The 110,528-nt window shown below is 72.6% G+C and carries 116 protein-coding genes, 2 tRNA genes and 1 pseudogene (1 of these 119 cut by a window edge); 53 read left to right on the top strand and 66 right to left on the bottom strand.

Going from position 1 to position 110,528, the window contains the following annotated elements:
• Positions 1-72: the final stretch of an HNH endonuclease family protein gene (locus tag IEX42_RS12520; protein ID WP_229660830.1), read on the top strand. It extends 972 nt beyond the left edge of the window; the window shows 72 of its 1,044 coding nt (coding positions 973-1,044); its start codon lies off the left edge, out of view; it ends in the stop codon at positions 70-72.
• On the opposite strand, the gene IEX42_RS12515 is transcribed toward IEX42_RS12520, so the two are convergent.
• Together IEX42_RS12515 and IEX42_RS12510 are read right to left on the bottom strand one after the other, a co-directional pair.
• Positions 69-449, bottom strand: coding sequence for a DMT family transporter (locus IEX42_RS12515; protein WP_188780065.1), 381 nt, complete (start codon positions 447-449; stop codon positions 69-71). The genes IEX42_RS12520 and IEX42_RS12515 overlap by 4 nt on opposite strands.
• Positions 446-760 (bottom strand): DMT family transporter, encoded by a 315-nt coding sequence (locus IEX42_RS12510; protein WP_188780064.1) that lies wholly within the window; start codon positions 758-760, stop codon positions 446-448. The genes IEX42_RS12515 and IEX42_RS12510 overlap by 4 nt, the downstream gene beginning before the upstream one ends.
• Positions 761-907: 147 nt before the next feature.
• Here IEX42_RS12510 and IEX42_RS12505 point away from each other — a divergent pair, with 147 nt between their 5' ends.
• From IEX42_RS12505 to IEX42_RS12490, 4 genes are all read left to right on the top strand, one after another.
• On the top strand, positions 908-1,705 hold the full coding sequence (locus tag IEX42_RS12505) for a DUF1295 domain-containing protein (RefSeq protein WP_188780063.1): 798 nt from the start codon (positions 908-910) through the stop codon (positions 1,703-1,705).
• 91 nt (positions 1,706-1,796) lie between these two features.
• Positions 1,797-2,921, top strand: a complete 1,125-nt coding sequence (locus tag IEX42_RS12500) for an NDMA-dependent alcohol dehydrogenase (protein ID WP_188780062.1) — start codon at positions 1,797-1,799, stop codon at positions 2,919-2,921.
• Between the two features lie 2 nt (positions 2,922-2,923).
• Positions 2,924-3,859, top strand: coding sequence for an AAA family ATPase (locus IEX42_RS12495; RefSeq protein WP_188780061.1), 936 nt, complete (start codon positions 2,924-2,926; stop codon positions 3,857-3,859).
• Entirely contained in the window at positions 3,787-4,800 is a 1,014-nt protein-coding gene (locus IEX42_RS12490) for a vWA domain-containing protein (protein WP_188780060.1), read from the top strand. Before IEX42_RS12495 ends, IEX42_RS12490 begins: the two co-directional genes overlap by 73 nt.
• Positions 4,801-4,839: 39 nt before the next feature.
• Here the strand turns inward: IEX42_RS12490 and IEX42_RS12485 are convergent, their stop codons facing one another.
• A complete protein-coding gene (locus IEX42_RS12485) occupies positions 4,840-5,709 on the bottom strand; it encodes a LysR family transcriptional regulator (RefSeq protein WP_188780059.1) in 870 nt (289 codons plus the stop codon).
• Positions 5,710-5,836: 127 nt separating this feature from the next.
• Here IEX42_RS12485 and IEX42_RS12480 point away from each other — a divergent pair, with 127 nt between their 5' ends.
• Positions 5,837-6,844, top strand: coding sequence for an ABC transporter substrate-binding protein (locus tag IEX42_RS12480; RefSeq protein WP_188780058.1), 1,008 nt, complete (start codon positions 5,837-5,839; stop codon positions 6,842-6,844).
• Between the two features lie 91 nt (positions 6,845-6,935).
• On the opposite strand, the gene IEX42_RS12475 is transcribed toward IEX42_RS12480, so the two are convergent.
• The 4 genes from IEX42_RS12475 to IEX42_RS12460 form a co-directional block, all read right to left on the bottom strand.
• Positions 6,936-7,652 (bottom strand): alpha/beta fold hydrolase, encoded by a 717-nt coding sequence (locus IEX42_RS12475; protein WP_188780057.1) that lies wholly within the window; start codon positions 7,650-7,652, stop codon positions 6,936-6,938.
• Positions 7,653-7,654: 2 nt separating this feature from the next.
• On the bottom strand, positions 7,655-7,930 hold the full coding sequence (locus tag IEX42_RS12470) for a GlsB/YeaQ/YmgE family stress response membrane protein (RefSeq protein ID WP_188780056.1): 276 nt from the start codon (positions 7,928-7,930) through the stop codon (positions 7,655-7,657).
• Between the two features lie 118 nt (positions 7,931-8,048).
• Positions 8,049-9,146, bottom strand: coding sequence for an SDR family oxidoreductase (locus IEX42_RS12465; protein ID WP_188780055.1), 1,098 nt, complete (start codon positions 9,144-9,146; stop codon positions 8,049-8,051).
• Between the two features lie 75 nt (positions 9,147-9,221).
• Positions 9,222-11,378 carry an outer membrane protein assembly factor BamB family protein gene (locus IEX42_RS12460; protein ID WP_188780054.1) on the bottom strand — a complete coding sequence of 719 codons (2,157 nt, stop codon included), beginning with the start codon at positions 11,376-11,378 and terminating at the stop codon, positions 9,222-9,224.
• Positions 11,379-11,578: 200 nt separating this feature from the next.
• Between IEX42_RS12460 and IEX42_RS12455 the strand changes: the two genes are divergently transcribed.
• Positions 11,579-12,538, top strand: coding sequence for a ThuA domain-containing protein (locus IEX42_RS12455; protein ID WP_188780053.1), 960 nt, complete (start codon positions 11,579-11,581; stop codon positions 12,536-12,538).
• Between the two features lie 37 nt (positions 12,539-12,575).
• Here the strand turns inward: IEX42_RS12455 and IEX42_RS12450 are convergent, their stop codons facing one another.
• Positions 12,576-13,223, bottom strand: a complete 648-nt coding sequence (locus IEX42_RS12450; RefSeq protein ID WP_188780052.1) for a GntR family transcriptional regulator — start codon at positions 13,221-13,223, stop codon at positions 12,576-12,578.
• 96 nt (positions 13,224-13,319) lie between these two features.
• Between IEX42_RS12450 and IEX42_RS12445 the strand changes: the two genes are divergently transcribed.
• The gene (locus IEX42_RS12445) at positions 13,320-13,757 is read left to right on the top strand and encodes a type II 3-dehydroquinate dehydratase (protein WP_188780051.1); all 438 of its coding nucleotides are present in this window, start codon (positions 13,320-13,322) and stop codon (positions 13,755-13,757) included.
• 51 nt (positions 13,758-13,808) lie between these two features.
• The gene (locus IEX42_RS12440) at positions 13,809-15,155 is read left to right on the top strand and encodes an MFS transporter (protein WP_188780050.1); all 1,347 of its coding nucleotides are present in this window, start codon (positions 13,809-13,811) and stop codon (positions 15,153-15,155) included.
• Between the two features lie 177 nt (positions 15,156-15,332).
• Here IEX42_RS12440 and IEX42_RS12435 read toward each other — a convergent pair whose 3' ends face one another.
• Together IEX42_RS12435 and IEX42_RS12430 are read right to left on the bottom strand one after the other, a co-directional pair.
• On the bottom strand, positions 15,333-16,256 hold the full coding sequence (locus IEX42_RS12435; protein ID WP_229660829.1) for an alpha/beta hydrolase family protein: 924 nt from the start codon (positions 16,254-16,256) through the stop codon (positions 15,333-15,335).
• Entirely contained in the window at positions 16,253-17,320 is a 1,068-nt protein-coding gene (locus tag IEX42_RS12430) for an amidohydrolase family protein (protein ID WP_229660828.1), read from the bottom strand. Before IEX42_RS12430 ends, IEX42_RS12435 begins: the two co-directional genes overlap by 4 nt.
• A 62-nt stretch (positions 17,321-17,382) precedes the next feature.
• Here IEX42_RS12430 and IEX42_RS12425 point away from each other — a divergent pair, with 62 nt between their 5' ends.
• The 9 genes from IEX42_RS12425 (at position 17,383) to IEX42_RS12385 (ending at position 24,669) form a co-directional block, all read left to right on the top strand.
• Positions 17,383-17,838 (top strand): MarR family winged helix-turn-helix transcriptional regulator, encoded by a 456-nt coding sequence (locus tag IEX42_RS12425; RefSeq protein WP_188780049.1) that lies wholly within the window; start codon positions 17,383-17,385, stop codon positions 17,836-17,838.
• Positions 17,839-18,408: 570 nt separating this feature from the next.
• Entirely contained in the window at positions 18,409-19,593 is a 1,185-nt protein-coding gene (locus tag IEX42_RS12420; RefSeq protein WP_188780048.1) for an alcohol dehydrogenase catalytic domain-containing protein, read from the top strand.
• Positions 19,594-20,598, top strand: coding sequence for an iron-containing redox enzyme family protein (locus IEX42_RS12415; protein ID WP_188780047.1), 1,005 nt, complete (start codon positions 19,594-19,596; stop codon positions 20,596-20,598). It begins immediately after the preceding gene.
• On the top strand, positions 20,598-20,816 hold the full coding sequence (locus IEX42_RS12410; protein ID WP_188780046.1) for a CDGSH iron-sulfur domain-containing protein: 219 nt from the start codon (positions 20,598-20,600) through the stop codon (positions 20,814-20,816). The genes IEX42_RS12415 and IEX42_RS12410 overlap by 1 nt, the downstream gene beginning before the upstream one ends.
• A complete protein-coding gene (locus IEX42_RS12405; protein ID WP_229660827.1) occupies positions 20,813-21,439 on the top strand; it encodes an RsmD family RNA methyltransferase in 627 nt (208 codons plus the stop codon). The genes IEX42_RS12410 and IEX42_RS12405 overlap by 4 nt, the downstream gene beginning before the upstream one ends.
• Positions 21,440-21,547: 108 nt before the next feature.
• The gene (locus IEX42_RS12400; RefSeq protein WP_188780045.1) at positions 21,548-22,267 is read left to right on the top strand and encodes a response regulator transcription factor; all 720 of its coding nucleotides are present in this window, start codon (positions 21,548-21,550) and stop codon (positions 22,265-22,267) included.
• A gap of 103 nt (positions 22,268-22,370) precedes the next feature.
• Positions 22,371-22,619, top strand: a complete 249-nt coding sequence (locus tag IEX42_RS12395; RefSeq protein ID WP_188780044.1) for a hypothetical protein — start codon at positions 22,371-22,373, stop codon at positions 22,617-22,619.
• Positions 22,616-23,074, top strand: coding sequence for an SRPBCC family protein (locus IEX42_RS12390; RefSeq protein ID WP_188780043.1), 459 nt, complete (start codon positions 22,616-22,618; stop codon positions 23,072-23,074). Before IEX42_RS12395 ends, IEX42_RS12390 begins: the two co-directional genes overlap by 4 nt.
• Positions 23,071-24,669, top strand: coding sequence for a phytoene desaturase family protein (locus IEX42_RS12385; RefSeq protein ID WP_188780042.1), 1,599 nt, complete (start codon positions 23,071-23,073; stop codon positions 24,667-24,669). The genes IEX42_RS12390 and IEX42_RS12385 overlap by 4 nt, the downstream gene beginning before the upstream one ends.
• 28 nt (positions 24,670-24,697) lie before the next feature.
• Here the strand turns inward: IEX42_RS12385 and IEX42_RS12380 are convergent, their stop codons facing one another.
• Positions 24,698-25,135 carry a hypothetical protein gene (locus IEX42_RS12380; protein ID WP_188780041.1) on the bottom strand — a complete coding sequence of 146 codons (438 nt, stop codon included), beginning with the start codon at positions 25,133-25,135 and terminating at the stop codon, positions 24,698-24,700.
• An 86-nt stretch (positions 25,136-25,221) separates the two neighbouring features.
• Here IEX42_RS12380 and IEX42_RS12375 point away from each other — a divergent pair, with 86 nt between their 5' ends.
• From IEX42_RS12375 to IEX42_RS12360, 4 genes are all read left to right on the top strand, one after another.
• Positions 25,222-25,896, top strand: coding sequence for an HAD family hydrolase (locus IEX42_RS12375; protein WP_188780040.1), 675 nt, complete (start codon positions 25,222-25,224; stop codon positions 25,894-25,896).
• Positions 25,893-26,972, top strand: a complete 1,080-nt coding sequence (locus IEX42_RS12370; RefSeq protein ID WP_188780039.1) for an FUSC family protein — start codon at positions 25,893-25,895, stop codon at positions 26,970-26,972. The genes IEX42_RS12375 and IEX42_RS12370 overlap by 4 nt, the downstream gene beginning before the upstream one ends.
• Before the next feature lie 133 nt (positions 26,973-27,105).
• Positions 27,106-28,155 carry a catalase family protein gene (locus IEX42_RS12365; protein WP_188780038.1) on the top strand — a complete coding sequence of 350 codons (1,050 nt, stop codon included), beginning with the start codon at positions 27,106-27,108 and terminating at the stop codon, positions 28,153-28,155.
• A 68-nt stretch (positions 28,156-28,223) separates the two neighbouring features.
• On the top strand, positions 28,224-28,631 hold the full coding sequence (locus IEX42_RS12360) for a DoxX family protein (RefSeq protein ID WP_188780037.1): 408 nt from the start codon (positions 28,224-28,226) through the stop codon (positions 28,629-28,631).
• A gap of 107 nt (positions 28,632-28,738) precedes the next feature.
• Here IEX42_RS12360 and IEX42_RS12355 read toward each other — a convergent pair whose 3' ends face one another.
• The 17 genes from IEX42_RS12355 to topA all read right to left on the bottom strand — a co-directional run bounded on the left by IEX42_RS12355 (position 28,739) and on the right by topA (position 45,970).
• Positions 28,739-29,035 (bottom strand): DUF4235 domain-containing protein, encoded by a 297-nt coding sequence (locus IEX42_RS12355; protein ID WP_188780036.1) that lies wholly within the window; start codon positions 29,033-29,035, stop codon positions 28,739-28,741.
• A 51-nt stretch (positions 29,036-29,086) separates the two neighbouring features.
• On the bottom strand, positions 29,087-29,365 hold the full coding sequence (locus tag IEX42_RS12350) for a DUF3618 domain-containing protein (protein WP_188780035.1): 279 nt from the start codon (positions 29,363-29,365) through the stop codon (positions 29,087-29,089).
• Entirely contained in the window at positions 29,362-29,802 is a 441-nt protein-coding gene (locus tag IEX42_RS12345) for a phage holin family protein (protein WP_188780034.1), read from the bottom strand. Before IEX42_RS12345 ends, IEX42_RS12350 begins: the two co-directional genes overlap by 4 nt.
• Complete coding sequence (locus tag IEX42_RS12340; protein ID WP_188780033.1) at positions 29,795-30,178, bottom strand: YtxH domain-containing protein; 384 nt, start codon at positions 30,176-30,178, stop codon at positions 29,795-29,797. The genes IEX42_RS12345 and IEX42_RS12340 overlap by 8 nt, the downstream gene beginning before the upstream one ends.
• Positions 30,179-30,838: 660 nt before the next feature.
• Complete coding sequence (locus IEX42_RS12335; protein ID WP_188780032.1) at positions 30,839-31,693, bottom strand: ABC transporter permease; 855 nt, start codon at positions 31,691-31,693, stop codon at positions 30,839-30,841.
• Position 31,694: 1 nt separating this feature from the next.
• Entirely contained in the window at positions 31,695-32,504 is an 810-nt protein-coding gene (locus tag IEX42_RS12330) for an ABC transporter ATP-binding protein (RefSeq protein ID WP_229660826.1), read from the bottom strand.
• Complete coding sequence (locus IEX42_RS12325; RefSeq protein ID WP_188780031.1) at positions 32,501-33,526, bottom strand: ABC transporter substrate-binding protein; 1,026 nt, start codon at positions 33,524-33,526, stop codon at positions 32,501-32,503. The genes IEX42_RS12330 and IEX42_RS12325 overlap by 4 nt, the downstream gene beginning before the upstream one ends.
• A 424-nt stretch (positions 33,527-33,950) precedes the next feature.
• A tRNA-Thr gene (locus tag IEX42_RS12320) sits at positions 33,951-34,026 on the bottom strand.
• Between the two features lie 108 nt (positions 34,027-34,134).
• Positions 34,135-35,850: a galactose oxidase early set domain-containing protein gene (locus IEX42_RS12315; protein ID WP_188780030.1), complete on the bottom strand. Its 1,716-nt coding sequence runs from the start codon at positions 35,848-35,850 to the stop codon at positions 34,135-34,137.
• Positions 35,851-35,976: 126 nt separating this feature from the next.
• Complete coding sequence (locus IEX42_RS12310) at positions 35,977-36,585, bottom strand: YitT family protein (RefSeq protein WP_188780029.1); 609 nt, start codon at positions 36,583-36,585, stop codon at positions 35,977-35,979.
• 38 nt (positions 36,586-36,623) lie between these two features.
• Positions 36,624-37,601 (bottom strand): ribose-phosphate diphosphokinase, encoded by a 978-nt coding sequence (locus IEX42_RS12305; protein ID WP_188780028.1) that lies wholly within the window; start codon positions 37,599-37,601, stop codon positions 36,624-36,626.
• Positions 37,602-37,666: 65 nt separating this feature from the next.
• Entirely contained in the window at positions 37,667-38,791 is a 1,125-nt protein-coding gene (rlmC, locus tag IEX42_RS12300; RefSeq protein ID WP_188780027.1) for a 23S rRNA (uracil(747)-C(5))-methyltransferase RlmC, read from the bottom strand.
• A gap of 195 nt (positions 38,792-38,986) precedes the next feature.
• Positions 38,987-40,597 carry an alpha/beta hydrolase gene (locus tag IEX42_RS12295; RefSeq protein ID WP_188780026.1) on the bottom strand — a complete coding sequence of 537 codons (1,611 nt, stop codon included), beginning with the start codon at positions 40,595-40,597 and terminating at the stop codon, positions 38,987-38,989.
• A 39-nt stretch (positions 40,598-40,636) separates the two neighbouring features.
• Positions 40,637-41,761: a DNA polymerase III subunit delta' gene (locus tag IEX42_RS12290; RefSeq protein WP_188780025.1), complete on the bottom strand. Its 1,125-nt coding sequence runs from the start codon at positions 41,759-41,761 to the stop codon at positions 40,637-40,639.
• On the bottom strand, positions 41,758-42,369 hold the full coding sequence (gene tmk, locus IEX42_RS12285; RefSeq protein WP_188780024.1) for a dTMP kinase: 612 nt from the start codon (positions 42,367-42,369) through the stop codon (positions 41,758-41,760). Before tmk ends, IEX42_RS12290 begins: the two co-directional genes overlap by 4 nt.
• A gap of 143 nt (positions 42,370-42,512) precedes the next feature.
• Complete coding sequence (locus tag IEX42_RS12280) at positions 42,513-43,235, bottom strand: cutinase family protein (RefSeq protein ID WP_188780023.1); 723 nt, start codon at positions 43,233-43,235, stop codon at positions 42,513-42,515.
• Complete coding sequence (topA, locus tag IEX42_RS12275) at positions 43,232-45,970, bottom strand: type I DNA topoisomerase (RefSeq protein ID WP_188780022.1); 2,739 nt, start codon at positions 45,968-45,970, stop codon at positions 43,232-43,234. The genes IEX42_RS12280 and topA overlap by 4 nt, the downstream gene beginning before the upstream one ends.
• A gap of 260 nt (positions 45,971-46,230) precedes the next feature.
• Here topA and IEX42_RS12270 point away from each other — a divergent pair, with 260 nt between their 5' ends.
• Complete coding sequence (locus tag IEX42_RS12270) at positions 46,231-46,788, top strand: NADPH-dependent FMN reductase (protein ID WP_188780021.1); 558 nt, start codon at positions 46,231-46,233, stop codon at positions 46,786-46,788.
• A gap of 7 nt (positions 46,789-46,795) precedes the next feature.
• Here IEX42_RS12270 and IEX42_RS12265 read toward each other — a convergent pair whose 3' ends face one another.
• Complete coding sequence (locus IEX42_RS12265; protein WP_188780020.1) at positions 46,796-47,353, bottom strand: TetR/AcrR family transcriptional regulator; 558 nt, start codon at positions 47,351-47,353, stop codon at positions 46,796-46,798.
• Positions 47,354-47,420: 67 nt separating this feature from the next.
• Here IEX42_RS12265 and IEX42_RS12260 point away from each other — a divergent pair, with 67 nt between their 5' ends.
• Positions 47,421-47,888, top strand: coding sequence for a YqeB family protein (locus IEX42_RS12260; protein ID WP_188780019.1), 468 nt, complete (start codon positions 47,421-47,423; stop codon positions 47,886-47,888).
• A gap of 34 nt (positions 47,889-47,922) precedes the next feature.
• Here IEX42_RS12260 and IEX42_RS12255 read toward each other — a convergent pair whose 3' ends face one another.
• Positions 47,923-49,377: a DUF7059 domain-containing protein gene (locus tag IEX42_RS12255; RefSeq protein ID WP_188780018.1), complete on the bottom strand. Its 1,455-nt coding sequence runs from the start codon at positions 49,375-49,377 to the stop codon at positions 47,923-47,925.
• 36 nt (positions 49,378-49,413) lie between these two features.
• On the opposite strand from IEX42_RS12255, the gene IEX42_RS12250 reads away from it, so the two are divergent.
• Positions 49,414-50,511 (top strand): epoxide hydrolase family protein, encoded by a 1,098-nt coding sequence (locus IEX42_RS12250; protein ID WP_188780017.1) that lies wholly within the window; start codon positions 49,414-49,416, stop codon positions 50,509-50,511.
• Positions 50,512-50,562: 51 nt separating this feature from the next.
• Here the strand turns inward: IEX42_RS12250 and IEX42_RS12245 are convergent, their stop codons facing one another.
• Both IEX42_RS12245 and IEX42_RS12240 read right to left on the bottom strand, forming a co-directional pair.
• Positions 50,563-52,929 (bottom strand): sodium-translocating pyrophosphatase, encoded by a 2,367-nt coding sequence (locus tag IEX42_RS12245; protein ID WP_188780016.1) that lies wholly within the window; start codon positions 52,927-52,929, stop codon positions 50,563-50,565.
• A 153-nt stretch (positions 52,930-53,082) separates the two neighbouring features.
• On the bottom strand, positions 53,083-53,421 hold the full coding sequence (locus IEX42_RS12240) for an STAS domain-containing protein (protein ID WP_188780015.1): 339 nt from the start codon (positions 53,419-53,421) through the stop codon (positions 53,083-53,085).
• Positions 53,422-53,549: 128 nt separating this feature from the next.
• On the opposite strand from IEX42_RS12240, the gene sftH reads away from it, so the two are divergent.
• Positions 53,550-55,910: a DEAD/DEAH box helicase gene (gene sftH / locus IEX42_RS12235; RefSeq protein ID WP_188780014.1), complete on the top strand. Its 2,361-nt coding sequence runs from the start codon at positions 53,550-53,552 to the stop codon at positions 55,908-55,910.
• On the opposite strand, the gene IEX42_RS12230 is transcribed toward sftH, so the two are convergent.
• The 7 genes from IEX42_RS12230 to ssd form a co-directional block, all read right to left on the bottom strand.
• Entirely contained in the window at positions 55,871-56,239 is a 369-nt protein-coding gene (locus tag IEX42_RS12230) for an Rv3654c family TadE-like protein (RefSeq protein WP_188780013.1), read from the bottom strand. The two genes, sftH and IEX42_RS12230, sit on opposite strands and share 40 nt — an antisense overlap.
• Positions 56,236-56,595, bottom strand: coding sequence for a TadE family type IV pilus minor pilin (locus IEX42_RS12225; RefSeq protein ID WP_229660825.1), 360 nt, complete (start codon positions 56,593-56,595; stop codon positions 56,236-56,238). Before IEX42_RS12225 ends, IEX42_RS12230 begins: the two co-directional genes overlap by 4 nt.
• 10 nt (positions 56,596-56,605) lie before the next feature.
• A complete protein-coding gene (locus tag IEX42_RS18170; RefSeq protein WP_229660824.1) occupies positions 56,606-56,917 on the bottom strand; it encodes a DUF4244 domain-containing protein in 312 nt (103 codons plus the stop codon).
• A gap of 331 nt (positions 56,918-57,248) precedes the next feature.
• Positions 57,249-57,983, bottom strand: a complete 735-nt coding sequence (locus IEX42_RS12215; RefSeq protein WP_188780011.1) for a type II secretion system F family protein — start codon at positions 57,981-57,983, stop codon at positions 57,249-57,251.
• Positions 57,980-58,762, bottom strand: a complete 783-nt coding sequence (locus IEX42_RS12210; protein WP_188780010.1) for a type II secretion system F family protein — start codon at positions 58,760-58,762, stop codon at positions 57,980-57,982. Before IEX42_RS12210 ends, IEX42_RS12215 begins: the two co-directional genes overlap by 4 nt.
• Positions 58,759-59,934, bottom strand: coding sequence for a TadA family conjugal transfer-associated ATPase (locus IEX42_RS12205; protein WP_188780009.1), 1,176 nt, complete (start codon positions 59,932-59,934; stop codon positions 58,759-58,761). The genes IEX42_RS12210 and IEX42_RS12205 overlap by 4 nt, the downstream gene beginning before the upstream one ends.
• Entirely contained in the window at positions 59,931-61,025 is a 1,095-nt protein-coding gene (gene ssd / locus IEX42_RS12200; protein WP_188780008.1) for a septum site-determining protein Ssd, read from the bottom strand. The genes IEX42_RS12205 and ssd overlap by 4 nt, the downstream gene beginning before the upstream one ends.
• A gap of 126 nt (positions 61,026-61,151) precedes the next feature.
• On the opposite strand from ssd, the gene IEX42_RS12195 reads away from it, so the two are divergent.
• Entirely contained in the window at positions 61,152-61,964 is an 813-nt protein-coding gene (locus tag IEX42_RS12195) for an HAD family hydrolase (RefSeq protein ID WP_188780007.1), read from the top strand.
• Here IEX42_RS12195 and eutC read toward each other — a convergent pair.
• The 4 genes from eutC to IEX42_RS12175 all read right to left on the bottom strand — a co-directional run bounded on the left by eutC (position 61,961) and on the right by IEX42_RS12175 (position 66,698).
• A complete protein-coding gene (gene eutC, locus IEX42_RS12190) occupies positions 61,961-62,719 on the bottom strand; it encodes an ethanolamine ammonia-lyase subunit EutC (RefSeq protein ID WP_229660823.1) in 759 nt (252 codons plus the stop codon). The two genes, IEX42_RS12195 and eutC, sit on opposite strands and share 4 nt — an antisense overlap.
• 5 nt (positions 62,720-62,724) lie before the next feature.
• Positions 62,725-64,131, bottom strand: a complete 1,407-nt coding sequence (locus IEX42_RS12185) for an ethanolamine ammonia-lyase subunit EutB (protein WP_188780005.1) — start codon at positions 64,129-64,131, stop codon at positions 62,725-62,727.
• Positions 64,128-65,567 carry an ethanolamine permease gene (gene eat, locus IEX42_RS12180; protein ID WP_188780004.1) on the bottom strand — a complete coding sequence of 480 codons (1,440 nt, stop codon included), beginning with the start codon at positions 65,565-65,567 and terminating at the stop codon, positions 64,128-64,130. The genes IEX42_RS12185 and eat overlap by 4 nt, the downstream gene beginning before the upstream one ends.
• 408 nt (positions 65,568-65,975) lie before the next feature.
• Positions 65,976-66,698 (bottom strand): oxidoreductase, encoded by a 723-nt coding sequence (locus tag IEX42_RS12175; RefSeq protein ID WP_188780003.1) that lies wholly within the window; start codon positions 66,696-66,698, stop codon positions 65,976-65,978.
• 65 nt (positions 66,699-66,763) lie between these two features.
• Between IEX42_RS12175 and IEX42_RS12170 the strand changes: the two genes are divergently transcribed.
• A complete protein-coding gene (locus IEX42_RS12170) occupies positions 66,764-67,789 on the top strand; it encodes a class I SAM-dependent methyltransferase (RefSeq protein ID WP_188780002.1) in 1,026 nt (341 codons plus the stop codon).
• Positions 67,790-67,799: 10 nt separating this feature from the next.
• Here the strand turns inward: IEX42_RS12170 and IEX42_RS12165 are convergent, their stop codons facing one another.
• Positions 67,800-69,140 (bottom strand): ferredoxin reductase family protein, encoded by a 1,341-nt coding sequence (locus IEX42_RS12165; protein WP_188780001.1) that lies wholly within the window; start codon positions 69,138-69,140, stop codon positions 67,800-67,802.
• A gap of 80 nt (positions 69,141-69,220) precedes the next feature.
• On the opposite strand from IEX42_RS12165, the gene IEX42_RS12160 reads away from it, so the two are divergent.
• The 4 genes from IEX42_RS12160 to IEX42_RS12145 all read left to right on the top strand — a co-directional run bounded on the left by IEX42_RS12160 (position 69,221) and on the right by IEX42_RS12145 (position 73,433).
• Entirely contained in the window at positions 69,221-69,868 is a 648-nt protein-coding gene (locus IEX42_RS12160) for an acetate uptake transporter (RefSeq protein WP_229660822.1), read from the top strand.
• Positions 69,869-69,986: 118 nt separating this feature from the next.
• On the top strand, positions 69,987-71,984 hold the full coding sequence (gene acs / locus IEX42_RS12155) for an acetate--CoA ligase (RefSeq protein ID WP_188780000.1): 1,998 nt from the start codon (positions 69,987-69,989) through the stop codon (positions 71,982-71,984).
• A gap of 106 nt (positions 71,985-72,090) precedes the next feature.
• Positions 72,091-72,522, top strand: a complete 432-nt coding sequence (locus IEX42_RS12150) for a phage holin family protein (protein WP_188779999.1) — start codon at positions 72,091-72,093, stop codon at positions 72,520-72,522.
• A gap of 179 nt (positions 72,523-72,701) precedes the next feature.
• Complete coding sequence (locus tag IEX42_RS12145) at positions 72,702-73,433, top strand: type IV toxin-antitoxin system AbiEi family antitoxin (RefSeq protein ID WP_188779998.1); 732 nt, start codon at positions 72,702-72,704, stop codon at positions 73,431-73,433.
• A 256-nt stretch (positions 73,434-73,689) separates the two neighbouring features.
• Here the strand turns inward: IEX42_RS12145 and IEX42_RS12140 are convergent, their stop codons facing one another.
• A complete protein-coding gene (locus IEX42_RS12140) occupies positions 73,690-74,367 on the bottom strand; it encodes a Crp/Fnr family transcriptional regulator (RefSeq protein ID WP_188779997.1) in 678 nt (225 codons plus the stop codon).
• 92 nt (positions 74,368-74,459) lie between these two features.
• Between IEX42_RS12140 and nth the strand changes: the two genes are divergently transcribed.
• The 4 genes from nth to IEX42_RS12120 are packed head-to-tail and all read left to right on the top strand — an operon-like array spanning position 74,460 to position 77,546.
• Positions 74,460-75,176, top strand: coding sequence for an endonuclease III (gene nth, locus IEX42_RS12135; protein ID WP_229660821.1), 717 nt, complete (start codon positions 74,460-74,462; stop codon positions 75,174-75,176).
• On the top strand, positions 75,173-75,673 hold the full coding sequence (locus tag IEX42_RS12130) for a TlpA family protein disulfide reductase (RefSeq protein ID WP_188779996.1): 501 nt from the start codon (positions 75,173-75,175) through the stop codon (positions 75,671-75,673). Before nth ends, IEX42_RS12130 begins: the two co-directional genes overlap by 4 nt.
• Positions 75,670-76,377 carry an NUDIX hydrolase gene (locus IEX42_RS12125; protein ID WP_188779995.1) on the top strand — a complete coding sequence of 236 codons (708 nt, stop codon included), beginning with the start codon at positions 75,670-75,672 and terminating at the stop codon, positions 76,375-76,377. Before IEX42_RS12130 ends, IEX42_RS12125 begins: the two co-directional genes overlap by 4 nt.
• Entirely contained in the window at positions 76,374-77,546 is a 1,173-nt protein-coding gene (locus tag IEX42_RS12120; protein ID WP_188779994.1) for a MarP family serine protease, read from the top strand. The genes IEX42_RS12125 and IEX42_RS12120 overlap by 4 nt, the downstream gene beginning before the upstream one ends.
• 119 nt (positions 77,547-77,665) lie before the next feature.
• Here the strand turns inward: IEX42_RS12120 and IEX42_RS12115 are convergent, their stop codons facing one another.
• The 4 genes from IEX42_RS12115 to IEX42_RS12100 are packed head-to-tail and all read right to left on the bottom strand — an operon-like array spanning position 77,666 to position 79,935.
• The gene (locus tag IEX42_RS12115) at positions 77,666-78,478 is read right to left on the bottom strand and encodes an MBL fold metallo-hydrolase (RefSeq protein WP_188779993.1); all 813 of its coding nucleotides are present in this window, start codon (positions 78,476-78,478) and stop codon (positions 77,666-77,668) included.
• The gene (locus IEX42_RS12110) at positions 78,471-79,325 is read right to left on the bottom strand and encodes an NUDIX hydrolase (RefSeq protein ID WP_188779992.1); all 855 of its coding nucleotides are present in this window, start codon (positions 79,323-79,325) and stop codon (positions 78,471-78,473) included. The genes IEX42_RS12115 and IEX42_RS12110 overlap by 8 nt, the downstream gene beginning before the upstream one ends.
• Positions 79,322-79,786, bottom strand: coding sequence for a RidA family protein (locus IEX42_RS12105; RefSeq protein ID WP_188781103.1), 465 nt, complete (start codon positions 79,784-79,786; stop codon positions 79,322-79,324). The genes IEX42_RS12110 and IEX42_RS12105 overlap by 4 nt, the downstream gene beginning before the upstream one ends.
• Positions 79,783-79,935 carry a hypothetical protein gene (locus IEX42_RS12100; RefSeq protein WP_188779991.1) on the bottom strand — a complete coding sequence of 51 codons (153 nt, stop codon included), beginning with the start codon at positions 79,933-79,935 and terminating at the stop codon, positions 79,783-79,785. The genes IEX42_RS12105 and IEX42_RS12100 overlap by 4 nt, the downstream gene beginning before the upstream one ends.
• Before the next feature lie 57 nt (positions 79,936-79,992).
• On the opposite strand from IEX42_RS12100, the gene IEX42_RS12095 reads away from it, so the two are divergent.
• From IEX42_RS12095 to IEX42_RS12070, 6 genes are all read left to right on the top strand, one after another.
• Complete coding sequence (locus IEX42_RS12095) at positions 79,993-80,742, top strand: alpha/beta hydrolase (RefSeq protein ID WP_188779990.1); 750 nt, start codon at positions 79,993-79,995, stop codon at positions 80,740-80,742.
• Between the two features lie 36 nt (positions 80,743-80,778).
• Positions 80,779-81,966 carry a sensor histidine kinase gene (locus tag IEX42_RS12090; protein ID WP_188779989.1) on the top strand — a complete coding sequence of 396 codons (1,188 nt, stop codon included), beginning with the start codon at positions 80,779-80,781 and terminating at the stop codon, positions 81,964-81,966.
• Complete coding sequence (locus IEX42_RS12085) at positions 81,963-82,619, top strand: response regulator (protein WP_188779988.1); 657 nt, start codon at positions 81,963-81,965, stop codon at positions 82,617-82,619. Before IEX42_RS12090 ends, IEX42_RS12085 begins: the two co-directional genes overlap by 4 nt.
• An 89-nt stretch (positions 82,620-82,708) precedes the next feature.
• Complete coding sequence (locus IEX42_RS12080) at positions 82,709-83,443, top strand: ABC transporter ATP-binding protein (protein WP_188779987.1); 735 nt, start codon at positions 82,709-82,711, stop codon at positions 83,441-83,443.
• Entirely contained in the window at positions 83,443-83,787 is a 345-nt protein-coding gene (locus tag IEX42_RS12075) for a hypothetical protein (RefSeq protein ID WP_188779986.1), read from the top strand. The genes IEX42_RS12080 and IEX42_RS12075 overlap by 1 nt, the downstream gene beginning before the upstream one ends.
• Positions 83,703-85,841 carry an FtsX-like permease family protein gene (locus tag IEX42_RS12070; RefSeq protein WP_188779985.1) on the top strand — a complete coding sequence of 713 codons (2,139 nt, stop codon included), beginning with the start codon at positions 83,703-83,705 and terminating at the stop codon, positions 85,839-85,841. Before IEX42_RS12075 ends, IEX42_RS12070 begins: the two co-directional genes overlap by 85 nt.
• Positions 85,842-85,929: 88 nt before the next feature.
• Here IEX42_RS12070 and IEX42_RS12065 read toward each other — a convergent pair whose 3' ends face one another.
• The 3 genes from IEX42_RS12065 to IEX42_RS12055 all read right to left on the bottom strand — a co-directional run bounded on the left by IEX42_RS12065 (position 85,930) and on the right by IEX42_RS12055 (position 88,725).
• Positions 85,930-86,583 carry a CoA transferase subunit B gene (locus tag IEX42_RS12065; RefSeq protein ID WP_188779984.1) on the bottom strand — a complete coding sequence of 218 codons (654 nt, stop codon included), beginning with the start codon at positions 86,581-86,583 and terminating at the stop codon, positions 85,930-85,932.
• 1 nt (position 86,584) lies between these two features.
• Positions 86,585-87,412: a CoA transferase subunit A gene (locus tag IEX42_RS12060; RefSeq protein ID WP_188779983.1), complete on the bottom strand. Its 828-nt coding sequence runs from the start codon at positions 87,410-87,412 to the stop codon at positions 86,585-86,587.
• Positions 87,413-87,534: 122 nt separating this feature from the next.
• Complete coding sequence (locus IEX42_RS12055) at positions 87,535-88,725, bottom strand: homogentisate 1,2-dioxygenase (RefSeq protein WP_188779982.1); 1,191 nt, start codon at positions 88,723-88,725, stop codon at positions 87,535-87,537.
• Positions 88,726-88,793: 68 nt separating this feature from the next.
• Here IEX42_RS12055 and IEX42_RS12050 point away from each other — a divergent pair, with 68 nt between their 5' ends.
• From IEX42_RS12050 to IEX42_RS12040, 3 genes are read left to right on the top strand one after another with little or no spacing between them, the layout of a single operon-like run.
• On the top strand, positions 88,794-89,648 hold the full coding sequence (locus tag IEX42_RS12050) for a hypothetical protein (protein WP_229660820.1): 855 nt from the start codon (positions 88,794-88,796) through the stop codon (positions 89,646-89,648).
• Positions 89,645-90,850 (top strand): fumarylacetoacetase, encoded by a 1,206-nt coding sequence (gene fahA, locus IEX42_RS12045; protein ID WP_188779981.1) that lies wholly within the window; start codon positions 89,645-89,647, stop codon positions 90,848-90,850. The genes IEX42_RS12050 and fahA overlap by 4 nt, the downstream gene beginning before the upstream one ends.
• Positions 90,851-90,859: 9 nt before the next feature.
• A complete protein-coding gene (locus tag IEX42_RS12040; RefSeq protein ID WP_188779980.1) occupies positions 90,860-91,516 on the top strand; it encodes an IclR family transcriptional regulator in 657 nt (218 codons plus the stop codon).
• 111 nt (positions 91,517-91,627) lie between these two features.
• Here IEX42_RS12040 and IEX42_RS12035 read toward each other — a convergent pair whose 3' ends face one another.
• Genes IEX42_RS12035 through IEX42_RS12015 form a run of 5 tightly spaced genes read right to left on the bottom strand, consistent with a single transcriptional unit; the run spans position 91,628 to position 96,452 of the window.
• Entirely contained in the window at positions 91,628-92,950 is a 1,323-nt protein-coding gene (locus tag IEX42_RS12035; RefSeq protein WP_188779979.1) for an MFS transporter, read from the bottom strand.
• A 53-nt stretch (positions 92,951-93,003) separates the two neighbouring features.
• Complete coding sequence (locus IEX42_RS12030; RefSeq protein WP_188779978.1) at positions 93,004-94,431, bottom strand: FAD-dependent oxidoreductase; 1,428 nt, start codon at positions 94,429-94,431, stop codon at positions 93,004-93,006.
• A complete protein-coding gene (locus tag IEX42_RS12025; RefSeq protein ID WP_188779977.1) occupies positions 94,428-95,201 on the bottom strand; it encodes an SDR family NAD(P)-dependent oxidoreductase in 774 nt (257 codons plus the stop codon). Before IEX42_RS12025 ends, IEX42_RS12030 begins: the two co-directional genes overlap by 4 nt.
• Positions 95,194-96,021: an SDR family NAD(P)-dependent oxidoreductase gene (locus IEX42_RS12020; RefSeq protein WP_229660819.1), complete on the bottom strand. Its 828-nt coding sequence runs from the start codon at positions 96,019-96,021 to the stop codon at positions 95,194-95,196. Before IEX42_RS12020 ends, IEX42_RS12025 begins: the two co-directional genes overlap by 8 nt.
• A 26-nt stretch (positions 96,022-96,047) precedes the next feature.
• The gene (locus IEX42_RS12015) at positions 96,048-96,452 is read right to left on the bottom strand and encodes a nuclear transport factor 2 family protein (protein WP_188779976.1); all 405 of its coding nucleotides are present in this window, start codon (positions 96,450-96,452) and stop codon (positions 96,048-96,050) included.
• 172 nt (positions 96,453-96,624) lie between these two features.
• On the opposite strand from IEX42_RS12015, the gene IEX42_RS12010 reads away from it, so the two are divergent.
• Genes IEX42_RS12010 through bagB form a run of 3 tightly spaced genes read left to right on the top strand, consistent with a single transcriptional unit; the run spans position 96,625 to position 99,510 of the window.
• Complete coding sequence (locus tag IEX42_RS12010; RefSeq protein ID WP_229660818.1) at positions 96,625-97,287, top strand: IclR family transcriptional regulator; 663 nt, start codon at positions 96,625-96,627, stop codon at positions 97,285-97,287.
• A gap of 31 nt (positions 97,288-97,318) precedes the next feature.
• On the top strand, positions 97,319-98,317 hold the full coding sequence (gene bagA / locus IEX42_RS12005; protein WP_188779974.1) for an ATPase BagA: 999 nt from the start codon (positions 97,319-97,321) through the stop codon (positions 98,315-98,317).
• Positions 98,317-99,510: an ArsA family ATPase gene (bagB, locus tag IEX42_RS12000; protein ID WP_188779973.1), complete on the top strand. Its 1,194-nt coding sequence runs from the start codon at positions 98,317-98,319 to the stop codon at positions 99,508-99,510. The genes bagA and bagB overlap by 1 nt, the downstream gene beginning before the upstream one ends.
• 216 nt (positions 99,511-99,726) lie before the next feature.
• Here bagB and IEX42_RS11995 read toward each other — a convergent pair whose 3' ends face one another.
• Entirely contained in the window at positions 99,727-100,020 is a 294-nt protein-coding gene (locus IEX42_RS11995) for a WhiB family transcriptional regulator (protein WP_188779972.1), read from the bottom strand.
• Between the two features lie 201 nt (positions 100,021-100,221).
• Here IEX42_RS11995 and IEX42_RS11990 point away from each other — a divergent pair, with 201 nt between their 5' ends.
• Positions 100,222-102,369, top strand: a complete 2,148-nt coding sequence (locus tag IEX42_RS11990; RefSeq protein WP_188779971.1) for a transglycosylase domain-containing protein — start codon at positions 100,222-100,224, stop codon at positions 102,367-102,369.
• 204 nt (positions 102,370-102,573) lie between these two features.
• On the opposite strand, the gene IEX42_RS11985 is transcribed toward IEX42_RS11990, so the two are convergent.
• Positions 102,574-103,035: a GatB/YqeY domain-containing protein gene (locus IEX42_RS11985; RefSeq protein WP_188779970.1), complete on the bottom strand. Its 462-nt coding sequence runs from the start codon at positions 103,033-103,035 to the stop codon at positions 102,574-102,576.
• A 38-nt stretch (positions 103,036-103,073) separates the two neighbouring features.
• On the opposite strand from IEX42_RS11985, the gene IEX42_RS11980 reads away from it, so the two are divergent.
• Both IEX42_RS11980 and IEX42_RS11975 read left to right on the top strand, forming a co-directional pair.
• Positions 103,074-103,991, top strand: a complete 918-nt coding sequence (locus IEX42_RS11980; protein ID WP_188779969.1) for a metallophosphoesterase — start codon at positions 103,074-103,076, stop codon at positions 103,989-103,991.
• A gap of 44 nt (positions 103,992-104,035) precedes the next feature.
• Positions 104,036-104,109 (top strand) — tRNA-Pro (locus IEX42_RS11975).
• Between the two features lie 129 nt (positions 104,110-104,238).
• Here IEX42_RS11975 and IEX42_RS11970 read toward each other — a convergent pair.
• Positions 104,239-104,979, bottom strand: a complete 741-nt coding sequence (locus IEX42_RS11970) for an enoyl-CoA hydratase (protein ID WP_229660817.1) — start codon at positions 104,977-104,979, stop codon at positions 104,239-104,241.
• Positions 104,980-105,071: 92 nt separating this feature from the next.
• Here IEX42_RS11970 and IEX42_RS11965 point away from each other — a divergent pair, with 92 nt between their 5' ends.
• Positions 105,072-105,671: a TetR/AcrR family transcriptional regulator gene (locus tag IEX42_RS11965; RefSeq protein ID WP_188779968.1), complete on the top strand. Its 600-nt coding sequence runs from the start codon at positions 105,072-105,074 to the stop codon at positions 105,669-105,671.
• A 101-nt stretch (positions 105,672-105,772) separates the two neighbouring features.
• On the opposite strand, the gene paaI is transcribed toward IEX42_RS11965, so the two are convergent.
• The 6 genes from paaI to paaA are packed head-to-tail and all read right to left on the bottom strand — an operon-like array spanning position 105,773 to position 110,011.
• Positions 105,773-106,210 carry a hydroxyphenylacetyl-CoA thioesterase PaaI gene (gene paaI / locus IEX42_RS11960; RefSeq protein WP_188779967.1) on the bottom strand — a complete coding sequence of 146 codons (438 nt, stop codon included), beginning with the start codon at positions 106,208-106,210 and terminating at the stop codon, positions 105,773-105,775.
• Positions 106,203-107,258: a 1,2-phenylacetyl-CoA epoxidase subunit PaaE gene (gene paaE, locus IEX42_RS11955; protein WP_188779966.1), complete on the bottom strand. Its 1,056-nt coding sequence runs from the start codon at positions 107,256-107,258 to the stop codon at positions 106,203-106,205. Before paaE ends, paaI begins: the two co-directional genes overlap by 8 nt.
• Positions 107,259-107,261: 3 nt before the next feature.
• Positions 107,262-107,756, bottom strand: a complete 495-nt coding sequence (gene paaD / locus IEX42_RS11950) for a 1,2-phenylacetyl-CoA epoxidase subunit PaaD (RefSeq protein WP_229660816.1) — start codon at positions 107,754-107,756, stop codon at positions 107,262-107,264.
• On the bottom strand, positions 107,753-108,697 hold the full coding sequence (gene paaC / locus IEX42_RS11945; protein WP_188779965.1) for a 1,2-phenylacetyl-CoA epoxidase subunit PaaC: 945 nt from the start codon (positions 108,695-108,697) through the stop codon (positions 107,753-107,755). The genes paaD and paaC overlap by 4 nt, the downstream gene beginning before the upstream one ends.
• Before the next feature lie 10 nt (positions 108,698-108,707).
• Complete coding sequence (gene paaB / locus IEX42_RS11940; RefSeq protein ID WP_444543239.1) at positions 108,708-109,073, bottom strand: 1,2-phenylacetyl-CoA epoxidase subunit PaaB; 366 nt, start codon at positions 109,071-109,073, stop codon at positions 108,708-108,710.
• Positions 109,070-110,011 carry a 1,2-phenylacetyl-CoA epoxidase subunit PaaA gene (gene paaA, locus IEX42_RS11935; RefSeq protein WP_188779964.1) on the bottom strand — a complete coding sequence of 314 codons (942 nt, stop codon included), beginning with the start codon at positions 110,009-110,011 and terminating at the stop codon, positions 109,070-109,072. Before paaA ends, paaB begins: the two co-directional genes overlap by 4 nt.
• A 108-nt stretch (positions 110,012-110,119) precedes the next feature.
• Between paaA and IEX42_RS11930 the strand changes: the two are divergent.
• Positions 110,120-110,528, top strand: a pseudogene (locus tag IEX42_RS11930) (hypothetical protein); the annotation flags it as partial.

Below are 110,528 nucleotides of genomic sequence, written 5' to 3'. Positions count from 1 at the left end.
ACGACCGCGGGCACCCCGATGGGCTGCTCCACCAAGCCCGGCGACGACCGGGCGCGCTGGCGCTCTCGTTAGCGATCGGCCCGGGCGTCGGCACGGTTGAGCACGACCGTGCCCGCGACGACCAGGCCGATCCCCGCCCAGGTCCCGGCGCCGAGCTCGTCGCCGAGCAGCAGCCGTCCGCCGAGGGCGACGACGACGGCACCCGCTCCCGTCGCCACGGCGTACGCGATCGAGGTCGGCACCACCTGGACCACCTTGGCCAGCAGCACGTTGGCCAGGGCGAAGCCGAGCAGCGCGAGCCCCGCGGGAACCACCCGGGTCAGGCCGTGGGACCCGGCGACCGCCAGCGAGGCACCGGTGTCGCACGCGACCGCGGCCAGCAGCACGGTCCACGCCTGGGCACGGGTCAGCACCAGCCGGTGGTACGCCGCCACGATCGGCGCCGTCACTGCTGCAGGTCGATCACGACGACGCCGGCGAGCACGACCAGCACGCCCGCCACGTGCACGGCCCGCAGCTGCTCGCGGAACACCAGCCGGTCGACCACCAGCAGCGTGACGGCGGCCAGCCCCGCCCAGACCGCGTAGACCGCACCCACGGGCGAGGTGAGCGTGAGCCGCCCCAGACCGACGGTGGCACCGACGAACAGGACGGCGGCGAGAAGCGTCGGCCGCCCGCGCCGCAGACCGTCCGAGGCTCGCAGGGCGAGCGTGCCGAGCACGCCGCAGGCCACGGTCGGCAGGAGAAGGGCGAGGTCCACGAGGCCATCGTGCCGACCGCCGTCACGCGGGGGCCCGGTCGGGTCCACCGGGCGCCGACCGCGACCGGGGAGCGGCTCGGCCCTTCGGGTGTGACGCGACGACCGGCCGGCGCACGAGGCTGGTCGCCGACGAGAGGGAGGGCTCGGATGGCACTCGACGCGAGGGGCTTCGCGCGCACGACCCTCACCTCGGCCGGCATCGCGGTCGCGACCCAGGCGGCGGCGTACGTCGCCTCGCGCCGGGACGGCCGGCTGATGGTGGTCGACGTCGCCTGGGGCCCGGGGCTCGCCGCCGTGGCGGCCGGCAGTGCGCTGGCCGGGACCGGTGACCGGGCCCGGCGCGGGATCCTCGCCGCCGGCCTGGGCGCCTGGGGCCTGCGACTCGGCTCCCACCTGCTCTCCCGGGTGCGGAGCACCGACGAGGAGGACGAGCGGTACGCCGAGCTGACCGAGGGTGACTCCGAGGCGGTGAAGGTGCTCAAGATCTTCGTCGGCCAGGGTGTCGCCCAGTGGGCGATCGGGCTGCCGGTGCAGGTCGCCGCGGCCAGCGGCCCGGTCGGACCGGCAGGCCGGGTCCTCGTCGCGCTCGGTACGTCGGGCATCCTCGGCGGGCTGACGCTGGAGGCGGTCGCGGACCGGCAGAAGAGCGCGTTCTACGAGCGCGACGCCGACGAGCGACCCGCGATCTGCCGCGACGGGGTGTGGAACTGGTCTCGGCACCCGAACTACTTCGGCGACTCGTGCGTGTGGAACGGCGCGTACCTCGTCGCCGCCGCAGCGTCGCCGGGGGTCTGGACCTTCCTCTCCCCCGCGGTGATGACCTACCTGCTCGTCTGGGGCTCGGGGGCCAAGCCGTCGGAGGAGCGGCTGAAGGGCCGCGAGGGGTACGACGCCTACCGCCGCGAGGTCTCGTTCTTCGTGCCGAGACCGCCCCGCCGCGACTGACGTTCGACAACCCTGTTGCGCAGGTCACACTCTCTGTAGTCTCCGTCACACCCCACGGGGTCAGCGGAGACCCCGCACGAACGGAGGCCTGATGAAGACACGCGCAGCGATCCTCAGGGAAGTCGAGAAGCCCTGGAGCGTCGAGGAGATCGAGCTCGACCCGCCCAAGCAGGGCGAGGTGCTGGTGAAGATGGTGGCCTCCGGGTTGTGCCACTCCGACGAGCACGTGTACACCGGCGACCTCGCCGGCGTCGTACCCGGCGCTCCGGTGATCGGCGGCCACGAGGGCGCCGGGATCGTGATGGAGGTCGGCGAGGGCGTGACCTTCGTCGAGGAGGGCGACCACGTCGTCTTCGGCTTCGTCCCCGCCTGCGGCAACTGCCACATGTGCAGCATCGGGCACTCCAACCAGTGCGAGACCCTCGCCCACTACCCCACCGGCCTCCAGATCTCCGACAGCACCGCGCGCCACCACGGCAAGGACGGTGAGGACCTCGGACTGATGTGCCTGCTCGGCACCTTCGCCGAGCACACGGTCGTCAATCAGGCCTCGGTGGTGAAGGTCGACAAGGACTGGCCGCTGGACAAGGGCTGCCTGCTCGGCTGCGGCGTCCTGACCGGCTGGGGGTCGGCGGTCTACACCGCCGACGTGTCCCCGGGCGAGTACGTCGCCGTCGTCGGCTGCGGCGGGCTGGGTCAGAACGCGGTCCAGGGGGCGGCGATGGCCGGCGCCCGCGCCGTCGTGGCGATCGACCCGGTCGAGCTCAAGCGGGAGACCGCGACCTCGATGGGCGCGACGCACTCGTACTCCTCGATGGAGGAGGCGGCCGAGAAGGGCGAGGAGGTGCACTGGGGCCGCGGCTTCGACAAGGTCATCATGACGATGGGCCTGGGCTCCTCGGAGGACGTCGGGAAGGCGTACGCCCTGCTCGGGCAGCGCGGACGGCTGGTGATCACCAACCTGCACCCCTCGACCGAGATGGGCATCTCCATCCCGGCGATCGACCTGACGCTGACCGAGAAGCAGGTCGTCGGCTCGCTCTTCGGCTCGTGCAACATCCGCACCGACATCCCGCGGATGTTCGAGATGTACCTCCAGGGCAAGCTCAAGCTGGACGAGCTGATCACCCAGACGTACACCCTCGACCAGGTCAACGAGGGCTACGAGGCGATGCGCAACGGGGAGAACATCCGCGGCGTCATCATCTACGACTGATCTTGGCCGCACCCGTCGTCGTCCCCGAGTCCGCCGCAGCGCTGCTCGCGCGGCTCGGGGACGACGTGCTGGGTCGGCGCCGGGAGTCCGAGCTGGTGCTCGCCGCCCTGGCCGCCGACCGTCACGTCCTCCTCGAGGGCCCGCCCGGCACCGGCAAGTCGACCCTGCTGCGCGCCGTCGGTGAGGGACTCGGCGTCGGCTTCGTCCTCGTCGAGGGGAACGCCGAGCTGACCCCGGCCCGCCTGGTCGGGCACTTCGACCCGGCCCGGCTCCTCGAGGACGGCTACGACCCGGCCGTGTTCGTCGACGGTCCGCTGGTCGGCGCGCTGCGCGAGGGGTCGCTGCTCTACGTCGAGGAGCTGAACCGGGTCCCCGAGGAGACCCTCAACGTGCTCGTCACCGTGATGAGCGAGCGGACGCTGACCGTGCCGCGGCTGGGCACGATCGCCGCCGCGCCGGGCTTCCGGCTCGTCGCCGCGATGAACCCGTACGACGCCGTCGGCACCGCCCGGATCTCCCAGGCCGTCCGCGACCGGATGTGCCGGCTGGTGCTCGGCTACCAGGGCGCCGAGGACGAGACCGCGATCGTGCTGCTGCGCACCGCCACCTCGGAGCCGGCCGCATGGGTGGGCGACGTCGTCGCCGTCGTGCGCGCCACCCGCGAGCACGGCGACGTCCGCGTCGGGTCGTCGGTGCGCGGCGCGATCGACGTCGTCCTGGTCGCACGCGAGCTGGCCGCCCTGCGCGGGCTCCCCGCCACCGACCCGACGCTCGGGCTGGACGCCGCGCTGCTCGCCCTGTCGGGGCGGATCGACGTGCGCGAGGGGTCCGGGCGCACCGCGGAGGACGTCGTCACCGAGCTGTGGTGGTCGGTGTTCGCCCCCGCGCCCGACACCGACCCGGGAAAAGCCGGCGGCCCGACGAGCAGCCGGGCCTGACGCCGCAGGACGCGCCCGCCCTCGAGGGGGACGCCGCCGACGAGCGGCTCGCGCAGGAGTCGCGTCGTACGACACCGCGCCGCGCGCTCGAGCAGCGTCCGGGCTTCGCCGAGGCCTCTCCCGACGTCGGCGAGCTGGACCTGTCCGTCGTCGAGGAGGCGCACCGGCGCGACCCGGACACGACGCTGGAGCTGGTCGCCGCGATGGCGACCGCGACCGACCGGGGCCTGCGCGAGAAGGCGCGCCGGCTCGCCCACCGGCTGGCGTGGCGCGAGGCGCGCAGCACCGCCCCGACCACCGTCCGCGGCACCGGCCGGATGCGCAGCGTCCGCGGGCTCGACCCCCAGGGCGAGCTGGACCTCGACCGCAGCATGGACCACCTGACCCAGGCCCGCGCCGGGAGTCACGCCCTCGAGCCGGACGAGCTGTGGAGCCGCCGCTGGTCCGCCTCGCGCACCGCGTGGTGCCTGGTGCTGGACCGCAGTGGCTCGATGGACGGCGAGGCGCTCGCCACCGCGTGCCTGACCACGGCCGGCTTCTGGCTGCGGGCCCACGAGCAGCGCGCGGTGCTCACCTTCGCCGACGACGTCGTCGCCCTGGGGTCGCTGGGTGACGGACGGACCGGCGAGGAGGTGCTGGACCGCGTCCTCGGCCTGCGCGGCCGCGGGACCACCCACCTCGCCCCGGCCCTGCGCGCCGCCGCCGACCAGCTCGGCCGCACGAGCGCACGCCGGCGGCGCACCGTCCTGCTCTCGGACTGCCGGGCCACGACACCCGACGACGTGGTCGCGGCCGCCGGCCTGCTCGACGAGCTGGCGATCCTCGCCCCCGCCGCGGACCCGGCGGCCGCCCGGGAGCTCGCCCGCGCGGTCGACGCGCGGCTGGAGACCGTGTCCGCACCCTCCGACGTCCCCGCCGCGCTGCGTCGGCTGCTGGACTGACGCCGACACCGAGCCGTCTCGGGCCCGGACGCTCTCGGATCAGCCCGTCCTACCGGGGCGACCGAGCACCCGGTCCGCGGTCTCCACGAGCGCCCGGACCAGGGGGTGCGGGTCGTCGGCGCGCCACGCGAGCACGATGAGGTTCGGCTCGCGGTCGGTGACCGGGACGGTCACCAGCCCGGGGGGCAGCACCTGGTCGAGCGGGGCGAGGGCGGTCATCTGGTTCCACAGCACCCCCTGGACGCACTCGGAGATGGTGCGGACCGGTGGTACGTCGGGCGGCGCGCCGCCCGGGCCGGTCCAGTAGTCCAGCCACCGCTGGTCGGTGCCCTCGGGCAGGCGTACCCAGCGACGGTCGACGAGGTCCGCGACACGCACCACCTCCTCCCGGGCCAGCGGGTCCTCCGCGCGGACGACCAGCCCGACCTCCTGGCGCGCCAGCTCCCGCAGCTGCAGCCCGTCGTCGTCGAAGGGCGTCCGCGTGATCGCGGCGTCGACCAGGCCCGACCTCAGCCCTGCGGTCGGGTCGGAGAGGTCCGCCTCGTGCACCTCGACGGTGACGTCCGGCCGCTGCTCGCGGTACGCCGCGACCAGTCGCGCACCGACCAGGTCGGCGGCGTCGGCCAGCGTGCCGACGGCGATCCGCCGCGGGTCGTCGTGCGCCACGCGCCGGCGGAGCAGGTCGACCCGGTCGAGCACGGCGATCGCCTCGCGCAGCAGCACCTCCCCCGCCGGCGTCACGGTGACGCCCGCGTTCGTCCGCTCGAGGAGACGTACACCCAGCTCGCGCTCGAGCCGCTGCACCGCGCGGCTCAGCGGCGGCTGGGTCATCGCCAGCCGGTCGGCGGCGCGACCGATGCTGCGCTCCTCGGCGACGGCGACGAAGTACTCCAGCAACCGGAGGTCCACCCCTCCGACCGTACGCCGCGCATACCCGATCGGTATCGCCCTGCCGAGGTGGACGTGGACGGTGTCCGTCGCGAGGCGCAGCGTCGTGGGTGAGGGCCGGCGCACGACCGGCCGAGAGGAGACCACGATGAGCGACCGGACCCTGCGGATCGGCACCTTCGACTACGACACCACCCACGCGCTGCTCGACGGCAGCGTGCGCCTGGAGACCGACGGTCTCGACGGGGTCGGCGGCACCGAGGTGCGGACGTACCCCACGCTGCCCGACGTCTTCGAGGCGTTCATCGACGGCGAGACGGACGTCTCCGAGCTGGGCCTGACGTTCCTGCTGAGAGCGATCGAGGCGGGGGCGCCGTACGTCGCGCTGCCGATCTTCCCGAACCGGGTCTTCCGCCACTCCAGCCTCTTCGTCAACGCCGCGAGCGGCATCGAGTCGCCGGCGGACCTGGTGGGTCGCACCATCGGCGAGTTCCGGCTCTTCGGCCAGGACTCCGGCGTGTGGGCCAAGGGCATCCTCGCCGACGAGTACGGCGTCCGCCCCCAGGACAGCCGGTGGGTGATCGCCGGGCTGGACCGGCCGGCCTCGCCCTTCGGCTTCACCACCCACCCCGTGCCCGACGACGTCGACCTCACCGTCGTCGAGGACCGCTCGCTGGACGAGATGCTCCTCAGCGGTGAGATCGACGCGCTGGTCACCGCGAACGTCCCGCCCAGCGCGCTCGAGGGACGTCCGGAGGTGCGGCGCCTGTTCCCGGACTATCCCGCCGTCGAGCGCGACTGGTACGAGCGCACCCGGCTGTTCCCGATCATGCACACCGTCGCGGTGCGCCGCGACCTGCTCGAGGAGCTGCCCGGCCTGGCGCGGGCGGCGTACGACGCGTTCAGCGCCGCCAAGAAGCAGGCGGCCGACCGCTACCGGCGGATGCGGCTGCTCTACCAGGTCACCACGATGCTGCCCTGGGCCAACGACCTGATGGACCGCGACCTCGCGCTCCTCGGCGAGGACTGGTGGCCGTACGGGATCACGGCGAACCGGAGCGAGCTGGAGACGTACCTGCGCTACCACCACGAGCAGGGGCTCTCCCGGCAGTGGTCCGTGGAGGAGCTCTTCGAGCCCGGGCTGCTGGACTCGTGACCCGGCCCCACCGTGCGGTGGTCGAGCCGACCTCACGCCCGTCACCGGTCGCCCGCCAGTCGGATGGGCGGAGGATCGACGTACGGGCGCCCTACTGCGCCAGCACGCGCTCCAGCACCGCCTCGGGCCGGTCCCGGTGCAGCGAGTGCCCGGTGTCCGCGACGGTCTCGAAGCTCCACAGCGGGTTCGCCGCCGGCAGCTCGTCGAGCAGCTGCGGGGCGACCGCGGAGTCGCTCGTCGAGACCAGCACCCGCACCGGCACGGTGACCCGTGCGGCGTCCTCGCGGACGTCCCAGACGTTGTCCTCGACGAAGGCCCGGACCGCGTCCGGGTCGACGGCCTGCGTCGCCTCGACCCGCAGCTCGACTGTCCGCGGGCTCCAGCGCGGGTTGGCGGCCGCCACCTCGGCAGGGCCGTCCTCCTTCGCCGGCAGCACGCCGTCGACGATGCTCCGCAGCCGCTCCGGGGGCGCGAGGAGGGCGGGGTCGAGCAGCACCGCACGGGCGGCGGTGTCGGGGTGGCGGGCCAGCAGGACCGTCCCCACGGCACCGCCGAGCGAGTGTCCGACGTACAGGTCGAAGCCGCCGCCGAGCTGGTCGTGGATCGCGTCGGCCACGTCCGCGAAGGCGTACGACGTCGCCGGCCCGGACGTTCCGTGCCCGGGCAGGTCGACGGCCGTGCACGACCACCCGGCGGCGGCCATCGCCGTGGCCAGCTCCTCCATGGTCGCCGCCGAGGAGGTGATCCCGTGGACCAGGAGCGCGCGCGGGCCGTCGGCCGGGCCCCAGTGCTCGGTGCGCAGCGCCACGACTACTTCTTCAGCGCGCGGTTCCGGCTGCTGCTGCGTAGCAGCGAGCTGACCAGCAGCACCAGCACGGCGGCCACGACGACTTGGAAGATCAGCACCTGCCACCACACGTCGACGTTCACGCCCTGGGCGAGGTAGCCGCCGACGAACGCCCCGACGAGACCGAGGAAGATCGTCAGGATCCAGCCGATCGCCTGCTTGCCGGGCACGATCAGGCGGCCGAGCGCACCGATCACGATGCCCGCCACGATCGCGGAGAAGATGCCGCCTACGTCCATGCTGGTGCGCCTCCGGAAAAGTGGGGATGGTGCGGCCGAACCTACCGGTTCCGCGACTCGCCCGCGGAACGCGAAGCTGCCACCCGGCCGGTGGCCGCTTCCGGGCCACTCGCGACGCTCAGCGCACCTGCGGCACGACCCGCTCGGCCTCCAGCGCGTCGACGGTGTCCAGGAACGAAGCCAGCGTCGAGCGGTAGCCCGTCCACCCGCGCTCACGACTGCGGGTCTGGTCGGTCAGGCACTCCATCTCCCGGCCGAGGTCGGCGTCGGTGTGCCACCAGGACGCGACCCGATCCACGTCGTCGGCGACGAGCCCCTCGCGTCGCGCGATGACCGACCACACCTCGGCGGCGTCGACCATCTGCTCCTCCAGCGGCCGGGGCGCGTCGGCGTACCCCTCCCACTCCACCCCGAGCCGCTCGGCGAGCCGCGGCCACAGCCAGCGCCACCGGAACACGTCGCCGTTGGCGGTGTTGAACGCCGTGTCCGCAGCCGCCGGCTCGGTCGCCGCCCACGCCAGCTGGTCGGCCAGGAGGTCGGCGTCGGTGACGTCGGTCAGGCCGTCCCACTGGGTCTGCGAGCCCGGGAAGGTGAAGGGCCGCCCGGTCTCACGGCAGATCGCGGCGTACGCCGCCAGCGTCTGCGCCATGTTCATCGCGTTGCCCACCGCGCGCCCGACCATCGTGTGCGCCCGGTGCACGCTCCAGGTGAACCCGTCGCGCTCCGACGCGGCGAGCACCTCGTCCTCCTGGGCGTAGTAGAAGTTCGGGTACGGCAGCCGCTCCTCGTCCTCGTGGAACGGCGTGTCGGGCATCTCGCCCTTGCCGTACGCCTCGAACGGGCCGAGGTAGTGCTTGAGCCCGGTCACCAGCGCCACGTGCCGGACGCTGCCGGCCGGGCGGACCGCGGCGAGGACGTCGCGGACGATGCCCGCGTTCACCTCGATGTTCTGCTCCTCGGTCTCCTGCCGGGCCCAGGCGCAGAGGAACACGTGCGTCGGGGCGTACGACGCCAGCGAGTCGGCCAGCGCCTCGGCGTCGGTCAGGTCGGCCAGGACCGGCTCCACTCCTTCCACGCTGCTAGGGCTGCGCCGGGACAGGCCGAGCACCCGCCAGCCGTCGGCGACCAGCCGTCGGCACAGGGCAGCCCCGGAGATCCCGGTGGCGCCGACGACGAGGGCGGTGCCCCCAGAGGGTGGAGCGGAGTGGGTGTCCATGCCGTCGACGCTAGAGGGGCCGCTGCGGCTCGCCCGCACCGCCCCGGGCAGGTCGCCCGGGACGGCGCGCCGTGCTCAGACGACGACGATCTTGCCGGTGTTCTGCGGGTAGACGGGATCGTTGTAGAAGAACTCCCCGGTCGTGTCGAAGGTGTGCGTGAAGGTGTCGCCCGGCATCAGGGTGCCGCTGTCGAACTCGTAGTCGAAGAACGCGACGGCCCCGTGTGCAGTCTTGTTGTCGGCCGGGTTGACGAAGGTGACGGTCGTGCCGCGCGGGACCGTCATCACCTGCGGCGACATCGCGTTCTGCGCCACCAGGTTCTCCTCGCCACCGGGCTTCTTCGCCGCGGCGTCCCAGATCCGACCGATCGTGACCGTGTTGTCGGCGGTGGCGGCGTCGACGGGCGTGGTGCGGATCTGGTTGCGTTTCGAGGGCGGCGTCGGCGCGGCCGCCTGCTTGACTTTCCCGCCGATCTTGAAGGCCCACAGCTCCGAGCCCTTCGGGATGTCGGGGTACGGCAGCGAGTTCCCGCCGGCGAAGACAGCGAGGTACTGCTCGCCGTCGACCTCGTACGCGATGGGGCTGGTGTGCACCCCGGCCCCGCACTGGAACTCCCAGAGCACCTCGGCGGTCTCGTCGTCCATCGCCTGGAGCACGCCGTCCGGACCACCCTGGAACATCACGCGTCCGCCCGTGGTGAGGATGCCGTTGCCGTGGGCCAGCGACCAGTCCTTCTCGATCGACCACACCACCGAGTTGTCCCGCGGGTCGACCGCGGCGATGCCGCCGCCGAAGTACTCGCCGTACGGCCGAGCGGTGTTGACCCGGCCCTCCAAGGTGTTGGAGTACGCGGAGTTGATCAGGCCGTAGCCGACGTAGATCCACCCGGTGTGCGGGTTGAACGAGACGTGGCCCCAGTCGGCCCCACCGCCCGCGCCCGGGAAGATGATGGTCGCCCGGTCCCAGAAGGTGTCGAAGACCCCGCCGACGGGGTAGAACGGCACCGGCCGGGTCGCGTTGTCGAAGCGCGGCTTCTGCGGGAGGAAGGACTCCCCCTCCGGCTCCGGCTGCGTCTTGGCGGTCTTCTGCCGGGGGTCCTGCGGCACCGACCGCTCGGTGAGGCCCTGGATCGGGTCGCCGTTGCGACGGTCCAGGATGAAGTACTTCCCGACCTTGCTGCCGTACACGACGACCTTGCGCTTGCGACCCTTGACCTTGACGTCGGCCAGCACCGGCGCCATCACGTTGTCGTAGTCCCAGATGTCGTGATGGACCGACTGGAAGTGCCACTGGCGCTTTCCGCTCTTCGCGTCGAGCGCGACGATGCAGTTGGCGAACAGGTTGTCGCCTCCCCGGGTCTCGCCGTTCGTCCGCGGGTAGGGGTTGCCGAAGGTCCAGTAGACGAGCCCGAGAGCGGGGTCGATCGCCGGGTGGATCCACGGGACGGCGCCGCCGGTCTTCCAGCTGTCGCCCTCCCAGGTGTCGTGACCGAACTCGCCGGGTCCCGGGGCCGACCAGAAGGTCCACCGCAGCTTCCCGGTCTTCGCGTCCAGGGCGTACGCCCGCCCTCTGGCGCCCGCCGTGCTGCCCTGCATCCCGACGTAGATCAGACCGTCCCAGTGCACGACGGCGCCCGCGAGCGAGCCGACCGAGCCACCGCACTGGCCGTTCTCGGGATCGCAGCCGTCGTTGTCGTCGCCGCCGGCGTCCTCGGTCAGCAGGAGCGTCTTCCAGACCACCTCCCCGGTCGCCTTGTCGAGGGCGTACACGTGGTTGTCACCGGAGATGGTGAAGACCCGCTTGCCGTCCAGCGCGACACCACGCATGTTGATCTGCTCGGTGCCGACGTTGGTCTTCCACCTGATCCTTCCCGTCCGACCGTCGACGGCGAAGACGTTCTGCTGGGCCGACTGGACGTACAGCACGCCGGCCTCGGCGACCACGGTGCTCTGCTGCGAGCGACCGGTGCTGTCCGGCTCGAGCGTCTGGTGCCACGCCCCGCCCAGGCGGCGGACGTTGCCCCGCGTGATCTGGGTGAGCGGGGAGTGGTTCTGGTTGGCGTAGTCGCCGCAGACCTTCGGGAAGTCGGGTCCCACCGGACCGAAACCCGAGGGCTGTGCGGCCGGGGCCAGCAGACTCGCCGCCTGGGCGGGCGCCTGGTCGAGCAGGCTCGTCGCCAGGGCGCCACCGAGCGCCGTGGACGATCCGGCGATGAACGTTCTGCGTTGCATGGGGTCCTCCCGAGTGAGTGGGGCTGGACAGTCCCAGCCGGCTGTGTATATTTGGAATATATGATGTGACCGGCATCACCACAAGGGCCCACCAGACGGACCCGGCCCGGTCACCCAGCACCGCCCGTCGCACCGGCGTACGGCCGGCGGTCCCTGACCAGCCCCACGGGCGGCGCCGGAGACAACGAGGTGGAACGACCATGAGCAGGACGAAGACAGTGCTGGTCGCGCTCGCGGCCGCGGCGCTCGCGGCGGTGGGCACGACGACGTACGGCGCGGCAACGGCCGCGTCGAAGCCGTCGACCGCCGCCAAGCAGCTGGGCGACCCCGACTACGGCGTGTGCCGCGGAACGAGCGCGAAGTGCTACCACGACTGGGGCAACTTCGACACCAGCAAGGGCATCAAGGTCCTGCTGTACACCCGGACGGCGGGGCCTCGTCACGCCAACCTCGGGCCAGCGCTGGGGCCGGGCCTCGACCCGACGCTGAGCGAGGCCAACGCCGCCCAGAACGGCATGATCGCCCTGGGCAAGAAGTACGGGTTCGGCGTCGACTGGACCGAGGACATCACGCAGCTCGCGTCGCCGGCGAACCTCTTCAAGTACAACGCCGTCGTCTTCCTGAGCACCAGCAGGGACACCCTCGACGACGCCGCCCAGACCTCGCTGCGGCAGTACGTGCGCGGCGGCGGCGGCTTCGTCGGCATCCACAACGCGTTCGGCACCGAGTACAACTGGCCCTGGTACGAGGGCCTGCTCGGCGGCGCGAACTTCTACGACCACGGCCACGACCAGGCCGGCGTCGTCCGGACGACCGACCGCAAGGACGTCTCGACGCGGGACCTGCCGAAGCGGTGGGCCTTCACCGACGAGTGGTACAACCTCGTGCCCTACCCGTCCAAGGTGCGCTTCCTCGCCGCCGTCGACGAGGGGACGCTCGCCCAGGGGGTGACCGGCAACTACCACCACCCGGGCCACGGCTCGAAGCACCCGGTCGCGTGGTGCCAGTACTACGACGGTGGCCGCGCCTTCCTCACCACGCTCGGCCACGGGCAGACCGACTTCGACCCTGCCTCCACCGAGACGGGGGTGCGAGAGTTCCAGCGGCTGATCGTCGGCGGGATCAAGTCCACCGCCGGGCTCGAGCCCTTCTGCCGTTGAGCGACTCGCTGGGCGGGCGCGGAGCCCACCCAGCGAATCAGCGCGTACGGCTGGGGATCCTCGAGGTCATCCGGATGTAGCGCTCGTAGGCGTTGGCGATGTGCCGCCGTGCGGCGTCGGCCGCACCGTCGCCGTCGTGGCGGCGCAGCGCCTCGACGATGTCGGCGTGCTCGGTGGCGAGCATCTCCTCCGTGGCGATCATGTCGTGCCAGATCCGCAGCGCGCAGACGTTGATCCTGGTCGAGGCGTCGACGAGGAACGTGTTGCCGGTCGCCTCGGCGACCCCGCGGTGGAACTGCAGGTCGACCTCGACCGCCTCGTACGGCATCCCCCGGGCCACCAGGTCCGCCTCCTCGGCGACCAGGCGGTCCAGGGACTCTGCCTCGGTGTCGGTGATCCGCTCGGCGGCGACCGCAGCGGTCTGGGTCTCGAACATCGTGCGCGCCTCGTAGAGCGAACGGACCTGCCCGACGCCGATCTCAGGGACGTACGGGGAACGGCGGTCCGGCCAGACCAGCAGCTGGTCGTTGCGCAGCTGCTTGAGCGCCTCGCGGATCGGGGTCCGACCCAGTCCGTAGCGACGGCCCAGCTCGGCCTCGTCGATGGTGACGTTGGCCGGGATGACCCCGCTGACGATGTCCCGGCGCACGCGGGAGTAGGCCTCCGTGGACTTGGTCGCTGCCATGCACACACTCCGAACTTGACGTACGTCACACTCTCGATATATTTCTAGTACACCGACGGCTCGAGCCGTCGCCCGATCCTCGCAGGAGTCTCCATCATGAAGGTCGCAGTTCTTCACGGGTCGAACCTGAACCGGCTGGGTCGTCGCAACCCGGCCAAGTACGGCCACCACACCCTCGACGACATCACCGTCGACGTGGAGAAGACCGCCGCGACCCTCGGGGTCGAGGTCATCCACCAGCAGTCCAACGCCGAGCACGTCCTCGTGGACTTCGTCCACGAGCACCAGGACGAGCTGGACGCGCTGATCGTCAACCCGGCCGGGTTCAGCTCGGTCGGCTACCCGCTGCTCGACGCCCTGCGCGACACCGAGCTCCCCTTCGCCGTCGTGCACATCTCGCAGTGGCACGCGATCGACGCCAAGGAGCGGGTGGACATCTTCGCCGGCTCGGCCGCGGTCTACATCGCCGGAGCCGCGTGGCGCGGCTACTCCAGCGCACTCGAGGCCCTCGTCCACAAGATCCGCCAGGACTAGTCCTTCCCGACCAGCCCACCTCTCCACGCCCACCGAGAACCGGAGATCGCCATGTCAACCACCACCACCTACGTGAAGCAGCCGCGCAAGGCCGCCATCGCCGCGTGGATCGGCAGCACGCTGGAGTACTACGACTTCTTCGTGTACGGCACGATCGCCGCGCTGGTCTTCCCGAAGATCTTCTTCGACGACGCCGATCCGGCCACCGGGACGCTCGCGTCGCTGGCCACCTTCGGCGTCGCCTACGTCGCGCGACCGTTCGGCTCGTTCGTCAGCGGACACATCGGTGACCGGGTCGGCCGCAAGAGCGTCATGGTCGGCACACTGGTGATGATGGGGGCCTCGACGTTCCTCATCGGCTGCCTGCCGACGTACAGCCAGATCGGCCTGTGGGCCCCGATCCTGCTGGTCCTGCTGCGGCTCCTCCAGGGGCTCTCCGCGTCCGGCGAGCAGGCCGGCGCCAACTCGATGTCCTTCGAGCACGCTCCCGAGGACCGGCGCGGCTACTACACCAGCTGGACGCTGTCCGGCACGGTCAGCGGCCAGGTCGTCGCGCCGGCGATCGTGCTGCCGCTGTCCACCTTCCTCTCCGAGGACCAGCTCCTCAGCTGGGGCTGGCGGGTGCCGTTCTGGCTGAGTGCGGTGGTCGTGGTGGTCGGCTACCTGATCCGTCGCAGCCTGGACGAGACCCCGGAGTTCGAGGCGGAGGAGGCACGCGGCGAGAAGCCGTCGGTGCCGCTCAAGGTGCTCTTCCGCGACCACTGGCGTGGAGTGGTCCGCGTCTTCTTCGCGGCCTTCATCGCCTCGACCGGGACGCTGTTCAGCGTCTTCGGCCTCGCGTTCGCCACCAGCGACGAGTACGGCATCGGCGTCAGCAGCACCGTGATGCTGTGGCTGGCCATCGTCTCCAACTTCATCGCGATCTTCACCATCCCCTACTTCGGCGCCCTCTCGGACCGGATCGGCCGCAAGAAGGTCTTCCTCACCGGCCAGGTCGGGTGCGCGGTGTCGCTGTCGCTGTTCTTCTGGTCGGTGACGTCGGGGAGCGTCGCACTGATCTTCCTCACCGGCATCGTGTTCAACTCCTTCCTCTACGCCATGACGAACGCGGTGTGGCCGGTGACGTACTCGGAGATCTTCCCGACCGAGGTCCGGCTCTCGGGCATGGCGGTCGGCACCCAGTTCGGCTTCGCCCTCGCCGGCTTCGGCCCCACCATCGCCGTGGCGCTCGCCGGCGGCGACTCCAGCGGGTGGCTTCCTGTCTCGGTGATGGTCGTGGTGATCTGCCTGATCTCGGGCACCGCGATCGCCCTGGGCAAGGAGACCTACAAGACGCCGATGAACAAGCTCGGTGGCGACGTCCCCGCACCCCGCTCCGCGATGTCGCCAGTGGGCTGAGCAGAGCGATCACGGCGACGCAGGTCCATGACGTACCCGAGTCGGTCCACGGCGCCCTCGTTCAGCGTGAAGGAACGTGGGTGTCGACCTCGGCGCCGGCGACGAACGACCGCAGGCGGCCAGACGCAACCCCCGGCGCCGACGGCTCCTCATCCCTGAGCGGGGCCCCAGGCCCGGTCAGGACTTCGAGACGAGGACGCCGTCCGAGTCCTCGGCTCGCAGGCGCTCCCAGTCCGCCGACTCCTCGAGCAGGGCGGCGCGCAGGTAGGCGGTCGTCACCCGCTGCACGAGGGCGAGGCGAGCCGGGTCGGGGTCGGTGTTCTCGACGGCCTCGTACCCGGCGATGCCACCGAGGAAGTGCTCGCCGCCGGGCACGGTCAGCAGCGACTTGGGCCCAGGGCTGAGGTGGTACGGATCGGTGGTCCACGCCGGACCGCGGACCGTGAGAGGCGAGTCGTCGTGGTCGCCGGCGACCACGAGGGCGGGTGCGCTCATCTGGTCGAACCGAGCGTTCAGGAACGGCATCGCCTCGGCCGTGCCGGGAGCGAGGGAGTCACCGCCGCGGCCGGCGGTGGCCAGCAGGACCCCGGCACGCACCCGGGGGTCGGACCGGTCAGGACCGGGCTCGCCGCCCGAGCCGTCGACCCTCAGTCCCAGCAGCTGTCCGGCGCTCTGCCCGCCGAAGGAGTGGCCGGCGACGGCGACCCGGGTCGGGTCCACCCGGTCGGCCAGGCCCGGCACGGTGGCGACCAGCTCGCCGAGCCGGTCGAGGACGTGCACCAGGTCGTCGACCCGCCGGCGCCAGACGTGCGGCACGCGCGGGTCGTCCACCGGCAGGTCCAGCGTCCGCGAGTCGAGGAAGGTCGGTTGCACCACCACCATCCCCTGCGCAGCCCAGTGGTCGGTCAGCGGGCCGTAGAGGTCCAGCGACGAGCCGAACCCGTGGGCGAAGAGCACGACCGGCAGCCCGCCGCCGACGAGCGGCGCCGCGACGCGCACCTGGAGGTCGCTGCCGCGGTCCGGCGCGTCCACGGTGATCGGCTTGACCGACAGGATCGGCGCCGGGGTCGCCGACGGCATCGGCACAGGGGTGCGGTTCACGAGTGCTCCTCCACAGGTGCGAGGCCGAGCAGCCGCTCGGCGTTGACATGGGCGAGACGAGCCTTGTCGGGATCGGACAGGGGCGCCTCCTCGACGAACAGGCGGGCGCCGTCACGACCGCCGTACCGACCGCGCGAGTCGGCGCCGGCCTGGCCGGCCGCACCTGCGCCGTACGGATCGTCGTGGCCGTACATCACCCGATCGGCGCCGAGCACGTCGAGCGCCGCGCGCATCATCCGGTGGCTCATCACTCCCCCGGCGCTCACGTGCACGTGGTCGGTGACCTGCTCGAGCACCGGCCGCTCGAGTCCAGCAGCGCCGCTGAGCAGGTCGGCTCGGTCGGCGAACGACACCAGCTGCTCACCCCAGTGACCGAGCACCACCTGGAGGTCCGGGTGCCGGTCGAACGTCCCGGCGAGGATCAGCCTGAGCACGGCGACACCGGCCTCGGCGTGCCAGCCCCACCCGCCGGTGGCGAGGAGCATCGACACCCACGGGTCGAACCCGTCGTAGAGCGAGGCGCGTACGGCTCGCGGCGGCACCCCGGGGTGGAGGTAGATCGGCACACCCAGTTCTGCCGCGCTCTCGAAGACGGGCCTGAACCGCGGGTGGTCGAGCTGGTCCTCGCCGGTGCGGGGGAAGAGCATCGCGCCCACCATGCCCGCTCGGACCACCCGGTCCAGCTCGATCGCGGCGGCGTCGGGGTCGGGCGTCGGAAGAGTGGCGAAAGCGGCGAAGCGATCCGGGTGCCGCCTCGTGGCGTCCAGCAGGGCGTCGTTCGCGTCACGCGCGAGCGGGACCGCCTCCGCCGCGCGGAGCGGTTGGGTGCCGGGGGTCGTGACGGACAGCACCTGCATGTCGACGCCGAGCCGATCCATGCGCCGCAGGCGCTCGTCACCGAGCTCGCGCAGGCGTGCGTCGACGTCCGCCTGGGAGCTCATCAGGTCGACCGTGTCGTCGCCTCCCCAGTGCAGCAGGGCATCGCGGAGCTCCGGGGTCCACGCGTGCTCCTCGACGCCGATCACCCGTCGAGGTTCCGTGACGGCGGTCGGCATCGGAGTCATGTCTCAGGTATACCTCAATCATTTGTGTATAACAAACGATTGCCTCACTGTAGGCTTTCGTCATGGTCGCCGACACCCCCGAGCTGGTTCCGCTGCTCGCCCACCTGGCGCGGATCAGCCGCCGAGCCGCGGAGCGGGCCGCGGACGACGACGACACCACGCTCCGACCGCGGCACGTGATCGCTCTCGAGCTGCTCCGCGACCGCGGACCGATGAGCCAGCGCGACCTCGGCGCGGCCCTCAGCCTGGACCCGAGCAACGTCGTGGGCCTGCTCAACGAGCTGGAGCGCGACGGACTGCTGGAGCGGCGCCGCGACCCGCGTGATCGCCGACGCCACGTCGTCACCCTGTCCGCCTCCGGCGTGCGCGCCCACGAGCGGTCGGCTCACCGGTACCGCGAGATCGAGGACCGGATCTTCGCCTCACTCACCGCTGCCGAGCGGCGTGCGGTGCACGACCTGCTCTCCCGCGTCGCCGCCGACGCCGCCGACGCCGCCAGGCCGGAACCCCGCGACTGAACGCCGACGCCCGCCCCTTGGGCGGCCGAAGCGACGGGCACGCGCGCCGCTCCGGACTGCGCCCAGCGCCGAAGATCCGATACCGACTCGCGTGGGCCGCGTGGTCTCCGATCCCTACGCCTGGCGGAGCCGCGTCCCTCGCCTGAACGCGTCTCGCAGCCGGGTCCACCGCCCAGAGCACGGAGAGTACGGCGTGTCGACGGAACAACTGGAGACAGTGCTGACGCGCACCGGCCGCAGGAGACGTTCATGTGCTAGAGCTCCGCGGCGCGCTCGGCCTGCGCTGAAGACAACCGGAGCCGCCCGTCGGAATCGAACCGACGACCTATTCATTACGAGTGCTTCGCAGCGACTCCACGTGACTCCACAGCAGCCCTCTGACCTGCAGAAACATCACGAGAGCCACACCGTACGACACCCCTAACGACCCGGCAACTGCCACCCAACTGCCACCAGCAGCGGACCATGCGCGCACGACCCTCGCCACTCACCCCATGAGGGGAGTAGCCGCTCTCGGCGGGTGGGTATCGCTCGGGTGGACACGAGTCGACGAGCGGTGGGAGACCCCGGATGCAGGCAGTGACGTGGCATGGCAAGCGCGACGTGCGGGTGGAGGAGGTCCCCGACCCCGTCCTCGAGGAGCCGAGCGACGCGATCGTGCGGGTGACGTCGAGCGGCCTGTGCGGCTCCGACCTGCACCTGTACGAGACACTCGCCCCGTTCATGGGCAAGGGCGACGTGCTGGGGCACGAGCCCATGGGAGTCGTCGAAGAGGTCGGCGCCGAGGCCGGCGACCTGAAGGTGGGGGACCGGGTGGTGCTGCCCTTCCAGATCTGCTGCGGTGCCTGCTGGATGTGCCAGCGCGGTCTGCACACGCAGTGCGAGACCACTCAGGTCCGGGACCAGGGCATGGGCGCGGCGCTGTTCGGATTCAGCAAGCTCTACGGCGAGGTGCCAGGCGGCCAGGCGGAGTACCTGCGCGTACCGCAGGCGCAGTTCATGCCGATCAAGGTCCCCGAGGGCCCGCCCGACGGCCGGTTCCTCTTCCTCTCCGACGTGCTGCCCACCGCCTGGCAGTCGGTGGAGTACGCCGAGGTCCCCGAGGGTGGGACTCTGCTGGTTCTCGGGCTCGGACCGATCGGCGACATGGCGGTGCGGATCGCCACCCATCGAGGGCTGCGCGTGATCGCTGTGGACCGCGTGCCGGAGCGACGGGCCCGGGCCGCCGCGCGCGGTGCCGAGGTGCTCGACCTCGACGCCGTCGACGACATCGGTGAAGAGGTGCGCTCACGCACGTCCGGCCGCGGCGCCGACTCGGTGATCGACGCCGTCGGCATGGAGGCGCACGGGTCGCGGGTGGCCGAGCTGGGGCAGAAGCTGTTCAACGCGCTGCCCGCCGCCGTCTCGGCTCCGATCATGAGCGTGGCCGGTGTGGACCGGATGGCCGCCATCTACACCGCGATCGACGCCGTCCGTCGCGGCGGCACCATCTCGCTGATCGGCGTGTACGGGGGTCAGGCCGATCCGATGCCGCTGCTGACGATGTTCGACAAGCAGGTGCAGCTGCGGATGGGGCAGGCCAACGTCAAACGGTGGGTGGACGACATCATGCCGCTGCTCGTGGACGGCGACCCCCTCGGGACCGAGGACTTCGCCACCCACCGGATGCCGCTCTCGCAGGCCGCACAGGCGTACCAGCAGTTCCAGGCGAAGACCGATGGCACCGTGAAGGTCGTCTTCACGCCCGGGTCCTGAGTGAGCGCGACGATGCTGCTCCCCGACCCGGTCGGTCCGCTCAGCCGGCGGGCGCACGCGCTGCTCCGTGGGGCACATCGCGCCCCTGGACCGCTGGAGCTGCCCGAGGCCGGCTCGTTCACCGAGGACCTCGATGCCCAGCTCGCGCTGTGGCTGATCCACCAGCTCTCCTACCGGGGCTACGACGACGTCGACGACGACCTCGAGTGGTCACCGGCGGTGGTGACCCTTCGGAGAGGGCTCGAGTCGGCCTTCGAGGCCGAGCTCCGCAGCGCGACCCGCGAGCGGCTCGCGGTCACCGACGCAGGCACCCCGGTCGAGGAGCTGCTGCTGGCGATGGTCGCCGTGGACGACGGCCCCTCGGTCGCGGCGTACCTGCACCGGCACGCGACGCGCGAGCACGTGCTCGACTACCTGCGCGAGCGGAGCGTGCAGCAGCTGGCCGAGGCCGACGCCCAGTCGTTCATGCTCCCGCGTCTGCGGGGGGCGGCCAAGGTGGCGCTGGCCGAGATCCAGTACGACGAGTACGGTGCCGGTCGCGCCGACCGGTTGCACCAGGACCTCTACGCGCGCACGATGCGCGGCGCCGGGCTCGACGACTCGTGGGGCGCCTACCTTCCCGACGTCGGGGCGACGTCGTTGGCCCTGGCCAACCTGCCCAGCATGCTGGCGCTCAATCGCCGTCTGGTCCCGGCCGGGGCCGGGCACTTCGCGGTGTTCGAGGCCTCGAGCTCGGTCCCGTCCCGCAAGATCGCGGCCGGCATCGAGAGGGTGGGCCTCGGCCCGGAGGTCGCCGCCTACTTCGACGAGCACGTCGAGGCCGACGCGGTGCACGAGCAGGTCGCCGCGCGCGACCTGTGCGGGAGCCTGGTCGTCGAACGACCCGAGCTGCGGAGCGAGGTGCTGTTCGGTGCCGCCTGCTGCCTGCACCTCGACCGGCTCGCGGCCGAGGAGCTGCTCGGCCGGTGGGGGGCGTCGGACGACCGTGCCGAGAGGGCCGGCTGATGACGGCGCAGCCGCGCGGCACGGCGGTGCGTACCGAGGCGTGTCCCGGCGGCCCCGTGCTGGTCCGGGGTGCCGAGGACGTGGTGGACGAGCAGGGGGTTGCCCACCCGGTCACCCGGCCGGTGGTGGCGCTGTGTGCGTGCGAGAGGTCGCAGCGCATGCCGTGGTGCGACAGCACGCACCAGGCCGTGGCCCGAGCACGAAGGGCATCCTCGTGAGCGCCCCCGTCGAGCAGCAGGTCGAATTCGGCGGGCTGGTCATCGGCTACGACCACCGAGTCCTGGCGCCACGAGAGTGGACCACCGCTCAGAGCCGCTGGATCGCGGAGCTGTCCGCCAGCAGCGCGCCGGGCCCCGTTCTCGAGCTCTGCACCGGCGCCGGCCAGATCGGACTGCTGGCGGCGTGCGAGACCGGCCGGGAGCTGGTGTGCGTCGAGTCCTCAGCCGCCGCGGCTGGGCACCTGCGCCGCAACGCCGAGCGCGCCGGGCTCGACGCCCGGGTCGAGGTCCGGCAGCAGGATCTGTCGACCGCGCTCGAGGAGGGCGAGACGTTTCCGCTCGTGACCGCCGACCCGCCGTGGGTGATCAGCTCGGCGGTGTCGCGGTTCCCTGAGGACCCGCTCAGTGCCATCGACGGGGGTGCCGACGGGTTGACCGTGGCGCGTACGTGCCTGAGTGTGATCGCCCGGCACTTGGCGCCGCAGGGGGCGGCGGTGCTGCAGCTCGGATCACGCAGCCAGGTCGAGAGTCTCGGCACGATGGCCGAGCAGCTCGACCTCTGCGTGCGCGAGACCCGCTCGTACGACCGGGGCGTGCTGGTGCTGCTCGAGGCGTCGGCGTGAGGGGCCGCCGCGGTCGTCGAGTTGCTCGCGGTCACGGGTCGGCGTGACAGTGGAGGCAGCGTGGCAGCCTGCCCGGTGGCAGCCGCTCGACCTCAGGAGTCCCGCGACATGGCCCGCAGCAGCTCGTCCGACGGTGGCGCCGACGTGGCTGCGCTGCCCACCTCGGGTCCCGTCCGCGTCGCGGTCCTCAACGACCACGAGCTGGTGGTCGAGGGCCTGGCCGGCATGCTGCGTCGATTCCCCGATCGCGTGCGGATCGAGGAGGTCGGCACCGACGCGAAGCCGGGGCAGGCTGTCGACCTCGTGCTGTACGACATGTACGGCGCAGGCGTCGCGGACCGGCACTGGTCGGAGTTCCTCGGTCGGGGGTGGGCACCTCGCTACGTCGTGCAGTACGACTGGAAGGGCCAGCCAGGTGCGGACGACCACCTGCCCGCGGAGGACGACGCCGTCAGGACGATCGCGGTCCCGAAGTGGCTCGGTGGCGAGGCCCTCGTCGCGGCTCTCGAGGAGATCCACGCCACCGGGACCTACTCGGGGCCCACGACCACAGTCGAGGCGACACAGCGGGCAGAGGCAGAGCCAACCCCGGTCGAGCGGCTCTGGCCCGGCAAGCGGGAGGGACTCACAGAGCGGGAGTCGGAGGTCGTCGCCCTGATCGTCGAGGGCATGAGCAACAAGGAGATCGCCGCGTCCCTCTACCTGGGCGTCAACACCATCAAGACCTACGTCCGCTCCGCCTACCGCACGATGGGTGTGGCGGACCGTTCGAACGCGGTCCTGTGGGGCATCGACCACGGTTTCCGGCTGGACCGACCTGCGCGCTGACGACCTCGGACCTGCCGGCGCGCTCACCTCATCGGGTGGGTGAGTCCGACGATGTTCGGGAGAACGTCAATGGTGGCGGCACGACACCTAGGGGAGGCGCTCCATGACCACCAGGAACGACGAGGACGTCACTGTCCCCCGGCGCGAGCCGCAGGCGACTCTCCGGGTGTGCACGAGCTGCGGCGCCGCCGTCGCCGACGCACGACTGCACGACGCGTGGCACCGCCGCGTTGAGCGGCGCGCGTCCGAGGCACTCATGGTGCACGACGAGCTCGAGGACCTGCGAGACCGCGTCCTCGACCGCATCGCGTCGCGCCCCATCTCGGTGGCGCACGCCTCGATGGACCGATGAACCACTGCGAACGGGTCGTCGGCGTCCGCCCCGGGCAGGTGTGGGACGTGCTGTGCGACGGGTGGCTCTACCCGCTCTTCGTTGTCGGCGCATCGCGGATGAGGTCGGTCGACCGGACCTGGCCGGCGCCCGGCGCCCGGCTGCACCACTCGGTCGGGGCCTGGCCGCTGCTCGTCGACGACGTGACCGAGGTGCTCGAGGCGGAGCCAGGGCGCCGTCTCCGGTTGCGGGCACACGGGTGGCCGCTGGGTGCGGCCGAGGTGGTGCTCGACCTCGCGGGGGAGCACCACGCCGGGCAGGAAGTCACCCGCGTACGGATCAGCGAGGACGTGACCAGCGGACCGGGCCTCCTCGTGCCGCGGCCCGTGCGCTCGCCACAGATCCGGTGGCGAAACGCCGAGACGCTGCGACGACTCGCGCTCGTGTGCGAGGGCAGGGCGGCGACCGGCTCGTGACCTCGCAGGCGTACGACGCCGTCGTCGTCGGCGCCGGGCACAACGGCCTCGTCGCCGCCAACCACCTGGCCGACGCCGGGTGGTCCGTCCTGATCCTCGAGGAGCAGCAGATCCCCGGTGGTGCGGTCCGCAGCGACCGCGAGGTGCACCCGGACTTCGTCCACGACACCTTCAGCGCCTTCTACCCCTTCGCCGCGGTCTCGGCGCCTCTCACCTCGCTCCGGCTCGAGGACCACGGACTGGAGTGGGTCCACCCGCCGGCGGCCCTCGGCCACCCGCTGCCTGACGGCCGGTGGGCGCTGATCCACCCCGACCGCGAGCGCACCGCCGCCGGGCTGGACGAGCTGTGCTCCGGGGACGGTGACGCCTGGCTGGCGCTGTGCCGTACCTGGGACCGGATCGGTGGGCCGCTGGTCGACGCCTTCACCGCGCCCTTCCCCCCGCTACGCCACGGGTCACGCCTCCTGCGCCGGCTTCCCGCCGCGGGCGGTCTGCCGCTCGTACGGGACATGCTCGGGCCGGTGCTCTCGATGGCGCGGCACCGGTTCGACGGACCGGCACCCGGGCTGCTGCTGGCCGGCAACGCGGGACACAGCGACATCCCGCCGACCTCGCCGGGATCCGCCGCGTTCGGCCTGATGATGACGATGCTCGCCCAGGAGGTCGGGTTCCCCGTCCCGCGCGGCGGCGCCGGCCGGCTCACCGACGCCCTCGTCCGCCGGCTCACCACGGCCGGCGGAGAGGTCCGCACGGGCCGCCGGGTCAGACGGATCCGGGTCGAGGGCGGCCGCGCGAGCGGTGTGGAGACCGAGGACGGTGCGACCTACCGAGCGGGGCGGGCAGTATTGGCCGACGTCACCGCACCCGCGCTGTTCGGGCAGCTGCTCGATCCGGGCGACGTCCCGGCCGCGGTACGTCGCCAGATCCGTGGCTTCGAGCTGGACCCGGGCACGGTGAAGGTCGACTGGGCGCTCTCCGGCCCGGTCCCGTGGCGCTGCGCACCGGAGAGCGCACCCGGGACCGTGCATCTGGCCGACTCGGTCGAGGAGATGGCTCTGGCCGCCGCGCAGGTCGCCGCTGGCCTGGTGCCGGAGCGGCCCTTCCTGCTGGCCGGGCAGATGAGCACGAGCGACCCGACGCGATCGCCGGCCGGCACCGAGTCGCTGTGGGCCTACACGCACGTCCCCCGGCCCGGGCAGACACGTGGCGACGCGGGAGGCGGCGACCTGACCGGACGCTGGGACCGCAGCGAGTGCGAGCGCTTCGCCGACCGGGTGCAGGCACGCCTGGAGGAGCGGGCGCCCGGTTTCGGCGAACGCGTTGTGTCGCGCCGCGTGCTCGGCCCGAACGACCTCCAGGCCCGCGACGCGAACCTCGACGGTGGTGCGATCAACGGCGGGACCTCGCAGCTGCACCAGGATGTCGTGTTCCGCCCCGTGCCCGCCATGCTGGGCCGTCCCGCCACCGGCGTGCCGGGCCTGTTCCTGGCCTCCGCGTCGGCTCACCCGGGCGGAGGTGTGCACGGCGCCCCGGGTGCCAGCGCTGCCCGTGCGGCGCTGAGGTCGCTCGGCCCGCGTCCGTGGCGACGGGACTGACCGCGCGTTCGGTGCACCAGTCCCCGGCTCAGGCCCCGTCGGCCGGGGCAGCGGTGTGCCGCGGGTGACCGTGGGTGCGGTTGGCCTCCTTCATCTCCGCCTCCAGCAGGTGACGGCGTCCGCCGAGGAGCTCCTCGCGGGCGCGCGCCTCCAGCTCGCGCCACAGCGAGAAGTAGTGGTCGTCGTACTCCTCGACGAGCTGGAAGGTCCAGCGCCCCTCGAGCACGTTGCGTCCCACCAGGTGCCGTTCGACGTCGTCGGCGAGCTGGCGGTGCCCCGCGGCACGAAGCTGCTCGACCGACTCGCGCAGCTGGGTGTCGCCGGTGCCCGTGAGCCGGTGGAACTGCATCAGGTGGCCGCGCGCGACCTCGATCGTCTCCAGGGCCCGGGTGAAGGTGTCCACCGCCTCGACGGTCTCGTCGCTGACGCCGCTCGGGCGAGTGTGCTCGGCATTCGGTGTGTCCATGCCTCGTCTTACCCGTGCGCGAGTGGGTTCCCACTCACCCCGATGAGGGGTGCTGGCCACGGGTCGGAGGCTGACAGCATCGTCGGATGCGCTTCTCGCTGAGCGGAGTGGACACCGTCGTGCTCGACGTCGACGGCACCCTGGTCGACACCGTCTACCACCACGTGCGCACCTGGGGTGACGCGTTCGACGCGGTCGGCGTCGCCGTGCCGTCGTGGCGCATCCACCGCGCCATCGGGATGGGCGGGGACCGGCTGGTGGCAGCCGTGGCCGGCGACGAGGTGGAGACGTCGTACGGCGACGAGGTGCGCAGCCGGCACGACGAGGCGTTCTGGGCGCTGCTCGACCGCGTCCAGCCGCTCCCGGGTGCGGCCGACCTGCTGCGGGGTCTGGGGGACTTGGGGCTCCGGGTGGTGGTGGCCAGCTCCGGGTCCGCGGAGCAGACGCGCCGACTGCTCGCCACGGTCGAGGGCAACGACCGCTCGGACGCCGTCGCCGCGAACGACGACGCCGAGGCGTCCAAGCCCGACTCGCAGATCGTTGATGTCGCGGTGGCGAGGGTTGAAGGCAGGAAGGCCCTCGTCGTCGGCGATGCGGTGTACGACATGCAGGCTGCGCGTCGCGGCGGTCACCGGGCCGTGGGGGTGCTCACCGGCGGGTTCGGCGCCCAAGAGCTTCTCGACGCGGGCGCGGACGCGGTCTTCGAGACCGCGGTCCAGCTGCTGGCGGCGGTGCAGAACGAGGCGCGCACCGGATCGTGACCACCGTGGCCATCCGCGCCTGGGACGCGGCGCGACGCACAGCGGCGACACCTGCCGTGCAGACCGACGCGACCCAGGTGGTCAAGGCCGTGGTGGCCGCCGTCGCCGCCTGGCTGCTCGCCGACCGGGTTCTCGACCTGGGCCAGGCCTTCCTCGCCCCCTGGACGGCGCTGCTCACGGTCCACGCGACCGTCTACCGCAGCTTGGCCCGTGGCGCGCAGTCGGTGGCGGCGACGGTGCTCGGCATCGCCGTGGCCTACGGGGCGGTCCTGGCCCTCGGCCCGTCCGTGTGGGCCCTGGGCGCGGCGCTGCTGGTCGGGCTCGGGCTCGCGCGCCTGGGCGTGCTGCGCGACGAGGGGGTCACCGTCGCCACGACAGCCCTCTTCGTCCTCACCGCGGGTGACCAGGACCGCCAAGTCATGCTCACCGACCGCCTCCTCGACGTCCTGCTCGGAGTCGGGGTGGGCGTGATGGTCAACCTCGTCGTGCTGCCGCCGATCAACGACCGCAGCGCTCAGCAGCTGGTCGACCAGATCAACGCGGAGATGGGCGAGCTGATGCAGCAGATGGCCCGCGAGATGCGTGACTCCTGGACCGAGGAGCGCTCGCAGGCCTGGATCGACTCCACGAGGGACATGGACACCCGGATCGACACCGGCTGGCAGCTGGTCAGGCACGCACGCGAGTCGAGCTGGTGGAACCCGCGCCGGCTGGTGTCGTCGACGGTGGGGGACCAGACGACGTACGAGCAGGTGCTCCGCCGGCTCGAGGACGGGGTGGCGCAGCTGAGGGCGATCGCGCGCACCGTCGACACCGCGACCCGAACGGCGCAGGAGTGGGACCCCGACTTCCGCGGACCGTGGCTGGACCTCTTGGCCGACACCGGTCGCCGGGTCGCCGATCCCGACGCCGAGGTCGGGCACCTCGACGACCGGCTTCGCGACCTCGCCGCCCGGCTCTCCCACGAGCGCCTGCCGGGGCTGTTCTGGCCGGTCTACGGAGCTCTGATCAGCGACCTGCAGAACATCGTGGAGACCGTGGACGATGTCGCCAGCCGCAGGCCCGTCGACACCTGACCACGACCGACGGCAAGCAGACGTCGCCACCCCGCCCGACCGTGGGCAGACAGCAGATCGCGCGAACAGCCTCGGGCCCGGTGCGACCGGCCGCACCCGCGATCCTGTGGACCGCCGCCCTAGGCTGACGACGATGCCGACACCGATCCGCTACTCCAAGGACATCGAGCAGCTCCAGGACGACGAGGCGGCGGTGATCGCCGAGACGATCGAGCTGATGCGCGCGACGATGGAGAAGGCCTTCGACCAGCACCGGCACGCTGCGTCCGGGACGCACGCGAAGTCCCATGGCGTTGCGACGGGCACCCTGACCGTGGCCGACGACCTGCCGCCCGAGCTGGCACAGGGCATGTTCGCCGCGCCGGCGAGCTACGAGGTCGTGCTGCGCCTGGCCAGCGAGCCCGGTCAGATCGACCCCGACACCGCGGCCCGGGCCCGCGGTGCGGCGCTGAAGGTGCTCGGCGTGCCCGGCGAGAAGCTCGAGCCGGGCTGGCCCAGCCAGGACTGGCTGTTCAACACCTGGCCGGTCATCCCCGACGGGGACGCGACGACGTACCTCACCTCGATCCGTCAGCGGGAGAAGCACGCCGGGCACCACCTGCTCACCGACGTGACCACGGTTGCCAAGCAGCGCACCCTCGACGCTCTGCTGTTCGAGCGGACCCCCAACATCCACCCGCTGGCGCACACCTACTACACGCAGTCGGCGTTCCGCTACGGCGATCATGTCGCGAAGCTGCGGCTCACGCCGGCGACCGGGGAGATGCGTGCTCTCGGCGGGCGGGAGGTCTCACGTAGCGACCCGCCCGACGTGCTGCACCGGTGGGTGCGGGAGTTCATGGCCGAGCGTGCGGCGCGGTTCGACCTGGAAGTGCAGCTGTGCGTCGACCTGAACGCGATGCCGGTCGAGGACGCCGCGGTCGAGTGGTCCGAGGAGCTGAGCCCGTACCGCCGCGTCGGGGTCGTCGAGCTTCCGGCGCAGGAGACGTTCAGCCCGGCACGGCGGGTCTACGCCGACGACAGGCTCGGCGGGCGACCGTGGAACGGTCTCGTCGCGCACCGTCCTCTGGGCTCGATCAACCGGGTCCGCAAGCAGGCCTACGACGAGCTCGGCCGGTGGAGGTTCGAGACCAACGCGATCACACCCTCCGAACCGCGCACCCTCGCCGAGATCCCGGACTGACCCGTCTGCCGAAGCTCCCCGCTCCTCGCGACCAACGCCCGACCACCCCATCAAGGAGACCACGCATCGTGAGCACCCCGCCCCTCAGCCAGCAGGTCGTGCGCTACGCCGGCGGCGCCGCCATGGCCTACGCCGGCATCTCCCACCTCACCTTCGCCCGCAAGGCGTGGCGGGCCCAAGTCCCCGGTTGGGTGCCCATCAGCGCCGACGACGCCGTCGTCATCTCCGGCGCCTTCGAGATCGCTCTCGGCCTCGGCCTGGTCGCTCTGCCTCGCGAGCGGGAGAAGATGGCCGCTCTGACCACGGCGTTCCTCGTCGCGGTCTTCCCCGGCAACATCTCCCAGTTCCGCAACCACAGCGACGGCGTCGGTCTCGACAGCGACCGCAAGCGCCTGGTCAGGCTGTTCGCGGAACCCGTGATGTGGGCCGCCGCCCTCCACGCCGGCGGCCTCCTGCCAGGCACCCGGAAGAGGTGACCCCGCGCGCGCTCTAGTCACACGGGCGCTCCGACGTGCGGCGGTGCCGCTCCTCACCGGCGGCTGTACCGCTGACATCCGGTCCGGCGAGGTAGTCGTCGCCAGCTCTAGTCACCGGGCCACTCGCCGGTCCAGCGCTGGAAGGCCCGCGCACCGGCGCGGTCGGCGAGCGCCTTGACCGAGGCGAAGATGGCGCCCTGGATGGCGGCGGCGATGACGACCTGCTGAAGGGTGTACTCGGACTCGAGTGCCTTGGGTGCGTCGGCGTCAGGTCCGGCGGTGCCGCGCTTCCAGACCTGCTTGAAGACCTGCCCGGCCAGGATGCCGGCGGTGATGCTGGTAGCGATTCCGAACGGCCGGTACAGCAGCTTGGCCGAGCGGCTGGTCGTCTCTTCGTGGGGCATCAGGGGTACTCCTCGTCGTGCTGGTGTGGTGGGTGGTCGTGTCCGCGAGCGTCACCGCAGTCGACGACGCCAGACGATGATCGCCGCGACGCCCGCGCCCATGAGAGCCAGAGCGGCCACGGCCTCCGGTCTCACAGACCCGTCCGAGCGAGTCAAGCCTGCGCGGGCTCGACCAGGTGCCGCACGGACGGTGGCGGAGACCCGGGACTTGACGTCGAGGCGCTCGCCGAGCGCCTCGACGGTCTGGCCGAGATCGCGGCGAGTGGCGGCGATCTCGGCCTCGATCTCCTCGACGGGCCTTGAACCGGTCGGCTCCTGATCGCTGGTCATGGCTTGCTCTCCTCCGCGCGGTCCGCGTCGTGCTCGTGGTGGGTGACGATGTCGACGTCGGTCTTCACGCTGGCCACGCTGTGCTGCACCGGTGCCGGCGCGGCACCGATCTGCTTCTTGCCGATCAAGGTCGCGACCGCGGCGATCAAGGCGAGCACCACGGTGACGATCAGGGCCGCCAGCCAGGCGTCGACGACCAGCGCCAGAGCCAGGATGGCGGTGGCCACAGCGCAGCCCACCGTGTACAGCCCGATCACTCCCGCGGTGCCGAACAAGCCCGCTCCCAGACCAGCACGCTTGGCGCTCGCGGTGAGCTCGGCGCGGGCCAGCTCCATCTCGGCTCGCACCAGCGTGCCGAGCTGGTCGCCCAGCTGAGCGACCAGCTGACCGGTGGACTCCTCTGCCGTGGACCGTGTGCCCGGTGTCTGCTCACTCATGCCGGCCACCCGTGCTGTCGGTCCCACTCGCCCCGTCCTCGAGGGCGTTGCCCGGCGCTGCCGGGTGCTCGGGCATGTCGTTCGGCGTGGGTGCATGCGCACCCGTCGAGGAGGAGGTCCCACTCCCGCTCGGCTCGTGCGAGATCGCCTCGACGACCTTCTCCTTGGCCTGCCCGCTCGCCTCGGTGACCTTGTCCTTCGCGTGGGCACCGGCCTCGGAAGCAGCGTCGCGGGCCTCCCCCCTGGCCTTCTCCACCCGCGGACTCGTCCACAGGTGCTGCGCCTGGGTCCGGATCTGCTCGTACCGTTCGCGGCCCGCGCGGGCGCCGAGGACGTATCCACCAGCGGCAGCGAGCACGAGGGCAACCTTGCTCATCTAGATCTCCTTCTATCCGGTCGTCAGAGCCAACTCTGACGTGTGCGTGGCGTGTCTGGCCCCTCTGCAGGGGTGAGTCGATCGTGGCGGCCACGCGAAGAGCCGCTCCACAGCGCGAGGGCAGAGACCGTCGCGATGGCAACGGCGCCGAACCGGTGTCAATCAACCGAGAACCGGATCCGCAAGTCGGCCGCGGCGTGTCCAAGCGTCTCGAACCGCCGTCTTGAGACGCGCCCCTGCTCGGCCGGTTGCCCGAAAGCAGGCACGCCCAGAGCCATTCCTTGAAGGACTGGCGGAGGGGGCAGGTCTACCGACAACCCGTCTCCCGCTCCTGCCGGCCTGCAACTCAGCCCCACTCGCCGAAAGAGGAACGCTCTGTGGTGAGGCCGGCGCCGTCGACTCAGTCGATGCGCGGGGTCGGAGTCCGCCGGTTGTGATTTGCCCCGGGTAGATGTTCTGACCAATGAAGCCAAACAGCTGCGGGACCCCGCGGCTTCGAAGGCCAGACAGCTCCCTGAGAGCGCGACCGCCACCATGCGGCCGCGCGACGGGTCTTGTCGCTCACAAGTGTTTGTCTGCCGAACCCGGCGTCCGGAACCGATCACCTCTGGCCTGTGTGGGCCGAACCACTGGTGCCTTCTGTGCCGGAGCGTTCCGTGTTCAGCGGTGGGTCGGGTCGACGGCGCGTTGGAGCAGCCGTAACAGCGTGTCGAAGACGATGCCGAGGATCGAGATGGTCACGATCCCGCTGAGTACCAGTGGTGTCTGCAGGTTCACTCCGGCGTTGTTGATGAGGTATCCCAGTCCGCTGGTCGCGGCGATCAGCTCGACGGCCACGATGCTGGTCCAGGCGCCGCCCATGGCCAGCCGCATACCGGTGATGATCGAAGGCAGCGCGCTGCGTAGCCGTACGGTGAGCAGGACCCGGAGCGGCGAGCCTCCCAGGCTCCGGCCGGCCTGTTCGAGCTCGCGCGGCACGGCGTCGAGCGCGGCGACGGTCGCGATGATCATGATCGGCACCACGCCCACGAGGATCAGCAGGAACTTCGAGGTCTCGCCGATCCCGAACCAGACGATGAACAGCGGTATGAAGGCCAGCGGCGGCAGCGGACGGGTGATCTCGATCAGCGGGTCGATCAGGTGCCGCAGGAGCGGCACCGACGACATCAGCCCGCCCACGGCGATTCCGAGCAGCACGCCGACGCCCCAGCCTGCGGCGATCCGGGCGACGCTGACCAGCGCGTGCTGCCACAGGGTGTCACCCACCGCGGCCGGGTAGCGGCGGGCGAGATAGTCGACGTACGTGCGAGCGGTCTCCTGGACGGTCGGCAGGATCACCGGATCGTCGCGGAGGTAGGCCAGCGCCTCCCAGCCGAGGAGGAACAGCACGATGCCGGCGGCACCCCACAGCAGCCGCGAGTACGACGCGCCGCGTCGCCCGCCGGCGAGGGTCAGCTGCTCCTCGGCAGCCTGCAGTGGCGCGGCGCCGACCTGGGTGTCGGTGGTGCTGGCCATGTCAGTGGCTCCCCTCGAGGGCCTCGCGGACCTGTCGCTTGAGGTGGGCGAACTCGACCGTGTCGGTCAGCTCGAGCTCGCGCGGCCTGGGCAGGTCGACGTCGAAGACGGCCCGGGTGCGCCCGGGCGTCCCGCTCATCACGCAGATCCGGTCGCCGAGCAGCACCGCCTCCTCCACGTCGTGGGTCACGAAGACGACGGTCATCCGGTCGCGCTCCCACAGCTGCAGCAAGAAGCGCTGCATGGCGACGCGGGTGATGGCGTCGAGCGCGCCGAACGGCTCGTCCATCAGCAGCAGCCGGGGCCGGTTGACGAGCACGCGAGCGAATGCGGCGCGGTGTCGCATGCCGCCGGAGAGCTCGTGCGGGTAGGACTCGCTGGAGGACTCCAGCCCGACGACCCGCAGCAGCTCCTGCGCCTCGGCGCGGGCGGCGCCGCGCTCGGCGCCGCGTGCCTTCGGGCCGTAGAGCACGTTGTCCAGCGTGGTCAGCCAGGGGAAGAGCATCGGGGTCTGGAAGAGCACGCCGCGCTCGGGCCCCGGGCCGCGGACCTGCTCGCCGTCGACACTGATCTCGCCGGCGTCCGCCGCGGAGAAGCCGGCGAGCATGTTGAGCAGCGTCGACTTGCCGCACCCCGACGGCCCGAGCAGGCACAGGAACTCGCCGGCGCGCACGTCGAGGTCGAAGCCGTCGAGGGCCAGACGGCCGGCCGACTTCCGGCTCCGTCCGGCGAAGCCCTTGCGGACCCCGCGGATCGCGACCGCGCCGGGCGCCTGGGCGGTCGGCTCGACCTGGATCGCCGCCCGGCTCACTGGCCGCACCCGTCCTTGACGGCCTGCTCCACGTAGGAGCTGTCGATGTGGTCGGCGATCTGCGCGTCGGTGGGCACGGTCGTCGTACGGCCCTGGTCTACGAGGAACTGGCCGGTCAGCTTGTAGGCCTTCGCCACCGTGCCGCCCGGGGCAAGCTGTTCGGCCTGCTCTGAGACCGGCACGAAGGGCAGCACCGTGGTGGCGTCGACGGCCTGCGAGGCCGGGGCACCGACCGTCGAGGCAGCCTTCTCGATATAGCTGTCGGCCTGGCCGCCGGTGTAGATCTTGGTCGCCTCGGCGAACTGGCACACCACCTGCTGGACGACCTTCTTGTGCTTCTTCGCGAAGTCGTCGGTCACTGCGAGCACGTTGACCGAGGGGTAGCCGAGCTCGGCGATCTGCTCGGCGGTGACGACTTGGCGCCCGCCGGCGTTCTGCTTCAGGTCCAGCGCTTGGGCGATCTCGACGTAACCGGCGTCGATCTTCTTCGCCTTGTACGCCGCCGCGATGGCCGCCTCGCTCGGGAAACCGACGACCTTGACCTTGTTCTCAAGCTTCTGGGTCTTCAGCCACCCACGGATCTCGAAGTCCTCCGAGGAACCCTGCAGCGCGCCGATCGTCTTGCCTGCGAGGTCGGCGTTTGTCTTGACCGAGGACGGCACGATCAGCTGGGCGGCGTCGTAGTACTCGGCGTAGATCACCTTGAGCCTGGTGTTCTGCGCGATCGCGCCCACCACCGGCGGGTTGCCGACACCGGAGATGAAGGGAAAGGCCCCTCCCCGCAGGGAGGCCAACCCGGCCACACCCGAGTCGATCGGGTTGAGCTTGAACGTGCCGTCGACCTTGCCAGCCAGGTCCTTGTTGCCCGCGACGAGCACCTCCGGCCCGATCGTGGCGCTCTGGAAGTAGCCGACGCCGAGCTCGTCACCGGAGCCTGACCCCCCGGACCCGCAACCGGCCACCACGGTGGACAGCGCGACGGCGGCAACGGCAGCGACGAGTGTGTACGGACGGGGGCGCATGGATAGCTCCTCGTGGTCGAGGTGGTGGACCGTCGGTCCCCACCAGCGGGCGGGGACCAAACACTAGTTAGTCACTCAGGTTTAAGGAATTCGGTCTGATCCCTGAGACACGAGTCCTCGACCAAAGCGGACTGTCACACTGCGCGACTCCCACCCACCCGTCGCGATCCACTGCTCTCCCCCACCACTTGGGTACCTGTCTGGTCCAGGGTGTCCGATGGTCACCGACCGCTGTGCGACTGCTCAGGGCAGGCTCCTCGAGTGGTGTTGTCTCGCAGCCGGGACGGCTGCGCGGAGCGCGGCGTGCGGCAGAACAGGCCGAGGTGGCAGCGGCACTGGTGAGCCGCTGGTGAGCAGCGATCACAGAAGGGCGGCGTCCTGCCTGCTCCCAACCCGCGTTCGCTCAGGTCAGGAGGGACGTGTCTGGAGCCGCCCGTCGGAATCGAACCGACGACCTATTCATTACGAGTGAATTGCTCTACCGACTGAGCTAGGGCGGCGCAGTGACCGGCCCTGCTGCCGAACACGCCCGGCGAGCATAGCGACGTACTCCCGGGGACAGCCAATCGAGTACGGGCCCGCGCCGCGGCGGTCCGGGCCCGAGACGCTCAACGTCGGCTCGGCGGACGGGGCGTGACGACGAAGGTCGAGGGCGCACCGACGCGGACGATGGGCGCCACCGAGGGCACGCCCTTGTCGTTGACCGCGAAGAGCATGTAGTAGCCGGGCGGCGCGACCTTCTGGTCTGCCGGGGCCGAGACCGTCACCGTGGTGCCGGACGTGGTGAAGCTCAGCGGCACGTACCGCTGGCCGGCGTCGGTGGAGTGGGTCGGCGCACCGAGCCGGACCAGGGCCATCGAGCGGATCGTGCTCGCGGCGGGCGACCTGAGGGAGAACGTGCTGCCGGGGCGCACGGTCGCGGGCACCTTGGTCAGGCGTGGGCGTACTGCAGCGGTGCCGTCGGCCGCGAAGAGGTACGGAGGGCTGAAGTACTCGACGTTCTTCTCCAGGTAGCCCACGTTGACGCAGGTCTTGCAGATGCCGCCCCCGCCGGTCATCACCCTCCCGTCCGGGAGGAGCGTGGCGGTGGAGTGGTACTCGCGGACCTTGGCCGCGCTGGCCAGCGTCGTCCAGGTGCCCGTCGTCGGCGACCACCGTTCGGCGGCGAAGACCGCGGCGGACAGGTCCACGAGGTGGTCGACGGACCGTCTCATCCCACCGGTGGCGAGGACCGAGCCGTCGGGGAGGACGGTCAGGTTGTGCTGGCGGCGGGGGTACGCCATGGACCCGGTCGTCGTGGTGGTGGTCCCGGTGCCGCTGGTGTCGACGACCACGGAGGTACGGGTGGGCACGTGCTCGGCACCGCCCTCGGTCAGGTCGCCGCCGCCGGTGACGAGGACCTTGTCGGGCCGGTACGCGGCGAAGCTGCCGTAGTCGCGATCGATGCCGTCACGGGCGTGGGTGGCGTCGAGCGTGCCCGCGCCGTCGGTGTCCATCGTCGCCATCTCGTCACGCGGGCCGACCATCTCGACGCGCCCGTCGACGCGCGGGACGAGGAACGCGTACACACGCTCGGCGAAGCTCGTGAACCCGGTGAGGTACCGCAGCTTCCGGTTGGTCTGGTAGACCTGCGCGACGTCCGGCCCGCCGCCCACGATGACCGCCTCGCCGTTGGCCAGGGCGGTGACCGCCGGGTACCACCGCGCGACGCCCATGTCCGGCCCGCGCGACCAGGTCTCGGTGCGCCAGTGGAACAGGTGGGTCTGCTCGATCCCGTTGAACAGGTGGTCCTTGTTGCCACCGGCCACCAGGACGTCACCGTTGGGCAGCTGCGCGTAGCCGGCGCAGAAGATGTTGAAGCCCTGCAGGTCCACGCGCCGCGAGGTGTTGGTCGCCGGGTCGAGCACGAGCGCACGGGTGAACGTCTGCGAGTCCCCGGCGTCGTCGACCGCACCGTCGCCGACCGAGTCCCACATCAGCACGCGGCCGGAGGGCAGCACGGCGGTGAAGACCGGCACCACGTCGAGCGGCACCGGCGCGCTCCACCGACCGCTGACGGCGGGGGCGTCGCTGACGGCGTCCGCCTGCTGCTGCGCCACCCGTCGTACGAGCGACAGCGTCCGCACCGCGGCCGGCTCACGGGCCGCCGCAGCCGTGTCCCGCTCGATCCTCGACATCGGCTCGCCGGCGAGATCCTCACGCGCGTGCGCCGCGCCCGACAGGGTCCCGTCGGCCCCGTCGTCCTCGTGGGCGCGGGCCGGCGCGGCGAGGAGCAGCGGCCAGACGAGGACCAGCGCGGTCAGGCGCGCGACACCTGTTCTCATCGCGGTCCTCCTGCCGCTCGACACCTGCACGCTAGGGGTGCGAGCGGCGCTCCGCTGCGCTATCGCAGAAGTCGTCGGACCGGCAGCAAAGGCGAAAGGGGCATCTCGCGGCGAATGCCGCGAATCTCAGGCCCCGAGGTAACGACCCGGCCGGTGGTTGAGCGCGAGCACGAGGTTCAGCACCGCCGCGCCGACCGCGGAGAGGAGGACGAGGCCGGGCGCCGCGACGGTGAGGGCGAGCAGGACGACGCAGATGTCGAGGCCGAGCTGGACGTACCCCGCACGCCAGCCGAGGCGCTCCTGGGCGAGCAGCGCGACGACGTTGAACCCGCCGAGGCTCGACCCGTGCCGGAAGACGATCAGCAGCCCGATCCCGACCAGGAGGTTGCCGGTGAGGATCGCGTACGCCGGCTCGACGTCACCGAGGTCCAGCAGCCGCGGGTGCACCAGCGAGAACGCAGAGACCAGCGCCACCGAGAGGACGCTGCGGACCGTGAACGAACTGCCCTTCTGCCACAGAGCGAGGGCCAGGAAGGGCAGGTTGACCAGGGCGAAGACCGCACCGAAGGGCAGCGGCAGGAGGTAGGAGACCAGCAGCGAGAGGCCCGCCGTCCCCCCGGTGACCGCACCGACCGGCGACAGCAGCGCCAGACCGAAGGAGGCGACGAACGTACCGGTCAGGACGCCGAGAACGTCCTCGACGCGGGAGTGGGGAACGGTCTCGGAGGTCGGCACGAGCGCTCATGGTGGCGTACGCAGCGCGCCGGCGCGAATCAGTCGAAGAGCTTCGGCTGCGGCGGCCCGAGCGTCGGGTCGACACCGTCGAACAGGCTGCTGATCGACTCCCCCGCGTGGACCCGGTTGATCGCCTCGGCGAAGAGGCTGGCCACCGACAGCACCCGCAGCTCGGGCCAGTCCCCGGGTGGCGGCACCGTGTCGGTGCTGATCACCTCCCCGATCCGCGGGTGGTCGCGCAGCCGCTCGACGGCCTTGCCGACGAACAACCCGTGCGTGCAGGCCACGTCGGCGCGCTCGCAGCCCGCCTCGGCCAGCTTGTCCAGCAGCTCCACGATCGAGCCGCCGGTGGCGATCTCGTCGTCGAGCACGATCGCCCGCTTGCCGGAGACCTCGCCGACGATCGAGTCGATCACCACGCGGTCGTCGGCCAGGCGCTGCTTGCTCCCCGCGGCGACCGGCAGACCGAGCAGGCGGGCGAACTGGGTGGCGACCTTCGCGTTGCCGAGGTCGGGCGAGACGACGACGGCGTCGGTCAGGTCCTGGTCGAGGAAGTGGTCGGCCAGGACGCCGAGCGCGGTCAGCTGGTCCACCGGCACCGAGAAGAAGCCGTGCACCTGAGGGGCGTGCAGGGTCATCGTGATCACCCGGTCGACCCCCGCCGTGCTCAACAGGTCGGCCACCAGCCGTCCGCCCAGGCTGATCCGCGAGGCGTCCTTCTTGTCCGAGCGGGCGTAGGCGTAGTGCGGTACGACCGCGGTGATCGACGCCGCCGAGGCGCCTCGCGCGGCGTCGATCATCAGCAGCAGCTCCATCAGGTGCTCCTGCGTCGGCGGCACCAGCGGCTGGATCAGGTAGACGTCGCGCTGCCGGCAGTTGGCCTGCAGCTGGGTCTGCAGGCAGTCGTTGGAGAAGCGCACGATGTCGACCGGCGAGAGCGGCACACCCAGCCGGTCGCAGATCTCGCGAGCGAGCTCGCGGTGGGCACTGCCGCTGAAGACCACGATCTCGCGCACGCCAGGCACGCTAGCCCAGGCCCAGGCACGAGGTCACCGCTCGCGTCCGGCCGTCCGAGGGATGGTCATTGGTCGCGGCGCAGCAGCACCGCGGTCTCGAGGTGCCCGGTCTGCGGGAACATGTCGAAGACCCGGCCGCGGACCGGCCGGAGCGAGGGCATCGCGGCCAGGTCCCGGGCCAGCGACTCTGGGTGGCAGCTGGAGTAGACGACCGTGCCCACACCCGACCCCTCCAACCACTCCGCCAGGTCCGGGCCGATGCCGCGACGCGGCGGGTTGACCACGACGAGCTCGGGCACGTCGCCCTGCTCCCGTGCCCAGGTCGTGGCGTCGGCGGCGACGAAGCGTGCCTGTGCCCCGTCCCTCTCGGCAGCAGCCCGGGCACTGCGTACGGCCTCCTCGCTGCTCTCCACCCCGACCACGGCTCGGCCCGGCGCGGCGCAGGCGAGCGCGAACCCGCCGACCCCGCAGTACAGGTCCCACAGCGTGCGCGGGCGTACCTCCTCCACCCACGCGCGGACCTGGCGGTAGAGCGCGTCGGCGACGCTGGTGCTGGTCTGGAAGAACGACTGCGGCCGCAGCAGCAGATCGACCCCACCGACCGGCATCCGCAGCGACTCCCGCTCGGTGAGCGCGATCTCCTGCTCGCCCTCGAGCACCGCCTTGTGCTCGGGCTGCAGGTTGGCGCTGACCACCACGACCTGCGGGAGCCGCTCGAGCAGCGTCGGGAGGTGCTTGCGGATCCGCGCCAGCGGCTCCTGCGAGCGCAGCACGAACCGCACCATCAGCTCACCGGTCGGCGAGGCGGTGACCAGCAGGTGCTTCAGCTCGCCGCGGCGCGCCGGGACGTCGTACGGCGTGAGGCTCGCGGTCGTCACGAACTCCGCGAGCGCCGGCAGCACCTCGGCGATGGCGTCCTCGTGGAGGCCGCAGCCGCGCAGGTCGACGCCGCGCCGCTCCGCGTCGAGGATCCCCACCGTCGGCGCCGCCACCGTGCCCCCGACGACGAGCTTGGCCTTGTTGCGGAACCCCTCCTCGACCGAGGCGACCGGCTCGGCCCAGACCAGGTCCTCGTGAGTGTCGAGCAGCGCTCCCACGCGCGCACACTTGCCGGCGAGCTGGGCGTCGTACGGCTGCTCGATCAGGGTGCACGAGCGGCACCGACCCGCGTCGTAGTAGCCGCACTGCACGACGTCGAGGCTAGTCGCGGCCGCCTGGGTGGTCTCGACGTCCTCCCCTTCGACGAGCTCAGGACATCGCCTCGCTGGCGCTCGGTCGGGCTCGACCACCTGAGGTCGGTCGAGCAGCGAGCACGTCGAGACCCGTCGGGTGGTCGAGCAGCGAGCGCCAGCGAGCGCGTCGAGACCTGCCGCGAACGGGGTCGGTCAGCAGCGCACGCCGTCCTCGGGGACCTTCCCGTCGAGCAGGTAGCCCTCGACCGTGTCGTCGACGCAGGAGTTGCCGCGGTTGAAGCCGGTGTGGCCGTCGCCGTCGCGGCTGACCAGGACGCCCGACTCGAGCTCCTTGGACAGGCTCACGGCCCAGCGGTACGGCGTCGCCGGGTCGCGGGTGGTGCCGACGACCACGATCGGCGGCGCGCCCTTCGCGGTGACCGGACCGAGCTGCTGGCCCTGCACCGGCTTGATCGGCCACGCGTCGCACCCCGCGAGGCTGTAGGCGAAGACCTCGCCGAAGGTCGGTGACGCCTTGCGGAACTCGCCGAAGTAGTCGGGCACCTTCGAGACCGGCACGCCCGAGTCGTCGTCGAGGCAGTTCACGGCGGGGAGCACCTGCGTCGAGTTGTCCTTGTACGAGTTCTGCCCACGCCCGGTGTACTGGTCGGAGAGGGTCAGCAGGCCGGTGCCGTCCCCGTTGAGCGCCTGCGTGAGCGCCTGGGTGAGCAGCGGCCAGTACTGCTGGACGTACAGCGGGAAGAACACGCCGTACAGCGCGTTCCCGGCCTCGAGCTTGCGACCGTTGAGCGCCGTCGGCAGCGGCTTGTCCTCGACGGAGTGGATGAGGTCGCGGACCCGAGTGGTGCCCGCCTCGACGCTGTCGCCGAGCACGCAGTCGCCGCCGGCGACGCAGTCCTTGACGTACGCGCGCAGGGCGGTCTCGAAGCCGCCGGCCTGGCCGAGGTTGAGGTCCTCGTTGGTGAGGTCCTGCGAGATCGCGCCGTCGAGCACCATCCGGCCGACGTGGGTGGGGAACTCGTTCGCGTACTGCGCGCCGATGGTGGTGCCGTACGAGGCGCCGAAGTAGTCGAGATTCGGCTCGTCGAGCACCGCGCGGATCACGTCGAGGTCCTTGACCACCTCGCTGGTGGACACGTGCCGGGCGAGGTCGCCGGACTCCTCGAGGCAGTCGTCGCCGAAGCCCTTGGTGAGCGCGGTGAAGGTCTGCTGCTCGGCCGGGGTGTCCGGGTCGGGGTCCGTGCCGACGTAGCGGTCGGTCTCGGCGGTGTCCATGCACCTCAGCGGCGTCGACTTGCCCACGCCGCGTGGGTCGAAGCCGATCAGGTCGTAGTGCTGGAGCAGCGGCTCGGGCCACGCCGCCGACCCTGCGGACGCGTAGTCCAGTCCCGATCCCCCCGGTCCGCCGGGGTTGACCACGAGCGAGCCGATCTTCTTGCCGCTGGCCGGCACCTTGACCAGCGCGAGCCGGATCGTCTTCGCGTCGGGCGCGGCGTAGTCCAGCGGCACCGTGACGGTCGCGCACTGGTTGCCGCTGCCGCACGCCTTCCAGTCGGCCGCCTGGTCGTAGTACGTCGACAACCCGGCCGGTGCGCTCGGCATCGCACCGCGCGGCTCTCGGGTGGCGGTGGTGGAGGAGGTCGGGTCGTCCGAGCGCAACGCCACGACGGCGTACGCCCCAGCGGCGACCAGGGCGACCACCAGCACGCCCACGACGACGATCGGGAGCCACGGCCGCCTGCGCCGGGTCGGCTCCTCGGGCGCCGGCGGCGGGGTGGCCGGGGTCCAGCCTGTGTCGGACATGTCCTGCACCCTATGCGGGCGCACCTACGTCGACGCCCGTCACCGCAGAGCGACCATCAGCGACTCCAGCGCGGTCAGCGCGGCGACGTTGAACTCCAGCATCTGCTCGCGGGCCTCGAAGATCGCGTCGATGCGGACGAGGTTCTGCTCCGGGGTCGAGTCGCGCGCCAGCGCCTCGACCTGGGTGCGCTGGCCCTCGTTGACCAGGGCGCCCGGCGCACCCACCTGGACCGCGATGGCGTCGCGGTAGACCGACGCGAGGTCCATCAGCCCGCGGTCGACGACGTCGAGGACACGCCGCTTGGCGCGCGTCTTCTGCGCCTTCTCGAGGTCGCGGAGGGCGGGGGCGTACTCCCGGGGACGGCGACCGCGGTCGACGACGCCGTACGCCGCGTCCAGGGACTCCTTCTCCCGCTCGTCGACGCCGACACCGATCGCGTCCGCCTCCTCCTTGGCCAGCGTGTGCAGCCTCTCGGCCTGCTCCAGGCAGGACCCGAGGCCGGTGATCCGCGACGGGATGTCGGTGATGCTGCGGCGGCGCTCGTACGTCTCGTCGTCGGTCGCCAGTGCGCGGGCGCGGCCGATGTGGCCCTGGCTGGCGCGAGCGGAGTACGCCGCCCGCTCCGCTGCGACGCCGGCCGTCGCGGTGAGGAACGCGGCGATGTCGTCGGCCAGCGGCGTGGCCAGCACGACCAGCCGGGTCCGGGACCGGATCGTGGGCAGGACGTCCTCGACGGTGGGGGCGCACAGCAGCCACACGGTGCGGTCGGTCGGCTCCTCGATCGCCTTGAGCAGGGCGTTCGCGGCCTGCTCGGTGAGCCGGTCGGCGTCCTCGACGACGAAGACCTGGTAGCGCCGCCCGACCGGCGAGAGCGCCGCCCGCCGCACGATCTCGCGGACGTCCTCGACACCGATCGAGAGCTTCTCGGTGCGCATCACGGTGATGTCCTCGTGCGACCCCTTCAGCGCGGTGCGGCAGGAGTGGCACTCGCCGCACCCGTCGTACTCGCACTGCAGCGCCGCGGCGAACGCGATCGCGGCGTTGGAGCGTCCGGACCCCGGCGGGCCGGTGAACAGCCACGCGTGGGTCATGTCGCCCTCGCGGGCCCGGCGCAGCGTCGCGACGACGTGCTCCTGACCGACCAGGCGGTCGTACACGCTCATCGGAGGAGCTCCTCGACGCGCGCCCAGACCTGGGCGGCGATCGCCTCGCGGTCGCCCCGCGCGTCGAGCACGAGGTAGTGCTCGGGGTCCGCGGCGGCCAGTGCGAGGAAGTGGTCGCGCACCCGTGTGTGGAAGTCCGCGCCCTCCGCCTCGATCCGGTCCTGCCCCGCCGACCGCGCCTCCGCCGGGGCCACGTCGAGCAGCACGGTCAGGTGCGGCCGCAGGTCGCCGGTGGCCCAGCGCAGCATCGCCTCCAGCCCGTCGTGGGAGGTACGCCCGCCTCCCTGGTAGGCCAGCGAGGAGTCGACGTACCGGTCCGTGACGACCACCGCCCCGCGCGCCAGCGCCGGTCGCAGGACCGTCTCCACGTGCTCGGACTTGTCGGCGGCGTAGAGCAGCGCCTCGGTGCGAGGGTGGATCGTCCCGGTCTCGGGGGCGAGCACGAGGCGTCGGATCTCCGCCCCGACGTCGGTCGCCCCGGGCTCGCGGGTGAGCAGGACGTCGTACGACGTCGACTCGAGCCTGCGCGCCAGGAGCCGCGCCTGGGTCGACTTGCCCGCACCGTCGCCCCCCTCCAGGGCGACGAACAGACCGGTCTCCGCGAGCACGTACCCGAGCCTAGGGCCGGGCGCCGACGATCCCGCCGCGCGTCCCCCCTACGCGTTGAGTGGTGTGTTCTACCGGGTCGAGTGGTGCCTCGTGCAGGTCCGCACCGGTAGAACGCGCCACTCGAGCCTGCAGAACACACCACTCAACGAGGCAGGTGAACGGCACCAGCGATCGCCCGCGCGGTGGCCGGGCGCTCGTAGACGTGGCGGTGGGTCTCGGAGACGCCGCCGACCCGGCCGGTGGGTGGGACGTTGCAGACGTTGTCGCCGGCGACGCAGGCCTCGACGACGTACGGGCGTACCCGGGCGGGGAAGGGCGGGCCGGCGCCGTTGCTGCCGCGCCCGGTGACACGGGTGCCGAGGTGCAGCTCGCGTCCCGCGCCCGCGGGGCGGCGCAGGGGGTCGCCCATGAGGGCGACGAACGCCAGCCGGTGGTCGGTGCGCGCCGCGGCGAGGTGCACCACCTGCGCGCCCTCGCTGAAGCCGACCAGCCCGACCGCGGAGCCGGGGCACCGCCGGGCCAGGCGGTCCAGGTGCCGTTGCACCATCCGTACCCCCGTCGCGACGTCGGCGTCGTACGAGGCCTGCGTCGGCGAGAGCCGGGCCGGGTGGCGCACGGCGACGAGCGAGAGCGACTGCGACGCCGGCAGCCGAGCACCGATCGCCCGCACCACGCCGAGGACCTCGTCGCCGACCCCTTGCGCCTTGCTCGCCGACTGCCCCTGTCCGCGCAGCCCGAGCACGACGAGGTCCGCGCAGCCGTCCGCCGAGGGCGAGGCCGCCCCTCGCGGCCGGTCGAGGTCGGCCGACCCGCACCCCGCGGTCAGCAGCACTGCGACCAGCAGCGCCGCCGCCCGGGGCCTCACGACCTCTTCGCCGCGGCCTTCGTCGTGGTCTTCTTCGCGGCGGCCTTCTTCGCGGGTGACTTCTTCGCCGCGCTCTTCTTGGCCGGCGCCTTCTTCGCCGCCGACTTCTTGGCGCCCTTCTTGGCCGACTTCTTCGCAGGCCCCTTCGCGCGCCGCTCCTCGAGCAGCTCGGCGGCCCGCTCGAGCGTGATCGCCTCGACGGAGTCGTCCTTGCGGAGCGTGGCGTTGTACTCGCCGTCGGTGACGTACTCGCCGAACCGGCCCGCCTTGACCACGACCGGCGCGCCCGAGACCGGGTCGGCACCCAGCTCCTTGAGCGGCGCCTGCGCCGCCGCCCGGCCGCGCTGCTTGGGCTGGGCGTAGATCGCCAGCGCCTCCTCCAGGGTCAGCGTGAACAGCTGCTCCTCCGAGGTCAGCGAGCGGGAGTCCGTCCCCTTCTTGAGGTACGGCCCGTACCGCCCGTTCTGCGCGGTGATCTCGTCGCCCGTCTCAGGGTCGGCCCCGACCACGCGCGGCAGGCTGAGCAGCTTCAGCGCCTCGGCCAGCGTGATCGTGTCCAGCGACATGTCCTTGAACAGCGAGCCGGTGCGCGGCTTCACCTTGGCCTTGCCCTTGGCGTCGTACTCGGACTCCTCGAGCTGCTCGGTGACGTACGGGCCGTAGCGGCCGTTCTTGGCCACGATCGTCCGCCCGGTCTCCGGGTCCTCGCCCAGTGGCGTCTCCTCGCCGGCGGGGTTGGCCAGCAGCTCCTTGGCCTTGGCCACGCTCAGCTCGTCGGGCGGGAGGTCGTCGGGCACGTTGGCTCGCTTCGCGAACGCGGCGCCGTCGTCCCCGGGGCCCTCGACGTACGGCCCGTAGCGCCCGACCCGCAGGTGGATCCCGGAGTCCTCGTCGCCCACGGGGAACGTCGCCATCTGCTTGGGGTCGATGTCGCCGAGCTCGTTGACCAGCGTCTGCAGCCCGACGATGTCCCCGCGCCCGAAGTAGAACTCCGCGAGCTCCTCGTTGCGGTCCTTGCGGCCGCCCGCGATCTCGTCGAGCTTGTCCTCCATCTCGGCGGTGAACTCGTAGGAGATCTGCCGCGGGAAGTGCTCGACCAGGAGGCGTACGACGCTGAACGCCAGCCAGTGCGGGACCAGCGCCGTGCCCTTCTTGTAGACGTAGCCGCGGCCCAGGATCGTGCCCATGATCGCGGCGTACGTCGAGGGCCGCCCGATCTCGCGCTCCTCGAGCTCCTTGACCAGCGTCGCCTCGGTGTAGCGCGCCGGCGGCTTGGTCTCGTGCCCGTCGGCGTTCAGGGCGGCCGCGACCACGGCGTCGCCCTCCTCGACGGCGGGCAGCCGGGTCTCGCGGTCGTCGGCCTCGCCGCCGTCGTCGCGGCCCTCGACGTACGCCTTGAGGAACCCGTGGAAGCTGATCACGCGCCCGCTGGCGGCGAAGACGACGTCCTCGCCGGTCGCGGCGGCACCGCCGAGGCGCACCGAGACGGACTGGCCGGTGGCGTCCTTCATCTGCGAGGCGACGGTCCGCATCCAGATCAGCTCGTAGAGCCGGAACTGGTCGCCGCTCAGCCCGGTCTGCGCCGGGGTGCGGAAGCGGTCGCCCGAGGGGCGGATCGCCTCGTGCGCCTCCTGGGCGTTCTTGACCTTGGAGGCGTACGTCCGCGGCTTGTCGGGCAGGTAGTCGCCGCCGTACAGCTCGCTGACCTGGCTCCGCGCCGCCGACACCGCGGTGTCCGAGAGCGTCGTGGAGTCGGTACGCATGTAGGTGATGAAGCCGTTCTCGTAGAGCCGCTGCGCCACCGACATCGTCGAGGACGCGCTGAACCCGAGCTTGCGCGAGGCCTCCTGCTGCAGCGTCGTGGTGCGGAAGGGGGCGTACGGCTGGCGGCGGTACGGCTTGGCCTCGACCGAGCGCACCTCGAAGGTCGTCTGCTCGAGCCCGGCCACGAGCGCCTCGGCGCCGCGCTGGTCGAGGTGGACGACGTCGTTCTTCGAGCCCTTCAGCTGCCCGTCGGCGCCGAAGCTGCTGCCGGTCGCGACGCGCGCGCCGTCGACGGAGAACAGCCGGCCGGGGAACATCCGCTGCTCGTGCTTCTCCCCGGCGTCGAAGGTGCCCTCGACGTCCCAGTACGACGCGACCCGGAACGCCATCCGCTCACGCTCGCGGTCGACGACCAGACGGGTCGCCACCGACTGCACGCGCCCGGCGGAGAGCCCGGACATCACCTTGCGCCACAGCACGGGCGAGACCTCGTAGCCGTAGAGCCGGTCGAGGATCCGCCGCGCCTCCTGGGCCTCGACGAGGTCCATGTCGAGCTCGCGCGGGTTGTCGGCAGCGGCCTGGATCGCGGCCTTGGTGATCTCGTGGAAGACCATCCGCCGCACCGGCACCTTCGGCTTCAGCTCGTCGAGCAGGTGCCAGGCGATCGCCTCGCCCTCGCGGTCCTCATCGGTGGCGAGGTAGAGCTCGTCGGCGTCCTTGAGCAGGCTCTTGAGCTTGGACACGTGCGACTTCTTGTCGCGCGGCACGACGTAGTAGGGCTGGAACCCGTTGTCGACGTCGATGGCCATCCGGCCCCACGGCTTGTCCTTGATCTTGGCCGGGGTGTCGGCAGCCCCCTGCGGCAGGTCGCGGATGTGCCCGATCGAGGACTCCACGACGTAGTCGTCGCCGAGGTAGCCCCCGATGGTGCGGGCCTTGGCCGGCGACTCCACGATGACGAGCTTGCTCACGGTTGCTGCTTTCTCTTCGACGTACGACGCGCCCTCCCCGCGCCGCACCAGGCGACGTCAACGTAGCGCGACGCCGCGACGAGAATGCCATGCGAGCCCGTCGGGCAGGTCACCGATGCCGCGCCGGGACGGTGTCGCCGCGACCACGCCGTGGTCGAGCAGCGACCGAGCGCCGGCGAGGGAGCGGCGTCGAGACCGCGGCGCTGCACAGGGCACGCCGGGGCGGGAACAACTCGCCGACGGGGACTCTTGCGCGTGCCATGAGCACACCCAAGATCGGAATCGTCCTCGGCAGCATCCGCAAGGGCCGCACCGGCGAGAGCGTCGCCCAGTGGGTCCTGGACCAGGCGAAGCAGCGCGGCGACGCGGACTACGAGCTGGTCGACCTGGCCGACTACGACGTCCCGCTGCTGACCAGCGAGACCGTGCCCGGCGCGGCGAACCGGCAGTACGACGACGCGCACGTCACCCGCTGGGGGCAGAAGATCGACGAGCTCGACGGATTCGTCTTCGTCACCCCGGAGTACAACCACGGCGTGCCCGGCGCCTTCAAGAACGCCTTCGACTCGATCGGCCCGGAGTGGGGCGACAAGGCCCTCGGCCTGGTCGGGTACGGCGCCGACGGCGGCGTCCGCGCGGTGGAGCAGTGGCGCGTGATCGCGGCCAACCTGCACCTGTACGCCGTCCGCGGCCAGGTCAGCCTGTCGCTGTTCACCGACTTCGGGGAGGCCGGCGTCGCGCCGCTGGACCGGCGGCCCGACGAGCTCGCCACCGTCCTCGACCAGGTGGTCGCGCTGACCGGCAAGCTGCGCGGCTGAGAGCCAGTCAGCTCGTCGCCGCCACGCCGCCGAGCAGGGTCCTGACCATCAGCTCGGCGGCGCGGCGCGCGTGTACGGCACCGTCGCGCGCCGCCAACCACCCCCCGAACAGCGCCGCCCACACGTGCACGACCAGCCACTGCGCCGGCAGGTCGGCCGCCAGCGAGCCGTCGTCGAGGCCGCGCTCGACCACGAGCGAGACCGGGTCCCGGTGGCCGACGGCCTCCCACGTCTCGAGGTCGAGCAGCGCGTCGTCGGCGAAGACCAGACCGAGCACCTCGTCCTCGACGAGCATCTCGTGGCACAGCCGCGCCAGGGCCTCGGCGCCCGATCCCTCCAGCACCTCGGCCCGGTCCACGGCCGCACCGAGGCGGATCAGCGCCTCCTCCTCCACCGCGGCGACCAGTTCCGCGCGCCCTGGGAAGTAGCGGTGCAGGGTGGCCCGCCCGGTGCCCGCGGCCGTCGCCACGTCGGCGAGTGTCGCGCGCGAGTCCCTGCCCCAGACCTCGACGGCGGAACGGACGAGGTCGCGGCGGGTGCGCGAGGCGCGCGGCGAGTCGGTCACGTCTGCACCCTAGCCGCGAACGAGACACGCCTTTACCGAAATGAGACACGCGTGTTTCACTGACGTCATGTCCTCCACCCACGTCGGCCTCGACGCTGGCTCCACCGGGTTCCTCGTCGGGGGTTCCGTACTCGTCTGCGGTGCGCTCTCTTTCGTCGTCCCGGGCCTCACCTCGTGGGCCGTCGGGCAGGAGTGGCTGCCCGCGCAGGACCTGCTGCCGACCCTGGAGGACGCGGCTCACGCCGCGCCGTTCGTCGTACGCCTCGGCGTGATGCTGCTGGTCGGCCTCGCTCTCGGGCTGTTCCTGCGCCACGCGTCGCGCACGATCGAGGTGGCCGACTCCGAGCTGTGGGTCGTGGAGGGCGGCAAGCGCACCCGCTGGGGACGTCGCCAGGTCGCGTCGGTCTCCTTGTCCGGGCGCCGAATCTCGTTGCGCGACGCCACCGACGCCGAGCTGGTCGAGGTGTCGCTGGACAGCCCGCCCGCGGACGTACGCCGTGAGCTCGCCGAGCGCGGCTGGCCGCTGGTCGACTAGGGCGCGTCGCTAGATCCATGGCCTGCTACGCGCCCTAGGGCAGCAGGAAGCCCTCGGCGAGGAGCTCCCGGACAGCCGCCACCCGGTCGCCGGGCCCGACCAGCTCTTCCAGCGCGGCGGCGATCTGGCCGAGCGTCAGGTCGCCGTCGCAGGCCCCGACCAGCGCCGCCTCCCCGGTGTCGACGGGGCGCGCACGCCGCACCCCGCGCTGGCGCCGCAGCACGATCCGGTGCGGGTCCTCGGCGCCCGGCTCGGCGTACGACTCCTGCACGACGTCGTCCGCGCGCACCAGCCGCCGGCCGAGCAGCACCTCGTCCGGCTCGCGGAGCGCCTCGATCGCAGCGAAGTGGCGGTCGACCTCGTCGCCGAGCGGCAGCGCGACCTCGTACGGCCAGTCCAGCGCGACGAATCCGGGCTCGGCGTCGGTGCGCCGCAGGCTGATCCAGCCGAAGCCGACCGCCTCCGCCCCCTGCTCCTCGAACCACGACAGCCAGGTGTCGTAGCGGCGCGCGTACTCCGGCGACCCGTGCAGGCCGGCGTCCTTCAGCCACAGCTCGACGTAGGTCGGCAGGTCGGAGACCTCGCGCTGCACCACCCAGGCCTCCACACCCGGGTCGGAGCCCTCCACCCAGGCACCCAGCCGCTCCTCCCACGGCTCGTCGCGCCGGATCATCCAGTTGGCGAGCACCTGGCAGGTGCCGCCCGGGCTCAGCCGGGCGGGGGCACCGCGGACGAGGTCCTCCACCACCCGGTCACCGGGGACCCCGGAGTCGCGGTAGACCAGCCGCTCGTCGGTGGCCGGGGAGATCACGAACGGCGGGTTGGACACGATCAGGTCGAAGAGCTCGTCGCGGACCGGCTCGAAGTACGAGCCCTCCCGCACGTCGAGCCCGACCCCGTTGAGAGCGGCGTTCAGCCCGGTCAGCCACAGCGCGCGCTGGTTGACGTCGGTGGCGACGACCTGCCGGGCGTGGTCCGCGAGGTGGAGCGCCTGCACGCCGCAGCCGGTACCGAGGTCGAGCGCACGGTCGACGGGACGTCGTACGGTCAGCTGCGCCAGCGTCGTCGCCGCCGGGCTGATCCCGAGCACGTGGTCGGGGCCGACCCGGTTCGGCGCCCCGTCCAGCCCGGGGGTGAGGTCGGCGGCGACCCAGAGGTCGCGGTCGTCGGCGGCGTACGGGCGTACGTCGACCCGCGCCGCCACCTCGCCGACGGACTGCTCCAGCAGCCCCGCGGCGCACAACCGGTCGACCAGGCCCGGCAGCGCGGCCTCGGCGTCGGCGAGCGGGACGGGCAGCTGGAGCGGCCAGAGTCGCACGAGCGTGTCCAGCGGCCCCCCGGCGCGGGTCGCCCGCTCCCCCGGCGTCGTCTCGTTGCGCGCCAGCGCGGCGTGGGCGTCGGGCCCGAGCAGCGCGGCCACCGCGTCGTAGGTGTAGTCGGCCGTCGTCAGGGCCGAGGCCAGCGGCTCGGCGTAGTCCAGGGAGCGCACCCCCCGACCCTAGGGCGCCGCCTAGGGTCGGGGACCATGGAGCCGTTCCGCATCGACGTCGCGCAGGCCGACCTCGACGACCTGGCCGACCGGGTACGCCGCACCCGCTGGACGCGCGACCTCGGACACCGCCCGTGGGAGCGCGGCGTCCCGAGCGACGTGCTGCGCGCGCTGGCGGCGTACTGGGTCGAGGGGTACGACTGGCGCGCCGCCGAGGAGCGGATCAACGCCGTGCCCGGCTTCCGGACCGAGGTCGACAGGCAGAGCGTCCACCTGCTGCACCAGCGCAGCGCCGACCCCGGCGCGGTGCCGCTGGTCCTCACCCACGGCTGGCCGGGGGCGGTGTGGGAGTTCCTGCCCGTGCTCGACCGGCTGACCGCCGCCGGGCCCGGGGCGGTGCACGCGGTGGTGCCGGCGCTGCCCGGCTACGGCTGGTCCTCGCCGCTGGCCGGGGAGGGATGGACCGTCGACCGGGTCGCGCGGGCGTGGATCGCCCTGATGGACGAGCTCGGCTACGACCGGTTCGCTGTCCAGGGCGGCGACTGGGGGTCGGCGGTCTCGCGACAGGTCGCCGTCCTCGCCCCCGACCGGGTCGTCGGGCTGCACCTGAACATGCTGATGCAGCGCGAGCCCGACAGCGAGCCCCTCGACGACACCGAGCGCCGCCACCGCGAGCGGATGGCCTGGTTCCGGCGCGAGGGCCGCGGCTACAACGTCCTCCAGGCGACCCGCCCGGACACCGTCGCCCACGCGCTCGGCGACTCGCCGGTCGGTCTGCTGGCGTGGGTGCTGGAGAAACTGCACGACTGGACCGACCCCTCGAGCGCGTACGGCGGCATCGACCGCGACACGCTGCTCACGCTCGTGACGACGTACTGGCTCACCGACACGGCCGGGTCGTCCGCGCAGCTGTACTGGGAGCGCCAGCACCACCCGATGCGCGACGAGCCGGTCAGCGTGCCGACGGCCTTCGCGGTCTTCGCCCACGACATCCTGCCGCCGCTGCGCCGGGTCGCCGAGGAGACCCACCGGGTCGTCCGCTGGCGGGAGCACGACGCAGGCGGCCACTTCGCGGCACTGGAGCAGCCCGAGGTCTTCGTGAGCGACGTACGGGAGTTCGTCGCCGACCTGTAGGCGTACGACGGCCCCGCACCCGGGCGGGTACGGGGCCGACGGACGACGGCGCTACTTCACCGGCGCCGGCTCGGCGTCGTCGATGGCCACCTCGCCACGCTTGGAGAGGTAGACCACCACCGCGATGATCACCACGGCCACGACGGCGATGAGGATGCGCACCGCGTCGTTGGAGTCGTTGCCCACGGAGAGGCTGACGACGGCGGAGGCGATCAGCAGCGAGACCAGGTTCATCACCTTGATCAGCGGGTTGATCGCCGGTCCGGCGGTGTCCTTGAACGGGTCGCCGACGGTGTCGCCGATGATCGTGGCCTCGTGGGCCGAGGACCCCTTGCCACCGTGGTGGCCGTCCTCGACGACCTTCTTGGCGTTGTCCCAGGCACCACCGGAGTTGGCCAGGAACACCGCCATCAGCGTGCCGGTGCCGATCGCGCCGGCGAGGAAGCCCGCCAGCGCCGCGACGCCCAGGCCGAAGCCGACCGCGATGGGGGCGAGCACCGCGAGCACGCCGGGCGTGATCAGCTCGCGCAGCGAGTCCCGGGTGACGATGTCGACGACCCGGCCGTACTCCGGACGGCCGGTGCCCTCCATGATCCCGGGGATCTCGCGGAACTGGCGGCGCACCTCGTACACCACCGCGCCGGCGGCGCGGGCGACGGCGTTGATGGCCAGCCCGGAGAACAGGAAGACCACGGCGGCACCGAGCAGCACGCCGACGAGCGTTGCCGGGTTGAAGACGAAGAACTCCAGCAGCGTGCCCGTGAGGTCCTGCGCCTGCCCCGGGTCGGTGACGTCGCGACCGATCTCCTGCAGCTTGTCGAAGACCGAGGTGGCGTACGACCCGAACAGCGCGGTCGCCGCGAGCACGGCCGTGGCGATCGCGATGCCCTTGGTGATCGCCTTGGTGGTGTTGCCGACCGCGTCGAGCTCGGTGAGGATCTGCGCGCCCTCCTCCTGGACGTCGCCGGACATCTCCGCGATGCCCTGGGCGTTGTCGGAGACCGGGCCGAAGGTGTCCATCGCGACGATCACGCCGACCGTGGTGAGCAGCCCGGTGCCGGCCAGGGCCACGGCGAACAGCGAGACGGTCAGCGAGGCGCCGCCGAGCAGGAACGCCCCGAACACGGCGGCGCCGATCACCAGGGTGGTGTAGACGGCCGACTCGAAGCCGACCGAGAGGCCGGAGAGGATCACGGTCGCGGCACCGGTCAGCGACGTGCGCCCGACGTCCTTGACCGGGCGGTAGTCGGTGCCGGTGTAGTAGCCGGTCAGCGCCAGGATCGCGGCGGCCATCACGATGCCGATGACGACGGCGGAGGCGGCGATGATCGCGGGGTTGCCGCCGATGCTGCCCTCGGTGATCTGGTCCAGCACGGTGGCGCGGACGTCGAGGTCGTCGAAGCTGAACGGCAGGAAGACGAAGGACAGCACCACGCAGGCGACCGCCGAGACGGCCGCGGAGATGTAGAACGCGCGGTTGATGGTGACCAGGCCGTTCTCACCGGTGCGAGGACGGCACAGGTAGACGCCGAGCACGGCGGTCAGCGCACCGATCGCGGGGATCAGCAGCGGGAAGACCAGACCCTTCTCACCGAAGGCCTGAGAGCCGAGGATCAGCGCGGCGACGAGGGTGACGGCGTACGACTCGAACAGGTCGGCGGCCATGCCGGCGCAGTCGCCCACGTTGTCGCCGACGTTGTCGGCGATGGTGGCGGCGTTGCGAGGGTCGTCCTCGGGGATGTTCTGCTCGACCTTGCCGACGAGGTCGGCGCCGACGTCGGCGGCCTTGGTGAAGATGCCGCCGCCGACCCGCATGAACATCGCCAGCAGCGCGGCACCGAAGCCGAAGCCCTCCAGCACGTCGGGGGCCTCGTCACCGAAGGCGAGCACCACGATCGAGGCACCGAGCAGGCCGAGGCCGACGGTCAGCATCCCGACGGTCGCGCCGGTGCGGAAGCCGATCCGCATGGCCGGCTCGCGCCCCTCGGCCTCGGCGGCGGCGGCCACGCGCAGGTTGGCGCGCACGGCCAGCGACATCCCGAGGTAGCCCACGGCCGCGGAGAACCCGGCGCCGACGAGGAAGAAGATCGAGCGGAAGATCCGTACGCCCCAGTCGTCGGCCGGGAGCGCCAGCAGCAGGAGGAACGCCACGCCGGCGAAGATCCCCAGCGTGCGGAACTGACGGTTGAGGTAGGCGTTCGCACCCTCCTGCACCGCCTGCGCGATCGTGCGCATGTTCTCGGTGCCCTCCGCGGCGGAGAGCACCTCCTGACGGAACATCGCACCGAGCCCGAGCGCGGCCAGCGCGATGAGGGCGACGACGATGACGAGGACGAGGTTGAGCCCGTCGAGGTGGACGATCCCAGGGACGGGTGCGACGCCCGCTCCCGAGATCTGGCCGAGCAGGTGCGCGGTCATGGGTCTCCTTGGGTCTGGCGAGGCCCCCGAGACGGACCCCGCGTACGACGTGAGCTACGCCGCGCCGGAGTCTACGACGAGACACCCCCCGCCGTGACCAGGGTCACGTCGGTGTCTCACAGGTGACAGCGGACCGTCGGATGCGCCGTCGGCTCAGCCGGCGGTGAGCGCGGCGTCCTGCGAGGCGTGGATCGTGAAGACCTTCGCCAGACCGGTGATGCGGAAGATCTTCAGCAGCCGCTCGCGGGTGCACACGATCTCCATCGAGCCGCCCTCGACGCGTACCTTCTTCAGCCCGCCGACGAGCACGCCGAGGCCGGTGGAGTCGAGGAACTCGACGCCGTCCATGTCGATGACGAGGTGGTGACGGCCCTCGGCGACGAGCTGGGCGATCCGGTCCCGCAGCTTGGGCGCGGTGTAGACGTCGATCTCACCCGAGACGGACACGACGGTGACGTCGCCGCTCTCGTGGCTGTCGAGCACTAGATCCACGGTGCATCCCCCTGTGAGTGGATCGGGACGGTGGCCGCACCCCACTTCTCGCCGGCAGGACCGAGAAGCATTCAACCACCAGTGGGCGGTTCGGAACACCGGGTCGACGGAACTGGCACACTCCCCCGGTGTCCCGGCGTCCAGGCTCTCCCGCGCCCGCGGTGGCACTGGACCGGCTGACCGCCCGTGCCGACCGCGCCGAGAGCCTGCGCCACGTGGAGGTCGTCCCCGCCCGGGAGGCCCGTTCGACCGACTGGCCGGACTGGCTCGCCGAGCCGCTCCGGAGCGCGTGGGCCGAGCGCGGGATCCCACGTCCGTGGGAGCACCAGCGGCGGGTCGCGGACCTGGCGTACGACGGCACCCACGTCGTCGTCGCGACCGGTACGGCCTCGGGGAAGTCGGTCGGCTACCTCGCGCCCGCGCTGACCCGGGTGCTGCAGGCGCGCGGGCCTCGGGGCCAGCGGGGTGCGGCGGTCCTCTACCTCTCGCCCACCAAGGCGCTCGCGCGCGACCAGCTGTCCGCGCTCGACGCGCTGGGCACCGGCGTGCGCGCGTCGACCCACGACGGCGACTCCACCCCCGACGAGCGGGCGTGGACCCGCGACCACGCGGAGTACGTCCTCACCAACCCCGACATGCTGCACCGCTCGCTGCTGCCGGGTCACGAGCGCTGGTCCCGGTTCTGGAGCTCGCTGGAGATGGTGGTGGTCGACGAGTGCCACCACTACCGCGGGGTGTTCGGCGCGCACGTCGCCCAGATCCTGCGACGCCTGCGGCGGGTGTGCGCGGCGTACGGCTCGAGCCCCACCTTCGTGCTCGCCTCGGCCACTGTCGCCGAGCCGGAGACCACCGCCCGACGCCTGACCGGGCTCGAGGTCGTGCCGGTCAGCGACGACGCGTCGCCGCGGGGCGAGACCACGATCGCCCTGTGGCAGCCGCCGTTCTCCGGCCTGGCCGGGGAGAACGGCGCACCGGTACGACGCTCCAGCGGCGCCGAGACCGCGGACCTGCTGACCGACCTCGTCGTCTCGGGTGTCCGCACGCTGGCCTTCGTGCGGTCCCGGCAGGGCGCGGAGACGGTGGCGCTCACGGCACGCCGGCACCTCGGTGAGGTCGACCCCTCGCTGTCGGGGCGCGTGGCGGCGTACCGCGGTGGCTACCTGCCCGAGGAGCGGCGCGAGCTCGAGACCGCACTGCGGTCCGGCGCCTTGGTGGGGATGGCGGCGACGAACGCCCTGGAGCTGGGGATCGACGTCTCCGGGCTCGACGCGGTCGTGGTCGCGGGCTTCCCCGGCACCCGGGCCGCCCTGTGGCAGCAGTTCGGCCGGGCGGGTCGCGAGGCCGGGGACGCGCTGGCGGTGTTCGTCGCCCGGGACGACCCGCTGGACACCTACCTGGTCGACCACCCCGCGGCGCTGATCGGCGCCCCGGTCGAGGCAACGGTGTTCGACCCCGAGAACCCGTACGTCCTCGGACCGCACCTGTGCGCCGCCGCGGCCGAGATCCCGCTCACCGAGGAGGCGCTGCCACTGTTCGGCGAGCGTGCCCGCGAGGCCGTCGACGCCCTCACCGCCGGCGGGCTGCTGCGCCGCCGACCGCGCGGCTGGTTCTGGACCGACCGGCGCCGGGCCGGCGACCTGGCCGACATCCGCGGCACCGGCGGCCCACCGGTGCAGCTGGTCGAGGCAGGTACGGGTCGGGTGCTCGGCTCGGTCGACGCCGGGTCGGCGCACGGCACGGTCCACGAGGGGGCGGTCTACCTGCACCAGGGCGAGACCTGGGTCAGCGAGGCGCTCGACGTGGACGAGCACGTCGCCGTTCTCCGCCGCGAGCAGCCAGGGTGGACGACCTCGGCGCGGGAGCTCGTCGACATCGCGATCCTCGACGAGCAGCAGCACACCACGTGGGGGGACGCGCGGCTCAGCCTCGGCGGGGTACGGGTCGCACACCAGGTGGTCTCGTACCTCCGGCGGAGCACGCCCGGCGGCGACCTGCTGGGCGAGGAGCCGCTGGACCTGCCCGAGCGGACGCTGGACACCACCGCCGTGTGGTGGACCGTCCCCGCCGAGCGGCTCACGCCGGTGCTCGACCGCGCCGACCTGCCCGGCGCGGCCCACGCGGCCGAGCACGCCTCGATCGGCCTGCTGCCGCTCTTCGCGACCTGCGACCGCTGGGACATCGGCGGCGTCTCCACCGCGATCCACCCGGACACCGGGATGCTCACCGTGTTCGTGTACGACGGCCACCCCGGCGGTGCCGGGTTCGCCGAGCGGGGGTACGCCGTGGCCGCCGCCTGGCTGCGCGCCACCCAGGAGACGATCCTGTCCTGCCGGTGCGCCGAGGGCTGCCCCTCGTGCGTGCAGTCGCCCAAGTGCGGCAACCAGAACAACCCGCTCGACAAGGCCGGCGCGGTGCGGCTGCTCGACCTCCTGCTCGAGCACGCACCCGATCACGACCCGTCCTCCGAGGCGGGCCCCGCGCGGGCCTGACCGGGCAGCGTCCAGCGACGGCCGCCGATCGCACCCGAGCGCACCTCGACGGCCACGACGACCTCCTGGCCCCGGACGGTGCACGAGACCAGCCGGGCACCGTTGCTCGTGGCCACCCGCGCCGCGGCCATACAGCCGTCGGCCGCGTCCTGCAGCGCCGACGCCCCGGCGAGCGCGGCGAGGTCGGCCGCCGCCTGCGCCCGCCGGTGGCCGGCGACGAGGGCCGTCATCCCTGCCGCCGTCAGCGCCACGACCGCCAGCAGGGCGACCAGCGCCACCGTGAGCACCGAGGCGGCGCCGCGCTCGCCGCGCCCGGAGCCTCCCCTCACGTGCCCAGCTCCTTCAGCGCCACGGCCTCCGCGCGCACCCGCACCGTCGGGAGGGCACCGAAGACGCCGCCGGGGCCCCGCACGGGCGCGACCACGACGCTGCGGACGGTCGTGCCCGTCGCGTCGGTACGGACGCTCGCCCCGCCGGGTGCGACGCGGCGCGCCAAGGCGACGGCGGTGCCCTGACTCTCACCGCGGGCCAGGGCCCGAGCGGCCTCGCGCGAGGCGTCGACCACCCGGACCTGGGCCACACCGAGGCTGACCAGCCAGGCCAGCGCGACCGTGACCAGCACGAGGACGGGCAGGACGACCGCTGCCTCGGCGGTCACCGCACCCCGCTCGTCCCGCCGCCGCACCCGGCGCACCTCAGAACCCGAGCAGGGAGATCACGTGCTGGAAGGCGGTGCCCAGGATCTTGTCGCCCCAGCTGCTCGTGAGCAGCTTGAACAGCAGCGCACCGAAGGCGACGGCCGCGCCGGTGACGACGGTGTACTCGGCGGTCGTCGTCCCGGCCTCGTCGTGCTCGGGCACCTGCTCCTGCTCGTACTCCGGCATCGACACCAGCCGCAGGTGCGGCCGCCCTCGCCGACGGCCGCCCGGGCCGCGGCGTCGCTCCCGCCCGCTCTCCTGCGGACCGCCGCCGGCGCCCTCGTCCAGGGCCTCGTTGCTCGTCGTCATGACCTGCTCCTCGCTCTCCGGGCCCCGCCTGCCGGGACCGCCGAGCACGACGATCGCCGGGATCGCGGACCACCGCCGACGACGTCCTGCGTCCCGTGGACAACCCCTCGAGCGAGCGGGGTTGTGGGTCCGGAACGGATCGCTCGCCGGGCGTGCCGGACGGGTGCCGCCGTGGCCGGCGGACGACGTCGCCTGCGGGTCGCGGGCCCACACTGACCCGCAGGCGATCGGGTACGTGGCGGCACGACGCCACCGCGAGCACCGTGCCGGACCGGGCCCGCGACAGCGAGGTCGCCGCCCACGTCAACCGGCACCGGAGCGCCGAGACGGGTCAGCCGAGCAGCACGAGGCCGCCGACCAGCCCGGCGACCAGCGGCACGATCCCGAGCAGCACGAAGGCCGGGAGGAAGCAGGCACCGAGGGGTGCTGCCGCCTTGGTCGAGACCGACCGGGCGCGGGCCTCGACCTCGGCCCCCCGTCGCTCCCTCAGCTCGTCGGCCAACCGGCGGCCGGCGGCGCTCACCGACGCACCGGACCGTGCGGCGCGGTCGAGTGCCCGGCCGAGCGGGCCGAGCTCGGGGTGGGCGGCCACCTCACGCCAGACGGCCACCGGATCGGCCCCGAGCGCGATCCGGTGACGGATCGCTCCGAGCTCCTCGGCCACGGGGCCACCCAGGGCGTCGCCCACCAGGCCGAGGCCCTGCGCGGGGGCCGCTCCCGCCTCCAGCACGGTGACCAGCAGGTCGACCGCGCCCGGCAGGTCTGCCCGCAGCCGCTCGCGACGGTTGAGGACGGCCGCACTCTCGATGCCGCCCAGCACCCGCCAGACGACGACCGCCGCAGCCGCCCCGGCCGCCACACCCACCAGGCCACCCAGGAACGCCCACACCCCCGCGGCGACGACGGAGCACACGGGGCCGCGCGCCCGGTGCAGCAGCGGACGCCCCTCGCCCGCGTCCAGGACCCGCTCGGTCTCCGCGCCGGAGGAGAGCCGAGGCCGTGGTGGGAGGACGAGCAGCAGTGCCAGCGCCCCGAAAGCGGCCGCGAGCCAGGCGAGCACGCTCACGCCGCCAGCACCGAGGCCGAGATCCGCTGCAACCAGCTCAGTCCGGCCAGGCTGAGGCCGGCGCCGACGGCGAGGCAGGCGAGACCCGGCGTCGTACCGGTCAAGAAGCCCCACGGGTCGGCACCCAGGCCGGACCCGGCGAGCACGAAGAACACCGGCAGGCCGGCCATGATGCGTGCGGTGGCCCAGGCCGACGCGAGCTCCGCGGCGACCATGCGGGAGGTACGACGCCGGTCCCGCACCCCGTCCGCGACGCGTCCGAGTGCGCCGGCCAGCCCCGCGCCGGAGCGCTCGGCGACCTGCCAGGCCGCGGCGACCAGCCGGAGGTCGGCGTACCCCGGCCGGGCAGCGAGGTCACGCATCGCCGCGGGGACGTCCGCGCCGAGACGAGCGGCAGCGGCGACCGGGGCGAGGTCGGGGAAGTCGGCGCCGGCCTGCTCGAGGGCCGTACGGGGCGGGGTCCCGACGGTGAGGTCACCGGCGAGCGCGTCGCAGTAGTCCAGCACCCGCACCGCCCGGACCTCGGCGTCACGGTCCTGCCGGCGGCGGGCGACGAGACGCCAGCCCAGCCAGACGGTCACCACCACGATCACGGCCAGCACCAGCCCCCGCCCGTGGAGCAGCAGACCGCCCGGGACGAGCGCGAGCACCGCACCGGACCGCAGCGGCGGCGCACCGTGGCCGGCCCGTCCGCCGGCGTCCCGCCGGCGACGGGGAGGGAGGACGAGCAGGAGCGCCCCGGCGACCGCGAGACCGGCGACCACCGCCTGGGGGGTCATCGTCCGAGCCGGGCGGCGAGGGCCTCGGCGGCCGGCCCCGGTTGCCACCCGGCCCCCGTGACGCGGCCCGCCACCTCGACGCGCGACCCCGCGCCGTCGCGACGCAGCAGACCGATCTCACGCACGCCACGTCGCCCACCCGCACCTCGACCGAGGTGGACCACGACGTCGACCGCCGACACGAGCTGGCTGTGCACCGCCGCCAGCGGCATCCCGGCCGCGAGCGCGAGACCCTCGACCCGGCTCGGCACGTCGGTCGCGGAGTTGGCGTGGACGGTCGCGCACCCGCCCTCGTGGCCGGTGTTCATGGCGGCCAGCAGGTCGGTGATCTCGGCGCCGCGGACCTCGCCGACCACCAGCCGGTCCGGGCGCATCCGCAGCGCCTGCCGGACCAGGTCGCGCAGCGTGATCTCGCCGGCGCCCTCGACGTTGGGTGGCCGCGCCTCCAGGCCCACGACGTGCGGGTGGTCGGGCCGCAGCTCCGAGGAGTCCTCGACGAGGACTATCCGCTCCCCCGGCGGGACGCGGCCCAGGAGCGCGCCGAGCACCGTCGTCTTGCCCGTACCCGTGCCGCCGCTGACGAGGAAGGCGCAGCGCTGCCGCACCACCTCCGCCAGCAGCTCGGCCACCTCCTCCGGCAGCGCCTGGGCGCCGACCAGCTCCTCGAGGGTGAACGCCCGCGCACGCGGCACCCGGAGCGACAGCACGGTGCCCGGCCGCGAGACCGGGGCGAGCACGGCGTGGAAGCGGGTGCCGTCGGGCAGCCGGAGGTCGACGTACGGCGTGGCGTCGTCCAGCCTCCTGCCACCCGCAGCGGCGAGCCGCTGCGCGAGCCGGCGCACGGCCTCGTCGTCGGCCATCCGCACCCCGGTGAGCTCCAGCCCGCGTCCCCGGTCGACGTAGACCGCCGACGGCCCGTTGACCAGTACGTCCGTCACCCCCTCGGCGCGCAGCAGCGGCTCCAGCGGGCCCGCCCCGAGCACGTCGCGCCGCAGCGCGTCGTGCACGGCGAGCACGGTGGCGTCCCCGACGGGTCGACCCTCCCCGCGCAGCGCGACCGCGACCCGCTCGGCGGTCAGCGGAGCGCCCTCACGGGCGAGGCGGTCCCGCACGCGGTCGACGAGGGTCGGATCGGCCGGGCCCGCGCCCACACCGGGCGAGGCGGTGCTCATGCGGCGACCCTCAGGCCTGCGATCGTGGCGGCGACCTCGGCGGCGGCCCGCGCGAGCGGACCACGGCGGGCCCTCAGCGGGCCTGCGCCGAGGTCGATCGCCTCGTCCAGCCCTCGCTGGTCGGTCATCGCCACGACGGCGTCGGCGCCCAGCAGCCGCCCGACGTGGTCGGCGGAGACGCCGCCAGTGCCGCGGACCACCACGTGGAGGTCGGCCGAGTGCCCGCGCAGCCGGGTCGCCGTGCGCGACGCGGAGGTCACCGCGGCCACCGTGCACCCGGTGACCAGGACCACCCGGTGGCACCGGGCCAGGGCCTCGTCGGTGGCCTGCCCTGGGTGGCGGGGGAGGTCGAGCACGGTGGTGTCGTGGCCGCGGCAGCCGGCCGAGAGCACCTCGCGCATCGCGAAGGGCTGCAGCACGGGCTGTGGCAGTGCAGGGCCGTCCGGCACGACCGCGGCCGGCCCGGCGGGCGCGGGCCACCCGAGCACGGCCACGCCGCGCCGCGTCGGGAGCGCCTCCTTCAGCGCCCTGGCGCTGAGCCGGCCGGTCGAGCTGACCAGCGAGTCCCAGCGCACCCCCTTCTCGGACTCGGCCCCGAGCACCCGGTCGACCCCGGCACCCCAGGGGTCGGCGTCGACGAGCAGCGTCGAGCCCGACGCGGCCAGGCTCTGGGCCAGCGCGCACGCGAACACGGTCGCTCCTGCTCCTCCCGACCCACCGAGCACCCCGACGAGTCGCCCCTGCGCGGCCGCCGTGGCGTCACCGGCGTCGGTCAGCATCTCGACCAGCCACCCCTCGGAGACCGGTAGCGCGGCCAGCGTCTCGGCCCCGATCTCGAGCGCCCACTTGAACAGGTGGTCGGGGACCGGTGAGTGCCCGACGACGTACACCTGAGGCCTCCGGGGCGGGCCGGCCTGCGAGAGCGGTTCCGCCAGGTCCGCCCCCACGAGCACCGGACCCGCCCCGGACCACGACCGCAGCGCGTCGCCGACCTCCCGCACCACCACTGGCTCGACGCCGGCCGCAGCGGCCAGGCGCACCACCTCGGCGGTCAGCAGGTCGTCTCGGGTCACGAGCAGCGCAGCGGTCATGGCGTGCAGGCTGCCTCGGCCCGGGAACGGACGACGCCCGACGAGCGGCTACCTGTGGACAGGCGCCGGAGCGGCCGCGCCTGTGGATCCGCAACGGACGTCGGTGCGCGGATCTAGGATCGGGTCATGCCCACGGGGCCCTCAGGACCGACCGCAGCGTTCTTCGACCTGGACAAGACGATCATCGCCACGTCCAGCACCATGGCGTTCTCGCGCCCGTTCCAGGCCGGCGGGCTGATCAGCCGCAGGGCGATGCTGCGCAGCGTCTACGCCCAGTTCGTCTACACCGTCGGCGGCGCCGACCACGACCAGATGGAGAAGATGCGGCGCTTCCTCTCCGAGCTCTGCGCCGGGTGGGACGTCGCGACCATCAACGAGATCGTCGCCGAGACGCTGCACACGGTCGTCGACCCGCTGGTCCACGACGAGGCGGTCGCCCTGATCGACCACCACCACTCGTTGGGTCACGACGTCATCATCGTGTCCGCCTCGGGCTCGGAGCTGGTGGAGCCGATCGGCGCGATGCTCGGCGCCGACCGGGTGGTCGCGACGCGGATGGAGATCGCGGACGGCCGCTACACCGGAGACATCGCGTTCTACGCCTACGCGGAGAACAAGGCCGTGGCGATGCAGGAGCTGGCGGGGGAGATCGGCTACGACCTCGCCGACTGCTTCGCCTACTCCGACTCGATCACCGACGTCCCCATGCTCGAGGCCGTCGGCCACCCCCACGCCGTCAACCCCGACCGCGACCTGCGCCGGGTCGCCGGTGAGCGCGGCTGGCCGGTGCTGACCTTCGACAGGCCGGTCGCCCTGCGCAGCCGGGTACGCCTGCCGCCGGCGCGCCCGACGCTGACCGCCCTCGCCGTCGGGGCCGCCGTCGCCGCCGGCGGGGTGGCGTACGCCGGCGTCCGGCGCCGCGCTGCCGGGCGGGGCTAGGCGCCGCCGCCGTCCACCGCGGCCACCGCCCGCGAGCTGTCTTTCAGCGCGATCCCGGACCGCCCGAGCTCGCGCGCCCCTGCGACCAGTGCCGTCACCACGGAGGCTGCGGCGTCGTACCCCATGCCTTCGGGCGGGTGGATGTTCGACAGGCAGTTGCGGTCGGCGTCACTCAGACCCGGTCGCGGTCGGTGGGTGAGGTAGATCCCGAGGCTGTCGGCGACCGAGAGGCCCGGCCGCTCGCCGATCACGACCACCAGCGTGTCGACCCCCATCGCCTGCCCCACGTGGTCCCCCAGGCCGACCCGGGCCTGGGTGGCGATCACCGGCGGCGCGACGGAGTACGTCGCCCCGAGCCGCTCGACGAGAGCGGCCATCAACCCTGGCCCGTGGGCGGCCAGCGCGCGCGGCGACAGCCCGTCGGCCAGGACGATCCCCACGTCGGCGTCGGAGGCCGGGACCGCTGAAAGGCCCGCGGGCCGGCGCCCCAGGTCCGGCCGACGCAGGTACTCCCCTCTCGAGCCTGCGCAGCTGCTCACCTGTGCGACGTCACCGAGGTCGAGTTCGCCGAGCGCCGCGACGAGCCCGTCGACGTCCAGTGGCTCGTGGACCGCGTCACGGGCAGCCGCGTGAGCGGCACGGAACTCCAGCACCCGCCGAGTGGGCAGCGAGCTCCCCGACCGCCCCAGGCCGATGCGCGCCTGGGTCAGTCCTCGCAGCGGCTCCCACGGGTCGGCCGCAGGCCGCTCGGGCACGGCGCTCACGGTGCTGCCATGAGGGCCAGCTGCGTTCCGCCAGGGTCGAGCGGGTGGATCCGTCCCTGCTCGTCGGCCATCCCCTGTCGCGCGAGCCAGGACTCGAACTCCGGGGCGGCGCGCAGCCCCAGCACCTGGCGGGCGTACAGCGCGTCGTGGAAGGACAGGCTCTGGTAGCCGAGCATCACGTCGTCGGCGCCGGGGACCGCGATCACGAAGGCCGCCCCGGCCACCCCGAGGAGGGTGAGCAGGGTGTCCATGTCGTCCTGGTCGGCCTCGGCGTGGTTGGTGTAGCAGACGTCGACGCCCATCGGAAGGCCCAGGAGCTTGCCGCAGAAGTGGTCCTCCAGCCCGGCGCGCACGATCTGCTTGCCGTCGTAGAGGTACTCCGGGCCGATGAACCCGACCACCGTGTTGACCAGCAGCGGGCTCAGCTCGCGGGCCACGGCGTACGCCCGTGCCTCCAGGGTCTGCTGGTCGACCGGACGGCCGCCGACCCCGAGGTGCGCGCCTGCCGAGAGCGCGGAGCCCTGACCGGTCTCGAGGTACATCACGTCGTTCCCGACCGTCCCTCGCCCCAGCGATCGCCCGGCCTCGTTGCCCTCGCGCAGCACCGCGAGGTCGACGCCGAAACTGTTGTTGGCGGCCTCCGTGCCGGCCACGGACTGGAAGACCAGGTCGACCGGCGCCCCGCGCCCGATCAGGTCGATGGTCGTGGTCACGTGGGACAGCACGCAGGACTGCACCGGGATGTCGAAGCGCTGCCGCACGTCGTCGAGCAGGTGCAGCAGGTCCGCGGTCGCCTCCGGCGAGTCGGTCGCCGGGTTCACGCCGATGACCGCGTCACCACAGCCCATCAGCAGGCCGTCGAGGGTCGCCGCGGCGATCCCCCGCGGGTCGTCGGTGGGGTGGTTGGGCTGGAGGCGCGTGGCCAGCCGGCCCGGGAGCCCGATCGTCGTGCGGAACGCGGAGGTGACCTGGAGCGCCGACGCCGCGAGGACGAGGTCCTGGTTGCGCATCAGCTTCGAGGTGGCGGCCACCATCTCCGGGGTCAGACCGGGCGCGAGCGCGCCGAGCGTGGTGGCGGCGTCCGGCCGGACCGCGGTCTCGAGCAGCCAGTCGCGGAAGCCGCCGACGGTGAGGTGCGCGATCGGCGCGAAGGCGGTCCGGTCGTGCCCGTCGAGGATCAGCCGGGTGACCTCGTCCTCCTCGTAGCCGACGACCGGCTCGGTGAGGAACCGCTCCAGCGGTACGTCGGCCAGAGCCCACGCGGCCGCCGCCCGCTCGGCGTCGGAGTCCGCGGCGCAGCCGGCCAGCTCGTCGCCGGAGCGGCGCGGCGTGGCCTTGGCGAGCAGGTCGACCAACCCGTCGAAGGCGTACGTCGTACCCTCCAGGCCGTGGGTGTACCTCACCGCACCTCCTCGTCGGCGGCCGCCAGCGCCGCGAACTCCTCGTCCGGAGAGCCTGCCACCAGGTGGTGGCGGCTGTGCAGGCCGAAGTACGCCATGAACGCAGCGAAGACGACCAGGCAGCTCAGTGCCGCCACCGTGTCGACGAGGAACGTCGCCACGACCGCGACCGCCGCGACGACCAGCGCGAAGCCGGTCGTCATCACGCCCCCGGGCGTGCGGTAGGGCCGCGGCATCGACGGCTCACGCACCCGCAGCACGACGTGGCTGACCATCATCAGGACGTAGCTGAGCGCGGCGCCGAAGACGGCCATGTTCAGCAGCAGGTCGCCCTGGCCGGTCAGCGAGAGCGCGAACCCGATGACGCCGGGCACCACCAGCGCGAGCGTCGGCGCCTTGCGGGCGTTGGTCACCGACAGTCGCGTCGGCAGGTAACCGGCTCGAGAGAGCGCGAACAGCTGGCGGGAGTAGGCGTAGATGATGGAGAAGAAGCTCGCCACCAGACCCGCGAGCCCGATGTAGTTGACCACCGTGGCCGCCGTCCCGCCCCCGAGCGCCTCGACCAGCGGGTTGCCCGACTCCGACACGCTCGCGGCACCGCCGGCGCCGGTGGTCAGCACCAGCACCACCACGCACGAGACCACGAGGACGCCGATGGCCGCGATGATGCCGCGCGGCACGTTGCGGGCGGGGTCCGCGGTCTCCTCGGCGGCCAGCGGGACCCCCTCGACGGCGAGGAAGAACCAGATCGCGAACGGGATCGCCGACCAGATCCCCAGGTAGCCGAACGGCAGCAGTTCCGAGGCGCCCGCAGCGTCCGTCGGCGCGATGTCGGTGAGGTTGGCCGGGTCGAACTGGCCCGCCGCGGCCACCGCGAACACCACCAGACCGACCAGCGCGACCGCCGTGATCACGAACATCACCTTGAGCGCCTCACCGACGCCGGCGAGGTGGACACCGATGAAGACGACGTACGCCGCCAGGTAGACCCACCACCCGTCGGTGATCCCGAACAGGCCGAGCGACTCGACGTACGCGCCGATGAAGGTGGCGATCGCGGCCGGCGCGACGGCGTACTCGATGAGGATCGCGGTGCCCGTCGCGAAGCCGCCCCACGGCCCGAGCGCCCGCCGCGCGAAGGTGTAGCCGCCGCCCGCTGCCGGCAGCGCCGAGGACAGCTCGGCCATCCCGAGCACGAGAGCCGTGTACATGGCCGCGATCACGACGACCGCGATGGCCAGCCCGCCGAACCCGCCCTCGGCGAGACCGAAGTTCCAGCCCGAGTAGTCCCCGGAGACGACGTAGGAGACGCCGAGGCCTGCCAGCAGCAGCCACCCGGCCGAGCCCTTCTTGAGCTGTCGCTGCTCGAGGTAGGCCGCGTCGCCCGGCGGCGCGGTGGCTGAGGTACGGGTGGCCTCGGAGCGGTCATCGACGGTCATGGCGGGTCCCCTCGGGTGGTGTCGGGTCCGCGCAGGCTAGGCCCGCCGTGTTGCGCGCGCGTGACGGCTGAGCGGGCCGGTCGAGACCAGCACGACCTACCCGCCGGTAGGGCTACCGCCGGTCGAGACGGCGGCGTACAAAGGAGGGCATTGCACCACCCCCACAACTCCACAGCGTCGTACGAGCCGGGTACCCACGCGGCGACCCACCCTTCCGACCAGGGCGCGTGCACGCGGGCACGTCGTCGGACCTCCCGCGGCCGCAGTTGAGAGAGCACGCCTGGTAGCCCTTCTCTCGTACGCCGAGAACGGCACCGGAACCGCGCGCAGCGGACCCGGTGCCGTTCGTCCGTCCGCGTGCGGCGCCATGGTCTTCGCACCCGTCGAAGAGTCGAGACCCCGCCGGCCTCAGCGCACCAGCGGGCTGGAGTCGGCGCCGCGGGACTGCGCCTCGGCGGCGTACAGCAGCCAGGCGTGCAGGCCGTTCGGCGTCCCCGAGGCGTACGCGCGCAGGTTGGACTCGTACTCCGCGCGCAGCGCGAGGTGCCCGGCCTCGGGGACGACCAGCGACGCCGGGTCGACACCGCGGGCGACGAGCACCAGGCGCTCGACGGCACGCGCGACCAGGTCGTCGTACGATCCGAACGGCCGCACCGTGGCGACCTCGGCGTGGGCGAGCGCGGCGACGAGGAGCGCCGGCGCCGAGGTCTGCGCCGCCAGGGTCCGCGCGAGGTCGCGCATCCGGCCGGCCGCCTCCCCGGAGACCGGACGGCCACCCGTACCGCTGCCGGAGGCGAGCACGTGCAGCCGCGAGAGCACCTGCAGCGGCGCGGAGGACATGGTGGGCACCAGGGACAGCAGCTCGGTGGAGACGCGGACGGCGGCCGCGGCCGCCTCGTCGCCCTCACCGTCGCCCACCTCGACGCTGGACGAGGTCGACCCGGCGAGGACCGCGGACGCGTACGCCCCGCGCAGCAGCGACTCGGCCGTCTGGTCGGGGCGGGTACGACGCAGCCCGCGGTCGCGGAGCAGCGCGTCGATGCCGTCGCGCGTCGCCGCGAAGCCCGAGGGGACACCCTCGAGATCCAGCAGCCAGGACAGCGGGTCCGGCGCGCGCTCAGGGTCCGCCACGGGGTGAAAACTATCGGGTACGTTCGCGGCTACGCACACCCGGACCGTCCCGTGAGGAACCATCTGTGACCGGCGAGAGCCTCAGCTTCGGCGGCGTGGCCGACCGCTACGACCGGGCCCGGCCCGGCTACCCGGTCGAGGCCGCGCGCTGGCTCACCGGCGACGCACCCGCCCGGGTCCTCGAGCTCGGCGCCGGCACGGGGAAGCTGACCCGGACGCTGGTCGAGCTCGGCCACAACGTGATGGCCTCCGACCCCGACGAGCGGATGCTCGCGGTCCTCGAGCAGCGTGCGCCCGGCGCCCACGTGCGCACCCACGGCGCCGAGGACGTCCCGCTGCCCGACGCGATCGCCGACGTCGTGATCAGCGCCCAGGCCTGGCACTGGTTCGACCACGAGCGCGCCATCCCGGAGATCGCCCGGGTCCTCAAGCCCGGTGGCGTGCTCGCACTGGTCTGGAACGAGCGCGACGAGACCGTCCCCTGGGTCGCCCGGCTGGGCCGGCTGATGGGCAGCAACGACAACCAGGACGACCAGGTCGCCGCGCTGCGCGACCAGCCGGAGTTCCCCGAGATCGAGGAGGCGACCTTCCGGCACTGGCAGCACCTGGACCGCAAGGCCGTGCTCGACCTCGCCGCGTCACGCTCCTACGTCGCCTCGATGGGCGAGGAGGAGCGGGAGGAGACGCTGGCCAGGGTCTCCGCGCTGTACGACGACTACGGCCGCGGGCCCGACGGCATGAAGCTGCCGTACGTCACCCGGTGCTTCCGCGCGAGCGTCCACCACCGCCAGGTCTCGGTGCCCGGGCGCTCCTTCGCCACCGACGACCTCGGCGAGGAGACCACCGACCCGGCGTTCTCCCCCGGCCCGCTGCGCAACGAGCCGGAGGCCGCACCGGCTCCTGCTCCTCCGCGCCCTCCGGACGCCGGTCCCGTCGCGCCCGCACCGATGCCCCGGCCCCTGGACGGGTCGGACGGCTCGGCCGGACGAGGTGTCGCGTCCCCTGGCCACCTCGCACCGCCCCCCTCGGGCCCGACCTGGCGAGCCGGCACGTTCCCCGACGAGGCGACGCTGCTCATCGACTTCCGCTGAGCGTCCGGCCTCACCAGCCGAACCGCTCCTCGCGGACGTCTCGTCGTCGTACCCCGCAGGCGCGCAGCACCCACCGCACCTGCTCGCTCCACTCCTCCGGCCCGCAGACCCGGACGTCGCAGTCGGCGACGTCGGGGACGAGCCGCTGCAGGACGTCCTCGTCCGATCCCTCGGTGCCGACGGGGAGCCACGACCACTCCTCGCGCCGCGGGCCGACCAGCCGCACCACCTCGATCCCGCGCCGGGCCGCCAGCCGGTCGATCTCGTCGGCGAGCACCGCCTCGCCGTGCACCCGGTGCAGCAGCGTCACCTCGCCCGGGCGCAGCGGCAGCTCCTCGAGCACCGCCCGGTAGGGCGTCACGCCGATCCCGGCCGCGACCAGGAGCAGCCGGTCGTGGTGGCGTGCCCCGACGCCGACCGGCCCGTACGGCCCCTCCACCGACACCCTCGTGCCCGGCGCGAGCGCGGCCAGCCGCAGACCGTCGTCGCCGTCGGTCGCGGCGGTGATCCGCAGCGCCTCGGCACTCGGCGCGGCCGACAGCGAGTACGGGTGGGCCTGGGTCCAGCGTCCGAGCCGCCAGGTCAGGAACTGTCCCGCGCGGGCACCGAGCCGCTCGAGGTCGCGCCCGCCCACGGTGATGCTGACCGCGCCGGCCGCCTCCGGCTCGGTCGCCAGCACCCGCAGCGCGTGCCGCCGGGAGCGGAGCACCGGCACCAGCACGCGGAACCACAGCACCGCGGCGAGCGTGAGGACGTACAGGCCCCACCAGAACGCCGCGACCACCCCCACGCCGAGGTCCGCGGCGACGAGGACGTGCGGGAGGACCAGGCCCGTGCCGACGTACGCCCACAGGTGGACCAGGTGCCACAGCTCGTAGCGCAGCACCCGGCGCACCCGACACCACGAGGTCAGCGCCACCAGGACCACGAGCGCGGTGCCGATGCTGGCCAGCAGCATGTGCCGGTCGGTGACGAAGAGCCGCAGCAGCGCCTCGCCGCCGCTCACCGGACCGCCACGGGTCGCGCGCGAGAGCGCGAAGAGGCCGACGTGGCCGAGCATCAGCGCGAGCGAGGCGATCCCCAGCCAGCGGTGGAGTCGTACGACGACGTGCCTGCCCCAGGTGCGCTCGAGCCAGGGCAGCCGCGCGAGGAGCAGCACCATGAGCAGCAGCAGGTCCAGCGAGAGCAGCCCGAGGAAGTTCGCGTCGTTCTCGGAGAGCGTGCCGAGGCCGGCCACCGTGGCGAGCAGGCCCTGCGTGCGGCTCCACACCCACACGCAGAAGCCGAGCGACACCGCGCCGAGCGCGACCGTGAGCGCGGTGAGGACCGCATCACCCCGGTGTCCGCGCACGACCCCACTGTGCCCGCCGCAGGTCGTCCGTGGACGGGAGTAACGTCCGTCACACCACTCTCGGCCCCTAGGAGGACCCCGTGTCCCGCGCGAAACGATCCATGCCGCCCGGCCCGTCGAGCCCGCAGGCTCCCTCCGAGTCGGCGCCCACCGGCTTCGGCAGCCACATCGCCAACCCCGCACCCCTCGGCCTCGGTGCCTTCGCGATGACCACGATGGTGCTCAGCTTCGTCAACGCCGGCCTGGTGCCCGAGACCGTCGAGCCGGTCGTCTTCGGCCTCGCGCTGGCGTACGGCGGCGGTGCGCAGCTGCTCGCCGGGATGTGGGAGTTCGCCAAGGGCAACGTCTTCGGCGCGACCGCGTTCTCCTCCTTCGGCGCGTTCTGGCTGTCCTTCTGGTGGCTGACCGCGCACCTGGAGGGCTACGGCATCCCCGAGGGCGACATCGGCAAGGGGCTCGGCCTCTACCTGATCGTCTGGGGCGTCTTCACCGCGTACATGACGGTCGCGGCCACGAAGGAGAGCGTCGCCGTGCTGACGGTCTTCGAGCTGCTGACGGTGACCTTCCTGCTGCTCGGCATCGGCAACATGGCCGGCGTCGAGGGACTGGTCAAGGCCGGCGGGTACGTCGGCATCCTCACCGCCCTGGCCGCCTGGTACGCCTCCTTCGGCGGCGTCACGGCGTACACCCACGGCCGGTCGCTGGTGCCGATGGGAGAGCGGTCCTAGACCGGCCCGACGGGCGCGTGCTCCTGCCCTGCCGGGCAGGTCACGCGACGGTCCGGCCCGGCTAGCCTGACCAGCACCCGGCGATGAACGGCCTTCCACCCCATCGATGGAGATGAGCATGAACGACAAGTCCGAGACCCTGGCCAGCCTCAGCCACGAGGAGCGGCGCTACGCCCCGCAGGAGGACCTGGTCGCGCAGGCGAACGTCACCCAGCAGACGTACGACGACGCCGCCGCCGACCGGCTCGGCTTCTGGGAGAAGGCCGCCGAGCGGCTGGAGTGGGGCCAGCGGTGGGACCGGGTCCTCGACTGGGACGACCCGCCGTTCGCCAAGTGGTTCGTCGGCGGCACGCTGAACGCCTCGTACAACTGCGTCGACCGGCACGTCGAGGCCGGCAACGGCGACCGGGTGGCGATCCACTGGATCGGCGAGCCGGAGGACGACACCCGCGACATCACCTACGCCCAGCTGAAGGACGAGGTCAGCCAGGCGGCCAACGCGCTGAGCGACATGGGCGTCGGCACGGGCGACCGGGTGGCGATCTACATGCCGATGATCCCCGAGACCGCGATCGCGATGCTCGCCTGTGCGCGCCTCGGTGCCATCCACACCGTCGTCTTCGGCGGCTTCTCCTCCGACGCCCTGGCCAGCCGGGTGCTGGACTGCGAGGCGAAGGTGATCGTCACCTCCGACGGCGGCTACCGCCGCGGCGCACCCTCCGGCCTCAAGCCCGCCGTCGACGAGGCCGTCGCGAAGGTCGCGCAGGAGGACGCCGACCTCGTGACCAACGTGCTCGTCGTGCAGCGCACCGGTCAGGACGTGGAGTGGAACGACTCCCTCGACGTCTGGTGGCACGACGCCGTCGGCGGCGCCTCGACCGAGCACACCCCGGAGCAGTTCGACGCCGAGCACCCGCTGTTCGTCATGTACACCTCGGGCACGACCGGCAAGCCGAAGGGCATCCTGCACACCACCGGCGGCTACCTCGTGCAGACCTCGTACACGCACTGGGCGACGTTCGACCTCAAGCCCGAGACCGACGTCTTCTGGACCGCGGCCGACATCGGCTGGATCACCGGCCACAGCTACATCGTCTACGGCCCGCTCGCCAACGGGACGACCAGCGTGATGTACGAGGGCACGCCCGACACCCCGCACAAGGGTCGCTGGTGGGAGATCGTGCAGAAGTACGGCGTCACCATCCTCTACTGCGCGCCCACGGCGATCCGTACCTTCATGAAGTGGGGCTCGGAGATCCCCGAGGAGTACGACCTGTCCACCCTGCGGGTGCTGGGCTCGGTCGGCGAGCCGATCAACCCCGAGGCGTACGTCTGGTACCGCGACACCATCGGCGCCGGCAAGGCCCCGGTGATGGACACCTGGTGGCAGACGGAGACCGGCGGTCACATGATCACCCCGCTGCCCGGCGTCACCCACGGCAAGCCCGGCTCGGCGATGACCGCGTTCCCCGGGATCTCCGCCGAGGTGGTCGACGACGAGGGCACGCCGGTCGGCGACGGTGAGGGCGGGCTGCTGGTCATCACCGAGCCCTGGCCGGCGATGCTGCGCACCCTGTGGGGTGACGACGAGCGGTTCAAGGAGACCTACTGGTCGCGCTTCGCCGACCAGGGCTACTACTTCGCCGGCGACGGGGCTAAGAAGGACGAGGACGGCGACCTGTGGCTGCTGGGCCGCGTGGACGACGTCATGAACGTCTCCGGGCACCGGATGTCGACCACCGAGATCGAGTCCGCGCTGGTCTCGCACCCGAAGGTCGCCGAGGCCGCGGTCGTCGGGGCCGCCGACGAGACCACCGGCCAGGCGGTCTGCGCGTTCGTGATCCTGCGGGAGTCGGCCCTCCAGGGCGGCGAGGAGGCCTCTGACGACCTCATCCAGGAGCTCCGGATGCACGTCCAGAAGGAGATCGGAGCGATCGCCAAGCCGCGCCAGATCATGGTCGTCCCCGAGCTGCCCAAGACCCGCTCGGGCAAAATCATGCGGCGTCTGCTCAAGGACGTCGCAGAGAACCGCGAGGTCGGCGACGTCACCACGCTGGCCGACTCGACGGTGATGGACCTGATCAAGGACGGCTCCTCCTCGGGCGGCGAGGACTGATCCGCCGCGACCGCACCCCGGCCCGTCGCACGTCGGGCAGGGGTGCGGTCGTGCACGTCCCCGCCCGTTTCGCCTAGGCTCAGGCGTACCACCGCGAGAGGAACCCATGGCGCAGCTCGACAAGTCGGCCCCTGCCACACCGTCCGTGAACGACCCGGCCGACGACCCCACCATCGGCAAGCTCGCCGTCGACGTCAGCCGGAACGTCTCGCTGCTGGTCCGCAAGGAGATCGAGCTCGCCAAGTCCGAGCTGAAGTTCTCGGTGCGCGTCGGCGTGATGGGCGTCGTGCTCTTCGCGGCCGCTGCGTTCATCGGCGTGCTGGCGATCATCATGCTCTCGGTCGCGATCGCGTACCTGATCCACCTGACCGGGCTGAACCTCGCCTGGTGCTACCTGATCGTGTTCGCGTTCTACCTCCTGGTCGCCGGACTGCTCGGGTTCCTCGGCTACCGCAGCATCAACAAGGCCGGCCCGCCCAAGCGGGCCATCGCCGAGGCGAAGAAGACCCAGGCCGTGCTCAAGGACCGCAAGGGCTGACCCACACCGTCGAGTGGTGCATTCCACCGGGTCGAGTGGTGCCCCCTCCTGGGTCGAGTGGTGCGTTCTGCCGTTTAGCCGGGTACGCCGAACGTCCACAGGCCGATCGGCCGGCGTAGTCGTCCACAGGCCCGTACGCGGACCAGCGGCGTGTGCCGCTCGTGTCGCACCGTGCTGCCATGACGAGCGTCATCGAGCTCCCGACCACTCCGTTCACCCGAGCCGACCTCGAGCAGATCGGGGTGACCCCGTGGGCCCTCGAGTGCGCGCTCGACGCACGGCTCGTCCGGCGGGTGGTGCGCGGCGTCTACGTCCGCTGCGACCAGCCCGACACCATCGAGACGCGCTGCCGGGCGGTGAGCCGGGTGATCCGGTCGGGCTCGGTCGTGCGGGACCGTACGGCGGCCTGGCTGCACGGCGTCGACGCGCTCGACCACCACGAGAAGGAGGTCCTGCCCGAGATCGAGACCTCGGTGCCGCGCTTCGTGACACCCACTCGGCGCGCCGACCACGCCGGGTGCACCCGCGACCTCCGCGTACGAGACGTGGTGGTGCTGCACGGCCTGCGGGTCACGACCGCGATGCGGACGGCCCTGGACCTGGGCTGCTCGATGCGCGCTCGCTCGGCCCTCGCGGTGATCGACGCGATCCTGCGGCTGCACGGCCTCGACGTCGAGCAGCTGACGCGGGAGTCGGCCCGGTTCCGGCGACGCCGCGGGGTCGTGCAGCTGCGGCGGTTGCTGTCGATGGCCGACGCTCGCTCGGAGTCCTTCGGCGAGTCCTGGGTCCGCTACGAGCTGCTCGAGGCCGGGCTGCCGGTGCCGGAGCTGCAGTGGTGGGTCGATGTGGACGGCGTGCCGACGTACCGGCTGGACCTGGCGTTCCCGCTGCACAAGGTCGCCGTCGAGTAAGACGGCCAGGAGTTCCACACCGCGCCGGAGGACCGTGCCGACGACGCGGAGCGGCGCGCGTGGCTCACCGAGCACGGATGGATCGTCATCGTCGTCACCGGCGACCGGCTCGATCAGCGATCGGTCGCGCTGTGGACCGACGAGGTCCGACAGGGCCTGCGCAGCCGGACGTACCGGTAGAACCCACCACTCGAGCCCGCAGAACCAGCAGCTCGACCCGGTAGGGGGCACCACTCAACGTGGCAGGTGCAACGGCTCAGCGCGAGCGGCGGCGCATCCGCTCGATGTCCATGATCACCACGGAACGCGGCTCCAGGCGGAGCCAGCCGCGCGAGGCGAAGTCGGCCAGCGCCTTGTTCACCGTCTCGCGGGAGGCGCCGACGAGCTGGGCGAGCTCCTCCTGGGTGAGGTCGTGGTGGACGTGCACGCCGTCGTCGGCGGTACGCCCGAAGCGGTCGGCGAGGTCCAGCAGGGCCTTGGCGACCCGGCCGGGGACGTCGGAGAAGACGAGGTCGGCGGCGACGTCGTTGGCGCGGCGCAGTCTGCTGGCGAGCTGGAGCAGCAGGCCTCGGCTGACGTCCGGACGGCCCTCGAGCCACTTCAGCAGGTCCTCGTGGGCCAACGAGAGGAACGAGGTGTCGGTGACGGCCGAGACCGTGGCCGAGCGCGGACCGGGGTCGAAGAGCGACAGCTCGCCGAACATCTGGCCCGGCCCGAGGATCGCGAGGAGGTTCTCGCGGCCGTCGGAGGAGGTACGACCGAGCTTCACCTTGCCCTCGACGACGATGTAGAGCTTGTCGCCGCTGTCGCCTTCGTGGAAGAGCGTGTCGCCGCGACGCAGCGTGGCCTCTCCCATCGAGGCACGCAGGGCGTCGGCAGCCTCGTCGTCCAGCGAGCTGAACAGAGTGCCCTGGCGCAGGACGTCGTTCTCCACCGTTAATCTCCTCGTTCGGTCGGTGCTACGCGTCACATTCTGTCCCAGCAGCGCGATCGGCGCCACGCGACCCGCCACGTAGGCTCTCCTCCGTGCCTGCTGCTTCCCCCGGACCGCGGCCCGACACGGCCTTGGTGCGACGGGCCCGCAAGGTCGATCGGGTGCTTGCCGAAACGTACCCCGACGCCCACGCGGAGCTGGACTTCGACGACCCGTTCCAGCTGCTCTGCGTGACGGTCCTGTCCGCCCAGACCACCGACGTACGCGTCAACAAGGCCAGCCCGGCGCTGTTCGCGGCGTACCCCGACGCGAAGTCGATGGCGGGCGCGGACCGGGCACACCTCGAGCAGCTGGTCGGCCCGCTCGGCTTCTTCCGGGCGAAGACCGAGTCGCTGCTGAAGCTCTCGGCCGCCCTCGTCGAGCGGTACGACGGACAGGTCCCGCCTCGGCTGGAGGACCTCGTGACCCTTCCCGGCGTCGGCCGCAAGACCGCGAACGTCGTCCTCGGCAACGCCTTCGACGTCCCCGGCATCACCGTCGACACCCACTTCGGCCGCCTGGCGCGCCGGCTGGGCTGGACCGACGAGACCGACCCGGTCAAGGTCGAGCACGCGGTCGGTGCGCTGTTCCCCCGCAAGGACTGGACGATGCTCTCCCACCACCTGATCTGGCACGGTCGCCGCCGCTGCCACGCCAAGAAGCCGGCCTGCGGGGCGTGCCCCGTCGCGCGCTGGTGCCCGTCGTACGGCGAGGGTCCGACCGACCCCGAGGTCGCCGCCGCGCTCGTCCGCACGTCTGGTCCCGCATGAGGCGGGCCACCGCCGCGCTTCTCGCGCTGGTGCTCGCGACCGCCCTTGCCGCGTGCGGGAGCACGGCGCCGAAGCCCGAGTCCACGCGCCTGCCGAGCGCGACCCTGCAGCCCCTCGGCCCCGGGGGGCAGGCCGTGCGGACCGGCGACCTGCGCGGGCCGATGGTGATCAACCTGTGGGCCCAGTGGTGCGGACCGTGCAAGGACGAGCTGCCGAAGTACGAGGCGTTCCACCGGGCCCACCCGCAGCTCCCGGTGCTCGGTGTCGACTGGTTCGACCCGCAGCCGGCGCGGGCCCGCGCCCTCGCCGAGAAGGTGGGTCTGACCTATCCCTTGGTGACCGACCCCGACCGACACCTCGGCGGCCCGCGGCCGGCTCTGCCGCAGCTGTTCCTCATCGACGCGAAGGGCCGCATCGCCTACAGCGCGTACGTCGAGATCAAGAGTGTCTCCCAGCTCGAGGACCTCGTCCGTACCCACCTCGAGGTCGATCTGTGACCACCGACGTCGAGCAGCTGCCGGCGTGGCTGCGACCCGTCGCCGAGGGCGCACGGACGATCCGTGCCGAGGACCTCACGCGCTTCGTGCCGCCGGAGGGGTCCGACGCGCGGCAGGGTGCGGTCCTCATGCTGTTCGGCGACGTGGGAGGCGCCCGCGGCCCCGAGCTCGTCCTGACCGAGCGCAACCACGACATGCGCAGCCACCCCGGCCAGATCTCCTTCCCGGGCGGTTCGCTGGAGCCGGGCGAGTCGCCCGCCGAGGCGGCGCTGCGGGAGGCGTACGAGGAGGTCGCGCTCGACCCGGACGGCGTCGACGTGTTCGCGACGCTGCCGCAGCTCTGGCTGCCGCCGAGCAACTTCGCGGTGACGCCCGTCCTCGCCTGGTGGCGCGACCCGACGCCGCTCGCGATCGGGTCCCCCGACGAGGTGGAAGCGGTCCTCCGCGTACCGATCGCCGACCTGCTGGACCCCGAGCGACGGGTGACGGTCACGCACCCGACCGGCTACCGCAGCCCGGGATTCCTCGTCGGCCCGACTCGGCTCGTGCTGTGGGGCTTCACGGCCGGCATCATCACCCGACTCTTCGACCACCTCGGGTGGACGCAGCCCTGGGACGAGTCGCGCGAGCAGGAGCTGCCCGACTACATGCTGCAGGGGCGGGTGCCCCGGGCGCCGGACCGCTCCCGGGGAGGCCGCGGGTGAACCTCCTCGACTGGGCGCTGGTCGTCCTCCTCCTCGCGTACGCCGTGTCCGGCTACTGGCAGGGGTTCATCTCCGGCGCCTTCGCGACCGTCGGTCTGGTGCTCGGCGGGCTGCTCGGCATCTGGATCTCGCCGCACCTTCTCGGCGGGCTGGACCCGTCGGTGGGCGTGTCTTTGCTCGCGGTCTTCGTGGTGCTGATCTGCGCGTCGATCGGCCAGGCGTCGCTGCAGTACTTCGGCGGCAACGTCCGCGACGCGATCACCTGGCAGCCGGCCCGCTCGGTGGACGCCGTCGGCGGCGCCGCGCTGAGCGTCGTCGCGGTGCTCGTGGTGACCTGGATGCTGGGTGTCGCGGTCAGCGGCTCCAACATTCCCGGCGTCGCCAACCTCGTACGCAACTCGGCGGTGCTCAGCGAGGTCGACGGCGTGATGCCGGCCTCGGCGCAGGGGGCGCTGCGGTCGTTCAACAACGTCGTGGGCGACAGCTTCTTCCCCAGCTACCTCGAGCCGTTCGCCCGCGAGCGCATCGTCGAGGTCGGGCCGGCCGGCCGCCGGGTGCTGCGCGACCCCGACATCCAGCGGGCGCAGAAGAGCGTGTTCAAGATCCGCGGCAACAACAAGTGCGGTCAGGGCGTCGAAGGCAGCGGCTTCCTCTACAACCCCGAGCGGGTGATGACCAACGCGCACGTCGTCGCCGGCGTCTCCGACCCGCGCGTGGTCGTGGACGGGGAGCTGCGACGCGCCGAGGTCGTCTACTACGACTCCGACTCCGACGTCGCGGTCCTCGAGGTCCCCAGCCTGCAGGGACCGTTCCTCCGGTTCTCGCAGGCGGGCAAGCGGGACCAGGTCGGCGCCGCGCTCGGCTACCCCGAGGACGGCCCGTACGACGCCCAGCCCGCCCGTATCCGCGCCGAGCAGCGTCTGCGCTCACCCGACATCTACGGCGACTCGACCGTCACCCGGCAGGTCTTCTCGGTGCGTGGGGTCATCCGGCCCGGCAACTCCGGCGGCCCCCTGGTCTCGACCGCGGGCCGGGTCCTGGGCGTGGTGTTCGCCGCGTCGGTCAGCGACGACGACACCGGGTACGCCCTCACCGCCGGCCAGGTGCGTACGGCCGCCGCCCAGGGGATCAGCAGCGACGACGAGGTCAGCACCGGCGACTGCGCGTAGCCCCTGCCCGTCGAGTGGTGCCTCGTACCGGCTCGAGTGGTGCATTCCGCGGGCCGGCCCCGCAGTGGGCACCACTCGACCCGGGAGTAAGCACCACTCGACCCGGTGGGGGGCACCACTCAACGGTGCAGGTACGCCAGCTGGGCGCGGACGCTGAGCTCGGCGGCGCCCCAGAGGACGGGGTCGACGTCGGCGTACACGATCTCGACGACGCTACGTGGCAGGGCGTCCTCGTCGGGCGGGGAGTCGGAGCGCTCGAGCGTGGCGACCGCGTCGCGGACCTGGTCCAGCCGCTCGCGGCGGTGGGCGAGGTAGAAGTCCAGCGCGCCGAGGGCGTCGTCGATGACCGGGCCGTGACCCGGCCAGATCGACTCGATGCCGTGCTCGGTGGCGAGGTCGCGCAGCCGGTCGAGGGAGTCGAGGTACGCACCGAGCTGCCCGTCGGGGTGCGCGACGACCGTCGTACCCCGTCCGAGCACGGTGTCGCCGGTGAGCACGGCCGACTCCTGCGGCAGCCAGAAGGACAGCGAGTCCGCCGTGTGACCGGGCGTCGCGACGACGTGCACCTCGGTGCCGCCGACGGCGACGACGTCGCCCTCGCCGAGGCCCTCGCCGCCCAGCCGGTACGCCGGGTCCAGGGCGCGGACGCCGCACCCGACCCGCTCGGCGAAGTCGCGCGCGGCCTCGGAGTGGTCGAGGTGGTGGTGGGTGAGCAGCACGACCTCGACGTCGCCGCCCGCCTCGGCCACCGCGTCGAGGTGGGACTGCACGGGCGGGCCCGGGTCGATGACGATCGACCGCTCGGACCCGGGCTCGCGCAGCACCCAGGTGTTGGTGCCGTCGAGAGTCATCTGGTCGGCGTTGGGTGCGAGCACGCACAGCCCGCGGTCCCCGAACGCGCCACCGGACCAGCCGGACGGCCCCTCAACCATCGAGGGCCTCGAGCAGCGGGCGCACCTCGGGCGGTACGGACAGCACCGGCCCCTCCCCCTCGTCGGTCAGCTCCGGGGTGAACATCGCGACCCGGCGGCCCGCCGCGTCGGCGAGCACGTCGGCGACGCTCGCGAGCTGGACCACCTCCAGCGCGTTGAGGTACGTCGGCGGCATCATCGCGATCTCCCGCGCGTCGGCCTGAGCCAGCGCGTCGGCGACCGGGAGCCAGACCACCTCGTCGGACTCGGTCGACACGTCGCGCGTGCGCTGCCCCTCGGGCAGCGAGGCGACGAAGAACCACGTCCGGTAGCGGCGCGGCTCGAAGACCGGTGTCGTCCACGCGGTCCAGGCGCCGAGCAGGTCGGTACGCAGCACCAGCCCGCGCCGCGCGAGGAAGTCGGTGAAGGCGAGCTCCTTGCCCTCCAGCGCCGACCGGTCGGCCTCCCAGTCCTCGCCCGTCGTGTCCGCGACCACCTCGTCGGCGTTCGGGCCGGCGAGCAGCACGCCCGACTCCTCGAACGTCTCCCGCACCGCCGCGCAGACCAGCGCCGCCGCCTGCCTCGCCTCGACGCCGAGCCGCTCGGACCACTCCTCGCGCGACGGGCCCACCCAGGACACCTCCGCGTCGACGTCGCGCGGGTCGACGCCGCCGCCGGGGTAGACGTACATCCCGGCGGCGAACGCCATCGAGGTCTGCCGGCGCAGGAGGTACGCCTCGGGCGACGACGCGCCGTCGCGCAGCAGGATCACCGTGGCGGCGTCGCGCGGGACGGCCGGCTCGGCGTCGCCGGAGGTGAAGGCGTGGTACTGCTCGACCAGCGTCTCGGGCAGGTGCACCCGCCTCACGCGAGCGACACCGTCAGCTCGACCTCGACCGGCGCGTCCAGCGGCAGCACCGGCACGCCGACGGCCGAGCGGGCGTGCACGCCGGCCTCCCCGAAGACCTCGCCGAGCAGCTCGGAGACGCCGTTGGCGACCTGGGGCTGGGCGGTGAAGTCGGACGTCGAGGCGACGAAGGCGACCACCTTGACGACCCGGGTCACCGCCGAGAGCTCGCCGACCTCGGCCCGGATCGCGGCCAGCGCGTTCAGCGCGCACTGCCGGGCGCACTCGACCGCGGTCTCCAGCGACACCTCTCCCCCGACCTTGCCGGTCGCGAGCAGGGACCCCTCGCGCATCGGCAGCTGCCCGGAGGTGAGGACGTGGTCGCCGTCGCGCACGGCGGGGACGTACGCCGCGACCGGCGCCGCCACCTGCGGGACGCTCAGGCCCAGCTCCGCGAGGCGCTCCTCGGGAGTCACGCTCAGTCCTTCGGCTTCTTGAGGAACGCGATCAGGCCACCCTGCTCGTTCTTCTCGATGTGCACGAGCTCGAAGCCCATGTCCCCGAAGTTGTTGAGCATCATCGTCTCGTTGTGGAGCGGAATCGGCGCCACCTGGTACTCCCACTTGGTCATGCCCGCACCCTAGGCCGACACCCGGACCTGACGCCGGGCAGTGCGAAGGTGGTGTGCGTGACCACCGCCGACGCCGTCCTCCGCTACGCCGACCGTCCCACCGCCACCATCGACGTGTTCCTGCCCGACGGCCCGGCGCGCGGGGTCGTCCTCCTGCTCCACGGCGGCTTCTGGCGGCAGGTGTACGACGTGACCGGCACGCTGCCGCTGGGGGCGGCGCTGGCGCGCGAGGGGTACGTCGCCGCCCTGCCGGAGTACCGCAGGGTCCCCGGACCCGGCGACGACCTCGGCGACGAGGCCGGCGGCTGGCCGACCACCTGCGAGGACGTCGAGGCGGCGTACGACGCCCTCCCGGCGCTGCTCGCCACGCTCGGCGTCGAGAGCGGCCCCGCCCACCTGGTCGGGCACTCGGCCGGGGGCCACCTCGCACTCTGGCTGGCGGGCCGCGGCAAGCCCGCCGCCGGCGTCGTCGCGCTCGCGCCGGTCGCCGACCTGGTCGACGCGGTGGCGACCCGCATGGGCGCCGGTGCGGCGATCGACTTCCTGGGTGGGACCGACGTGCCTCGCGACGCCGACCCCGCGCAGCTGCTGGAGGCGAGGCCGACGTACCCCGTCACGGTGCTGCACGGCACCGCCGACGCACCGGTGCCGCTGGCCAACGCCCAGGGGCTCGTCGCCCGGCACCCGTGGATCGACCTGCGCGAGCTGGACGGCATCGACCACATGTCGCTGATCGACCCGGACGCGCCCCCGTACGCCGACCTGCTCGCCGCGCTGGCCGACCAGCAGGATCCGACCGTGGTCTGACGACGACGGTCCGCGGCCGCCTCTAGTCTCGGCGCCATGTCCGACCCGACCTTCGCCGAGGAGGCCCGAGGCCCGTGGGCCCGCCCGCGCGGGGTGGCGCTGGACGTCGGCATCGTGCTGGTCGGCCTCGTCGTGGTGGCGTTCTACTACCTCGGTCTCGCGCGCGGCGGCGCGTTCCAGCCGCTGCCGGCCCTGCTCGCCGCGCTGCAGGTCCTGCCGCTGGTCGGGCGCCGCGTACGCCCCGGCACCTGCCTGGCCGCGGTGACCGTCCTGAGCGTCCTCCAGGTGCTCCTCACCGACCAGCCGGGCTGGGGACAGCTGGCCGTCCCGGTGACGGTCTACTCCGTCGCCGCGTACGCCGACCGCACCCGACTGGTGGTCGCCCTCGTCGCCGGCCTGGCCGGGGCCGTCGTCGGTCCGGTGGACTGGCTGGCGCGAGGCGGTGACCTGGTTCCGGTCGTCGGCGGCGCCGTGTTCTGCGCCGTCGTCGTGGTGGCCTCGGCGGCGCTGGGCCTGCTGGGCCGCACCCGCCGGGCGTACGTCGACCAGCTGATCGACCGCGGTGTGCGCCTGGAGCGCGAGGCCGCCCAGCAGGCCGAGCTCGCCGCGTCCGACGAACGTGCGCGGATCGCGCGCGAGATGCACGACGTGGTGGCCCACGGCCTGTCGGTGATGGTCGTCCAGGCCGACGGGGCGCGCTACCAGCTCTCCCAGGACCCGGGGCGGGCCGCGCCGGCGCTGGAGACGATCGCGGCGACCGGTCGGGAGTCGCTGGCCGAGATGCGGCGGATGCTCGGGCTGCTGCGCTCGGAGGACCCGACCGGGACGAGGCCGCAGCCGGGCCTGGACGACCTCCGCTTCCTGCTCGCCCAGGACCCCGGACCGGGACTGACGCTGTCGGCGGACCTGCCCGAGGCGCTCCCCGAGGTCGGCCCCGGCGTCGGGCTCGCGGCGTACCGGATCGTCCAGGAGTCGCTGACCAACGTCCGCAAGCACGCCGGCACCGGTGTCCGCGTCGACGTCGCCGTCCGCGCCGCCGACGGGGTCCTGCACCTGCGCGTCCGCGACCACGGCGTCGGAGGCGAGCCGGCCCCCGGCGGCCACGGCCTGGTCGGCATGCGCGAGCGAGCCGCGGTCCACGGGGGTCGCGTCGAGGCCGGCCCGAGTCCGAGCGGAGGCTTCGAGGTCCGCGCGACGCTGCCCTACGGGGGTGGTCCGCGATGACGGCACGGGTCTTCCTCGTCGACGACCAGGAGCTGGTGCGGGCCGGCTTCCGGATGCTCGTCGACAGCCAGCCCGACCTCGAGGTCGTGGGCGAGGCCGGCGACGGCCAGGCGGCGCTGGACAGCGTCGCGGCGGCGCACGCCGACGTCGTGCTGATGGACGTACGCATGCCGCGGATGGACGGCGTCGAGGCGACCCGCCTGCTCGCCGGGCGCCCGGACGGGCCGCGAGTGCTGGTGCTGACCACCTTCGACCTCGACGAGTACGCGTTCGCCGCGATCCGGGCCGGCGCCTCCGGCTTCCTCCTCAAGGACACCCCACCCGCCGCCCTGCTCGACGCGATCCGCGCCGTGCAGGCGGGTGACTCGGTGGTGGCACCCTCGACGACCCGGCGGCTGCTGGAGCACTTCGCCGCGGCACCCGAGACCCCGAGCACCAGCTCCCTGGACCAGGCGGGTCTCACCGAGCGTGAGCGCGAGGTGCTGCTCCTCGTCGCCCGCGGACGCTCCAACACCGAGATCGCCGCCGACCTCGTCGTCGCCGAGGCGACGGTGAAGACCCACGTCGGACGCCTGCTGGCCAAGACCGGCTCCCGCGACCGGGTCCAGCTGGTCGTCCTGGCGTACGAGTCGGGGCTGGTCGGTCGCGGCTAGGGACGTCATACCCGGGTCGTACGACGGCCCCGGCAGGTGCCGACCACGGCCGGACGCCGCCGGGCTCGCGCGTTCCTAGCGTCGCCCTCATGACCTCCACGACACCGGACCCCGTCCGCACCGCGGCCGCCAGCGCTCGCGGCCTGACCCGCAGCTACGGCAGCGGCGCCACCCGGGTCGACGCCCTCGCCGGCGTCGACCTCGACATCACGACCGGTACCTTCACCGCCGTCGTCGGCCCGTCGGGCTCCGGGAAGTCGACCCTCATGCACTGCCTCGCCGGCCTCGACACCCCGACCTCGGGCACCGTCGTCGTCGGTGGGACCGAGCTCGCCGCCGACGGCCGGGCGCTCGACGACGCGGCGCTCACCCGCTTCCGGCGCGACCACGTCGGCTTCGTCTTCCAGGCCTTCAACCTGCTGCCGATGCTCACCGCGGAGCAGAACGTCGTCCTGCCCTTCGAGCTGGCCGGCCGCCGGCCGACGTCGCAGGACCGCGAGTGGCAGTCGTACGTCGTGGACGTGCTCGGCCTGCGCGACCGCATGGGCCACCGGCCGAGCGCGCTGTCGGGCGGTCAGCAGCAGCGCGTCGCGGTCGCTCGCGCGCTGGTCACCCGGCCGGACATCGTCTTCGCCGACGAGCCGACCGGCAACCTCGACAGCCGCTCCTCGGCCGACGTGCTCGGTGTGCTGCGGCGCAGCGTCGACGAGCTCGGCCAGACGGTGGTGATGGTGACCCACGACGAGGGTGCCGCGTCGCACGCCGACGAGGTCGTGGTCATCGAGGACGGTCGGGTCGCGGACCACCGACGAGGTGTCGCCTGATGCGCACCGTGGTCCTCGCCTCCGTCCGTGCGCACGGACGGCGCTACGTCGCCGCCGTGCTCGCCGTGCTCGGCGGCGTCTCGTTCGTGCTGGTCACCTCCTGCCTCGCCTCGGCCACGAAGGACGGGCTGCTGTCCGGGCTGAGCGCGTCGTACCCGGGCGCCTCCACCGTCGTCGAGGACCTGGACCCGGCCGGGCCAGTGCCGCCGTGGCCGCCCTGCGACTCCCGACGCGGGTGGTCGCCACGGCGCGGGTCCCGGTGTCCTCCAGCGGCACGCGGGCGGGTGACGACGTCGCCGTCGGCACGGTCGCCACCGACGCGGCGCTGCGTCCCGAGCGGCTGACCTCCGGCCGCTTCCCCACCGGCCCGGGCCAGGCGCTGGTGGCGAGCGACCGCGCGGCCGCGCTCGGCGTACGGGTCGGCGACGAGATCGTGGTGGGCAGGGCCGGTGACACGGTGACCGCCCGCGTCGTCGGGCTGACCCGTTCCGCGGACGACGCGGCCCTCCTGACCTGGCCCGACCTGGCCCGGCTGCGCGGGGACACCCTCGTCTCCGCGGTCGTCGTGGGCGGGGGTGCCACGCCCGCCGACGTACGGGCCGCCGGCCTGCCGGACCGGGCCGGCGTCACGAGCGCCGAGGACTTCCTCCAGCACCGGGCGCAGGAGCTGACCCGCGGCGTGGACGCGGTGTCGGCGGTGCTGCTCGGCTTCGCCGCCGTCGCGCTGTTCGTCTCGGTGCTGGTCATCGCCAACACGTTCTCCGTGCTGCTGGCGCAGCGGCAGCGCGAGCTGGCGCTGCTGCGGTGCGTGGGCGCGTCCCGTCAGCAGGTGCGCCGCTCCGTGCGCACCGAGGCGCTGGTGATCGGCATGGGAGCGAGCACGCTGGCGCTGGCCGTCGGGACCGGGCTCGGGCACCTGATCGTGACCGTGGTGCACGCCGTCGCTCCGGGTGCGCCGGTCGGCGAGGCCCACGTCGCGCCGGCCTGGGCCGTCGGCGGCTGGGTCCTCGGGGTGCTGGTCACCCTGCTCGCGTCGGTCGTGCCGTCGCGTCGTACGACGCGCATCGAGCCGCTCGCGGCCCTGCGCCCGCTCGGCGCGGTCGACCCCCGCACGGTCGCCGGCGCCGGTCGGATCGGTCTGGGCCTGGTCCTCGCGGCCGGCGGGACCGCCCTCCTCGCGCTCGCCGCGGTCGTCCACTCCCTGCCGGTGATGCTGCTGGGCGGCTTCGCCTCCTTCGGCGGGCTGCTCGCGCTCGGCCCCGTGGTCGTGCCGGCCTGCATCCGGGCCGTCGCGGCGCCCCTCGGGCGTCTGGGCGGGGCACCGACCCGGCTGGCGGCGGCCAACGCCTGCCGCCACCCTCGTCGTACGGCCGCCACCGCGGCGTCCCTGCTCGTGGGCACCACCCTGGTGACCGGGCTGGTCGTCGGCAGCGCGAGCGTGCGCGGGTCCGTGGTCGGGGCGATGGACCACGACCACCCGGTCGACGCCGTCCTCTCCTCCTCGCGCCCGCTCGCGCCGGAGGTGGCCGAGCGCGTGCGCGGCATCGACGGGGTCGTCGGCGCCGCACCCGTGCGGGGGACGACGGCGCGAGCGGCCGGGCTGGGCGAGGTCACCGTGCTCGGCGCGCCGGGCGGCAGCCTGGCGCGCGGGGCACCCGCGTACGCACGGCCGGCGGCCGGGACGGCGTACGTCTCCCCCGCGCTGCTGAACGAGATGGCGGACCAGCGACGGATCCGCCTGGTGCGCGACGGACGCGCGGTCACGCTCCGGGCGGAGCCGGCGCCCGGCGTCGACGGCGTCTACGTCGCGTCCGCCGAGCTCGACCGGCTCGGCGGCGCGAGCACCCGTGCGGTGTGGGTCCGCGGCAGCGACGGCCGCTCCGACGCCGACGACGTGGTCGCCGCGCTCGGGAGCGTGGCCCGCGCGTCCGGCGCGGACCTGAGCGAGTCGCTGTCCGACCGGGCGTACGTGCTGCTCCAGCTCGACGTCGTCCTCTACACCGTCGTCGGGCTGCTCTCGATCGCCCTGGTGATCGCCCTGCTCGGGATCGCGAACACCCTCGGTCTGTCCGTGCTCGAGCGTGGCCGCGAGCACGCCCTGCTGCGGGCGCTGGGGCTGACGCGCGGACAGCTGCGGCGGATGCTCGCCGCCGAGGCGGTGCTGCTGGCGGTGGTGACGGGCGCGATCGGGATCGCCGTGGGCGCGGCGTACGCCTCGGTCGGCGTCGCGGCCGTCATCGCGCCGGCCGTCCCCGACACCGGGGTGCACGTCGTCGTCCCCGTCGGACAGCTGGGGCTGGTGCTCCTCCTCGCGCTGGTGGCCGGCCTCGCCGCCTGCCTGCTCCCCGCTCGGCGGGCCGCGCGTACGGCACCGGCCGCCGGGCTCGCCCTGGAGTGAGCCGGGTGCCCCGGTGCACGCGTCGACCGGGGTAGTCCCTGACGTTCTGGTGGCCGGTGTCCGGTTCGTACCGCAGAAACGTCAGGGACTATCCCGCCAGGTCGGCGCTGAGGTCGGGCTCGGTCTTCTCGCGGACCTCGTCCTCGGTGACGCCGGGGGCGAGCTCGCGCAGCACCAGCCCGCCACCCTCGGAGGCAGGAATCACGTCGATCACGGCCAGGTCGGTGATGATCCGCTCCACGACGCCCTTGCCGGTGAACGGCAGCGAGCACTCCTCGACGATCTTGTACGAGCCGTCCTTGGCGACGTGCTCCATCAGCACGACCACACGCCGCGCGCCGACGACGAGGTCCATCGCGCCGCCCATCCCCTTGACCATCTTCCCGGGGATCATCCAGTTCGCGATGTCGCCGGCCCGGCTGACCTGCATCGCACCGAGGATCGCGGCGTCGATCTTGCCGCCGCGGATCATCGCGAACGACGTCGCGGAGTCGAAGTACGACGCACCGCGGCGCACCGTGACGGTCTCCTTCCCGGCGTTGATCAGGTCGGGGTCCTCCTCGCCGTCGAGCGGGTACGCCCCCACGCCGAGGATCCCGTTCTCGGACTGCAGCACCAGCTCGACGTCGTCGGGGACGTAGTTGGGCACCAGCGTCGGCAGCCCGATGCCGAGGTTGACGTACGACCCGTCGCTCAGCTCCGCGGCCGCCCGGGCCGCCATCTGCTCACGTGTCCACGCCATCTCAGCTCGCCCCCTGGGTCTCGACGCGCTCGCTGGCGCTCGCTGCTCGACCACCGGAATCCACCTGTTGCACCGTCTTCTTCTCGATCCGCTTGTCCGCGGCCTGCTCGGGAGTCAGCGCCACCACCCGGTGGACGTACACCCCCGGCGTGTGGACGTCCTCCGGCGCGATCTCACCGGGCTCCACCAGCTCCTCCACCTCGGCGATCGTCACGCGCCCGCACATCGCCGCCTGCGGGTTGAAGTTCTGCGCCGCGTGCCGGAAGACGAGGTTGCCGTGCCGATCCCCCCTCTGCGCCCGCACCAGCCCGTAGTCGGCCACGATCGCCTGCTCCAGGACGTAGTCGCGCGGCCCGTCGGCGGTCTCGAAGCTGCGCACCTCCTTGGCGGGCGACGCCACGACGACGTTGCCCTCGGTGTCGTAGCGCCACGGCAGGCCACCCTCGGCGACCTGCGTGCCCACCCCGGTCGGGGTGAAGAACGCCGCGATCCCTGCACCGCCCGCGCGCATCCGCTCGGCGAGCGTGCCCTGCGGGGTCAGCTCGACCTCGAGCTCGCCCGAGAGGTACTGCCTCGCGAACTCCTTGTTCTCCCCGACGTACGAGGCCACCATCCGCCGCAGCCGCCCCGCGAAGAGCAGCTGCCCCAGCCCCCACTCGTCGACCCCGGCGTTGTTCGACACCGCCTCCAGCTCGTCGGCCCCCTGCGCCAGCAGCGCCTCGATCAGCACCGACGGGATCCCGCACAGCCCGAAGCCACCCACCGCGAGCGTCGACCCCGACCCGATGTCCGCCACGGCCTCCGCCGCGCTCCCCACGACCTTGTCCACTCCGCCTCCTGCTCTCGACCACTCTCGACCCGGCGCCGGGCTGCTCTCCGACCCGAGCGCCTTGTCGGCACCCTAGTGAAGCTCGTCACCCGGCCCGGGCCGGGTGCGAGCCGTCGCGACCCTCAGACGGACCGCCCGGCCCAGACCCAGGCGTAGACGCCGTCGTCGACGGCCTGCCCGCCCTCGCCGAGCTCGAGCGGGCGGAACGTGTCGACCATGACCGCCGACTCCTCGAAGTACTCGACGCCGATCGAGGCCTCGACCGCCTCGGGCTGGGGCCCGTGGGCGTGCCCGCCGGGGTGCAGGGACACCGAGCCGATGCCGATGCCCGACCCCTTGCGGGCCTCGTAGTCGCCGCCCACGTAGAACATCACCTCGTCGCTGTCGACGTTGGAGTGGTAGTAGGGCACGGGGATCGACTGCGGGTGGTAGTCGACCTTGCGGGGCAGGAAGTTGCAGACCACGAAGTTCTGCGCCTCGAAGACCTGGTGCACCGGCGGCGGCTGGTGGACCTTGCCGGTGATCGGCATGTAGTCCTCGATGTTGAAGGTGAACGGGTAGAGGCAGCCGTCCCAGCCCACCACGTCGAAGGGGTGCGTGGCGTAGACGAAGCGGGTGCCGACGACCTGCCCGCCGCTCGTACGATGCTTGACCAGCACCTCCACGTCCTCGCCGGTCTCGGTGTGGATCTCGTCCGGACCGTGCAGGTCGCGCTCGCAGTACGGCGCGTGCTCGAGCAGCTGCCCGTATTTGGACAGGTAGCGCTTCGGCGGTGCGATGTGACTGTTGGCCTCGATCGGGTAGAGCCGACTGACCTCGGCGGGCACCCAGCGGTGCGTCGTGGCGCGCGGGATCACCACGTAGTCGCCGGCGCGGTAGGAGATGACGCCGAAGAGGGTCTCGACGGCGCCGGAGCCGGACTCGACGAACACGCACTCGTCGCCGATGGCGTTGCGGTAGTAGGGCGACGTCGCCGCGGACACGACGTAGGAGAGGCGGACGTCGCCGTTGCCGAGCACCAGCCGGCGACCGGTGACCGCATCGACCTCGGCGGCCGTCTCGGCGTCGAAGAGATCGTGCAGCCTCAGGTGCCGGGGCTTGAGGGGGTGGTTGCCGACGGTCGCCTGCGAGGGCAGCTCCCACACGTCGCTGGCGACGATCGCGGACGGCACGCCGCGGTGGTAGAGCAGCGAGGAGTCGGAGGAGAACCCCTCTTCGCCCATCAGCTCCTCGAAGAAGAGCGAGCCGTCGTGGTCACGGAAGGCGGTGTGCCGCTGTCGCGGGACCTCGCCGACCTGGCGGTAGTACGCCATGGAGCACCTCGTTCTATATCCGGTCGCTACGCGTTCTTTTTTAGAACGTTACCCGTTAGAGTGTCACCGTGTCGACACTTCCTGCCGCTGTCATCCCACCGGCGTTCCGCCACCTCGTGGACGACGCCGCGATCTTCCCGCCCGGACTCGCTCCGCTGCCCGACGCGGTCCAGGCCCACGTCGCCCACCTCGCGTCCGGGTACGCCGACCTCGTCGGGCCGTTCATCGTCGACGCCGCCCGCCTCGACGAGCTGGTCCCGCTCGCGCCCTCCGGGTTCGCCGCGTCCGTCGTGGTGCCCGACGCGGACGCTGTCGACGAGGTCGTCCGCCGTGCCGCCGGCTCGATCGCGCTGGCCGGGCTGGAGGTCAAGCTGGTGGGCGGGGCACTCGTTCCCCAGGTCGAGGCGGTCGCGGCCGCCGCACCCGAGGACGTGCCTACGTACGTCGAGGTCCCCCGCCCCACCCACGAGGAGTGGCCGGCCGTGCTCCGCGCGGTCGCGCGAGGAGGTCTGCGGCTGAAGTTCCGCACCGGCGGTACCGAGGCGGCGGCCTTCCCCTCCGAGGCCGAGGTGGCCACGTGGATCACCGCCGCGGTCGCCGCCGGGGTGGCGTTCAAGTGCACGGCAGGGCTGCACCACGCTGTCCGGCACACCGGCCCCGACACCGGCTTCGAGCACCACGGCTACCTCAACGTCCTGCTGGCCACCGCTCGTGCCGCCGGCGGCGCCGACACCGGGACCGTGGAGGACGCGCTCCGCGAGCGCAGCGGCGCCACCGTCGCGGCGGGCCTCGACGACCTCTCGGACACCGAGCGCGCCGCGGCGCGGGCCGCCTTCACGTCCTACGGCTCCTGCAGCGTCCTCGAGCCCCTCGAGGACCTGCGTGACCTGCACCTGCTCACCCCTGGAACGGAGACCGCATGAACACCTGGGTCCACGGCGCTGCCGGCAGCCTCTACGACCTCGACCACCTGCCGTACGGCGCCTTCTCGCTCGGCAGCGAGCCGGTGCGCCTGGGCGTACGCATCGGTGCGCAGGTGCTCGACCTGGGTGCGGCCTCGCACGCCCTGCGACCGGAGTGGACCGGGCTGCTCGACGTCGCGACCCTCAACCCGTTGATGGCCGCCGGTCCGCAGGTCTGGACAGAGGTCCGCGCCTGGGTGACCGAGCTGCTCAGCGAGCCCGAGCAGCGGGCAGACCTCACGCTGCACCCCGTGGAGGACGTGCAGCTGCGACTGGCGTGGGACGTCGCGGACTACGTCGACTACTACGCCTCCGAGCACCACGCCTCGAACGTCGGTCGGATCTTCCGCCCCGAGCAGCAGCCGCTGCTGCCGAACTGGAAGCACCTGCCGGTGGGTTACCACGGACGCGCCGGCTCGGTCGTCGTCTCCGGCACCGACGTCCGGCGCCCCTCCGGTCAGCGCAAGGCGCCGGGCGCCGACGCGCCGACCTTCGGCCCGTGCCTGCGCCTGGACATCGAGGCCGAGCTGGGCTTCGTGGTCGGTCGGTCGCTGCCGCTCGGCACCCCGGTGCCGACCGACGAGTTCGCCGAGACCGTCTTCGGCGTCGTCGGCGTGAACGACTGGTCGGCGCGCGACATCCAGGCGTGGGAGTACGTCCCGCTCGGGCCCAACCTGGCGAAGTCGTTCGCGACCTCGGTCTCGGCGTGGGTCACCCCCCTGGCCGCCCTCGAGGCGGCGCGGGTCCCCCTGCCCGCGCAGGACCCGCAGGTGCTGCCGTACCTCCAGGAGACCGGCCCGGCGGCCTACGACGTCGCCGTGGAGGTCGAGCTGGACGGTGAGGTGGTCTCGCGCCCGCCGTACGCCTCGATGTACTGGTCGCCGGCGCAGATGCTGGCCCACCTCGTCGTCAACGGCGCGTCGCTGCGAGTCGGCGACTTCTACGCCTCGGGCACCATCTCCGGTCCGGCGAAGGACCAGCGCGGCTCGTTCCTCGAGCTGTCCTGGGGCGGCACCGAGCCGTTCGTCGCGGCCGGGCGGGAGCGCACCTTCCTCGAGGACGGCGACGAGGTGGTCCTGCGCTACACCGCGCCGTCGGCCTCGGGCGGCCGGCTGGCGCTCGGCGAGGTCCGCGGGCGGGTCGTCGCCGGCGACGTGCCCTAGGGTCTGCGCATGCCGGACGGGGAGGGCTCGCAGACTCTCGAGCGCGGCCTCGCCGTGCTCGTCGAGCTGAGCCGGCACCCCTCCGGGCTGACCACCGCGGAGGTCGCGGCCGCCTGCGGGCTGCACCGCTCGATCACGCACCGGCTGCTGGTCTCGCTGGTCCGCACCGGGTTCGCGGTGCGCTCCGGGGACCGGTACGCCGTCGGCGCGACCGTCCGTGCCGTCGCGGGCGTCGCTCCGGCGCTGCGCGAGGTGGCCGAACCGGTCCTGACCGCCCTCGCCCAGGAGATCGACGCGACGGCGTCGCTGGTGGAGGTCCGAGGCGGCTTCGCGGTGACGACGGTCGTCGCGGAGCCGCCGACGGACGGCCCCCGGTTCTCCTACCGGCTGGGCAACCGTGACCCGCTCGACCGCGGCGCGGGCGGTCTCGCGGCCCTCGCCTCCGGGCCCCCGCGCGACGGTGAGCCCGACCGGGTCGCCGAGGTGCGGGCGGCCGGCGTGGTCACCACCCACGCCGAGCTCAACCCCGGCGCCTACGGCGTCGCCGCCCCGGTCCGCGGGTGGCCCGTGCGCGCCGCGGTCAACGTGGTGACCGCGGCGCCGGCGGTCGCCGAGACCGCGGTCGAGGCGATCCGTCGAGCGGTCGAGGAGATCGGCTCGCCCTGAGGGCCCACGCGTCGGGAGGCTGCCCAGCGTCCCCCGGACCGCGGACGAGAACGCACCCACCACGGTCCTGGACGCCCAGGACCGAGGCGGGTCGCTCTGCTCGGGTGCGGGTCAGGCAACCTGCCCGATGGCCGCCGGTGCGTCCTTCGCCGGCTTGACGAAGGCCAGCATGACCACGGCCACCGCCATGCAGATCGCCGGGAACAGCAGGCTGAAGACCACGTCGTCCGCAGCGGCGGTCTTGCCGATGATGTACGGGCCGAAGAACCCGCCCGCCGAGGCGATGGCGTTCACCACGGCCAGGCCGACGGCGGTCTGCGCACGGGGCAGCGCCTCGGAGGCCAGCGCCCAGAACGGGCCGAGGTAGGAGAAGACCCCGATGGCCAGCAGGCACAGCCCGACGATGCCGACGTTCGGGCTGTCGCGGAACACCATCGTGACCACCAGGCCGATCACCGCCACCCCGAGCGCCGCCATCGTGACCAGCTTGCGGTTGCCGACCAGGTCGGAGTAGCGAGCGACCAGGAGCATCGCCACGGCACCGCAGATGTACGGGATCGCGCCCACCAGGCCGATGTTCGTCGGGGAGTAGCCGGGGTGCAGCTGGGCGACCACCTGAGGGAGGAAGAAGGTCATGCCGTACAGCCCGACGGCGTAGAGCAGGTTGATCACCGCGAGGTAGAGGATCTTCGGGTCCTTGAGGGCCGCCATGGAGATCTCCATGTGGCCGTCGTCCTCGGCGTCGTACTCGCGGCTGATCTCACCCTCGAGCCACGCGGCCTCGTCCTTGTCCAGCCAGCGCGCCTTGGAGGGACGGTCGGCGAGGAAGACGAGCACCCACAGGCCGATCAGCACCGGCGGCACACCCTGGATGATGAACACCCAGCGCCAGGAGGACAGGCCGAACCAGTCGACGTGGTCCAGGATCACGCCCGCGGTCGCGGAGCCGACGAGCAGGGCGATGGGCTGGGCCAGCGAGAAGCCGGCGATGCCGCGGCTGCGGTCCTGGCTGCGGAACCAGTACGTCATGTAGAGCAGGAGGCCGGGGAACAGCCCGGCCTCGGCGACACCGAGCAGGATGCGCGCGACGTAGAGCTGCGGGGTGTTCTGCACGAAGCCCGTGAGGATCGTGATCAGCCCCCAGGTGACGCCGATCCGGGCGAGCCAGACCCGTGCCCCGAACTTCTTCATCAAGATGTTGCTGGGGACCTCGAGCACCACGTAGGCGACGAAGAAGATCGCGGCGACCGTTCCGTAGGTCGCGAGGTCGATCCCGAGGTCGGAGGACATGCCGAGCTGGGCGTAGCCGATCGAGGCACGGTCCATGTAGTTGAACATGTAGAGCAGGAAGGCGACGGGGATCACGCTGCGCTTGACCGTGGTCAGGACGCGCGAGGTGTCCACGCCGGTGGGTGCTGAGGTGTTGATGGCCATGAGGGTCTCCCAGGGTGCGAAGGCCGAGAAATGAGGGGATCGGTGGAGTCGGGCTAGGCCGACGCAGCCGCCTGCTGTCCGGCGAGGCGGCCGATCGTGAGGGCGTTGGCGACGGCGTTCCCGCCACCGACGTAGCGGTTGCCGAGGATGCCGCCTCCGGCCTCGCCGGCGGCGTAGAGGCCCGGGATCGGCCGGGCCTGCTGGTCGAGGACCGACGCGTTCGCGTCGATCTCGAGCCCCGCGTGGGTGCACACCAGCTCGGCGGGCAGCACACGCGTGGCGTAGAAGGGCGTCGACCCGATCGGGGCCGGCGGCGTGGTGCTGCCCTTGGCAGCCAGCGTCTGGTCGCGCTGGAAGTCGGCGTCGCTGCCGTTCGGCAGCTGGTCGTTCCACCGGTCGACGGTGGCGGTCAGGTTCTCGGCGGGCACGCCGATGATCCCGGCCAGCTCCTCCAGCGAGGTCGCCCGGACGGCGGAGCCCTCCGCGACGTGGTCGAGCAGCTTCTCGGCGTCCCAGTCGGCGTACCCGGCGGGGAGCGCCAGCCGCGCGGCCTCGTCGAAGACCATCCACACCGGCGCGTCGTGGGCGTCCATCTGGCTGGTGATCTGCCCGGTGCTGACGGCGTACGAGGCGTCCTCGTCCATGAACCGGCGACCGGCGCCGTTGACGTGCACCCGCGAGACCGGAGGGAAGCCGGCCTGCCAGTGGTGGTGGCGCACGAACTCCGCGGTGGGGAGCATCAGCCCCCAGCCGTCGCCGGCGACCGAGGCGCCGACCTGCTCGCCGAAGGCCAGGTGGTCCCCGCGAGAGCCGGGCGCCGCGACGACGAACAAGGAGTCCCCGCCGCGCAGTGCGTCGGGGAACCAGCGCTCGACCAGCGTGCGGTCCTGGGCCAGGCCGCCCGACGCGACCACGACGGCGCCGGCGGCGAGCTCGACCCCGTCGGCCACGACGCCGCTCACGCGGCCGTCGGTCACCAGCAGCCGCTCCACCCGCGTGTGCAGGACCACCTCGATGCCGTGGGCCTTGCGCGCCTTGTCGAGGGTGAGGACGAGGCCGTAGCCCTGGTCCTTGGGCACGTGCGCGCGCCACACGTCCTCCACCCCGGCGCGGGTGAGCCCGGGGGTGTGCGCGTTCGGCGAGATCTGAGCGGGGATCTCGACCCCGATCTCCAGCAGCCACTCCAGGGTCGGTCCGGACAGCTCGCAGAAGCGGCGGACCAGCCCGGGCTTGAGCAGCCACTGGTTGAGGTCCATGTAGTGCTGGAAGAACCGCTCGACGGTGTCCTCGACCCCCAGCTGCTTCTGGATGCTGGTGCCGGCGGCGGTGAACATGCCGGCCGACTCCTGCGTCGACCCGCCGAGCTCGCCTTCGGACTCGAACAGGATGACGCTGGCGCCCCGCTCGGCCGCGGAGACGGCGGCAGCCAGGCCGGCTCCGCCACCACCGATCACGATGACGTCGTAGTCGTGCTCGCTCATGAGAGCTCGCCCTCCATCTCGGTGAGGATGCGGTGGTAGAGGCCGTTCGAGGTCATGGCGCCGTCGATCGTCAGCTCGGCACCGGACACGTACGTGGAGGAGTCGCCGAGGAGGAACCTCACCGCGTCGGTGATCTCCTCGGGGCGACCCGTGCGTCCGGCGGGAATGCTGGCGACGGCCGAGGCGACGAAACCGTCGGCGCCCGCCAGCAGCGGCGTGCCGACCAGGCCGGGGTGCACGGAGTTGACCCGGATCCCCCAGGCGGCGAGCTCGCCCGCGGCCGACTTGGTCAGACCGCGCAGTCCCCACTTGGAGGCGGAGTACGACGGGCTGAAGTAGCCGATCTGCCCGCTGATGCTGGAGATGTTGACGATCGAGCCGCCGCCGCTGTCCCGCATCAGGGGCGCGCACGCCTGGATGCCGTGGAACGGGCCGTCGAGGTTGATCGCCATCACCTGGCGCCACACCTCGGCCGGAGTGTCCATGAAGCGCAGGCGACGCGAGATCCCGGCGTTGTTGACCAGCCCGTGCAGCGTGCCGTACGTCGACCGGACCTCCTCGACGGCCGACGCCCACGCCGCGGGATCGGTGACGTCGAGACGCACTCCGGCGGCCGTGCCACCGGCCTTCTCGATCTCGGCGACGACGGGGGACGGGTCGGCGACGTCGGCGAGGACGGTCCTCCACCCCTCAGCGGCCAGCGCCTTCGCGTGCCCGGCCCCCATGCCGCCGGCGGCACCGGTGACGAGCACGGTGCGGGCATCAGACATGGCGGGACCCACCGTCGACGGAGAGGACCGTCCCGGTGACGTAGCGAGCGCTGTCGGAGAGCAGGAACAGCATCGGGCCGACGATCTCCTCGGGCGAGCCGAGGCGGTGCAGCGGGATGTTGCCGAGCGCGGCCTCGAGTGCCTGGGGGTCGTCCTGCACCCAGCGCGTCATCTCGGTGTCGACGAACCCGGGCGCGATCGCGTTCACCCGGATGCCGAGGTCGCCGAACTCGACGGCGAGGCACTCGGTGAGGTGAGCGACGGCGGCCTTCGAGGAGCAGTACGCCGCACGGCCACGACGTACCCGAAGGGCCGCGACGCTGGCCATGTTCACGATCGAGCCGCCCGGCGCCATGACCGAGGCGGCGGCCTGTGCGCCGTAGAGCACGCCCTCCACGTTGATCGACAAGGTGGCCTGCACCTGGGAGACCGGGATGTCGGTCGCCGCCGCCTCGGGGAAGATCCCGGCGTTGTTGATCCACAGGTCGACCTTGCCGAACTCCCGCACCGCCGTCTCGGCGAGCTTCTGCTGGGCGTCGCGGTCACGCACGTCGACGGGTGCGCCGACGACGACGCCCGCGCCCTCGACGTCGCTGTGCTCGAGACCGACGGCCGTGGCCGACTCGCTCATCAGCGTGGTGTCGATGTCGGCGCCGACCACGTTGACGCCACGACGGGCCAGAGCTGCGGAGAAGCGCGCCCCCATGCCCTTCCCGGCGCCGGTCACGACCGCGACCTTGCCGCGCAGGTCGGGGTGGTCGACCGCCATCAGCGTGCCGTCGACGCGACCGGGGTGCTCGTGCTCTCGGGTGGTGCTCACTGTGTCGGTTCCTTCTTCTCTCGGTGTCAGTCGTCTCGGGTGACGCGGCGGACCGCGAAGCGCCAGTGACCGTCGGGGCCACGGACGAGGTCGTCGGTCAGCGTGGTGAGCCGGACCAGCCGGCTCTCCCCGCCGCGGGGCGTGGCCACGATCTGCAGGTAGGCGTGGGCGACGAGGTGGTCGGCGTCCCGGCCGGGCTCGACGTCGACGTTCGTCACCACGTGGCGACTCGTGGTGCCGGTCTCGAGACCGCGCTCGTAGTACTCCTGCGCGAACGCCACGAGGGCAGCGGTGCCGGTGCGCGCCTCGGCGTAGCTCGGCGAGTGGAACTCGCCGTCGCCGGTGAAGGTCGCCGCCCACCCGGCCGCGTCGCCGCTGTCGATCGAGCGCGACTGCCGGGCGTACAGCCGCTCCAGCTCCGGTACGAGCATCGTCTTCCTTTCGTGCGTTATTCGCACGTGCTGTGCGATAACTGCACGTGAGGTTAGGCGCGTCACACTCGCACGTCAAGCGGTCGGTGTGACGACGCGCACGTCGACCGGCTCGGGAGAGGATCAGCCCATGGCGCACGCGGATCCCTCACCGACAGAAGCCGAGAGCCCTGTGTCGAAGACCCTCGACTCAGGGCTGCGAGTGCTCGAGGTGCTCGCCTCGCGCGGCGAGCCCCTGACCGTGACCCAGCTGGCCGAGGCGATCGGGGTGCACCGCACGGTCGCGCACCGGTTCGTCCGCACCCTCGAGGCGCACCGGCTGGTGCGCCGCGACCGGGCCAAGCGGTTCCACCTCGGCGCCGGGCTCGTCCCGCTGGCCGAGCCGGTGGAGCGCGACCTGCGCGACCTGGCCCTGCCGTTGCTCGAGGACCTCGCCGACGCGGTCGGCGCCACCGCGCACCTCGTCGTCCAGGAGGACGAGGACCACGTGCGTGCGCTGATGGTGGTCGAACCGCGCAGCGCGTCCGTGCACGTCGCGTTCCGCGCCGGACAGCTCGACACCCTGCACCGCGGGTCGGCCGGTCTGGCGATCCTCTCGACCCGACCCCCGAGCATCGACGAGCCCGAGGACGTGACGCTCGCCCGGCGCCAGGGGTACGCCGTGTCGTTCTCGCAGATCATCCCGTCGATGCACGGGATCTCGGCCCCGGTGCCGGTCGGGCCCGAGGCGAAGCGGGTCAGCCTCGGAGTGTCGTTGTTCGAGCTGAGCCAGGAGCAGGAGGTCGCGACGGCGGTGGTGGCCACGGCGCACCAGCTCGGTCGAGCCCTCGCCTGACCACGCCCACCCGCACCCCTAGGCTCTCGCCATGCCCGACACCGACTGGCCGGACGTCCAGGTGCACGTCGTGTCCGGCAAGGGCGGCACCGGCAAGAGCACGGTCGCGGCATCGCTCGCGCTCGCCCTCGCCTCACGGGGGAAGACCGTGCTGCTCTGCGAGGTCGAGGGGCGTCAGGGGATCGCCCAGCTCTTCGACGTCGCGCCGCTGCCGTACGAGGAGCGCCGCATCGCACGGGGCCCCGACGGCGAGGGCGAGGTCTACGCGCTGGCCATCGACCCGGAGGCGGCCCTGCTGGAGTACCTCGCGATGTACTACCGCCTGGGCCGCGCCGGGAAGCTGCTCGACCGGTTCGGCGTCGTCGAGTTCGCCACCACGATCGCGCCGGGCGTGCGCGACGTGCTCCTGACCGGCAAGGTCTACGAGGCGGCCAACCGCAACTCGCGCAACAAGGGCGCCCGGGAGTACGACGCCATCGTCCTCGACGCGCCGCCGACCGGGCGGATCACGCAGTTCCTCAACGTCAACGACGAGCTGGCCGGGTTGGCGAAGGTCGGCCCGATCCGCTCCCAGGCCGACGCGATCACCCGCCTGCTGCGCTCGAGGCGGACCGCGGTGCACCTGGTCACCGTGCTGGAGGAGATGCCGGTCCAGGAGACCGCCGACGCCGTGAAGGAGCTGCGTGCGGCGAAGCTCCCGGTCGGCGGCGTCGTGGTGAACCTGCGCCGCCCCCAGGACCTCGACCCGACCGATCGCGAGCGGCTGGAGGCGGGCCTGGGTGCGGGTGAGCGCACCCGCCTCAGCACGGCGCTGGAGCGGGCCGGCGTACGACACTCCCCCACGCTGGTGGAGACGCTGGTCGACGAGGGCCGCGACCACGCGGAGCGGCGAGACCTCGAGGACGCCCAGGACTCGCTGGTCGCCGGGATCGGGGTGCCGACGTACTCCCTGCCGAGCCTGCCGGGCGGCACCGACCTGACCGGGCTGTACGAGCTGGCGGGCGTCCTGCGCGACCAGGGGATGTGCTGATGGCCGCGCAGGACCGGGGCCACGCCCGTGTCGGGCCGCTCGCCGCGCGCTCCCGGACCGCACCGGCGCTCGACGTCGACGCACTGCTCGACGACCCCGACCGCAGGATCATCGTGTGCTGCGGTGCCGGTGGCGTCGGCAAGACAACGACCTCGGCGGCGATCGCGCTGCGGGCCGCCGAGCGCGGACGGAAGGTCGTCGTCCTCACCATCGACCCCGCCCGGCGTCTCGCGCAGTCGATGGGGATCGCGAAGCTGGACAACACCCCGCGCCCGGTGCCCGGTGTCGCCCCGGGAGCGGGCGGCTCGCTCGACGCGATGATGCTGGACATGAAGCGCACCTTCGACGAGGTGGTCGAGAGCCAGGCCAGCCCGGAGAAGGCGGCACAGATCCTGGCCAACCCGTTCTACATCGCCGTGTCGAGCTCGTTCGCGGGCACGCAGGAGTACATGGCCATGGAGAAGCTCGGCCAGCTCGACCGCCAGGCCCGCGAGTCCGGGCAGTACGACCTGATCGTCGTCGACACCCCACCCTCGCGCTCCGCACTGGACTTCCTGGACGCCCCGGAGCGACTCTCGTCCTTCCTCGACGGGAAGTTCATGCGGCTGCTCCTCGCACCGGCCCGCGGGCCGGCGAAGCTGATGACCACCGGCTTCGGCCTGGTCACCGGCACGATGGCCAAGATCATCGGCGCCCAGGTGCTGACCGACATGAAGACCTTCGTCACCGCCTTCGACACGCTCTTCGGCGGCTTCCGTGCGCGGGCGCAGCGCACGTTCGAGCTGCTCCAGGCGAGGGGGACGGCGTTCCTCGTCGTCGCCGCGCCGGAGCCGGACGCGATGCGCGAGGCGGCGTACTTCGTCGAGCGGCTCTCGGGGGAGTCGATGCCGCTGGCCGGGCTCGTGGTCAACCGCGCGAGCACGACGCCGGCCGGCGACCTGTCCGCCGAGGCCGCTCTGGCCGGGGTCGAGCGGCTCGCCGCGAGCGACGACGCCGACGACCGGCTCGCCGCGGGCCTGCTGCGCCTGCACGCCGACCGGGTACGCGTCGTCGAGCGCCAGACGCGTCTGCGCGGCCGGTTCGCGACCGCTCACCCCGACGTCGCGACCGCGGTCCTGCCGGCGCTGGCCGGCGACGTCCACGACCTCGACGGCCTGCGCCGGATCGGCGAGCTCCTCGCCGACCAGGACTGAGGCCGCAGGTCCGTCACCGGGTCTCGACGTCCTCCCTCGCTGGCGCTCGGTCAGGCTCGACCACCTGTCGCACGGGTGGTCGAGCCCGATGCGAGCGCAGCGCGCCGTCCTGAGCCTGTTGAAGGGAGCGAGGACGACGAGACCACCAGCACCCACCCGGACGCGACGAGGCCCCCGTACCGAGTCGGTACGGGGGCCTCGAGGACCGTGGAGGGGTCAGCCGTTGACGGCGTACCGCTGCTCGTGCTCGCCCTTGGCGGTCTCGAGGAGCTGGCGCCAGGAGGTGACGTTCGGACGGCGCTTGAGGAGCGCGCGGCGCTCCCGCTCGGTCATGCCGCCCCACACGCCCCACTCGATCTCGTTGTCGAGGGCCTCGGCGAGGCACTCGGTACGGACGGGGCAGCCGGCGCAGACCGTCTTGGCCTTGTGCTGCTCCGCCCCCCGGACGAAGAGCTGGTCGGGCTGGGACTGCTGGCAAGCGGCGGCGGCGGCCCAGTCGTCGATCCACATGTCGTTCGTTCTCCTCCGAGTGCTGCGCCACGGTCGGCGCGGTCAGTGGTCTCCCCGCTGAGAATCTTCGAAGAAGGGACGCGTTCGCACCACGGCCACGGAGGATGGTTCTCGTCTAGTCCTTTCGGACTACCCGGGTTCGCCGTTCGCCGAACCCAACGATTCGCGAGTGGTTTCCTGTACTCCCGTACCCTGAGCGCCATGCCTCCCGAGACCGTCGACGACCCCGACCTGACGAACAAGGGCGTCCTCGCGCACCTCGGGACGATGGGGATCGTCGCGGTGATCACCGGCCTCCTGGTGGGCGGTCTGGCGATCGTCCCGGCGGTCGGCACCCGGCTCGCGGCGGACCAGGTCAGCAAGACGGTCAAGGAGATGCCCTCCGACCTCTCCGCGGGCCCGCTGCCGCAGCGCTCGGTGATGCTGGCGGCCAACGGCTCCGTGCTGGCGACCTTCTACGACTCGCAGCAGAACCGCACCAACGTCGAGCTCGACCAGATCGCGCCGATCATGCAGACGGCGATCATCTCCATCGAGGACGACCGGTTCTACTCCCACGGCGCCCTGGACATCCGGGGCACCCTGCGCGCCTTCGTCACGAACCAGACCTCCGGCAACGTCCAGGGCGGCTCGTCGATCACCCAGCAGCTGGCCAAGCAGACCCTGGTCTCCCAGGCGCAGACCGCCGAGGAGCGACGGGCGGCGACGGCCGAGACGTACGCCCGCAAGATCGCCGAGCTGCGGCACGCGGTCGCGCTGGAGGAGAACCACTCGAAGAAGTGGATCCTCAACCGCTACCTCAACATCGCCTACTTCGGCGACGGGGCGTACGGCATCCAGTCCGCCGCGCAGCACTACTTCAGCGTCGACGCCAAGGACCTCACGCTGCAGCAGTCGGCGATGCTGGCCGGGCTGGTGAAGAACCCGGTCGGCTTCGACCCGACCAACAACCCCGACCAGGCGCTGCAGCGGCGCAACATCGTGCTGACCCGGATGCACGAGCTCGGCAGGATCGACGACGCGCAGCTCGCCGCGGCGACCAAGTCGAAGCTCGGCCTCAAGGTCACCCCGAACCGCAACGGCTGCGTGTCCGCCTCCGCACCGTTCTTCTGCGACTACGCGGTCAACTACCTGCTCGCCGACCCCGCGCTGGGCAAGACCCGCGAGGACCGCCAGCGGCTGCTGCAGACCGGCGGGCTGACCATCAAGACCACGCTGCGGCCCGCCTTCCAGGACCAGACCGACGACGCCGTGCAGGACCACGTCAACCCGACCGACCAGGCGATCGGGGCGATGGCGATGGTCGAGCCCGGGACCGGCGACGTCCGCGCGATCAGCCAGTCCCGCCCGATGGGTCGCGACATGGGCAAGGGCGAGACGTTCCTCAACTACGTCATCCCCTCGAGCCTCGGCGACTCCGCCGGCTTCCAGGCCGGGTCGACGTTCAAGGTGTTCGTGCTCGCCGCGGCGCTCGAGCAGGGGATCTCGCCGTACACCGCGATCCGCTCGCCCAGCCCGATCACGCTGCGGCAGAACGACTACCGGACCTGCGACGGGCCGTACACCTCCTCGGACACCTACACGGTCAGCAACTCGACGAAGTCGCCGCCCGCGCCGAACCTCTACTCCGGCACGCAGGACTCGGTGAACACCTTCTACGTCCAGCTCGAGCAGCGCACCGGCATCTGCGACCCGTACAAGCTGGCCAGAAAGATGGGCGTCCAGCTCACCGACCCCGACCGCGAGCAGGTGCCCTCCTTCACCCTCGGCGTGCCGTCGGTGAGCCCGCTGGAGATGGCGGGTGCGTACGCCACCTTCGCCGCGCGCGGCATGCACTGCGACACCAAGCCGGTCACGGAGATCCTCAACGCCGAGGACAAGGTCTTCAAGAAGTACGACGACAAGTGCCAGCGCGTGATGAGCGAGAACACCGCCGACACGGTGAGCGACATCCTGCGCGGAGTGATGGAGGGCGGCTTCGGCTCCGCCCTGCAGAACGGCAAGCCGACAGCCGGCAAGACCGGCACCATCCAGGACAACAAGGCGGTCTGGTTCGACGGCTACAGCTCCGACATCGCGACCGTGGCGATGGTGGCCGGTGCCAACTCCAAGGGAACCCCGATCACGCTGAACTACCAGAACGTCGGCGGCGTGTATGCCGGGCGCGCGTTCGGGTCCACGGTGGCCGGGCCGCTGTGGGGTGACGCGATGAAGGGCATCTCGCAGTACCTCGACGGCAAGGACTTCGTCCGCCCCACCCGCTCGCAGAGCAGCACCACAAGCTCCTCCGACGACAACGCCTCCGCGCAGAGCCAGGACGACGGGGACGACCAGGGCGACGACGGCTGAGCCGACGCCGTTTGTCGAGATTCGCCGCGGTGGCAGGTCTCGACGGGCGTTCGCTCGCTGGCGCTCGCTCTCTGCTCGTCCTCCGGTGGTCATCGCAGCCAGGGCGCACGGGCGGTACCGGCCGTAGTCAGACGTACCGAACCAGTCGGCCCGACCCACGGCGTCGCGCGGAGCCGCCCCCCGGGGCCCGTTGGGTACGTCGGACTACGACCCGAGCTGGCGGCGCACCTCCGCGGCGACGGCCCCACCGTCGGCACGACCCTTGGTCCGCGGGGTGAGGACCCCCATCACCCGGCCCATCGCCCTCATCCCGTCCCCCGCGACGCCGAGGTCGGCGATGGTGGCGGTGACGAGGTCGCGGATCTCGGCCTCGTCCATCTGCGCGGGCAGGTAGCCGGCGATCACCTCGGCCTCGGCGCGCTCCTTCTCGGCGCTCTCGGCCCGGCCGCCCTCGTCGAACGCCTCGGCGGCCTCGCGACGCTTCTTCGCCTCGCTGGTAAGCACGCCCAGGACGTCCTCGTCGCTCAGCTCGCGGGCCTGCTTGCCGGAGACCTCGACGTTGGTGATCGCGGAGAGCACCATCCTCAGCGTGGAGGAGCGCACCTGGTCGCGGCCCTTGATCGCGGCGGTCAGGTCGGTACGCAGACGGTCCTTGAGCTCACTCACGTCGGCCAGTGTGCCTTGAATGTGGCAGCCTTGCGCCGATGTCCACGACCAGGTTCCTCGCCGGTGCCGCCGGCGCTCTCGCGGTAGCGGGCGCGGGCACCGCGGCGTACGGCTACGCAGCGACCAAGGCCTTCGTCGTACGCCGTGCCGACGTGCCGTGCCTGCCTGCGGGCCACGAGCCGCTGCGGCTGCTGCACCTCAGCGACCTGCACGCGACCCCGCGCCAGACGACCAAGCTCGCCTGGCTGCGGAGCCTCGCCGACCTCGAGCCGGACCTGGTGGTCAGCACCGGCGACAACCTCGCCCACCGCGACGTGCTCCCGCCGCTGCTCGACGCGCTGGACCCGCTGCTGGACCGGCCGGGGGCGTTCGTGCTCGGCAGCAACGACTACTACTCACCGGTGCCGAAGAGCCCGCTGCGGTACTTCCGCGACGACGACACGCGGTCCACCCACGTAGCGCCGCTGCCGTGGGAGCACCTGTGCGTCTCCCTCGCGCGGCGCGGGTGGCAGGAGCTGACCAACACCACCGGGACGATCGAGGTCGGTGGCACCACGATCGCGCTGTCCGGCCTCGACGACCCGCACCTGTCCCGTGACGACCTCGGCTCGATCCCCCGCCCAGCTCCCGCCGACGCGGACCTGCGGCTCGGCGTCGCCCACGCGCCGTACCTCCGGGTGCTGGACGCGTACGCCACCTCCGGCTGGGACATGGTGCTCGCCGGCCACACCCACGGCGGCCAGGTCTGCCTGCCCGGTGGGCGGGCGCTGGTGACCAACTGCGACCTCGAGCCGGCGCGCGCCAGCGGCCTGCACCGCCACCCGGCGGCCTCCTCCCCCGGCGACGCCGGGTCGGCGTGGCTGCACGTGTCCGCCGGTGCCGGGACCTCGCCGTACGCGCCGTTCCGGACGTTCTGCCGTCCCGAGGCGACGCTGCTGACGCTCACCCCGGCCTGATTCGTCGCAGCGAGCGGTGTACGGCTAGAGTGGCGCAGGCACTTCGGGCTGTGGCGCAGCTTGGTAGCGCGCCTCGTTCGGGACGAGGAGGCCGCAGGTTCAAATCCTGTCAGCCCGACCGCAGTGACATCGAGGGCCGCGACTCGTGACGAGTCGCGGCCCTTCGTCGTACCGGGACTCCTCACCAGTCGCTCTCGGCACCGTTCGCGGGTGCGAGCGGGAGGTGGTGACCGTTCTCGTAGCAGGCTCAGCGGCCGCGGAAGACCGGCGCGCGCTTCTCGGTGCGCGCGACCCGCGCCTCGGCGACGTCCTCGCTCGCCCAGCAGGCCCGGAACGACCGGTCGATCTCCGCCTGCGCCTCCGGGTCGACGTCCGGCTCCAGCGCGATGTCGAGCACCCGCTTGGAGTACGCCAGGCTCAGCGGCGCCATCGTCGCGATCTCCTGCGCCCACTCGACCGCGTCGCTCAGGTCGCCGCGACGGCCGAGCAGCCCGAGCGTGTGGGCGTGCTCGGCGTCCAGGGTGCCCGCCCCGAGGAGCAGGTTGCGGGCGACGGACCCCGTGGTCAGCAGCGCGAGCCGACGTACGGTCCACAGGTCCACGGCCAGGCCGTTGCGCGCGGTGGGCACGGCGAAGCGTGCCCGCTCGCCGCCGACGCGCAGGTCGCAGGCCATCGCGAGCTGGGCCCCCGCGCCGATCGCCGGGCCGTTGACCGCGGCCACCAGCGGCACCGGGCTCGCACAGAGGTCGCGCAGAGTGCCGTAGAGCATGCCCAGGAAGGTCTCGTCGTACGCCGCGTCCAGGTCCGCGCCGGCGCTGAACACCGACCCGGCGCCGGTGATCACCACGGCCCGTACGCCCTCGGACACCGCGTCGGCGACGTGGCCGCGCAGCTGCTCGAGGTGCCCGGTGTCGAGCGCGTTGCGCCGCTCGTCGCGGTCGATGGTCAGCAGCCGTACCTCGTCGGCGAGGTCCTGTCGGGTGATCACGTGCAGCGCCTCCGGCGTCTCGTCGGTGCGACGATCCTCCCGCGAGTCCCGCGCGGCGCGGTCGTCGGCCCAGGACGTGGAAGGCTGACCCCGTGACCTCGCCCGACGCTCCTCGCCGCGGACGGCCGGGCTACGACCAGGAGACGGTGCTGCGGCGGGCGGTGGAGCTGTTCAACCGGCAGGGGTACGACGGCACGTCGATGTCCGACCTGGCGCGCGAGCTCGGGGTCTCGAAGTCGGCGATCTACCACCACGTCGAGAGCCGCGAGGACCTGCTGCGCGCCGGGCTGGACGAAGGGCTGGACGCGCTGAGCGCGGCGATCGAGTCTGCCGCCGCCGGGCCGGGGAGCGCCGGGGACCGGCTCCGCGCCGCGCTTCGCGAGTCGGTGCTCGTACTGGCCGCCCACCTGCCCGCGGTGACGCTGCTGCTCCGGGTCCGCGGCAACTCCGGGATCGAGCAGCAGGCGCTGCGCCGACGCCGGGAGCTGGACGACCGGCTGGCCGCGCTGGTCTCGGCGGCCGCCGAGGAGGGCGTCGTACGGCGTGACCTGCCGCCGGAGCTGGTCAGCCGGCTGCTGTTCGGGACGGTCAACTCGCTGGTCGAGTGGTACCGCCCCTCGGGCACCACCGACCCCGCATCGCTGGCCGACGCCGTCGCGGCGATCGCGTTCGAGGGCATCACGGCGCACTGACCCGTGCGCCGCCCCGCGAGGCGGCGCGTGTTCGCGACGCCTCACGCACCCTCCCCCCGAGACGGCGCGTGTTCGCGACGCCTCGCGCGCACGCGTGTGGATCAGAGTGCGGGGTTGGGCTCCCCGGTCGCACGGCTGCGGCCACGCATCTCGGCCAGCACCGCACCGTCGGAGGCCCGGGCGACGCTGACGTCGTACAGCCCCGAGCGGCCGCGCAGGGCGCGCTCGCGGGCCGTGGCGACCAGCTCGTCGCCCAGCCGACCCGGCTCGAGGAAGGTGATGTCGAAGCCCGAGGCGACGGTGACCCGGCCCCGGGAGTTGCAGGCGACGGCGAAGGCGGAGTCGGCGAGGGTGGCGATCAGCCCTCCGTGGCAGATCTCCCAGCCGTTGACCATGTCGTCGCGGACGGTCATCGCGAGCACGGCCTCGCCGGGCGCGACCGAGACCAGCCGCATCCCGAGGACACGGCTGGCGGCGTCGCCGCCCCACATCGCGTCGGTGGACCGTCGGGCGACCTCCTGCGCGTCCGGCTCAGGCATCGAAGTCCACCGTGACGGCGTCCCCGACCGGGAAGCTCTGGCAGGTGAGCACGAAGCCGCGCTCGACCTCGTCGTCGTCGAGCGCGTAGTTGCGGCGCATGTCGACCTCCCCGTCGGTGACCTGGGCACGACAGGTGCCGCACACCCCGCCCTTGCAGGCGAAGGGCAGGTCGTTGCGCGTGGCCGCCGCGCCGTCGAGCACGGTCGCGTCCCGCGGCATCGGTGCGGTGGAGGTACGCCCGTCCAGGGCGATCGTCACCTGCGTCGTCGCCCCGTCGACCACGGCGTCGGGGCGGGAGACCTCCGGCGGCGGCTCGTCGACGTAGAACAGCTCGACGTGCACCCGCTCGGACGGCACCCCGACCTCGGCGAGCACCTCGCGCGCGTCGCCGACCATGGCGTACGGCCCGCACAGCCACACGTGGTCGACGCCGTCGACCGGCACCAGCGTGGTCAGCAGCCGCCGCAGCCGGTCGGCGTCCAGCCGTCCGGAGAACAGCTCGACGTCACGCGGCTCGCGGGAGAGGACGTGCACCAGGTCGAGGCGCTGGCGGTACCGGTCCTTGAGGTCGGCGAGCTCCTCGGCGAACATCACCGACCCGCTGGTCCGGTTGCCGTAGAGCAGCGTCACCTGCGCGTCCGGGTGCGCCAGCACGGTCGAGGCGATCGAGAGCATCGGCGTGATGCCCGACCCCGCGGCGATGCACAGGTGCCGCCCGCCCTCGGCCGGGTCCGCCCGGAAGCTGCCGGTCGGTGTCTGCACCTCGACGGTGTCGCCGGGGCGTACGTCGCGCACCAGCCACGAGGAGAACAGCCCCTCGGGGATCTCGCGCACGCCGACGCGCGGGCGGGCGCCGGCGGGCGCGCAGATGGAGTACGACCGGCGGTGCTCCTCGCCGTCGATCCACCGGCGCAGGGTCAGCGACTGACCGGCGCGGAAGTCGTACGCCTCGCGCAGCTCGTCGGGGACCTCGAAGGTGAGTGCCGCGGAGTCGTCGGTGAGCCGGCGCACATCGGCGACGGTCAGCTCGTGGAAGGTGCTCGGCACGGCTCAGTGCTCCTTGACGTGGTCGAACGGCTCGAGGCAGGCGGTGCAGCGGTACTGCGCCTTGCACGCGGTGGAGGCGTACTCCGAGACCAGGGCCGTCTCCCCCGACCCGCACCGGGGGCAGGTGACCTCGCGCCGGGTCGGCAGCAGGCTGAGCGGGACCGGGCCGGTGCGCTCCGGTGCCGGGCCGGGGGCGGAGACGCCGTGCTCGACGAGCGCCCGGCGGCCGCGCTCGGAGATCCAGTCGCTGGACCACGCCGGGCTGAGGCTCACCTCGACGCGGACGTCGGCGTACCCGGCGGACCGCAGCCGGGAGACCAGGTCGTCGCGCATGGTGGCCATCGCGGGGCAGCCGGAGTACGTCGGCGTGATCCGTACGCGGACGCACCGACCCTCCTCCTCGACCTCGCGCAGCACACCGAGGTCGGCCAGCGTGAGCATCGGCATCTCGGGGTCGGTGACCTCCGAGGCGATGGCGAGCGCGGACGGCACGGTCACCACAGCCCCGTCGGGTGGGCGCGGGCGACCACCTGCATCTTCGCCAGCAGCGGTCCCATCGCCTCGGTGTGCCGTCCGTCGCGGCCGGTGCCGCCGGCGACCGGGCCGGCCGCCGCCCGCGTGGGCCGCTCGAGGCCCGCGACGGAGAGGACGTGGTCGATCAGCACGCCGACCTCGTCGGCGACCGAGGCGGGGTCGACGCCGACCTGCTGCTCGGCGACGGTCCGCTCGACGTCGGTGGTGCGGAACAGCTCGTCGTGCAGCGGCCAGACGACGTCCAGCCCGGCGACCAGCCGGGCCCGGGACTCCTCGGTGCCATGCGCGAGCGTGAGGACCCACCGGGCCGCGTAGTCGCGGTGGTAGGTCACCTCCTTCACGCCCTTCTCGGCGATCGCCGCCAGCACGGTGTCCCGGCTGCCGGCCAGTCGCTCCAGCAGGGCCAGGCGCCACACCGACGTCACGAGCAGCCGCGCGACGGTCTCGGCGAAGTCGCCGTTGGGCTGCTCGACGAGTCGTACGTTGCGGAAACCGCCCTCGTCGCGGAAGAACGCGAGCGCGTCCTCCGGTGGCACCGGCGAGCCCTCGGGCAGCTCCGGGACGACGCCCGGATCGGCCGCCGCAGCACGCGCCAGCAGCAGCCGCGCCTGACCGAGCAGGTCCAGCGCGATGTTGGACAGCGCGATGTCGTCCTCGAGGTCGTGCGCGCGGCTGGACCACTGGGAGAGCCGGTGGGAGCCGATGAGGGCGTCGTCGCCGAGCATCAAGCAGTACGCCGCCAGCGCACCCGCGTCCGCGCCGTCCGGGAGAGTCGTGTCGACCCCGGCGAGCGGGTCCTCGAAGTCGGTGCCGAAGGCCCACTGGGAGTCGTCGCCGGCGTGGTCGGCGTCGAGCAGCCCGTCGTACACGCTGTCGTGGTCCTTGTCCAAGTCCTCGGTGCTCATCGTGGCTGCCTCACATGTGGGGGACGTCGTCGCCGATGTCGTAGAACGTCGGGTGCCGGTAGACCTTGTCCCCGGCCGGCGCGAACATCGGGTCCTTCTCGTCCGGGCTGGACGCGACCACCAGGTCGGCGCGCACGACCCAGATGCTGACCCCCTCGTTGCGCCGGGTGTAGACGTCGCGGGCGTTCCGCACCGCCATCTCGTCGTCGGCCGCGTGCAGCGACCCGACGTGGACGTGGTTGAGACCGCGCTTGCCGCGCACGAACACCTCGTAGAGCGGCCACTCGCCGCGGGGTCGCTCGCCCAAGCCGGTCGGCACGTTCTTGAGGGGCACGGCGCCGTGCCCACCGTCGGCGGAGTAGTCGGGGTCGCTCACGGCTGGCGCTCCTTCGCTGCGTAGGCAGAGGCAGCTTCTCTGACCCACGCGCCGTCCTCGTGCGCCTTGCGCCGGTGCGCGATCCGCTGGGCGCTGCACGGGCCGCCGCCCTTGACCACGGCCATGAACTCGTCCCAGTCGGGCTGGCCGAAGTCGTGGTGGCCGCGCTCGGCGTTCCAGCGCAGGTCGGGGTCGGGCAGGGTGACCCCGAGCCGCTCGGCCTGCGGGACGCTCATGTCAACGAACTTCTGGCGCAGCTCGTCGTTGGTGTCGCGCTTGATCCCCCACGCCATCGACTGCTCGGTGTTGGGCGAGTCGGCGTCGGGCGGGCCGAACATCATCAGCGCCGGCCACCAGAACCGGTCGACGGACTCCTGGACCATCTCCTGCTGCGCGGGCGTGCCCCGCATCATCGTGGCGAGCAGCTCGTACCCCTGGCGCTGGTGGAAGGACTCCTCCTTGCAGATCCGGATCATCGAGCGGCCGTACGGGCCGTACGACGTCCGGCACAGCGGTACCTGGTTGCAGATCGCGGCGCCGTCGACGAGCCAGCCGATGGTGCCGACGTCGGCGTACGACAGCGTCGGGTAGTTGAAGATCGAGGAGTACTTCTGCGTGCCGGCGATCAGCTTCTCGGTCAGCTCCTGACGCGAGACCCCGAGCGTCTCGGCCGCGGAGTAGAGGTAGAGCCCGTGCCCGGCCTCGTCCTGCACCTTCGCCAGCAGGATCGCCTTGCGCCGCAGCGACGGCGCGCGGGTCAGCCAGTTGCCCTCCGGCTGCATCCCGATGATCTCCGAGTGCGCGTGCTGCGCGATCTGGCGGACCAGGGTGGCGCGGTACTTCTCCGGCATCGCGTCGCGCGGCTCGATCCGGTCGTGCCGCTCGATGATGCGGTCGAACGCCGCCTGCGTCTCGTCGGGCTCGTACGTCGCCGTCACGCTGCCTCCCGTTGATTACCGACCGATTGGTCAGTAATTAGTCAAGCACGTGCGCCACGTCACGGCAACACCCACCCGCGTCGGGTCGGGTCCGGCATACTTCGCCCCATGCCGGCCGACCCCGAGGAGGACCTCTCCCACCTCGAGCTCCCCTCGCTCTTCCGCCGCAAGAAGAAGGCGAAGAAGGGCGAGCCGGCCGATCCCGCGCCCGAGGCGGTCGCGCCCGTCGAGACCACCCCCGCACCCCCGGAGCCCGAGCACCAACCAGAACCACCGGAGGTCGAGCAGCAACCGACCGCCAGCGAGGGCGCGCCCGTCGAGACCCCCACCACCGCTGCGGTGGTCGAGCCCGAACCGAGCGCAGCGAGGGAGGACGTCGAGACCACCCCCACCGACGCACCGGCAACCACCACGGACCTGGCCGCCCCCTCGACCGCAACACCGGAGGTCGAGCAGCAACCGACCGCCAGCGAGGGCGCGCCCGTCGAGACCCCCACCACCGCTGCGGTGGTCGAGC

This window comes from Marmoricola endophyticus (assembly GCF_014644415.1).
Taxonomy (GTDB): domain Bacteria; phylum Actinomycetota; class Actinomycetes; order Propionibacteriales; family Nocardioidaceae; genus Marmoricola; species Marmoricola endophyticus.
This window is presented reverse-complemented; position numbering and strand designations above follow the sequence as displayed.

What these genes read in the sequence shown, in the direction of transcription:
- IEX42_RS11990 (WP_188779971.1), top strand. Translation starts at nt 100,222, where the DNA reads ATGCCTCCCGAGACCGTCGACGACCCCGACCTGACGAACAAGGGCGTC.
- IEX42_RS12085 (WP_188779988.1), top strand. Translation starts at nt 81,963, where the DNA reads ATGACGGCACGGGTCTTCCTCGTCGACGACCAGGAGCTGGTGCGGGCC.
- IEX42_RS12065 (WP_188779984.1), bottom strand. Translation starts at nt 86,583, where the DNA reads ATGGCGTGGACACGTGAGCAGATGGCGGCCCGGGCGGCCGCGGAGCTG.
- IEX42_RS12025 (WP_188779977.1), bottom strand. Translation starts at nt 95,201, where the DNA reads ATGTCTGATGCCCGCACCGTGCTCGTCACCGGTGCCGCCGGCGGCATG.
- IEX42_RS12420 (WP_188780048.1), top strand. Translation starts at nt 18,409, where the DNA reads ATGCAGGCAGTGACGTGGCATGGCAAGCGCGACGTGCGGGTGGAGGAG.
- IEX42_RS12450 (WP_188780052.1), bottom strand. Translation starts at nt 13,223, where the DNA reads ATGGCAGCGACCAAGTCCACGGAGGCCTACTCCCGCGTGCGCCGGGAC.
- IEX42_RS12080 (WP_188779987.1), top strand. Translation starts at nt 82,709, where the DNA reads ATGACCTCCACGACACCGGACCCCGTCCGCACCGCGGCCGCCAGCGCT.
- IEX42_RS12210 (WP_188780010.1), bottom strand. Translation starts at nt 58,762, where the DNA reads ATGACCCCCCAGGCGGTGGTCGCCGGTCTCGCGGTCGCCGGGGCGCTC.
- IEX42_RS18170 (WP_229660824.1), bottom strand. Translation starts at nt 56,917, where the DNA reads ATGACGACGAGCAACGAGGCCCTGGACGAGGGCGCCGGCGGCGGTCCG.
- bagA (WP_188779974.1), top strand. Translation starts at nt 97,319, where the DNA reads ATGCCCGACACCGACTGGCCGGACGTCCAGGTGCACGTCGTGTCCGGC.
- IEX42_RS12195 (WP_188780007.1), top strand. Translation starts at nt 61,152, where the DNA reads ATGCCCACGGGGCCCTCAGGACCGACCGCAGCGTTCTTCGACCTGGAC.
- IEX42_RS12460 (WP_188780054.1), bottom strand. Translation starts at nt 11,378, where the DNA reads ATGCAACGCAGAACGTTCATCGCCGGATCGTCCACGGCGCTCGGTGGC.
- IEX42_RS12390 (WP_188780043.1), top strand. Translation starts at nt 22,616, where the DNA reads ATGAACCACTGCGAACGGGTCGTCGGCGTCCGCCCCGGGCAGGTGTGG.
- IEX42_RS12350 (WP_188780035.1), bottom strand. Translation starts at nt 29,365, where the DNA reads ATGACCAGCGATCAGGAGCCGACCGGTTCAAGGCCCGTCGAGGAGATC.
- IEX42_RS12040 (WP_188779980.1), top strand. Translation starts at nt 90,860, where the DNA reads ATGCCGGACGGGGAGGGCTCGCAGACTCTCGAGCGCGGCCTCGCCGTG.
- paaI (WP_188779967.1), bottom strand. Translation starts at nt 106,210, where the DNA reads ATGCCTGAGCCGGACGCGCAGGAGGTCGCCCGACGGTCCACCGACGCG.
- IEX42_RS12465 (WP_188780055.1), bottom strand. Translation starts at nt 9,146, where the DNA reads ATGGACACCCACTCCGCTCCACCCTCTGGGGGCACCGCCCTCGTCGTC.
- IEX42_RS12115 (WP_188779993.1), bottom strand. Translation starts at nt 78,478, where the DNA reads ATGGTTGAGGGGCCGTCCGGCTGGTCCGGTGGCGCGTTCGGGGACCGC.
- acs (WP_188780000.1), top strand. Translation starts at nt 69,987, where the DNA reads ATGAACGACAAGTCCGAGACCCTGGCCAGCCTCAGCCACGAGGAGCGG.
- eat (WP_188780004.1), bottom strand. Translation starts at nt 65,567, where the DNA reads ATGACCGTCGATGACCGCTCCGAGGCCACCCGTACCTCAGCCACCGCG.
- IEX42_RS12075 (WP_188779986.1), top strand. Translation starts at nt 83,443, where the DNA reads ATGCGCACCGTGGTCCTCGCCTCCGTCCGTGCGCACGGACGGCGCTAC.
- bagB (WP_188779973.1), top strand. Translation starts at nt 98,317, where the DNA reads ATGGCCGCGCAGGACCGGGGCCACGCCCGTGTCGGGCCGCTCGCCGCG.
- IEX42_RS12480 (WP_188780058.1), top strand. Translation starts at nt 5,837, where the DNA reads ATGAGCGACCGGACCCTGCGGATCGGCACCTTCGACTACGACACCACC.
- IEX42_RS12205 (WP_188780009.1), bottom strand. Translation starts at nt 59,934, where the DNA reads ATGAGCACCGCCTCGCCCGGTGTGGGCGCGGGCCCGGCCGATCCGACC.
- IEX42_RS12400 (WP_188780045.1), top strand. Translation starts at nt 21,548, where the DNA reads ATGGCCCGCAGCAGCTCGTCCGACGGTGGCGCCGACGTGGCTGCGCTG.
- IEX42_RS12355 (WP_188780036.1), bottom strand. Translation starts at nt 29,035, where the DNA reads ATGCCCCACGAAGAGACGACCAGCCGCTCGGCCAAGCTGCTGTACCGG.
- IEX42_RS12505 (WP_188780063.1), top strand. Translation starts at nt 908, where the DNA reads ATGGCACTCGACGCGAGGGGCTTCGCGCGCACGACCCTCACCTCGGCC.
- IEX42_RS12090 (WP_188779989.1), top strand. Translation starts at nt 80,779, where the DNA reads ATGTCCGACCCGACCTTCGCCGAGGAGGCCCGAGGCCCGTGGGCCCGC.
- IEX42_RS12055 (WP_188779982.1), bottom strand. Translation starts at nt 88,725, where the DNA reads ATGGCGTACTACCGCCAGGTCGGCGAGGTCCCGCGACAGCGGCACACC.
- IEX42_RS12380 (WP_188780041.1), bottom strand. Translation starts at nt 25,135, where the DNA reads ATGGACACACCGAATGCCGAGCACACTCGCCCGAGCGGCGTCAGCGAC.
- IEX42_RS12290 (WP_188780025.1), bottom strand. Translation starts at nt 41,761, where the DNA reads ATGAGCGTGTACGACCGCCTGGTCGGTCAGGAGCACGTCGTCGCGACG.
- IEX42_RS12325 (WP_188780031.1), bottom strand. Translation starts at nt 33,526, where the DNA reads ATGCGCCCCCGTCCGTACACACTCGTCGCTGCCGTTGCCGCCGTCGCG.
- IEX42_RS12430 (WP_229660828.1), bottom strand. Translation starts at nt 17,320, where the DNA reads ATGACTCCGATGCCGACCGCCGTCACGGAACCTCGACGGGTGATCGGC.
- IEX42_RS12245 (WP_188780016.1), bottom strand. Translation starts at nt 52,929, where the DNA reads ATGACCGCGCACCTGCTCGGCCAGATCTCGGGAGCGGGCGTCGCACCC.
- IEX42_RS12315 (WP_188780030.1), bottom strand. Translation starts at nt 35,850, where the DNA reads ATGAGAACAGGTGTCGCGCGCCTGACCGCGCTGGTCCTCGTCTGGCCG.
- IEX42_RS12100 (WP_188779991.1), bottom strand. Translation starts at nt 79,935, where the DNA reads ATGACCAAGTGGGAGTACCAGGTGGCGCCGATTCCGCTCCACAACGAG.
- ssd (WP_188780008.1), bottom strand. Translation starts at nt 61,025, where the DNA reads ATGACCGCTGCGCTGCTCGTGACCCGAGACGACCTGCTGACCGCCGAG.
- IEX42_RS12395 (WP_188780044.1), top strand. Translation starts at nt 22,371, where the DNA reads ATGACCACCAGGAACGACGAGGACGTCACTGTCCCCCGGCGCGAGCCG.
- fahA (WP_188779981.1), top strand. Translation starts at nt 89,645, where the DNA reads ATGAACACCTGGGTCCACGGCGCTGCCGGCAGCCTCTACGACCTCGAC.
- IEX42_RS12365 (WP_188780038.1), top strand. Translation starts at nt 27,106, where the DNA reads ATGCCGACACCGATCCGCTACTCCAAGGACATCGAGCAGCTCCAGGAC.
- IEX42_RS12335 (WP_188780032.1), bottom strand. Translation starts at nt 31,693, where the DNA reads ATGGCCAGCACCACCGACACCCAGGTCGGCGCCGCGCCACTGCAGGCT.
- IEX42_RS12150 (WP_188779999.1), top strand. Translation starts at nt 72,091, where the DNA reads ATGGCGCAGCTCGACAAGTCGGCCCCTGCCACACCGTCCGTGAACGAC.
- IEX42_RS12345 (WP_188780034.1), bottom strand. Translation starts at nt 29,802, where the DNA reads ATGAGTGAGCAGACACCGGGCACACGGTCCACGGCAGAGGAGTCCACC.
- IEX42_RS12425 (WP_188780049.1), top strand. Translation starts at nt 17,383, where the DNA reads ATGGTCGCCGACACCCCCGAGCTGGTTCCGCTGCTCGCCCACCTGGCG.
- paaC (WP_188779965.1), bottom strand. Translation starts at nt 108,697, where the DNA reads ATGAGCACCGAGGACTTGGACAAGGACCACGACAGCGTGTACGACGGG.
- IEX42_RS12030 (WP_188779978.1), bottom strand. Translation starts at nt 94,431, where the DNA reads ATGAGCGAGCACGACTACGACGTCATCGTGATCGGTGGTGGCGGAGCC.
- IEX42_RS11995 (WP_188779972.1), bottom strand. Translation starts at nt 100,020, where the DNA reads ATGTGGATCGACGACTGGGCCGCCGCCGCCGCTTGCCAGCAGTCCCAG.
- IEX42_RS12130 (WP_188779996.1), top strand. Translation starts at nt 75,173, where the DNA reads ATGAGGCGGGCCACCGCCGCGCTTCTCGCGCTGGTGCTCGCGACCGCC.
- IEX42_RS12340 (WP_188780033.1), bottom strand. Translation starts at nt 30,178, where the DNA reads ATGAGCAAGGTTGCCCTCGTGCTCGCTGCCGCTGGTGGATACGTCCTC.
- IEX42_RS11980 (WP_188779969.1), top strand. Translation starts at nt 103,074, where the DNA reads ATGTCCACGACCAGGTTCCTCGCCGGTGCCGCCGGCGCTCTCGCGGTA.
- IEX42_RS12455 (WP_188780053.1), top strand. Translation starts at nt 11,579, where the DNA reads ATGAGCAGGACGAAGACAGTGCTGGTCGCGCTCGCGGCCGCGGCGCTC.
- IEX42_RS12500 (WP_188780062.1), top strand. Translation starts at nt 1,797, where the DNA reads ATGAAGACACGCGCAGCGATCCTCAGGGAAGTCGAGAAGCCCTGGAGC.
- IEX42_RS12440 (WP_188780050.1), top strand. Translation starts at nt 13,809, where the DNA reads ATGTCAACCACCACCACCTACGTGAAGCAGCCGCGCAAGGCCGCCATC.
- IEX42_RS12295 (WP_188780026.1), bottom strand. Translation starts at nt 40,597, where the DNA reads ATGTCCGACACAGGCTGGACCCCGGCCACCCCGCCGCCGGCGCCCGAG.
- IEX42_RS12035 (WP_188779979.1), bottom strand. Translation starts at nt 92,950, where the DNA reads ATGGCCATCAACACCTCAGCACCCACCGGCGTGGACACCTCGCGCGTC.
- IEX42_RS12015 (WP_188779976.1), bottom strand. Translation starts at nt 96,452, where the DNA reads ATGCTCGTACCGGAGCTGGAGCGGCTGTACGCCCGGCAGTCGCGCTCG.
- IEX42_RS12375 (WP_188780040.1), top strand. Translation starts at nt 25,222, where the DNA reads ATGCGCTTCTCGCTGAGCGGAGTGGACACCGTCGTGCTCGACGTCGAC.
- IEX42_RS12410 (WP_188780046.1), top strand. Translation starts at nt 20,598, where the DNA reads ATGACGGCGCAGCCGCGCGGCACGGCGGTGCGTACCGAGGCGTGTCCC.
- IEX42_RS12145 (WP_188779998.1), top strand. Translation starts at nt 72,702, where the DNA reads ATGACGAGCGTCATCGAGCTCCCGACCACTCCGTTCACCCGAGCCGAC.
- IEX42_RS12445 (WP_188780051.1), top strand. Translation starts at nt 13,320, where the DNA reads ATGAAGGTCGCAGTTCTTCACGGGTCGAACCTGAACCGGCTGGGTCGT.
- IEX42_RS12470 (WP_188780056.1), bottom strand. Translation starts at nt 7,930, where the DNA reads ATGGACGTAGGCGGCATCTTCTCCGCGATCGTGGCGGGCATCGTGATC.
- IEX42_RS12270 (WP_188780021.1), top strand. Translation starts at nt 46,231, where the DNA reads ATGAGCACACCCAAGATCGGAATCGTCCTCGGCAGCATCCGCAAGGGC.
- IEX42_RS12260 (WP_188780019.1), top strand. Translation starts at nt 47,421, where the DNA reads ATGTCCTCCACCCACGTCGGCCTCGACGCTGGCTCCACCGGGTTCCTC.
- IEX42_RS12250 (WP_188780017.1), top strand. Translation starts at nt 49,414, where the DNA reads ATGGAGCCGTTCCGCATCGACGTCGCGCAGGCCGACCTCGACGACCTG.